Here is a 115,343-nt window from a genome sequence, read left to right as displayed (position 1 = left end):
TGCGCAGGAGCCCCGATCCGTTGCTCAGGCGCAGCGCCGACATCTTCCGCGCGGATTGGTCCGATACCGCCGGTCGCGATTGGTCTGCTCGGGCCCGCCGATCGTCCTTACGGTGAAACGCATGGAGTACAGAAACGTAAGCGGGCTCGACGTCAGCCAGCTGTGCCTGGGCACGATGATGTTCGGAACCAGAGTCGATGAGCGCACGTCGTTCGACATCCTCGACCGGTTCGTGGATGCCGGCGGGACTTTTCTCGACACGGCGAACTGCTACCAGTTCTGGGAGGGCGACGGGCAGGGGCACGAGAGCGAGGAACTGCTCGGCCGGTGGCTGCACAGCCGTGGCCTCGCCTCAGGTGCGGGAAGGGAGAAGGTCGTGGTCGCCACGAAGGTGGGCGCCCGGCCGATCACCGGGCCCGGTCGCGGCGACTTCCCGGAGAACCGCGAGGGGCTGTCCGCCGAGATCATCCGGGGTCAGATCGAGGTGAGCTTGCGCCGGCTCGGCCTGGATCACGTCGACCTGTACTACTCCCACCACGAGGACCGGTCCGTGCCGCTGGAGGAGACGGTCCGGGCATTCGGTGAGATCGTCCAAGCGGGCAAGGCGAAGGCGCTCGGAGTCAGCAACGAACCGGCGTGGCGGGTGGAGCGGGCACGCCAGATCGCCACCCACACAGGGCTTCCCTCCTACACCGTCGTCCAGCAGCGGCACACCTACCTGCAGCCGAAGCCGGGCTTCCACGACGAGTTCATGCCGGTGCTCGGCGAGGAACTTCTGGACTACGTGCGGTCCGAGCCCGACCTGACCCTGGTCGCGTACTCGCCGCTGCTGTCCGGTGCCTACAGCGGGCGATCCGACAAGCCGATACCGCCGCCGTACGCCCACCCGGCGAGTGCCGGTCGCCTTGCGGCACTGAAGGACGTCGCCACCGAACTCGGCGCCACGCCCAACCAGGTGGTGCTGGCCTGGATGCTCGCCAGTACGCCGTCGATCCTGCCGTTGTTCAGCGCGAGTTCGGTCACGCAGTTGGAGGAGTCCCTCGGTGCGCTGGAGTTGAAGCTGTCCGAGGAGCAACTGACCCGCCTCGACCAGAGCTGATCTGGCCGGTTCGCTCAGTCGCCGTCCCGGACGATCACCACTGGACAGTGCGCGTGCATGGCCACCCGCTGGCTGACAGATCCGAGCAGCGTCCCGGCGACACCGCCGTGGCCTCGGGATCCCACCACCACGAGGTCCGCGCCCCGGGAAGCGTCGATCAGCGCAGCCGCCGGGTGAGCCATCACGGCCCTGCGCTCGACGTCCACCTGACCTTCGGTGCCGAGATCGGCGACGGCGGAGTCGAGGATCGCCTGCGCCTCGGGCTCGAACTCCTCGTCGGCGTAGACGAAGAACGGCGGGGCCACCCGGGTCACCGGTTCCCACGCACAGATGACCTCCATGCGTGCGCCGTGTGCCTTGGCCTCGCGGGCCGCCCACTTCAATGCCAGCCGTGAGCAGTCCGAGCCGTCGAAGCCCACGACGATGCGCGAGCCGTCGGCACCGGATGGAGACGTCATGCCGGGCTTCTTCCCGCGTAGGTCGGACACCAATCCGGAGCGGCTACGCAGCCGACAACGCACCACCGAAACGTCCCGCCGAAACGACCACCTTTGCCCTCGTTCGCCCCGTTCCGTTGACATTCGGTCCGAGCCTGATCACGCTGTGTCGATCCGACGTGCTGCCGCGCGGACCCGATGACGGGGGCTGAATTCGAATGGGCGACCAGCGACGACACCTCACCGGACGACACTTCACCGGACCAGACCTCACCAGACGCGACCTGCTCCGATCGGCCGGAGGCGCAGCGCTCGCCGCCACCTCCCTGGTCGGCTGTGACCTGCTCAGCACCGATCCCTCCAACCAGCCCAAGAGCAAACCCGCCGGCGGCAAGGGCAAGGAAGCTCCCGGCCTTGCCGCACAGGTGAAGGCGGGCAAGCTGCCTGCTGTCAAGGACCGGTTGCCCGCACGTCCGCTGGTACTCAAACCGGCCCAGGAGGCGGGTTCGTACGGTGGCACGTGGAGGACGTTCATCCAGGGGATCGACGGTTCGTCGGTGTACGAGAACATCGGTTACGACCCGCTGGTGCGCTGGGCTCCCGACTTCTCCGGTGTGATCCCGAACATCGTGACGTGGAAGGTCGACGCGGACGGGAAGGAGTACGTCCTCCAGCTACGCAAGGGAATGCGGTGGTCCGACGGAGAACCCTTCACCGCCGACGACATCGCGTTCGCCTTCGAGGACGTGCTCGGCAACAAGGAGCTCTTCCCGGTCTTCCCCGAATGGCTGGCGCCCGGCGGGAAGCCCGCCCGCTTCACCAAGGTGGACGACGTCACCTGCAGGTTCTCCTTCGCCGAGCCGCACGCGTTCTTCCTCGAACGCCTGGCGAGCCCCGAGGGCAACATGCTCGCCGCCTCGCCCAAGCACTACCTGAAGCAGTTCCACAGGAAGTACAACCCGGACCTGATGAAACTCGTCAAGGACGCGAAGCTCACCGACTGGAACCAGCTGTACTTCGGCAAGGGAGGTGACGGCACGTCGGGCCTGGCGATCTGGCAGAACCCCGACCTGCCCGTCCTGCTGCCGTGGATGGTCGCGACCCCGTTGACGAAGGACCGGCTGGTCGCGAAGCGCAATCCGTACTACTGGAAGACCGACCCCGACGGCAGCCAGTTGCCCTACCTGGACGAGGTGGTCGTCGAGGTGGTCACCAGTCCGGAGACGGCGGTTCTCAAGGTGAGCAACGGGGAGTACACGCTTCCCTCGACCGACATCCTCACCCCGTCCAACAAGCCGGTCTTCGCGCGCAGCACCGACAAGGGCGACTTTCGGATGATCGACCAGATGACCTCCGACATCAACAACGGAGTGTTCTGTCTCAACCTCACGCACAAGAACCCCGCGATCCGAAAACTGTTCCAGGACAAGGACTTCCGGATCGGTCTGTCGTACGCGATCAACCGTGGCGAGCTGATCAAGGCCGTGCACCAGCGCCAGGGCATGCCCTACCAGTCCGCACCCCGGCCCGAGTCGGACTTCCACGACGAGAAGCTGGCGACGCAGTACACGAAGTACGACGTGGCGGAGGCGAACCGCCGCCTCGACCGTGCCGGGCTCACCCGGCGGGACAGCACCGGCTGGCGGCTGCGCCCGGACGGGCAGCGGGTCGCGTTCACCGTGGAGCTGCCGACCGGTTTCGACCCCACCTACCCGGCCACCGCCGAACTGGTCCAGAACTACTGGAAGGCGGTCGGCGTCCAGCTGCGGGTCCAGGCGCAGGGCGGCCCGCTGTTCTGGAAACGGCTCTTCGCCAACGAACACGACGCGGTCCTCTACAGCGCGGAGAACGGCCTGCGCGACGCGATCCTCGACCCGGGCTGGTTCTTCCCGATCGCCGGCCGCTGCTACTACGCCCGGCAGTGGGCGGACTGGTATGCGACCGGCGGGAAGAGTGGCGAGAAACCACCGGCCGCGCCGCTTCGCCAGATGGAGCTGTACGACACCATCAAGATCACCATGGACGAAGGGGAACGCCGTCGGCTCTTCGCCGAGATCCTGCGCATCTCCGCCGACGAGTTCTACACGATCGGCACGGTCCTGATCGCGGGCCGCTACTCGATCGTGCAGAACAAGGTCCGCAACGTCCCCGAGCCCATCCCTGAAGGCTCGTTGTATCCGGACCCGGCTCCGGTCGGCCCGGAGCAGTTCTACCTCCGTGCCTGAGGGCGCGACCCTCAGACTCGTCTCGTCGTACTGGTGGCCGGATCCGGTCACCGGCGATTCGGTGCGTGTGGTTCGAAGTGGTCTAGCATTCCAAACCAACATGAGCCAAAAGCGGCATGAGAGGTTTGGTGTGGCGATCCTCAGCAGCGTTCGGAAGGACAGCGCCGAGCCTCCGTCCATGCAGGTCTACCGAATGTTCGTCGGAGCCATCTCGGACGGGACGTTCAGGCCCGGCGCGCAGCTTCCGCCCGAACGCGAGCTCAGCTCCCAGGTCGGGGTCAGCCGCGCCACGCTGCGCGTCGCGTTGCGTGCCCTCCGCGACGACGGCGTACTCGAGCCGACCCAGGGCCGCGGGTGGCATGTCGTCACGCCGAGCGTCGTGGAGGAGGGGCACGAGCCGCCGCTGAGCTTCACCGAGATCGCGGCGCTGCGCGGCCTCACCGCCACGGCGGAGGTGCTGAACCAGTCGACCAGACCGGCCACGCTGGAGGAGGCCGAGGAACTCGGGATCGCACCCGGGTCGGAGGTTTTCAGCCTCGACCGGTTGCGCAAGCTCGACGACGTGCCGGTCGCGGTGGCAGGTGCCCTGCTGCCGGTCGCCCTGGTGCGCGAGGCGCTGGACGTCGACTATTCCACCCGGTCGCTGTACGCCACCCTGCGCGAACGCTGCGGGATCACACCCACCCGGTCGGAGTACATGCTGCAGGCGAGGGGCGCCGAGCCCGACGAGGCGGCGCAACTCGGGCTTGCCCCGGGCGAGGCGGTGCTCGTCGGCGCGTACACCTGCTTCGACGACAACGACCGCGCGTTCGAGGTCGGCCGGATCGTCTACCGGGGAGACCGATACCGCTTCCGCACCGTGCTCCGCGACGGTCGCCGGCCGCTCCCCGGCGCCTGAGCCGGCACCAGATCGTCAACCCCTGTTGAACCCTGTGGAAAGGAATCCCCACCTATGGCCCGCCGACCGTCGCCGCGTCCCACGTACGACAAGGCAACGCCGATCCGCCGCGCGGACGCGACCCTTCACCTGTGGGGTGACGAGGAGGCCGGGCTGGTCGAGGACCGGATCTACGTGTCGTCGGACTCCGTGCACCAACTCGAGCTCAGCCTGCCGCCCGGCGGGCGGTTCCAGCACTCCGACCAGAACCGCACGATCTTCGCTGCCGACGAGGTGTACCACGTACTGAAAGGCACCCTGGTGATCGCCAACCCGGGCACGGGAGAGGTCGAGGTCGCGCACGCCGGGGAGAGTGTCTTCTTCCGCCGCGACACCTGGCACCACGGCTACAACTACGACGCCACGTCGCGGCTCCGGGTCCTCGAACTGTTCGCGCCGCCGCCCGCGCAGGGCACGTCGTCCGGCTACGCGCGGACCAAGGAGAACCTCACCGAGTGGACCTACCACGACAACAGTGAGTTGACACAGTGGCCGATGAACGCGGAACAGCTGAAGAAGAGTCGCTCGTTCCGCGTCATTCGCGACGCCGATCTGCTGTGGCGGCTGGAGGATCCCAACGGTGAGTACCTCGTCGGCCTCCTCGTCAGCACCGAGCACCTGACCGTCGGGAAGGGTGTGCTCCTGCCGGGCCGCCGCAGTCCGGTCGAGCGGCACGACGGGGACGAGAGCGTGTACGTGCTCGAGGGCCGCCTCAACATCCTGCTGCCGGACGCGACGGAAGCTCCGATCTGGTTCGAGCTGGGCCCGGGCGACGGGTTCTACGTACCCCAGGGGACCGCACACCAGTACCACAACGTCTCGCAGGGGCAGGCGAAGTTCCTGTTCGCGACTGCGCCGTCCTACCTACCGGCGGGTGCTGCCGCCGAAGTCAACTGACCGTGGCGCCGCGGGCGAGGGCGTTTCTCCAAGCAGTAAGTACGAAACGAGAAGGAGGTGGCCGATGAGCCGCCCGGGCAATGTGGTCAACGTAGGATTCGTCGGTTGCGGCAGCGTGATGAACGGGCCGTACATGAGCCTGGCCCGTGAGCTGCGTGAGCGCGGCCGTATCCGCACGGTCGCCGCGTGCGACGTCGACCCGGAGAGGGCCCGGGCGACGGGCGAGCGGCACGACATCCCGTGGGTCACCACCGACCCGCGGGAGATCATCGACTCCCCGGACGTCGACGCCGTACTCATCCTCACCTCGATGCCCGAGCACGGTTCGCTTGCCCTGGCCGCGCTGGAGGCCGGCAAGCACGTCCTGGTCGAGAAGCCGATGGCGGTGACCCTCGACGAGGCGGCGAAGCTGGTGCAGGTGGCGAAGGAGAGTCCCGGCCATCTGGTCTGCGCGCCGGCGGTGATCCTGAGCCCCACGTACCAGGACATGTGGCGGCACATCGCTCGCGGCGACATCGGCCGGGTGCATCTCGCGCGGGCACGTTACGGATGGGCGGGTCCCTGGTGGGGGAAGTGGTTCTACCGTTCCGGCGGCGGACCGCTGTTCGACCTCGGCGTCTACAACGTCGCGTCCCTGACCGGATGGTTCGGACCGGTGCAGCGGGTGACCGCGATGGCCGGCACGGCGACGCCGGAGCGCGTGGTCGACGACGAACTCATCAAGGTCGAGGTCGAGGACAACTTCCAGATCCTGCTCGACTTCGGTGACGCGACGTTCGCCTCCATCACCACGGGGTTCTCGATGCAGGCCTACCGCGGGCCGGCGATCGAGGTCTACGGCAGCAAGGGAACCGTCCAGATGATGGGCGACGACTGGGCGCCCGCGGGATACGAGCTGTGGCAGAACGACGCGGGCGCGTGGAAGATCCACGGGGACCGCAATCCGCGGTGGCCCTGGACGGACGGCCTTCGGCACCTGATCGACTGCATCGACAACGACGTCGCACCGTTGATCACGCCTGAACACGCCTACCACTGCCTGGAGGTCATGATCAAAGCCATCGACGCCGGCCGGGACGGGCAGACGAGGACGGTCGAGAGCACCTTCACTCCACCGGCGTTCGATCTTGGGGACGACCGCCAGGACGCTCACCTGGTGCACGCACCGGAGCGTTAACCAGCTGGCTCGGTCACGGCGCGGTCTGGTGGGTTCACCCAGTTGGATCCGCCGGGCCGGTACTGCGAGTCGCACAGGGCCGTGTCTCCTGGTCGCCAGGTGCACAGGTAGACGAGGTTGCCGTCCGGGTCGGCCAGCACCCAGGCCGACGGCGCTGCCTCGCTGGTGACCAGCGTTCCGTCGGCGGCCAGGGCCGCGTCGATGCGCGGCTTCACCTGGCTGGGGTCGACCCACAGGTGGGGGTGCCAGACGCGCCGCGTGTCGGCGGTGCCGGCGGTGCCGGCGGTGCCGGCGGTGCCGGCGGCATCGGAGCGCTGGAACCAGACCATCGGCAGCGCTTGGCGCGTGTCGCCGACGTCGCCCCAGTTGTCGTCGCCGATCACGTGTTCGCCGCCCAGGATCGCGGCCCAGAACGGTGCGATCTTGTCGTACGCAGGGGTGTCGAGGCCGAGCTCGATCCGGGACACGGTGCCGCATTCGAGTTCGGCACCAGCCCCGGCGGCGATGTCGCGGACCCGGCGAGCCAGCGTCACGTCGCTTTCGGTCACTCCGCCGCCCTCGCGGCTGGTCAGCCGGACGTCGACCCGGTTCGGACGCAGGTCGAGCTCGGCGTGGTGGTTCAGCTCTTCGGCGGCCTGGCCGATCGCCTCGACGAGCCGAAGCCCGGCGGCGAAGTTCGCGGTGTGAATCCTGGTCTGCAGCCCGCCTTGGCCGTACGACAGAAGAAGGGCCCAGCCGTCGAGGTTGGCGGCCGCGATCTGCTGCCCTGTCAGCGCCTTCGTACTCATCTCTCCACTCTCCGGTCGTAGCGTCCAGACGGGCCTCGCCTGGATCTGGGGGAACTGTAGGAGACAGAAGTGGCCAGCTGAGTGGCCTATTTCCCTGCTACTTTGCGCTCATGCGCGCAGAGCGCCTCGTGGCCATCGCACTGCTTCTGCAGGCCCACGGACAGATGACCGTCTCGCAGTTGGCGCGGCGGCTCGAGGTGTCCGACCGTACGGTTCGGCGCGACCTCGACGCGCTGCTGCTGTCCGGGCTGCCGGTGTACTCCCAGCGCGGGCGAGGCGGCGGGTGGGCACTGGTCGACGGCCACGCGATCAACCTGTCCGCCCTGACGGCGGAGGAGGCGCAAGCCCTCTTTCTCGTGACCGGGCCGGAACTCCTGGCCGGCCTGGGCCTCGACGGCCTGACGTCGGCGCTGCGCAAGCTGCTCGCCGCGCTGCCGGCCACCACCCGGGAGCAGGCCGGCCTGACCCGGCGCGCCATCCACATCGATCCGACCCGGTGGGGTCAGCCGACCCTGCCGGCGCCTCCGGCCCTCGCTCCCCTTCGGGCCGCTGTGGTCGCCGGAGTCCAGGTGGATCTCACGTACGCCAATGCCGGAGAGGACGCCATCGCCCGGCGTGTCCATCCGTACGGCCTGGTGTCGAAGAGCGGCGTCTGGTATCTGGTGGCCGGCACCGACTCGGGCCTGCGGACATTCCGCGTCTCGCGAGTCGTCGATGCCGCGGTCACCACCGAAGCGGTCGAGCGTCCGGACGACTTCGACCTCGTACGGGCGTGGGAGGACGTCAACCGACGCCGCGGGCCGTGCTCGCGCGAGCGGGTCAAGGTCGAGTTCCAGGTCCGTCCGGACGTCGTTGCCGCGGTCAGCTCGACACTCCCCGAGCACTACCGTCTTCAACCGGTCGACGGCCCGTCCGGCCAGGTCCGGCGGTTCGTCGCCACCTTTCCCTCCGTCCACGAGGCCGCCTGCGAGCTGATCTACCTCGGCGAGGGTGTGCGGGTGCTCGAACCTCCCGCCGTCCGCGCCGAGATGGTCCGGATCGGGCACCGGCTGATCGCCGCGCACGCCCCTGACTGGCCACGAGCCAACTAATCGGCCGCAGTCGCCGGAGTGGCCATGGCCGTCAGGGCAACCAGGGCAGCGCCGACGAGGCCGGCTCGTGCGCCGAGCGCGGCGGTGACCAACGGCGGGGGGTTCGGGCGGCGCCCGGCGCGCGCGGTGTAGGTGTCGCGAGTTGTCGTACGCACGGGACTGTCGGCGCTGCCCAGCCCGCCGCCGAGGACGACCACGGGCGGATCGAGCAGGGCAACGACGTCGGCGAGAGCCACGCCCAGCGCGTCTCCGGCGGAGGTCAGGAGCAGTGTCGCGGACGGGTCTCCGGCCTCCGCTCTGGCGGCGAGGTCACGGGTCGGCACCTCGGTCCCGGTCAGCTCCGCGTGCCGGTGCTCGATGCCCCGCCCGGAGGCGAAGCTCTCCAGATTGCCGGTCCAGGTGGGGTCGACCCGCGCGGGCACGTCCCACTCGCCGAGGGCGATCGCCTCGCCACGTGCGCCTCGTACGACAGTGCCGTCGACGATCGCCGCCGCGGACAGCCCCGTCCCGAGGGCGACGTAGAAGAGCCCCGGGTGGCCCGTGCCCGCACCGTGCCGCCACTCCGCGATCGCACCGCAGCGCACGTCCGACTCGATCGCCACCGGTACTCCCGGGCAGATCGCGGCGAGTACGTCGGAGGGCTGCTCGGTCCAGGCCAGCACCTCCCGCGATGTCAACCGGCCCTTGTCATCCACGTACTCCGGGAATCCCGCGCCCACGCCTGCGATCCGCCAGCCCTGTTCGGCGGCGTGGGAGCGAAGGTCCGCGGCCAGCGCGGCGGTGGCGGCCAGCGCGGGATCGCCGCCCTGCGGTGACCGCGGCGTCGGCGTCTCGGCGTACCAGCGGACGTCCAAACGATCGTCGACCAGAGCGCCGGCGAGTTTGGTCCCGCCGACGTCGAGCGCGAGGGCGACGTCCAGTCCCGGTTTCACCCTGCTGTCTCCTGTCGAGTCGCCCGTTTCGCCAAGCGGCTCAGGGAGCCTACGCCTGCTCCGAGGCGTACCACTCGGGCCGCTGCCAGTAGTAGTCGTGCGGGGTCTCGACCGGGGTGGGTGCGACCTGGAAGCCCATGATGTACGCCCGGCGCGGGACGCCCGAACGGTTCGGCCCCGCGTAGTGCACCGTACGGCAGTGGTGGATCGTCACCCCGCCGGCCGGAAGTGGGCAGGCGACCGCGCGGCCGTCGGCCGCCTCGGCCTCGGCGGGCTCGAGTTCGAGCGCGTGCGCGTCGGGGTTGGCCAGCCGGTGTGGGCGTACGTCGAGAGCGTGGCTTCCGGGCACGAACTGCATGCAGCCCATCTCGACCGTGGTGTCCTGCAGCGGCATCCAGAAGCTGACCGCCTGGTGGTCGTAGCCGGGATGCCAGTACGCCTCGTCCTGGTGCCAGGGCGTCGGCGCGCCGTGACCGGCCGGCTTCATGATCGCGTGGTCGCCCGCCCGGGTCACGTCGGGACCGAGCAGCTGACCGGCGACGGCGAGCGCGTTCACCCGGGCCTGGGTGTCCAGCAGTTCAGGTGCGTAGGTCTCCGGGTTGAGGATCTGCGGAAGGGTCTCCCGGCCGTCCTCGTCTGGCGTGGCGAGTCCGAGGTGGTCGCCGGCGCGGAAGGTGTCGCCGGTGCTGGCGAACAGCCGGTCGTAGACCTCCCGCAGCAACGCCACCTCGTCGGGTGAGGTGAGTGCGGGCAGGGAGAGGAATCCGTCGCGGTGGAAGGCGGCGATCTGGTCCGCGTTCAGTGAGACGGTGGCTTCGGCGGTGGACAACGGATCCTCCCGGCAGTGTCAGGTGTGCGTTGACACTACGTCCGGGCCGTCGGGGAAGCTTGTCCGTGCGGAGCGCGTAGTTGACCGCAAGGCGCGTGCGTGGGCTCGCAGGACGCGTGGGCTGACGCCGAACTGTGTGCGGAAGGCGCGGGAGAAGTGCGCGAGGTCCGCGAAGCCGGTGTCCGCGGCGATCCGGCTGACGGGCAGGTCGCCGGTGACCAGCCGCTCCCGTGCACGGGTCAGCCGATAGCGGCGTACGTACGCCATCGGCGCGACGCCGAGCGTCTCCCGGAAGCAGCGTGCCAGGTGCTTCGGTGAGAGGTGAGCCGCCCGGGCGAGGTCGTCGAGTTCGAGACGCTCCCCGAAGTGCTGGGCGACGTGCGCGAGGACCGCGCGGACCTCGGGCCGCAACTCCACACCTGGGAGCGGCGCGGCATCGCCGGCTCTGTCCGGTAGGTCGGCCTGCGCGAGGTCGACGATCTCCGCCAGTGCGAGCTCGGCCAGTGCGGGTGCCCGGAACGCGCGGGACGTCCGGTCCGCCTGGGATGCCGCGACCGTCTCCGTGATCAGGTGACGCAGCCGGTCCGACGGGTGGGGGAGGACCAGCGGCAGCTTCAGCAACCCGAGCAGGTCGATCGCGTCGAACAGCATCACTCCACATCCGAAGCCCGCAAGCGAAAGCGGTCCGGCGCCGGCGTTCGCCGAGACCCGACGGGGGCCCGGACGCAGCACTGCGACCTGCCCTGCCTCGGCTACCACGTGCTGCTCACCCAGCGCGACCGAGCACGACCCATCGCGGATCAGCCACACCTCGCCGTACGGCTGCGCGTCGAGCTCCAGCCGCCAGCGCGGACCGGCGATCACGTCGTACGCCTCGTACAACCGGAACGCGGCATCCTCCCAGAGGCCCACCAAGTCGACGTGTGCCTGGTGCAGCCAGTCCTCCGCCGCGGGGGCCGCGCCGTTCGCCATGCATGGCAGCCTGCCATCCCACGTCGACACTCAGGACGGCGGTGGCTGGGTGCGGTTCAGGCCGAAGGTGTCCTCGCCACTGACCACCACGCAGGCGTGTCCGGGAAACAGCGGCGGAGCGTCCTGGTCGAGCAGGGCGACGAACGGCAGCGTGTACCGCGCCGACAGCCCCATCCGTCGCGTGTTCGAGGTGTTCCGGTGCGACTGGTGGAGCAGACGCTCGTTGAACAGGAAGAACTGCCCGGGTCGCAGCACCATGTCCACCGCCGCGGACTCGTCGACGTACGCCGGATCGGCCTCCTGCCCGAACGCCACACCGTCGCGCGCCGGCACGTGGGGGACGACCCGGCGATGGGAGCCGGGAATGATCCGTACGCAGGAGTTCTCCGTCGTCACCTCGTCGATCGCCATCCACATGGACAGGTTGAGCGGTGGCTCGAGCGGCCAGTAGTTCGCGTCTTGGTGCCAGGGAATCTCCTTGCCACCGGGGTCCTTGGTGAAGAAGTAGCTTGCCCAGACCACGAGATCGTTTCCGATCAGGGCGCGCAGCCGGCCGAGGATCTCCGGCCGGGTGACGAGGTCGTGGACCAGCCGGTGGTCGAGGTGCCGTGACTGCAACGGGTTCTTCGGGTTCCGACCGGGAGTGGGAATCACCTCGGTGTCGATCCGCTGCCGGATGGCGGCCATCTCCGCCGGCGGCATCGCGGTGAAGGGGCCGAGGTGCCCCCGCTCGTGGAAGTGGCGTACCTCGTCGCGGTCCAGGCTCGGGGCGGTCGCCGGAGTGGTCGCCGAGGTGGTCGCCGGGGTGTTCGCCGGGGTGGGCGGATGCGTCGTCATCGTCCGATGCTGACCGCCGGAACGCATGGACGGCGTCGCCACTGACCGGCACTGGCCATATGCACAAGGTGACCAACCTTTGCTGTGAAGGGCATGCTGGCACCGTGGACCGCCGTCGCTTCCTCCTCACCACCGGCGCCGGGACCCTGGCGCTCACGTCCCTGAGCGCGTGCGACCTGCTGTCCACCGATCCCACCAACGGCAACCGGAACTCCGGTCGCGACCGTGGAGCCTCCGGCGCAAAGGAAGCGCCCGGCCTGCAGAAGCTCGTCAAGGCCGGGAAGCTGCCGCGGTTGGCCGAACGGCTCCCGAAGTCGCCGCTCGTCGTGACTCCCGTGGAGCGGGTGGGCGCGTACGGCGGCGACCTCACCAGCGCGATCCTCGGCCCGGCCGAGGCCGTGCAGCTCTACCGGATCGTCGGGTACGAGTACCTCATGCGCTGGAGCCCGCAGTGGAAGTCCGTGCCGATCCCGAACATCGCCACGTCGGTGAAGGCCAGTCCGGACGCCCGGCAGTTCACCTTCGCGTTGCGCGAAGGGATGCGCTGGTCGAACGGGGACCCGTTCACCGCGCACGACATCGTCTTCGTCCAGAACGACGTCTTCAACAACTTGGAGCTGTATCCGGCGGGCCCGACGAACGCCGGCACCGCGCAGGCGCTGGACGACCACACGGTCCGGTTCACCTTCGACGAACCGAACGGGCTCTTCCTGCAGGAGCAGGCCTCCACGATGGGCCTGGACTATGTCACCAGGCCGTCGCGCTATCTCAAGCGGTTCCACGCGAAGTACAACCGGGACGTCGCGGCGGAGGCGAAGAAGGAGAAGTTCGCCGGCTGGACGGAGTACTTCTCCGCCAAGGCGGACCGCTGGGTCAACCCCGACCTGCCGACGGTGTTCCCGTGGCGGATCACCCAGGGAGTCGGTGAGGGGACGCGAGTCGTGCTGGAGCGGAATCCGTACTACTGGAAGGTGGATCCGGACGGCCGGCAGCTTCCCTACATCGACCGGGTGGTGTACTCGGTGGTCTCCGACCCGGAGGTCCTGCTGACGCACGTGCTGGCCGGGGACATCGACTTCCAGCTCCGCCCGACCAACACGCTGACGAACAAGCCGGTGCTGGCCCGCCGTCGCGAGCAGGGCCACTACCGCTTCAGCCGGGCGGTGCCGTCGAACATGAACACCATGGTGCTGTGCCTGAACCTCACCCACGGCGACCGGGTGCTGCGGGACGTCTTCCGGAACAGGGACTTCCGGATCGGGCTCTCGCTGGCGATCAACCGCAAGGAGATCATCGACACGGCGTACCAGAAGCAGGGCAAGCCCTACCAGGCCGCGCCGCGTCCGGAGTCGGAGTTCTACGACGAGAAGTTCGCCACGCAGTACACGGAGTACGACGTGGCCGGTGCGAACCAGCACCTGGACCGGGTGCTGCCTGACAAGGACGACAAGGGCTTCCGGCTGCGACCGGACGGCCGGCGGCTGGAGTTCACGGTGGAGTTCGCGAACGGCATCTGGCCGGAGTATCCCGCCGTTCTCGAACTCATCCGCACCTACGCCACCAAGGTGGGCGTCGACCTGACGATCAGGGGTGAGGACCGTGCGCTGTTCGACGTACGCACCGGTGAGGCGCAAAAGCACGACGCGGCGGTGTGGCAGGGCGCCGGTGGATGGAACGACATCTACCTCAACCCCTACTTCTACCTGCCGGCGAGCGCGGGTGCGACCTACTTCGGCCGCGCCTGGTGGGACTGGTATCTCAGCGGCGGCAAGAACGGCGAGGAGCCACCGGAGCCGACGAAGCGGCAACTGACGCTCTTCGACCAGCTGAAGGGCACCGCGGACCCCGGGAGAAGGACGTCCCTGATGAAGCAGATCCTCGCCATCGCCCGCGAGGAGTTCTACACCATCGGAATCAACCTCCAGCCGGAGGAGTACGCCACCGTCAACAACCGCTTGCGCAACGTCCCGGACACGATGCCGAACTCCTGGGTGTATCCGACCCCGGGCCCGACGAATCCCGAGCAGTACTTCATCAGCTGACTCCGCTGGGAGTGATCGAGCAATGCGCCACGAGGAAGTCGTCTCCGACGTCACGGTCGTGGGTGGTGGGCTCGCGGGTTGCTGTGCGGCGATAGCGGCCGCCCGGCAGGGTGCGAGGGTGGCGCTGATCCAGAACCGCCCGGTGCTGGGCGGGAACTCCTCCAGCGAAGTCCGGGTCTGGGTGTGTGGCGCCACCGCACACGGCACCCACCACCACGCCCGCGAGACCGGGATCATCGGCGAGCTGATGGTGGAGAACCAGTTCCGCAACCCCGACGGGAACCCCTACTACTGGGACCTCGTGGTGCTGGAGGCCGTGCGCGACGAGCCGAACATCAGCCTGTTCCTCAACACCGACGTGCGCACGGTGGAGGCCGACGGGCCCGAGCACGAGCGGATCATCCGGTCGGTGACCGGCTGGATGATGGGCTCCGAACGCGAGATCAGGTTCACCGGCCCGACGTTCCTCGACTGCAGTGGTGACGGCCTGGTGGGTTTCCTGGCCGGCGCCCGCTTCCGGACCGGCTGCGAGGCGCGCGGGGAGTACGGCGAGTCCTGGGCGCCGGAGCAGGCCGACGACACCACCCTCGGCAGCACCATCCTCTTCTACTCCAAGGACGCCGGGCATCCGGTGAAGTACGTCCCGCCGGCGTTCGCCCGTGACATCACCCGCACGTCCATCCCGGAACGCCGGATCATCCGCGAGGACCTGAACGGATGCGCGTACTGGTGGATCGAGTGGGGCGGCGAGCGGGACGTCGTCCACGACAACGAGGAGATCCGGGACGAGCTGCAGGCCGCGATCTACGGCATCTGGGACCACATCAAGAACTCCGGGCAGTTCGACGCCGACAACCTCACCCTGGAATGGATCGGCGCGGTGCCGGGCAAGCGGGAGTACCGCAGGTTCGTCGGTGACCACACGCTGACGCAAGCCGACGTGCTGGGACAGGAGTTCTTCCCCGACCGGATCGGCTTCGGCGGCTGGTCGATCGACCTGCACCCTCCCGGCGGGATGTACGCGACGGAGCGAGGGTCGCGGCACTGGCACCCGCACGGGAACTACCACATTCCGCTGCGCAGTCTCTACTCCGAGAACGTCACGAACCTGTGGATGGCCGGTCGCAACATCAGCTGCAGCCACGTGGCGTTCGGGAGCACCCGGGTGATGGCCACGTGCGCCGTGGTGGGGGAGGCGGCCGGGACCGGGGCGGCGCTGGCGACCCGCCGCGGGGTGACGCCGCGCGACCTCGCCACGAACGAGCTCGGCCTGGTCCATCAGGCGATGGTGCGCGCCGACGCCGCGCTGCTGGGCGTGGAGAACACCGACCCGAACGACCTGGCCCGCTCGGCGCGGGTCGACGCGTCGTCCACGCTCAGGCGGCTGGTGGTCGACACCTCCGTCGGCACCGTTCCGCTGGACTCCCATCTGGGCATGGTCGTTCCGGTCGATCCCACCCTCGGCTTCGTCGAGTTGCTGCTGGACGCCGAGGAGGACACCACTGTCAACGTGGAGTTGCACAGCACGGGTCAGCCGCAGAACTACGTTCCCCTTCATCTGGAGACGTCGGCCACCGCGCGGGTCGAGGCCGGCCAGAAGCGGTGGGTGCGGTTCGCGCTGGACTGGACGCCGGACCAGCCGCAGAACGCCTTCGTCGTCGTACGCGCGAACGACGCCGTGTCGGTCCACCACAGCGACAGTGCCGAGCCCGGCACGTTGTTCTTCCGGCACCGCACACCGCCGCCGGAGGAGAAGTACACCGAGCAGTGGCGGGAGTGGAAGCACATCCTGCACCGGCAGAGCCTGTGCCTGCGGCTGGGTTCGCCGACCGGTGCCTACGACGCCGGTCATGCGGTCGGCGGGTACGCGCGTCCCTACGGTGGCCCGCGGATGTGGGTGTCGGAGCGGATGGAGTGGGACGAGCGGCCGTGGCTCCGGCTTTCCTGGAACGAGGCCGTGACCTTCGGCGAGGTCGCGGTCATCTTCGACGACGAGGTGGAGGAGGATCTGATCAACCTGCACCACCACCGGACGCCGTTCGACGTCATGCCCGGCCTGGTCCGTGACTATCGCGTGCAGGCGATGGTCGCCGGGGAGTGGACCACGATCGTTTCGGTACGCGAGAACCGCCGCCGGCACCGCGTGCACCGGTTGGCCGAAGCCGTCACCACCCGTCGGCTTCGCGTCCTGGTCGAGGCCACCAACGGCGCGCCCCGAGCGCATGTGGTGGCACTCCGCGTCTACGCCGACCCGCGCTGACCGAACGATCGACCTTTCGGCTCCGGGTGCCGGCCGGGCCTACGGGGCCGCCCGGACCGCCGCGTCCGGGTCGTTAGGATCGGCGGGTGCCCAGAACCCAGCACCCTCGTTCCCGCACGGGCCTGGTGGGAGAAGTCGTGGTGTGGGCGGCCGTCCTGGCCGGCATTGTTGCCCGGGTCGACCTGTGGTGGCAGGGGCGCGCGTTCTGGCGCGACGAGCTGGCGCTGGTGCAGAGCCTGGACACCTACTCGCTCAGGAAGCTGCTGGGCCCGCTGTCGGACACCCAGTCGGCACCGCCGGCCTGGCTGCTGCTCGAACGCCTGGTCACGACCGCCTTCGGTACCGGTGAGCGCGCGTATCGGCTGATCCCGCTGCTGGCCGGCTGCGCGACGCTGGTCCTGGTCGCCCTGCTGGCAAGGAAGTTCGTCCGCCACACGTGGACCGCGGCGATCCCGGTGCTGGCGCTGGCAACGTTGCCACAGTTGGTCTTCTACTCAGCCCAGGCCAAGCAGTACACCACCGACATGCTGCTGGTCACCGGCCTGTTGCTGCTCGGGGTCGGGATGCTCCGCGGGGAACCGAGCCGGCGGCGCGAGGTCGCCTGGTACGCGCTGATCGCGATCGGTCCGTGGTTCTCCCACGGTTTCATGCTGGCGGCACCGCTGCTCGCGGCCTGGGTCGGGTTCGTTCAGTGGCGCGGGGGAGTGCGATCGCTCCTGGGACAACTGGCCCGGCTGGCGGTGCCCGGTGTTTCGTTGTTGCTGGCCGCCCTCTGGGCCCGCCATCTCACCTCGCTCGCGCCCGACTTCGCGTGGTACTGGAAGCCGTTCATGCGCGTCGGCGACCGCGGCCGTTTCCTGCACTGGAACCGCTTCCTGTGGGAGGACTTCGGCATCCGGGAGCTGGGCTTCGACCGGCCCTGGGCGCTGGTCCTGCTCGCCGTTCCGGTGCTGGGCCTGGCCGCCGCGTGCGCGCGGCGATGGTCACGGAGCACCGCGCCGTTGCTCGTACTCCCGTTGATCACCGCGTACGCCTTCGCGCTCGTCTCGATGTACCCGTTCGGGCGCCGCCTCGTGCTGTTCTGCGTACCCGGCGTGCTCGTCCTGGCCGGTATCGCCGTGGACGCCCTGGTCGACGGTGTGCGGCGACTCGCTCCTTCGTGGGCGGCACAGGTCGTGGGACTCGCCGTCGTCCTCGCCCTCGGGCTGGTCGCCTGGACGACGCCGGTGGGCCTGAACCAGGACCTCCGCTACCAGTACGGCGTGGACGACTACCGCGTGGCGTTGCGGTTCGTGAAGGCGCGGTGGAAGCCGGGGGACGTCCTCGTCGTCGGCAACGGCGACCGGGTGGCGTTCCGGGTCTACGGCCCCCGCCTCGGCCTGCCCGCCGACCGTGCGTACCGGGCCATGCGGCTCCTGGACGAGACCAAACGGGTCGGCTGCCCGCTGCCGACCGGGATCACCTCGGCCGGGCGCATCTGGCTGATGACCGGCGACCGGGTGTCGATCTACCCCAGGGACCGGAGCCGGTACACGGTGATCGTGCCGTTCCTCGACCGCTATCACCGGGTCTACTTCGCCGACAAGGGGCACGTGACGATCCAGGTCCTGATGCCCGGACCCGCCCGGGGGGTGGAGCCCGCGAAGGGCCGGTGCCTGGGGTTTGCTCCCGTCGGGCCTCCCGGGACCCCGGCTCGCCCGCCCGCGCTCCCGGTCGACTGACCGGACGTGACCCGACCTTCTACGTCAGACCAGCCGGCGAACGTACGGCACACGCAGCAGCAACCAGGCCGCCGCCGCGCACAGCAGAAGAACCACGACGACGCCTGCCGAGTGGTAGCCGATGCTCGACCACGGCGAGCTGAACCTCGGCTGGTATTCCCGGACGAACGCCACCGGGATCGGGTGGATGAGGTAGATCCCGAGCGTGAGGTCGGCCAGCCGCAGCCCGACGGGTCGCTTCTTCGGCTTCTCGGAGGCAGCGGTGGCAGCGCGGTCCCGCGTGGCGTCGACGGGTTCGCCGTCACCGAAGATCGCCCGCATGAGGAAGACCATCGCGATCGCCATGATCATGGGCCCGAGCAGCTGGTAGTGGTACAGCATCAGGCCGTACCGGTTGGCGAACGCCATGTACAGCACCCAGGTGCCGATGACGTTGGCCAGCAGCGTGACGGCGAACGTCACCCCCGCGATCCAGCCGACGCGCCGGCGGCTTGCCGGCATCGGCATCGTCAGCAGGACGTACCCCAGCAGGTAGTAACCGATCCAGGGCAGGAAGTAGCTGAACGCGTTCGGTTCCAGCGAGAGGCCGCTGAAAACCCTGTGCAGCTTGTCGAAGAGCGTCACGGCGATGATCAGCGCAGTGCCCGTGACGAGGTACCTGCGCGGTGCCGCGTCGACGAAGATCCGGAGAAACGGCGTGATCAGGTAGAGGCCGAAGATCACGAAGAGGAAGTACAGGTGGTAGTACGGCTGGCCGAGCAGCAGGAGCCTGGGGAAGTCGCTCCAGGCCAGATCCTGACCGGTCGTCCAGCGCCCGAACCAGATGTAGAAGGCCGACCAGGCGAGGAGTGGGATCGCGAGCCTGGACGCGCGCCGAGCATAGAAGTCCCGCAGCGACTGGTTGCGTCCTGCCTGGAGGAGTACGGCGCCCGACGCCATCACGAAGATCGGCACACTGAACCGGCTGGTGGCCGTGACGAGGTTGCCGAAGTGCCACTCGCGGTCGGAGACCTTCCCCCACTCCCATGCCAGGTGCGTGCAGACGTGGCAGGCGACGACCGCGATCGTGGCGACGACGCGGACCCACGACAGCCAGGGGACGTAACGGCGAGCAGGACGGTCGGAGGTCGCCGTCGACGCCGGTGCGGCCACGACTTCGGCCGGCGCTGCGGCAGCTGACGACATCGGGTGCCCCCTCGAGTGATGCGGTCGAGGCAGGACACTGCTCACTGCGTCGCCGGCTCGCGAACATATACCGCGAACCGGGGTGGACGCCAGCGTCGACGGCCGGAAAAGTCGCCGAAGGCTACCAACGGCGACTCGCCGGTGGCGACGAGTGCCGTCAGGACCAGTAGACGACGACCTTGTCGCCGATCCGGGCCTCGCCGAACAGCTGGGAGAGCGCGTTCCAGTTGCGGACGTTCACGCACCCGTGGGAGCAGCCGTTGTAGCCGCGGGCGGCGAAGTCGGAGGAGTAGTGCACCGCCTCGTCGCCGCTGAAGAACATCGCGAACGGCATGGCGCTGTCGTACCAGTTGGAGTAGCCGTGCCGCACCTTTGCCCGGATGTGGAACGTGCCCTCCCGGGTCGGTGACGACGGGCAGCCGAACCGTACGTCCATCGTCAACCGGACGTTGCCGTCGACGACCCAGCGCAGACTACGGGTGGACTTGTCGATGCAGACCGTCCGGCCGGTCGTACAGCGCGGGTCGAGGGGACCGGTGCGCGGCTTGGGCTTCGGCGGGTACAGCTCGTCGTGGGTCGGGGTCCGGCTGGTCTCGCGCAGGCTGCGCCAGGTGGCGCTGTCGACGTAGCCGAGCGGTTCGAGGCCGTGCTTGCCCTGGTAGCCGTAAACCGCTTTGCGGGTGGTGGTACCGAAGTAGCCGTCGATCCACTCGGTGGAGAGCCAGTCGAGTTGGTGCAGGCGGGCCTCGAGTTCGCGGACCTGGTCCGAGCGAGCGCCGACGCTCATCAGCGCCTTGGGCTTGGGCTTGGGTGTGGCAGTTGGCTTCGGGGAGGGCTTCGTCGTCGCGGTGGGCGTGGGGGTGGGCGTCGGTGTCGCCCTCGGTGTCCGGCTCGGGAGCGGCTTCGGACGGGGCGCGCGAGAGGTCGGGGTCGCCTTGACAGGCGGCTTCTCACCGGACGACGGCGTGGGGGTGTGACGCGCCGGATCGGCGGCCGGGTGGTGCGCCTGCGCCGACGTGTCCGTGGTGTCCGGCGCCCTGTGCGCGAACGGCGGGAGGCCGGCGCCGTACGCGACACCGCCGAGTACGGCGACCGCGAGAACGGCGGCGGCTGACACCGCTGCGAGACGACGATGGCGCATCGGACCCCCAGGGGTTCAGGCGACTGTGCTGTGCGGCCGGCTGTGCTGTGCGGCCGACTGTGCTGTACGGCGACACCATCCAAAGGATGTCGTGAAGATCAGGAAGGTTGCACCTCCGCGCCGCGAGGAGCGTCACGATCCGGTCACGCGGCGGTGAAGTTGGCCGGGAACGGACGCCGTTCGTCGTTCGCCTGAGCCGGCAATTCGGTTGACCGCACAGGTGGCCGCTTGCTGCACTGTGCGGCAGGACCACCCACCGGCTTCCCGGCTACCCGGCTGCCGACCACCGGTCGGCGCCCAAGGAGTGCGCCATGCGTGCGGCGTTCGTGTCACCTCAGGAGGCAACTGTCGCCTATCCGAAGGGCATGACGCGTGGCGCGGACGTTGAACCTTGGGATCGTGGCCCATGTCGATGCGGGTAAGACGAGTCTGACGGAGCGGCTGCTCCACCTGGCGGGGGTGATCGCGCAGGTGGGGAGTGTGGATGCGGGCAGCACGCAGACCGACACCTTGGAGTTGGAGCGGCGTCGTGGGATCACGATTCGGTCGGCGGTGGTGTCGTTCGTGCTGGACGGTGTCACGGTCAATCTGATCGACACTCCTGGGCACCCGGATTTCATAGCCGAGGTGGAGCGGGTGCTGGGGGTGCTGGACGGTGCGGTGCTGGTGGTGTCGGCGGTGGAGGGTGTGCAGGCGCAGACCCGGGTGCTGATGCGGACGCTACGGCGGCTGGGGATTCCCACGCTGGCGTTCGTGAACAAGCTGGACCGTCGTGGCGCCGACGCGGAGCGGGTGTTCGCCGAGATCGCGGAGAAGTTGACGCCCGCGGTGGTGGCGATGGGCCGGGCGTACGACGAGGGAACCCGACAGGCGGGCTTCGTGCCGTACGGACCGGATGACGAGCCGTTCGTGGCCGCGGCGGTGGAGGTGCTCGCGGACCGCGACGAGGAGTTCCTGGCCACCTACGTCGACGGTGGGCCCGAGGTGCTCACTGGCAGGCGTGCCCGTGCGGAGCTCGCCGCCGGGACCGCCCGCGCGGTGGTGCATCCGGTGTTCTACGGTTCGGCGATCACCGGTGCGGGGGTGGCGGACCTGGTGGCCGGGATCACCGGGTTGCTGCCCGCGAAGGAGGCCGAGACCCGTGGCCCGGTGTCGGGGACGGTGTTCAAGGTCGAGCGGGGGCCGGCGGGGGAGAAGGTCGCCTACCTGCGGATGTTCTCGGGGGAGTTGCGGGCGCGGGAGCGAGTGCGGTTCGCCCGCGGCGACAGCGAGGGTGAGGACCAGGGCGAGAAGGTGACCGCGCTGCGGGTGTTCGACCGGGGCGGGGTGGTGCAGTGCCCCGCGGTGGTGGGCGGGCAGATCGCCAAGGTGTGGGGGCTTTCCGACGTACGGATCGGCGACACGATCGGTGTTTCGGGAACGACCGGCGACCACCACTTCGCGCCGCCGACGTTGGAGACGGTGGTGGTGCCGGTCCGAGCCGGTGACAAGGGCCGGTTGCATGGCGCGTTGACGCAGTTGGCCGAGCAGGACCCGCTGATCAACCTGCGTCAGGACGACGTCGCCCAGGAGTTGTACGTCTCGTTGTACGGCGAGGTGCAGAAGGAGGTCATCGAGGCCACCCTCGCCCTGGAGTACGGCATCGACGTCACCTTCCGCGAAACCACCCCCATCTGCGTCGAGCGGGTGCTCGGCAGCGGCGCGTCGTACGACCTGATGGGCGGCCCGAACAATCCGTTCGCGGCGACGATCGGACTGCGGGTCGAACCCGCACAGGTGGACGCGGGGATCGACTTCCGGCTGGAGGTCGAACGCGGCTCCCTTCTGCCCACGCTGCTGAAGGCGATCGAGGAGACCGTTCCGCTCGCGTTGCGGCAGGGCCTGTACGGCTGGCAGGTGCCCGAGTGCAAGGTCACGTTGACACACTCCGGCTACTCCTCGGCCGGCAGCACCGCCGGCGACTTTCGCGGGCTGACGCCGCTGGTGGTGATGGACGCGCTCAAGCAGGCGAGAACGGTCGTGTGCGAACCGGTGCACAGGTTCCGGCTGGAGCTTCCGGCCGACACGCTGGGAGCGCTGCTGCCCGTGCTCTCCCGGCTGGGCGCTGTTCCGGAAGCACCGACTACAAGGGGAGCTGGCTGCGTACTGGAGGGAAGGATCCGAGCGGCCGCCGTGCACGACCTGCAGCAGCAGTTGCCGGGGCTGACCCGCGGCGAGGGCGTACTGGAGTTCGCGTTCGACAGCTACGAGCCCGTCAGGGGCGGCGCGGTCCCCGCCAGGCCGAGGACCGACCACAATCCCCTCGACCGCAAGGAGTACCTACTTCACGTCGTACGCCGGGCCTGACCCGGCACGGACCTCACTCCGCCGAGACTGCCGAGACCGCGACCGTCAGCCGGACGTGGCCGCCTCGGTCGGCGGGGAGGGTGACCGTCTCCGACTCCGCGTCGAAGGGCACCGGCGCGCCGTTGTCGACGACCGACGCGGCCACGATCCGAAGCCCGTCAGGGAGCCGTAGCCGGATCCGGGTGAGTGGCACGGCCGCCTTCTCCGGAAGGCGCACCTCGACGTCGACCCGGCCGTGTGCGACCCGCGAGTCGACGGTGACGTCGACCTTCCCCCACCGGGTGGGCACGCCGCGAGCCGAGATCCGGCCACCGTCGCGAAGCCAGTCGCGTGGGGTCGCCCGGCACAGCCACAGCACGTCCTCGAAGGGCTCCTCGAACGCCAGCATCCACCGCGTCAGCAACGGGACGACGAGCTGGGCGGGCACGGCGTACGGCGCGGCCGGCCGGTCCGGATGGACGCTCCTCGTCTCCGGCGCGGTCCACGATCCGCGCGTGTACTGGTGGGCCGACAGACTGTACAACGCCAGCAGGAACTCGCGGATCCGGTCGTGCTGCAGCAGGCCGTACGCGTGTCCGTAGCTGAGGAAGCCGGCCATTTCGCCGCCGTTGCCGCCGAGGTCGTCCCAGGAGTCGAACCCGTACGCCATCGGAACCCCGAGGCGGATGTCTCGGTGCGCCGCCCGGTAGCGAACGATCGTGTCCACGGCGTCCCCGTCGAGTACGCCGGAGTGCAGCAACTCCGAGTTGACACGGTAGGCGCGGAACTGCGGATCCACGTTGTCCCGTTGCACCGCGACGTGGAACGGCTCCTCGACGCCCGCGATGCTGGGAAGGCAGGGTGGTTGCACGTCGGTCAGCATCGACCGGTCGACGGCGGTACGAAGATCTGCCAGGAGCGCCGTCGACTCGTCCCGGAGCCGCTCGCCCCACGCCGTCAACCCGTCGTCGCGGTGGGTCTCGCCGAGCTCCTCCCACACGGCGCCGAGGTCGGCGAACCCGCGTACCGCCTCACTGCTGTTGGACAGGTAGGGCCGCACGTAACGGTCGGGGTCGGCCTCCAGACAGGAGTCCGCCTCGGACCAGCCCGCGATCAGGCCGTGCCCAGGATCGTTGTCCGGCAGGGATTTCGCGGTCGCGCGAAGACCGAGAAGCACCGTCGCGATGGCGTCGATACGCGGCCGGTGACGCCTCAGCAGGTCGTCATCCCGCGTGAGCCGGAAGTAGTGGGCGAGCACGGTCAGCATCCGGCCGTACTGGCCGGTGCCGGGGCCGCGGTAGACGATGGAGCCGTCGTCGCGGACGAAGTTGGTGAGGTAGTTGTCGACGTATCTGCGCGCGGCGTCGAACAGTCCCCAGTCCAGCATCGCGGTGACATCCACGTTGAACGTGTCCTGGAAGCCGTCGTGCTCGGCACCCCCGTAGGCCCGGTCCATCACGCCGTACTTCGGGAAGTCGCCGATCCGGGTGCTCATCGCCCGGGCGAGGGAGTGCCGCGCCTGGTCGGCCAGTCGCTGGTCAGGTACGTCGATGTCGGTGGCGTCCGCGAGCAGGTCCTCCCACCCCCGCACGGTGTCCAGCAGGTCGGCGAAGAAGTCGTCCGCGCGGTCGACGGTCGTACGAGGTGGGACCGGCGGGTAGGAGTCGACGTACTTCACCCACGCGAGCTCGCCGTTCTCGACCCTGGCGATGCGGTGCCACACCGGCTGGATGCGTTCGTTGCCGTTGTCGGTACGAAACGGAGCGAACATCACCAGCTCCGACCAGGTTCCCTCGCCTTCGGGGTAGACGAACCGGAGCACCGGAGGCCACCCGCCCACGAGCCCGTCCAGGACCTCGCCGCGCTCGCGGATCGCAGCGATCGCGGGGACGTAAACGGCCGGGTCGAAGTTCGCCGTACGTCCGCCGTAGGCGACGCCGATCTTGTCCCGGCACGAAGGAGTGGCGACGAACGTGTAGGTCGCCATGGCGGAGATGCTGGAGTTCGCGGGCTTGGCGATCGGCGGGAAGCACGCCGCGACGTCGGCGTACGAGGGGTCGCCGGGCTCGGCAAGAATCTCCTCGCCGAGCAGATCGGTGTCACTCGACAGGACTGTCCGGGCGTCGTGGCCGTGATAGAGGCTGCCGGCTTCGGCGAACGTGGGTTCCAGTGACTTGCCGAGGATGCGCGCGGTGCCGTCCTGACCGACCACGGCGATCGGTCCGGTCGTCGACGTGAAGTCCTCGAAGACCGCGACGTCACCGCCTCGGCGGCCATGAACCGTCGCCATCAGCACCCAGCCGTCCCGGGCCTCGCCCACGTGCAGCCGAGCTTCTGTGCCCTCCGCTACCGCGAGCGTGACGCTCTGCTCGCAAATTGTCACCAGGTGCGGGAGTGGACGGGGCGGCTCGTTCACTGCGGCTGTCACGGGGTGACTGTATTGCCGGCTTCCCGAGCGGACGCACCCGAGCCGGTTCTCTATGATGGTCAACTTCAGGGCGGCGTCGCGAGCCGGAATGCGTCCGGCCACCGATGAGTTGTGGACGGTACGCCGGTCTGAACGATCATGACGGCGACTACCGAGGCCCTCAGCCGGAATGCCGGCTGCGACACCGACAAGACCTACCCCGTGCGAGGATCCATGCCTGCCGATCGGCCCGAAGACGTCCGGACGGACCCCGCGGGCGTGCCGAGTCGTCGTACCCCCGCAGTGATCAGACTTCTGATGCTGGCGACCTTCGTGGTGATCCTCAACGAGACCATCATGCTGAACGCCATCCCGCGCCTGACGGCTGATCTGCACGTCACCGAGCAGGCAGCGCAGTGGGTTTCCACCGGGTTCATGCTGACCACCGCCGCCGTCATCCCGGTCACCGGCTGGTTCCTCCAGCGAGTGTCCACCCGCACCGCCTATGCCACGGCGATGGGCATCTTCCTCGCGGGTACGGCACTGTCGGCTGCCGCCCCGGTCTTCGAGGCGCTTCTGCTCGGCCGCGTCGTTCAGGCACTCGGCACAGCCGTGATGCTGCCGTTGCTGATGACCACCCTGATGTCCGTGGTGCCCGAGAGTGATCGGGGTCGGGTGATGGGCAACGTGACCCTGGCGATCTCGGTGGCTCCCGCGATGGGGCCGACGGTGTCCGGCTTCGTCCTGCAGCACGGATCGTGGCGGATGCTGTTCCTGCTGGTTCTGCCGATCGCGGGCGCGGTCACGTGGTTCGGGCTGCGTCGCCTCGAGAACGTCGGCGAGCCGCAGGACAGCACCATCGACTGGCCCAGTGTCGTCCTGGCCGCCGTCGGCTTCGGTGGACTGGTCTTCGGTCTCACCCAGTTCGCCGAGGGCGGAGCGGCCGAGTCGGCCGTCATCGTCGTCGGCGGCCTGGTGGCTGTCGGAGCGTTCGTGCTGCGCCAGCGCCGGCTCAAGCGCGCAGGCTCCACGCCGCTGATGGACCTGGGCACTCTGGGGCACTCGACCTATGCCAAGGGCGTGACCCTGATGTCGGCGGGGTTCGTGGCGATGATGGGCTCGATGATCCTGCTGCCCCTGTACCTGCAGAACATCCGCGACCTGAGCCCGCTGCAGACGGGCCTGCTGGTGATGCCCGGGGGTCTGGCCATGGGCGTGCTCGGCCCGACCGTCGGACGGGTTTTCGACCGGCGCGGTGGCCGGGTGCTGATCATCCCGGGCTCCGTCGGGATCGTGGCCTCGCTGGCCGGGTTCACCCAGGTGTCCATGACGATGCCGTACTGGCAGGTGCTCGGGCTCTACATGCTCCTGATGCTGTCGCTGGCCATGGTCTTCACCCCGGTCTTCACGCTCGCGCTCGGCGACCTGCCGCAGCACCTCTACTCCCACGGGAGTTCGATGCTGGGGACCCTGCAGCAGGTGGCCGCCGCGTTCGGCACCGCGCTGGCGGTGACCGTGATGACCCTCCGGGCGGACCAGCTGATGGGTTCCGGGACCCCCGCCGGCAGCGCGCACCTCGGCGGCATGCGACTCGCCTTCCTGGTCAGCGCGGTGCTCTCGATCATCGTGGTCGCGGTGGCCGTACGCATGCCGCAGCGAGCCGCTGACAGCCAGAACCCGACGCCGGACGACCCACAGCCGTGCCTGTCCGATGACGATCTGGACGAGCTCGAGCCCGTCCGCTGAACCCACGTCCCGGCAGAAGGAGGATCCGCCTCAGGTCGTACGCCGGTCCTGACCCAGGACGGGCTCACGAGCGGAAGTCGACGCCCAGGTGTCGCTGGAGGTGCGCGATCGTCGCGTCCTCGAGTTCCTCGGGCCAGGTGGCCCCGGTGCGGCCGGCCAGCGCCCTGCCACGCCGGATGAACTCCCGCGACAGCACCCGGATCGTGGCGGTGATGCCCTCCTCGGACACGTCCGCGGCTGGGATCGATTCCAGGAACGTGCGTTGCTCGGCGCTGAGGTAGGGGTTGAGCCTCTTGTTGCCGCCGCGCCGGCGAACTCCGCGTTCGGCGAGCATGACCTGGACCAGCCCGTCCCGGATCGCGTTGATACCGCTGTGGGCGACGGTGAGTTCGTTCCGACCGAACGTCACCACGAGGTTGCCGAGGAAGTACAGGCACAACGTGACCGCGGCGTCGGGGAAGAACGGCTCACCCGCGTGCGGTCTCGGCGCCGCCTGCTCGGCCGGAAGGAGGTCGCCGGTCGAGTCGTACAGGGGCAACCCGTCGTCCGTGAGCCGCGGGTCGGCCAGGCCGCACGGGTGCAGGATCAGGTCCAGATGCTGCCAGTCCTTTGTCAGGGCGTACCCGCCGATCAGGCCGGGCAGGCTGGTCGCGAGCACCAACGGACCGGCCATCGCTGCCGCCGTCTCCGGCCAGTTGTCCCGGAACCACTCGGCACTGTCGTCGCTGACCAGACAGTGCACGTCGACGTCGCTGTAGGCGTCGGCCTCCCCGGTCGCGAAACTGCCGGCGACCCAGGCGGCAAGGATCCGTTCGTCGCCGGCGGCAACGGCTTTCACACCTTCGATCAGCTTCCACTGCGGCTCGGTGCTCAGCTCCCGCAACACTTCACCCACCCTCGAAAGGCGCGAGCCTTGCCGTGCCCGCTGCCGTCGGACGTGCCGGTGATCCAGGATAGGCGCGGCTTTGAGCAGGGCCATGCCGAGATACGCCGGATTGAGGCGGAAAGGCGGGTGGTCGCCGGGTGAGAGTCTGGACGGAGGGGGTGGTTTCGATGCCGAAGTTTCTCGTGCAGGCGAGCTACACGGCCAAGGGGTCCGAGGGTCTGGTCAAAGACGGCGGAACCGGGCGGCGGGACGCGGTCGAGCAGGTGACCCGGTCGCTGGGCGGAAAGGTCGAGTCGACGTACTTCGCGTTCGGCGACGTCGATCTCTACAGCATCCTCGACTTCCCGGACAACGTCTCGATGGCGGCGGTGGCCCTTGCGGTCAAGGCGAGTGGGGCGATCCAGACGAAGGCGACGGTGCTGCTGACACCGGAGGAGATCGACGCCGCGGCCAAGAAGTCGGTGGAGTTCCGCCCGCCCGGCACCTGACGTAGGCGTGACGTCAAGAGCGGCTTGACGTCGGCGACCAAACGATCCTGGCTCCGGTCACTCCTCGGCGGAGGCGACCAGGGTGGCGGGGAGGCTTGCTCGGCGAAGCGACTCGGCGACGAACCCGCCGGCCCTGAGTTCCTCGACCAGTTCGCGCAGGAACCGAACGGTCTCCGGAGCCCGGTCCCTGGTCGTCCCCACCGCCTGCCGGATCTGCATGAAGCGTTCGTCGATCAGCCGGAACTCCGGGTGCGCGGCGACGTACTCCGTCATCGGCTGGCGGATGCCCGCTCCGGCGTCCAGAGCCTGGTCGCGGAAGACCTCGACTCCCTCCTCGCCGCGTACGACCTCCGCGTGCCGGAGGGTGCGGGAAAGGTAGAGATCGTAGGCGGAGCCGCGCTTCACCCCGATCCGCACGCCCGGCCGGTCGACGTCCGCGACGGTTGACAGTGGTGAGTCCTGGGGTACGACCAGCACGCCCTCGATCACGACGTACGGTCCGGTGAACGAGACCTCCGCTTCCCGTGCGGGCTCGATGGCCAGGAAGCAGAGGTCGGCCTCACCCGTCGCCATCGCCTCGAACGACTTACGCGCCGCGTCGAAGCAGAGCAGGCGTACCGGCAGGCCCAGGCGAGCCGCGACCTCGCGCGCGATGTCGACCGTGACGCCACTGGGGTTCGTGGGCGTTCCCTGGGCGAGTACGGGGTTGCCGAGGTTGATCGACGCCCGCAGGACGCCCGTCGGGGCGAGGTCCTCGGCGATCGCAGCAGTGCCGGCCGTCATGTGGGGGAGCGTACCGAACGGTGCTCGGTGGTCATGGTCGACGTCGTGTGGTTCAACGGCCGCGTCCGGCTTCTGAAGCGTCGCTGTCGGGCCATGACCACGTGACGGTGAAGAAGGTGCCGATGGAGCTGCTGGACGAGATCGCCGTACGCTGAGGAAGGCTTGTTGACCCGCGATCATCTGTCAACTGCAGGCGCAGAACTCCTGTGTACGTTGAGGAATCCCGCTCTGTGGGCAACCTGGGCTTGTCGGTGGTGGCCGGTACGATTCGATCATGTCTTCGAGTGAGTGGGGTGCCTGGACCGGTGGTGATGCCGCCGGCCGGATCCTGGCTGCGCTCGATCGGGTCGACGCTCCGCTGGACGAGGCGTGGGTGGCGCCGAAGGGTGGCCTGAAGCCGGAGGACATGGGGGCGGTGATCGCTGCGGCGCGGGCGAAGAAGGCCCGGCTGGAGGCGCTGGAGCTGGACCTGGTGGCTCTGGCGGAGGCCTGTGACATCGGCAGGCTGACCGGCTCCCCCAACGCCACCGTCTACCTGCGCACGGCGCAGCGGCTGGGCCAGCGGGAGGCGTCCGCAGTCGTCGGGCTGGCCCGCGCCCTGGGCAAGGTGGCGCGGCTGACCCTGGAGGCGATGGCCGCCGGGGCGGTGTCGGCGATGCAGGCGAAAGTGATCGCCGAAGCACTGAAGAAACTCCCCGAATACGTGGGGGCGGACGAGCGGCACTGGGCGGAGGAGTTCCTGATCGAGAAGGCCGGCTTCGCCAACCCCGACGAACTCCGTGGAATGGGCGAGTCGCTGCTGGAACGCATCGCGCCCGAAGAGGCCGAACGGCTGGAGGGTGAAGAACTGGCGAAGAAGGACCGCAAGGCCGAACAGAAACGGTCCCTGCGGTACCTGCCCAACGGCATCCCCCAGTCGGAGACGGTGCGGATCACTTTGCCGTCGTGGGAGATGGAACTGTTCCGCAAGATCATCGAACCGTTGGCCGAGCCGAAGAAGGGCGCAGAGCCGGACCGGCGGCCGATCGAACAGCGGCGAGGGGACGCGTTCGCCGAAGCCCTCGGCCTGCTCGCCGCCGCCACCACCGCACCCGTACGCGGCGGCCGACCACCCCAGGTCGCGGTCACCATCCCGATGGACGTCCTCCTGACCGGCACCGGTGCCGGGACGATCGACGACACCGCCACCCCCGTACCCCCCCGGCCCTGCACCTGCCCCTGCACCGACCCCAAGTACGGCACCAGCAAGGACACAGGCAACGCCAAGAACGCGAAGAACGCGGCCAAGGACCCCGACCAGGCCGGCGAACCGACGACAGAGGAGGCCAGAGGTCAGGACGAAGGCCAGGAATCCCAGCCAGGCAAGCAGAAACGGCCACCACCCGGCACCGGATCACCCGCCGACGGGATACCCCCACCGCGAGAACCGGTCCAACCCCCACAACCGAACACCGACCCCGGAACCGAGGAGGATGACGCCGAACTCCAGCGTGCGGTGGGGCTGAAGGACGCCATCGACCCGCACGACGGGTGCCCCAGGTGTGGAGGTGGCGGGTCGGCCCGTTACCTCGGCGCCGACGGCAAACCCATCTCGGCGGCGACGGTGCGCCGGTTGGCGTGCGAGGCCGACCTCATCCCGGTCGTCCTCGCAGGCGACGGGCAGGTGCTCGACCTCGGCCGCTCCGACCGGTTCTTCAGGGAACACCAGCGACGAGCACTCGCGATCCGCGACGGCAGCCACTGCCACTTCCCCGGCTGCAACATCCCCGAACCACGCTGCATCACCCACCACATGACCGCCTGGGACCACGGCGGCCCCACCGACCTGAACAACGGTGTGCTGTTGTGCCGCTTCCACCACGTCACCGTCCACCACAAAGGCTGGCTGGTGCGGATGGGCAGCCACGGCCACCCCGAGTACGTACCCCCGGAGTGGGTGGACCCGCAGCAGCGCATCCTCCGCCCCTGAGACGAGACGGTTCGCTGCCACGGCGACCGGGTGGCGAAAATTCTTTGGGTCCGGCGACGGATTTTCCGGTGGTCACCGGTCTTGATGGGGGAACGCACACCACTACCGCGGGAGGCTCCGATGTCCGAGACCACCTTCGAGACCGCCGTCGTCACCGGTGCGAGCCGTGGCTTCGGGCGGGCCATTGCCGCCGCTCTCGTCGCCCTGGGGACCCGCGTCGTCGGCGTCGCGCGCGATGAGAGGGACCTGAGTGCCGTACGTGAGGTGCTTGGTGAAGGTTTCACCGCCTTCGTCGGCGATGCGACCGACGAAGCTCTGGCCCGAGACGTGATCAGCGAGTACCAGCCCGGTCTGCTCGTGCTCAACGCCGGGGCCACCCCACACATGGCTCCCCTGCAGGAGCAGACCTGGGAGACGTTCAGCCGGAACTGGCACATCGACACCCGTCAGATGTTCGTCTGGACGCGGGCGGCGTTGTTGGCGCCGCTGGTGCCGGGGAGCGTTGTCGTCGCCATGTCGAGTGGCGCCGCTCTGGCCGGCTCTCCGCTGAGTGGCGGGTACGCCAGTGCCAAGCAGGCTATCCGGTACATGCGGGGGTATGCCGCGGAGGAGTCGGAGAGGAGCGGGCTCGGTATTCGGTTCGTCGCGTTGCTTCCGCAACTGACGCCGACGACCGGCCTCGGCTCCGTCGGGGTCGCGGGGTACGCCGCGCGGCAGGGCATCACCCCGGACGCCTTTGCTGAAGGGCTCGAGTCGATTCTCGGTCCGGAGCAGGTTGCCAAAGCCGTACTCGATGTCGCAGGGGACTCCGATGGTGCTTCGGAGTACGTTGTCAGCGGTGCCGAGTTGCGCCCGCTCAGCTGAATCGTCCGACAATGGAATCCGCACCACGGGGAGTGGCCGCGATGCCGTCCCACGCCGACTTCGCCACTGTGGCCGAACCCTACCGGCCCGAGCTACTCGCGCACTGCTACCGGATTCTCGGGTCCATCCACGACGCCGAGGACCTGGTGCAGGAGACCTATCTGCGTGCCTGGCGAGGGTACGGGCGGTTCGAGGGGCGATCCTCGGTGCGGCGGTGGTTGTACAAGATCGCGACCACGACCTGCCTCACGGCCCTGGAAACGCGCTCCCGGCGGCCGCTTCCGTCAGGGCTGGGCGCGCCCTCGGACGATCCGCGGGTGGCCGTGGCCGACCGAGATCCGTCGGTGCCGTGGCTCGAGCCGGCACCGGACTCACTGTTCGGCACCGGAGATCCGGCTGCCGTCGTGTCCGGGCGGAGCGGAGTGCGGCTGGCATTCATCGCCGCGCTCCAGCTGCTTAGTGCACGGCAGCGGGCCGTGCTGACTTTGCGTGACGTGCTCGCCTTCCGGACGGTCGAGGTCGCCGAGATTCTCGACACGACCACCGCGGCTGTCGACAGTGCGCTGCGTCGGGCACGGGCCCGCCTGGCCGAGGCCGGGCCGGTCGAGGACGAGTTGGCCGAGCCTGACGAGAAGGCCATCCGGGAGCTGCTCGACCGTTATGTCGACGCGTTCACCCGGGCCGACGCCGCCGCGCTGGTGGGGCTGGTGAGGGCCGATGTGGAGATGGAGATGCCGCCGATCCCGACCTGGTTCACCGGGCGGGCGGCCGTCATCGGGTTTCTGAGCAGTCGGGTCCTGGGCGGCGGCCAGTGGCGGATGGTGCCCACCCGGGCCAACGGGCAGCCCGCCCTTGTGGTCCACAAGCAGGTGGGCGGCGATGTGTACGCGGCTTATGGTGTGCAGGTTCTGACGTTGATCGATGCTCGGATCGCCCGGATCACGGCCTTCAACGAGCCACGTCTCGTGCCTGTGTTCGGTATCGAGGCCACGCTCACCGTCTGAGTGACGCGGCCACAGTGGGGCCCGTTCGTGCCGGTCCAGCTCGTACAGGCGCTGGAGATTCAGCCCGCGTGTGAGCAGGTCGGACAGTCGCAGTCGGCACAGGCGCAGTTGGCGCAGCTCTCACCGCCGCAGTTCCGGCACGAGCAGGTGCCGTGGTTGCAGCTTGGGCAGGTGCAGTCCGCACAGCGGCAACGGGCGCACACATCCTGACAGTTGCCGCACTGGCAGGTCGTGCACTCGTCGTAGTGTCCGGCATGTTCGCGATGCGCGTGGTCGCCGTGGAAATAGTCGACGTGGTCGTTGTGCACCACGGACTCGTGTCCGCAGCCGGGCCCGTGGGTGTGGTGCTCGTGCTCCTCGGCCCGGGCGTGAGCAGTGGCGGTCATCGCTTCCTCCTCGGCCGCCCTCGCGGGCATGCGCTTCGTACGGGCAAAGGCGAGCAGGTGACAAGGCACGCTTGCGGTGGTGCAGAAGGTGCCCCCACCGGAGTCCGGTTCCCCCTCCATCTTTCCAGTCCACCACGACCGCCAACCGCAGGTTGACGGCACGACACAACTCCCGAGCTCTCAACGTCGTCGCGCGACCACCCGGCTGAAACCCAGCAGCCGCCCGGCGTCGGCACGAAGCATCTCCGCCTCATCCCGGGGCTCGCCGAAGTCGCGGTCGCACACGTCGTTCCAGCGCAGCCAGTCCGCCCAGCCGCCGGGAATCCGGTCGGCCAGGTCGACGGTGACCTGGCCGGTCTTCTCCCAGTGGGAGCGCCACCAGTCCGGGCTGTGGAAGGAACAGAAGTCCCACTTCCAGTAGGGCGCCAGATGTGCCGGCGGATACGACGGTGGTTCCTCCGCGAGACCGGGGACCACCATGCCGATCGGGCCGCCAAGCTTGACGAATCGCGCGTAGTAGCCGAGATACAGGTCGTCGGTACCGAAGTAGTGGTAGGAGTCGACGCTGACCAGGGCGTCGAAGAAGCCCTCCTCGAACGGAAGCGCACGTGCCTCGGCGTGCACCGGATGCACCCGGCCACGTAGGTCGGCCTCCTCGATGCGGGACCAGTTCTGCGCGGCATCGATCCACAGGTCGGTGGCCCACACCCGTACGCCGAACTCCCGGGCAAGGAAGATCGAGGTGAGCGCCTTGCCGCAGCCCATGTCCAGGACCCGCATGCCGGGTTCGAGCGGCATGACCTCCGTCAAGGCTTCAGCCAGCCATACGGGGTTCGGGCCCATGGCGTTGTCCACCATCCAGCGGGCGGAGTATCGCCCCGACCGGGGGTAGCGCTCGTTCGTCAGCAACCGGGTCAGCTCGTCGTCCTCCACGCCGCGGAGTCTGTCGAGGCCGCACGCGGGAGGCAACCGGATTAAGGTGCCGGGCGAGGTCGGCGCCGTAGTACGTTCGGGCGATGCGTTCGGGACGGCCGGCAGGGGCTACGTCGACTCCGCCGTCAACGACGTCGACTCCGCCGTCAACGACGTGGGCGGCATCAGCCACCTCACCGTTGGCCGCGTCGGCCTCGACGTTCGTCGGGCGCGCTGCCGAGGTCGAGGCGATCGTCGGCGCCCTGCACGGACAGGCGGCGATGGTGCTGGTCGGGGGCGAGGCCGGCGTCGGCAAGTCCCGCCTGGTCCGCGAATGCCTTGCGTCCCCGGCGTTGGGCGGCCGAGTCGTACTGGCCGCTGCCTGCCCGCCGCTGCCGGAGCCGTTCCCGCTGGGGCCGGTGCTGGACGGCGTACGCCGGCTGGTGCCCCCTGACGGCGCGCTGGCGTTGAGCCCGCTGGGCGGCGCGCTGCGTCCGGTCTTCCCCGAGCTCGCGGACCGGCTGCCACCCGCGGTGGACGTACTCACCGACCCGATCGCCACCAGGCACCGGCTCTTCCGCGCGTTCGCCGAACTCCTGGAGTGCCTACGGGTGGACGTGCTGGTGGTGGAGGACGTCCACTGGGCCGACACGGCGACGTGGGAGTGGCTGCTGACGACGTACGCCACCGGCCACACCCGCGTGCCCGTGCTGCTCACCTACCGGCCCGCGGACGTGCCGGCCGGGTCACTGCTGCGCCGGCTGGTCACCAGGCGACCGGCGGGGATGGCGCAGCTACGGATCGACCTGCAGCCCCTCGACGTCGGCGGAACCCGCGACCTGGTGTCGGCGATGTTCGCCACCGAACAGGTGTCGGAGCAGTTCGCGGCGTTCCTGCACGCGCGTACGGACGGGCTGCCGCTCGCCCTGGAGGAATGCCTGCACCTGCTGCGCGACCGCCGCGACATCGTGGAGCGGGGCGGGCAGTGGACGCGCCGGGTGCTCGACCAGCTTCAGGTGCCGCCGACGGTGCGCGACTCCGTACTCGAACGCGTCGAGCGTCAGGCCCCGGAGACCCGCGCGGTGCTCGAGGCGGCCGCGGTCCTGGCCGCCCCTGCCGACGAGCCGACGCTCACCGACGTACCAGGGCTGGACGCCGAGGCCGGCCGGCGTGGTGTCGCCGCCGCGCTGACCTCGGGTCTGCTCCGCGAGGCGGGGCCGGGACGGTTCGTCTTCCGGCACGTGCTCGCCTCGCAGGCCGTGGACGAGGCGATTCCCGTCTCTCGCCGCCGCCACCTGCACCGGCGGGCGGCCGAGCGGCTCCGGCGTCTCGACCCGCCGCCGGTGGCGCGGCTGGCCCGGCACTTCCGGGAGGCCGCGGACCGCGAGGCCTGGACGGAGTACGCGGAGGCGAGCGCCGACCTCGCGCTGAGGTCCGGTGACGACCGGTTCGCCGTCACCGCGCTGCTGGAACTGCTGGCGGCCGGCGACCACCCGGTCGACCGGCGAACCCGGCTGGCCCGCAAACTCGGTGAGGCGGCGCACCTCGGCACCGCCGCGCTCGGCGACCTCGCGGCGCAGGTCGCCGACGCGCTGCGGAACGCGCTCGCAGCGGGCGTCGCGACACCCGCCGCACGTGGCGAGCTTCGGCTGCTGCTCGGCCGGATGCTCCGCGAGATCAGCGAGGAACCCGAGGCGTACGCCGCGATCGAGGCGGCCGTCGACGACCTCGGGCACCGCCCCGACCTCGCGATGCGCGCGATGCTCAACCTGGCCATGCCGCTGGTCCCGGACTGGCCGGCCGCCCGCCACCTGGAATGGCTGGAGCGTGGCACCAAAGCTCTGCCCGCGTCGACCTCCGAAGTCGACCGGCTGTCGTTCGCGGTCAACCGCGCGAGCTGCCTGCTGCTGCTGGGCGAGGAGGCGGGCTGGCAGGCGGCGGCGGAGCTTCCGCGGGAGGCGGCCGACCCGGACAGTCCGTCCGAACGGCTGGTCGTCGCGCGAGGTCTGCTGAACGCCGCCCAGCTCGCGGTGGTGTGGGGACGCTACGACGAGGTACGCCCGCGGCTGGCGTCGGCGCTGGAACACCTGCAGGCCGCGGACTACCAGCGGCTGCGGGCGACCGTCCGCGTCACCGAAGCCTTCCTCGACTGGCACACCGGCGACTGGGGCGACCTCGAAACCACGGCGAACGAGCTGCTCACCTCGGAGACGTCGGTGACGCTGGACCAGCTGCAGGCACGGCAGCTCCTCGGCCTGGTGGCCCTCGCCCGCGGCGAACGCGACACCGCGCGGCGGCACCTCACCGAGGTCACCGAGGAGTACGCCCGGCTCGGGGTGGTCGACCCGTTGGCCATGCCGGCCGCGGCGGCGCTGGCCCGGCTGCACCTGGCCGACGGCGCGGCGGACGACGCGCTGACGGTGCTCGCGCGCGACGTCACGACGATCGAACGCAAGGGCGTGTGGTGGTGGGCGACGGACATCGCACCGGTCGCGGTGGCCGCACTGGTCGCGTCCGGTCAGGTCGACACGGCCGCGGACATGGCCGGCCGGCTCGCCGCCGGTCTGGGTGGCCGAGGAGGACCGGCGCCCGCGGCCGCGCTGACGGTGTGCCGGGCGGTCGTCGCCGAGGCGCGGGGCCGGTTGGGCGAGGCGGCCGCGCTGTTCGCCGACGCGGCCGCGGGATGGCATGCCCTGCCTCGTCCGTACGACGAACTCCTCGCCAGCGAAGGGGAGGGCCGGTGCCTGGTCGCCGCGGGCGAGGAACGCCGGGGTCTCGCGCGGCTGTCGGACGCCGAGCGGGAGCTGCGGTCCCTGGGTGCTCGATGGGACGCCGACCGGGTGGCGCGGCTGCTACGCCACCACGGAGTCGAGGTGGCCCGGACCTGGCGGCGGGGCCCGCGCGGCTACGGTGACCGGCTCTCGCCGCGGGAGCTTGAGGTGGTCGGCCTGGTCGCCCGGGGGCTGACGAACCGGCAGATCGGCGAGACGCTGTTCCTCTCGCCGCGTACGGTCGGCCATCATCTGCGCGCCGCGATGCGCAAGCTGGGCGTGTCCACGCGTACGGCGGCGGCGATCGCCGCGACCGAGGCCGGCCTGCTCGCGGTGGACCGACCGTCCGGGCGGGCGCCGGAACCGGACAACCAATAGGTCATCTGCCCGGTCGCTGAAACTTCAGCCAGACCCGATCGTGTTCGGGTGGGCGGTGACCAGGGTGACGACCAGTACGAGCAGCAGCACGACGACCAGCAGCACGGCGACCTCGACGCGCAGCGCTCGGGCGACCCGGTGAGGCCGGAACAGCCGACGCGGATCGGGCGGCGCGTCACGCCGGGTTCGGATCCGTCCGAGCCCGACGCTCCTTCACCTCCCGCCGATTCACCTCCCGCCGACGAGCGCTTCGAACCCCTGTGACCTCAGCAGACGCGTGACATCACGGCAGACCTGTGAGGTCGCAGGAGACGAGTGACTTCGCACGAAGTCGCTACCCCCCAGGCAGTTGTGCCAACGCAGGAAAGAGGTCATGCCATGGCCGGTCGGGATCTCGACCGTCAGGGTGTTTCCCGCCCCTCCCGAATCCCCCTCCCAGTGTTCTTCGCCGCGCTCTTCCCCGGGCGTTGGCGGCGACAGCGGTTGTCGCGCTCGCGGTGGCCGGATCTCCCGGGCACTCCGGGCCGGTGGCCGCAGCGGCGGCCTCGGCGAACTCCGTACCCACGAAGAACGTACCCACGAAGACCGTCGCCGCGACCAGCGCGAGCGCACCGGTCAAGGCGGCCTCCGGCCCCGCGGCGATCACCCTGATCACCGGCGACCGCGTCCAACTTCGCTCGCTCGGCGGCGGGAAGACCACCGCGGCGGTGGATCCCGCGCGCCGGCCCAACGGTGTCGTGCCGCAGTTCGAGGTCAGCACCCGGGACGGCCGGACGTACGTCGTGCCCTCCGACGTCGGCTCGTTGCTGCAGGCGGACGTCCTCGATCCGGCACTGTTCGACGTGACCGCGCTGGCGAAGCAGGGGTACGACGACGCGGCCAGCCCGTCCCTCCCGCTGATCGTCACGTATCCGAAGAAGACGGCGAAGACCCTGCGTACGAAGGCGATTCCCGGTGAGCGCGACCGTCGCGTGCTCGACAGCGTGGACGGCGTGGCCACGAAGGTCGCCAAGGACGAGGTGACCAAGCTCGGGAACGCGGTGTTCGAGCTGGCCGAGGCCGCACAGAAGTCCGGCCGGCGTACGACCTCGCTGACCGCCGCGCAGGCCGGGCCACTCGCCGGCGTCCGGAAGATCTGGCTGGACGCCCGGGTCCGGGTGGCGCTGGACCAGAGCACCAGGCAGATCCACGCCCCGGCCGCCTGGGACGCCGGCTACACCGGGAAGGGCGTCAAGGTCGCCGTACTCGACACCGGCATCGACACCACCCACCCCGATCTCGCCGGACGCGTCAGTGCCGCGCACAACTTCACCGACGACCCGGACACCAACGACGGGTTCGGGCACGGTACGCACGTCGCGTCGATCGTCGGCGGGTCCGGTGCGGCCTCCGACGGTGCTCGCAAGGGCGTCGCGTACGGCGCGGACCTGCTCAACGGCAAGGTGCTGAACTCCGAAGGCAACGGCGCCCTCTCCTGGGTGATCGCCGGGATGGAGTGGGCCGCAGGTGACGAGCACGCGGACATTGTGAACATGAGCCTGGGTTCGGACCCGACGGAGTTCGGCAGCAGCCTGGTGACGGCGGCGGTGGACCGGCTCAGTAACGAGGACGGGACGCTGTTTGTGGTCGCGGCAGGCAACCGCGGGTGCGACGGCTGCGTGCTCTCACCCGGCGACGCGCCGAGCGCCCTGACGGTGGGCGCGGTGGACCGCCAGGACCGGCTCGCCGACTTCTCCAGCCGTGGTCCCGGACCGGTCAACCTGGCGCTCAAGCCCGACATCACCGCACCCGGCGTGGGGATCTGGGCCGCACGGGCCAAGGACGGCAAGCTCGGCGGGTCCGGCCCGTACCTCCAGCTGTCCGGCACCTCCATGGCCTCCCCGCATGTGGCGGGTGCCGCGGCCCTGCTGTCCCAGGCCCGCCCCGACATGACCTGGCAGGAACTCAAGGCAGCACTGATGTCCACCGCGGTGCCCACTCCGGGGCTGCGGGAGTACGAACAGGGGGCGGGCCGGGTCGACGTCGGACGTGTGCTGAAGAGCCCGGTGCTCGCCGAGCAGGGTTCGCTGGACTTCGGAATCATCACCCTGAAGGCGGCCGGTGGAACCGAGCCCGTCGCGCGGAAGCTGGCCTACCGCAACGTCTCCGAACAGCCGGTGACGCTGGACCTGCACTCCCAGCTTCGTGACCAGGATGGGGCCGAGGTCGACTACGCGTCTGTGGAACCGTCCCAGCTGACCGTCGCACCCGGCACGGTCGGCACGGCCACGGTCACCCTCGACCCGGGGACCGCCAAGGTCGGCAAGTACACAGGAACGGTGGTCGCGGACTCACCGCAGGTGCCGTCCCTGCACACCCCGATCGGGTTCGTGGGCAAGCCGCAACTGTTCGACCTCCGGCTGCGGGGCATCGCGCGCGACGGCCGTCCCTCGAGGCCGGGGATCGGTGGCGCGGTGGCGGACGGGTCGCTCGGCTCACCGGTCGTCGACGTCCAGACCGGCGCGTCGAGGTGGGACTACTGCGCGAGTCAGGATCCGAAGCAGGAGCTGTGCCTTCGGGTACACGTCGGCACCTACTCGGTGCTGGCCTACATCGACACCCGCCCGGCCGGCGAACCGGCCGACGCGAGCTTCCCGATCGCACCCGTGAGCACTGCCCTGGTGGGCGACCCGGAGCTTCGGATCTCCGGCAACACCACGTTGACACTCGACGCCCGGAAGGCGGTCGAGGTGAAGGTCAGCACTCCGGCCAACCCGGAGGCCAGGGCGAATCCCGGAGGCGCCGTCGAACTCAAGTGGAGCCGTGTCGCCGCTGACGGCACGGTGGTCAGTGACGCTGTCGTGAACAATCCCGGAGCCCAGGCCGAGGAGCGGTTCTTCGTTCAGCCCATGGACGGGGTATCGGCCGGTTCGTTCGAGGCGACCTCGCGGATGCGACTGGAGGCGCCGAACGTCACGATGTCCGTTCCGGGTGCCAAGGACGTGAAGCTGGATCCGCAGTACTACCGGATGGACTGGTTCAGCAACCACAGTTGGGAGTTCCCGGTCCTGAAGGGCGCCGCCACCATACCGGTCGTCGACGCGGGGGAGGGGCGTCCGGCGGACCTCGCCGGCCTTGACCTGAAGGGTGCCGTCGCGCTCGTCCGCCGTACCGACGACGTGCCGGTGGCAGTTCAGTCGAACGCGGCAGCAGACGCGGGAGCACGCCTGGTCGCGATCTACAACGACGACCCGGGATCGAACTCCAACCCCGGCGGGAGTGCGGACCTTCAGCTCAAGGTGCCGACCGTTCACCTGACCGGTACCGAGGGCGGCACCTTGCTCGCTCTGCTCGGCAAGGGCAGGTTGACAGTGCGGGCCGGTGGAAACATGGCCAGTCCGTACGTCTACGACCTGGTATTCGCCGAAGGAAACCGCGTCCCCGGCAAGCTCGACTATCGGGTGGCTCCGAAGGACCTGGTCCGTGTCGACGAGAACCTGCACAGTCTGGCGACCGAGAACATCAGCTACAGCGAGGGCTCGTTCGCATTTGGGCCGACGGACACGTCGTCGTTGACCTTCATGCGCCCGGTCTTCGGCGCACCGCGCTCGCGGGTCGTCTACCACGTGTCGGACCCGCAGACGACGTGGGCCTACACCATGGCGACCCCGGAGCGGCCGTACCAACGAGGAGAAACAGATCCCCCGGCGCGACTGGAGCTGGATACGCCGCTGACGAAGTACGCGCGAGGTGAACACGTCACCCAGTCGTGGCTCGGCGCGCCCGTCGTTCCCGGCCTGAACGGCAGGTTCCCGGTCCGGCGAGACCAGGACCGGCTGATACTCGGGGCGCCGTTCCCGAACGTCTTCCAGGGTGTCGGGTTGGTGGACGCAGACCAGCACTTCTCCGTGGCGTACACCGTCCCGGGTCAGGACGGGATCGACACGAGGGTCCGGCTGTCGCAGGGCGACCAGGTGCTGTGGGAGACGGCGTACGCGCCTGGCGGACTGTTCGGCTACGTGGACCTGCCCACCGGATCGGCGGACACCTACCGGATGTCGTTCGAGGTGGCCAACCGGGCGCCGTGGGCGCAGTTGTCCACTCGTAGCCGCTCGGAGTGGACGTTCCGTTCGGGTCGTACGGACTCCGCGCAGCCGGTGCCGCTGCTGACGCTCGGGTACGACGTCGGGGTCGACCTGCGCAACGAACTGAGGGCGCCGGTGCGCGGTGCGCACGAGGTGGAGGTGACCGTCGGACACCAGGCGGGAGTGGACATTCCCGTGAACAGGTTGACGTTCGAGGCCTCCTACGACGACGGCGGCCGGTGGCGGCACCTGCGCACCGTCCGCCACGGCGACGGCCGCTACACGGCGGACCTGCCGGCGAGCGCCCCGGCGAAGGCCCGGTTCGTGTCGTTCCGGGTGCACGCGCAGGACGCGAACGGCAACCAGCTCACCCAGGAGATCACCCGTGCGGTAGCGCTCCCACACGGCAGGTGAGATCGATCCCAGTCAGGTCGGAGGCGTGCCAGGCCACAGCCAGTGGTCGGGGCGCGCCTTCGCGAAGTGTGCCCGTGACGGCTGCTGATCACATACGCTCCCCGTGGGAAGGGTGGGTCGCCACCCGAGGAACCGGGGGGTTCGAGTGGTCGGTGAGGCGCAGCCGCGCGTGTTCGTCTTCCTTCAGCACGGGCTGTCGATTCCGTCATGGCGTCGTTCGAAGGACGACGCGCAGCTGAACAGCCCGACGCCCTACGGCTATGGCGCAGCCGGCGCGGTCGTCGACCTGACCTGGTCGGAGGACGCCGACGAAGGGCGCGTCTCCCGTTTCGTCCGCCTCGGTTCCCGGCGCGTCCTGGGGTTCGATTTCGTGCACGCCTGGCGCAACCGCCGTGGACTCTCGCGCGCCGAGGTCGTGTGGACGCACACGGAGCGGGAGTCGCTCGCGGCGCTGATGCTGCTGCGCCTGCTGCGCAATCGATCCACGCGGGTCATCGCGCAGACGGTCTGGCTCTGGGACAACTGGCAGACCATCCGAGGCTTCCGCCGTCGCCTCTACCTCAGTCTGTTGCGGGATGCCGCGGTGGAGGTGACGCTCAGTACGCTCAACCGTGACGCGGCGCGGGCGGCCAGGGGAACCGACGAGGTGCTCTGTCTGCCGTTCGGAGCCGCCGTCAACGAGTCCACGCTGGAAAGGGCCCTTCGGACGGTCGCGCCCGGTGCCGGTGGCGGGGTTCTCGCGATGGGAAGGGATCGGCACCGGGACTGGTCCACCCTCCATGCGGCGGCACGGTTGCTGCCTGACATCGACTTCTGGGTGGCGACAGTGGATGCGGCGTACCCGACCCACGACGCGCCCCCGAACGTTCGCATCGAGCCGATCGGGTCCCTCGATGAGGTGTACCGTGCCTACGCCGAGGCGGCCGTCGTCGTGATCCCCCTCGTGCCCAATCTGCACGCGTCGGGGTGCACGGTGGCGCTGGAGACTCAGCATGTCGGCTCCTCGTTGGTCACGACCGATGTCGGCGGCCTGGGGCTCTACCTCGTCGGAAGCCGGGTGGCGCAGTACGAGACGGGAAACGCGGCCGCGCTCGCCGACGCGATCCTCGCGGAGTACGACCGCGCCGCGGACGGCCCCGATCCGGACGGGCTGAAGCAGATACGCGCTCAGGGCCTCACGTCCGACGACTACGTCGCCCGCTACGTGATCCTCACCCGAGCGCTCCTCGCCGGCGCACCGCTCCCGTATGAGGTCGAGGCGACCGTGTCCGTCCGCGACATCCTCACACCTTGAGACGCGAGCGCCGGACGTTCGGCCCGCGGGGTCATTCCGGCGCGAGCCCTACCCGTCGCTAAGTCTGCTTGTGCAACAGCCCGGTGATGCCGGCAAGCAGCACGGCGGTGAACATCCAGGCGGCCAGTCGCAGGAAGAAGAACAGCAGCGGCATCCAGCCGTTGTCGGGCGGGTCCCACGAAGGGTCCTCCGCGACGCCGGGAAATGTCGAGCTCAGCGCGAAGGCCAGGGGGTCCAGGCAGGCGACCTTCCATGCAGGTGTGCACTGGGCGTTCGTCACGTGGCCGGTCGTCGAGGTCTCATGGTGACCTGCGGGATCAGTCGGGATCGCTACCGCGGTGGGTTGCGTGGTGAACGTGTCTCTCCAGAAGTAGGCCATCGTGAACGACAGGCAGAAGATGACCGCCAGCCAGGCAAGGGCCACGCCCGGGTAGTAGCCGTGGCCGGTCGTCAACCGGTAGGCCTGGCGAGAGAGCTTCGCCGACAACCTGGCGTTCCGGGTCGAGTTCACCGCGGACCTGTAACGCATCCAGCGCGCGTCGGTCGGTTGGCCGTTCCGCGCGTAGACGTCCGCGAGTTCCTGCCACGGTTGGGCCGCGGACTGCTGGCTCAGCCAGGCGGCCGCCGCACTTCGGTCGTCCCGGATCACGCCGTGGACGTCGCCCAGTCGCCACCCGGTGATGTCGCCGAGCTTCGGAAGGGAATCCCGGCTCGCGCCCACGACGAGACTGGTGATCCTCGCCGCCGCGAAGTTGACTCGGCCGGCCGCGGTGAACCGGCCGGTGAGCAGTACGGTGTTGTTCGCCTGAAGTCCCTCGCCGACCAGGCTGTCGCCGTTCCGGTCGGCGCCCTTCAGTGACGCGTCGCTGAAGTCGAGATACCCACCGATGCGAGCCCTTGGGAGCCGGATGACTCCCGTCGCTGAGAAGCCGTCCCCCAGCGCAAGGGTGTTGTCCGCCAGTAACCCGTCGGCAGCGAGGCTGTTTCCTCGAATGTCGCAGCCATCCAGAGTCGTCCCACTGAAGTCGAGCTTGCCACCGACATGCGCACCGGCGATCATGATTCCGCCGACGGAAGTCAGCGCATTGCGCACGAGGACGTTGTTCTTCGCCTGCAGCCCGTTGGCCCGCAGGCTGTGGCCCTCGGAATCTGCTCCCCTCAGGGCGGCGTCGTCGAGGTTTATCTGGCCGCCGACGTATGCCCCTCGCAGTCGGATCGCGCCTGCCGCGGTGAATCCCTTGTCAAGGTGAAGATCATGGCTCACATCCAGTCCGTCACCAGCCAGGCATCTTCCTTCTCGGTCGATACCTTGCAGGTGCGTTCCGCTCAGGATGAGTTCGCGGAGTTTGCCGTAGCTGAGCTTGAGTGATCCGGTGACTCGGCAACAGAGCAGTCGTAGCGGGAAGGTGACCGTGGCGAAGTCCAGATCGAGTTCGCCGACGATGATCGCACCGCGGACCGTGAGCCCGCGTGGATCCGCTCGTGAACCGAGCTCGGGGTCGAGGAGGACCTGCCGAAGTTGAGAGGAGGAAACGGTGAGCTCCGGCGGAGGCGGTCCTCCGTCGAACGGATTCCATGCGGGCAGGTGCTCGCCGAGGGCGAGGGGAGCGCCGCTCCTGATGCACGCCTGCAGCCGGTCGATCGAAACCCCGCTGGGGCTCTCACCCGAAACCTCCGGCGACGAGCCCTCCAGGTTGTCCGCCCTCATGACGTCGGTCTCCGCGTCGTTGGGCTGATCCTTCGAGGAGGTGTGCACCTCGGGAGCCAGCCCAGTCCTGCTGTGCCTGGGCCGCAGAGGCGTCGATGGCGCTGCAAACCTGCAGTCAGCGTGAGCGGGCGAGTGCACCCTGTCAACCGCACCGACGACGGTCGGACCGACAGCTCAGAGGCGGTGCCGGACCCAGACGTTCGGTTCGACGTAGACGGCGTAGTCGGTCCGGACGTACGGCGATCTCCAGCGCACTCACGGTGTCGGGCTTCGTGCCGTCACGGTGATCGCGGAAGGCCCAGGTCAGCACGCGGTCCCAGCCGCCGGCCGGCAGCGTGCCGCGGCGGTCGGTGTGGAGGGCGAACGGCGCCGCGAACGCCCGCGCCACCATCTCGTCGCCCTCGGTGGCGACGAGGCACAGGTGCGGGAACGTGGACGGTACGTGGTGGAACAGGGCGGCGGCGATCTCGTCGTGCCCCATGAACTCCGGCCAGCTGCCGACGCCGGTTGGAAGGCTGCCTGGCCCGTGGGCTCACGGACCAGGCAGCCGGCAGGTCAGGCCGGGACCGCTGCGGCGACCGGGGTGCACATGCGACGCATCCACCGGTGCGTGTGCGGCGTGGCCAGGCTGGGGGAGTGCGCGTCCGCCTCCGCCGTCCTCGGTGTCGCCGAGACGGACGTGATCCGAGCGGACTGGGGACGTGCGGCCGACCGGGGCCGGGTCGACGCGCCGTGCACCGCCGTGGTGCGTGCCGACGTCGTGCGTGCCGACACCGCGGGGATCTGCGCGGGTGCCATCCGGCAGTTCTGCCGCAGGTGCACGGGTACGTCGTGCGTGCGGGGCCTGGGGATGTTGCGGCGTACGGCCGTGGAGCCGACGGGACGTGTGGTCTCGCGCTCCGGGCGCGATCCGCGAGCGTGCACGTCGGCCTGGGCGACGGCCGGCCGGCGACGGCGCAGCCGCAGCGCGGTGGTGAGCGTGGCGGTCCCGCCGAGCAGCCCCGCACTGTTGACGGCGAGCAGCGCGGCGTCCACCTGGAACGCGCCGTACGCGAACCAGACCACGTTCCCGATCAGCGAGGCGGTGAGGAAGGCGACGGAAACCTCGTCCGCGCTGCCGGCTCGGCGCAGCTTGCGGGTCTGGTCGAACAGGGCACATGCCTGTGCCAGGCCGATCGAGGTGGCCACGGCGCTCAGGATGGTAACGATCATCGGCATTGCTTTCTCGTCGTCGGGCGGCGGCCTGCGTGGGGCGATGTGTCCGATGCGCGCGGTTCTGCGCGGCTGTTACTCGGATCGTCCCGGGCCACCGGCTGGCGATGGACTACGTACTGGGGTCGAAAGTCCCTGGTGCGGTGGGGCTCTCTTCGTGCACAACCTCAGGAAAGCGCGCGGCGGTGCTCGGGTGAATCACGAGTTCGCGCCAAATGAGTGAGGGCGGAACGGCCGGGAGGGCGGCCAGGTGTGCATCCGCCTCACGTGTTCGGGTGAGGCGAAGCCGTTCGGGGCCGACGCAAGGTCCGCGTCGTACGTCTATGTCAAGACGAGGTTGCGGAGGTGTAACCGCGCGGACCACCCGCGTTCGTACGGGAATGTCCGGATCGGCGCCGCATCCCCAACGGCCGACGTCACCGCCGGCTCAGAACCTCCCGGGTCAGCTGCACCCGCGAGTTGACGCCGAGCTTGCCGAAGATCGACCGCAGGTGCGTGCCGATGGTGTTCGGTGACAGACACAGGGTCTGCGCGACGTCACGGTTCGTACGGCCTTCCGCCACCAGGGAAGCCACCCGGCGCTCGGTGTCGGTGAGCGCGTCCCACCCGGTGCTGGGCCGGCGCGTCGTCGCCATCCAGCGGCGCCGCCGCGCACCGGTCGACTGCAGGCGGCGCTGGACCCGGCGCGCCTCGCCGGTCGCGCCGAGGGCGACGTAGGCGTCCCATGCCCGATCGAGTTCCGCCACCCCAGGATCGCGGCGGCCGTGCGCGACGAGCGCCCGGCCGTGATCCTCAGCGGCCGAGGCGCGGCTGAGGAGCCGCGGGCTGTCCCGCAGGACGGCGACGGCCTCACCGAGCAGGTCCACGTCGTCGTCGAGCAGCGCCCGGGCGTGCAGGGCGCCCCCGGCGGCGGTGGCGACGCCGGGGTTGCGGTCGGCGTACTGCTGGGCGAGCAGGGTTGCCCGGCGGGCGAGTGCGGTGTCCTTGCCGCGTAGTGCCACCCGGACGACGGTCGGAAGATCGGCGTAGCCCGCGCCGGTGTGCCGGGCCAGCGCGGCCGGTGAGTCCGCCGCGCCGCCGAGGAGCCGGGCCGCGCCCTCCGCGTCCCCGCCGGCGTCCAGCCACAACGCGTGCGCCAGCGTCGCCTGGGCCGAGGCGAGCCGGACCTCCGACCTCGTCCACCGGGTGGCCTGGGTCATGTGCTCCCCGGCCTGCCGCAGATCGCCACGCAGCAAGGCGATCCGGGCCAGCAGGGCGTACGCCTGGACGCGGTAGCCGTACTCCTGCAGATCCTCTGCCAGCCGTACGATCGTGCGCGCGCCGGCCTCCGCCTCCTCCAGCCGGCCGGCGGCCAGGTCGATCGCCGCCTCCCACCAGCCGAACGCGGGTACCTCCCACGTCCCGCCGTGTTCCTCGGCCTCCTGGCGGGACCGGGTGAGACCGTCCCGCGCCTCGTCGTACCGGTCGAGCAGGGCCAGCGCCTGCAGCTCGGCGGCCTGAGCCGGCCCGCCGTGAACCGCGCGTACCTGCTGGAAGAAGTCCAGCGCGTCGGCGTACCGGCCGTCGGTGGCGGCGGCGTGCCCCAGCGCGCGGAGGGCGGTCGTACGCGCGTCGGTGTCGCCCACCTCGTCGGCGTCGGCGAGCGCCGCGTGGCCCGCGTTCACGGCCGCGTCGGGGTCGTCGGACCGGGCCAGCGCCAGCGCGCGCTGCGCGAGCAGCAGAGCACGTACCTGAGGGGAGATCCCGTCCAGCTCCAGCGCCTGGCTGACCCGGGCGAGCAGCCGCTCGTCCAGGCCGAGATCCCACAGCGGGCGGGCGAGCCGGGAATGGATGCGGGCGGCGGTCTCGGGGTCCGGGGACGAGCGCAGTAGTTCGTCCGCGGTGAAGATGGCGTCCTGCACCCTGCGCGCTCGGACGAAGATGTCAACCACCTCTTGCCCCACGTCGAGCCGGAGCGGGTCGCGGCGCGGCAACAGGTTGTACGCATGGGTGATCAGGCTCACCGCCGTGTGCGGCGACTGCGGCGCGATCTCGGCGGCCGCGCTGCGCAGGATGTCCGACGCGTCCCGGTCGCCGGCAGGTGCGCCCGCCATCAGGTGGTGCGCGGCGTCCACGGCGGTCCGGCCGGTGGCGAGCAGGTGCTCGGCCGCGGCACGATGCAGCACCCGCCGGGCGGTCGGCGTCAGATCCTCGTAGGCCGCTTCCCGGATCAAGTCGTGCCGGAAGGCCACGTGCAGCCCGGTGTCGACCAGCATGCCCTCGGCAAGGGCACCGTGAAGGCTGGGCAGAAGATCGGAGACGGGTACGCGCCGCAGTGCGGCCGCGTCGTCGATGGAGAACGTGCCACCCAGAACCGAGCCGGCCTGGAGCAGGCTCCACACGTCCTTGTCGGGTCCGGAAAGTCGCCTGCGCAGGGCGGTGCGAAGTTTGGTGGGTACGCCGGGACCGGACGCCGTGACGTCACCACCCTCGACCATCTCCTCGCTGAGCACACCGTCGAGCAACTCCGTTACCAGGAACGGGTTTCCGGCCGTACCTTCCAGCAGCCGGGTCAACCGCGGGCCTGGCTCGGTGCCCAGCCGGTCGGTCGCCAGTTCCCTCATCGCGGCCGAGCTCAACGGCTGCAGGGTGATCTGGTGGACGGGCATGTCGCGCGGTATCACCTGGGAGAGCTCGGTGCTGGTCGCCGGCGTGTCCCGGGCGGTGAGCAGCCACACGATCGGCGAGGCGGCCAGCCGGGGAGGAAGCAACCGCAGTGCGAACAACGTCAGCGGATCCGCCCACTGCGCGTCGTCCAGCGCGATGAGGATCGGGGTGCGCTGGGAGCGTTCCTCCAGCGGCGCGGCGATCCGGTCCACCAACCACAGCCGCTGGTCCAGCAGCGGGCCCACCGCGGCGAGGTCGCCCTCGGACAGCAGTGGCGGACGGCCGCCCCGCAGCGCGAGCAGCAGCGGGGCCATCGGCGAGATCCGGTCGAGTTCCTCGGCCTTGCCCACGCAGGCGGTGAAGCCGTCGCGTTCGGCCTGGGCGCGCACGCTCTCCAGCAGGGCGGTCTTCCCGAGCCCCGCCTCACCGCTGACGACCAGCACCGTGGATCGGCCCGTCGTCGCCGTCTCCTCGAGCACCCGCAGCGTCGTCTCCACCTCGGCCGATCGTCCCCGAAGGAGCGTCTGCGTCACGGTCGGCTCCTTCGACTGATCTCGTGCTCGCGGGTGCTGTGACCCTCAGCGTCGCACGCTTCCCGGCGCCCCGCGATCCGCCCGGCCGCACCCGAGGGTCGTTCGCACTGCTACGGCCACCTCAGCGTGGCCGACACCCCCGTCTCCGCGTACGTCTTCTTCTCGTTTGCACCGGTTCGTCTGGACCCGCTCACACCTCGGCTGTGGTGGCCGATTCGAACGGGTTGTTGCGTACGGCCTCGTCGGCGAAGTGACACGCGACCCGGTGGCCTGGGGCAACCTGCTCCAGCGGAGGCTCCTCCGTACGGCAGCGCTCCCGGGCCAGCGGGCACCGGGTGTGGAAGCGGCACCCGGACGGAGGGTCCAGCGAGCTCGGGACCTCACCACCCACCACGGCGTCGCCGTGCTTGCGGCTGAGCGCCGGGTCGGGGACGGGGACGGCGGAGAAGAGGCCCTGCGTGTAGGGGTGGTGCGGTCGCGCGTAGAGCGAGTCGCGCTCGGCGATCTCCACGATCTTTCCGAGATACATCACCGCCACCCGGTCGCTCATCTGCCCGACGACGGCGAGGTCGTGCGCGATGAACAGGTAGGACAGGCCCAGCCGGTCCTGCAGATCGGTGAGCAGCTGGAGGATCTGTGCCTGGATCGACACGTCGAGGGCGGACACCGGCTCGTCCAGGACGAGGAAGGACGGCTCGGCCGCGAGCGCCCGGGCGATCCCGATCCGCTGACACTGCCCACCACTGAACTCGTGCGGGAAGCGCGAGACGGCGTCCGTGGGAAGGCCCACCAGGTCGAGCAGCTCCTCCACCCGTTCACGTTGGCGTTGTTTCGGCACCAGGTGGTGCACGAGCAGGGGTTCACGAAGCAGTTGGCCCACCGTGTGCCTGGGGTTGAGGGAGCCGACGGGATCCTGGAAGACGATCTGCATCCGCCGGCGGAGTCCGCTCAGCTCCCGGCGGCTGAGAGCTGTCAGCTCCCGTCCTTCGAACCGGACCGAACCCTCGGTCGGACGTTCGAGGAGCAGCACCGAACGGCCGGTGGTGCTCTTGCCACAACCACTCTCGCCGACCAGGCCGAGCGTCTGGTGCGTGCCGAGGGAGAGGTCGACTCCGTCGACCGCATGGACGGTTTCCCGCCGTCGGATCACCGTGCCCGCGCCGCGGACCTGGTAGTGGACCACCAGGCCCTCCACTTCCAGCAGCGGATCCTGCGCGGTGTGCACCGGCGGCGCTGCTGTCGATGGTGTCGTGGGTGTCGTGGGTGTCGGCGTCATCACGCGACCTCCGTTGCGTCGGTGACCGGGTGCCAGCACGCGATCGAGTGACCCGGCCGGAGGTCGTCCAGGGGAGGAGTCTGCGTACGACAGGTATCGGTGGCCCGCTCACAACGCGGGGCGAACGGGCACGCGTCGACGCGCTCGGTCACGCGGGGAGGCAGGCCGGGAATGGCGTGGAACTTCCGGGTCCTGGTCGCCGTCAGCCTCGGCACGCATCGCAGCAGCCCCAGCGTGTAGGGGTGAGCGGGGTGGGCGAACAGGTCGGTGACGGTGGCCGTCTCCATGACCCTGCCCGCATACATCACGACCACCCGGTCGCAGTGCCCGGCGACGATGCCGAGGTTGTGCGTGATGAGGATCGCGCCGACGTTCGACTCCGCGACCAGATCGTCGAACAGCTTGAGGATCTGCGCCTGGATGGTGACATCCAGCGCGGTGGTCGGCTCGTCCGCGATGAGCAAGCGTGGCTTGCATGCCATCGCCAGCGCGATCATCACCCGTTGCAGTTGGCCTCCACTCAGGCGATGAGGGTACTCCCGCATGCGGGTCGCGGGATCGGGAATCCCCACCGACCGAAGGAGCTCCACCGTTCGGTCGCGTCGTTCGGCTCCGGCCAGGCCGAGATGCAGTGACAGCACCTCGTCGAAGTGGTCCTCCACGGTGAGTACGGGATTGAGGGACGTCATCGGGTTCTGCGGGATCATGCCGATCTGCCGGCCGCGGATGTGCCGCATCCGGTGCTCGGGCTGGGCCAGCAGACTCTCGCCCTCGAACACGATGTCGCCTCCGGTGATCCGGCCGGGCGAGGGCACCATCCGCAGGACGGACTGCGCGGTGACGCTCTTGCCGGAGCCGCTCTCACCCACGACGCCGAGCCGCTCGCCGGCGCCCACCCGTAGGTCCAGTCCCTGCACGGCGTAGATGGTGCTGCGTTCCAGCTGGAAGGAGACCTGGAGGTCCCTGACCTCCAGCAGTGGCCGGCCGTCGAGGTGCTGTGGTTGCTGGTCGTCGCTCATGTCCACCTACCGCGAGGTCGGGTCGAGGGCGTCGCGCAGACCGTCCCCGGCGAAGCTGAACGTCAGGGTCGCGAGCGCGATGCAGACGATGGGCAGCAGGGCGACGGTGAGGCTGATGGTGAGGTACTGCTGGCCGTCGTTGATCATCTTTCCCCAGTCCGCGGTCGGGTCCTGCACCCCGAGTCCGAGGAAGCTGAACCCGGCAGCGGCGAAGATGGTGGCCGGAATCTGCTGGACGAAGAAGACGATCAGGGGCCCGACCGCGCTCGGCAGCACGTGCACGGTGATGATCCGCCACGTCGGCACACCCATGGCCCGGGCGGCGACCACGAAGTCACGATCTCGCAGTGCGATGTACTGCGCGCGGGCGAGCCGGGCGAACCCGACCCACGCCGTCACCCCGAGAAAGAGCAGCAGCTTCAGCACGCCGGATCCGAACAGCGCGATCAGCAACAGGGCCAGCAGAATCTGCGGCACCATCGTGAAGATCTCGAAGGCCCGCAGGGTGATGGCGTCGACGAGGCCGCCGAACCACCCGCTCGCGATCCCGATCGGGATGCCGATCAGCGCACCGACGAGCGGCGCGCCGACGGCGATGGTCATCGAGGTCTGCGCGCCGTAGATCGCCCGGCTCAGCAGATCCCTGCCCAACTCGTCGGTGCCCAGCAGGTGGTGCAGGCTCGGGCCGACCAGGGACTGGCTGAGGTCCTGGGCCGCATAGCCGTACGGAGCGATGAGTGGCGCCAGCGCGGCGACCAGCACGATGATCACGGCGATGACCCCGCTGACGAGCGCGAGCCGGTTGCGCCGGTAGCGGTACCACGCCGCGTGCCAGAATCCGGACTTCGAGCCCCGTGCGGGCGAACGTTCCGCTGCCATGGTCATCGGGACAGTCCCTCCAGTCGCACCCGGGGATCGACGAGTGTGTAGGCGACGTCGCTCAGGATGTAGCAGGTCCCCCACAGGACCGCGACGATGAGGACGAGAGCGAGGATCAGCGGGTAGTCACGATGCAGGCTGGCGGTGGTGAAGTAGCTCCCGAGCCCGGGAAGGGCGAAGGTCGCCTCGATGAAGATCGACCCGGTGAGGATGTTCGGGATGTTCGGGCCCATGATCGTGATCAGCGGAATGAGCGCGGTACGCAGGATGTAGCGCACCGTGAGCCGCCGTTCGGACAGGCCGCGTGCCCTTCCCATGCGTACGTAGTCGGCGTAGGTCACCTCGAGGGTGCTGGCCCTGGTGTATCTGGCCATCAGCGCCATCGGATACAGCGAGAAGGCGACGACGGGCAGGATGAGGTCCTGCGGCTGGCCCCACCCGCCGACGGGCAACCACCCGAGCTTGACCGAGAACAGCGAGATGAGCAGGAATCCCACGACGTAGTTGGGCAATGCCACGCCGACGGTCGACACCGCGGAGGTGAGCAGCCAGTCCAGCCAGGTGTTGTGCCGCAGCGCCGCGGCACAACCCATCACCAGTCCGCCTACGTAGGACACGAGAATCGTGAGACCGCCGATGGCGAGCGTGATCGGCCACGCCCTGGCGATCAGGCCGGTCACCGTCATCGTCGGTTGCTCGAACGGGATGCCCAGGTCGCCGTGCAGCAGGGCCCACAGCCAGTTGAGGTACTGCCGCCAGATCGGCTGGTCCAGTCCGTACTTGCGCATGACGTTCGCCATCGCGGGGCCCGGCAGGGGCTGCTGGGTCTGGTCGAACGGTCCGCCGGGTACGGCGTGCATGAGTCCGAAGATGAGCATGGTCATGACGAACATGACCAGTAGCAGGGTCAGGAACCTTCGGGCGAGATAGGCAACCAAGGCCGCACCACCTTCCGCGGTTGATGCGACGGGTCAGGAGATGCCGTTCGGCTTGGGGCGGGGCCACTTCTGCTTGTTCTGTGCGACGTAGAGCCCCTGGAGGGAGTCGCTGGTCGCGCCGAACCCGGGCCACTGGATGCCGTCGTAGCCGTTCTTGTTCTTCGACAGAGCCTTGCCCTGCATGTAAGGGGCGTAGTAGTAGCCGTAGAGGAGGTGGAAGACGAAGACGCCCGGCGCCTCCCTGGTCAGCTGTACCTGCGCCTCGGTGTAGATCTCCTGGCGTGCCTGCGGCTTGCTCTCGGCCGCGCCCTTCGCCAGGAGCTTGTCGTACTGCGCGTTGTTCCAGTTGTGCCGGCCGTCGCTCTTGTAGACGCTGAGCATGTTCGACGCGTCGAAGTAGTCCATGCCGTAGGAGACGAAGCCCATCTGGATCTCGGTCGGCTTCTTGTTCATCCGCGCGTAGAAGGTCGTCTTGTCCAGTTGCTGGAGCTGGATGTTGATGCCGAGCACGGAGTTCCACGTGTGGGTCAGCGCCTGCACGACCGCCTCGGTGTTGGAGACCGCGTTCGCCCACCAGTAGAACTTCACCGGGGGGAAGCCCTTGCCGTTGGGGTACCCCGCCTGTGCAAGCAGGGACTTCGCCTTCGCGGGGTCGTAGTTGGTGTAGGGCTTCAGCGGATCCTCGACGGCGAACGGGTAGCCCGGTGTGAGGTAGCCGTACGCCGGAGTGGCGAGTGGCGCGAGCAGGCTCTTGATCAGGGACTCCCGGTCGACGCTGTGTGCCAGCGCCTGGCGCACCTTCACGTTGTCGAACGGCGCCTTCTTCGTGTCGAAGAAGGTGTACCAGATCTCGAAGTCGTTCGGGTTCTTGTAGAGGTGGAGAGCCTTCGTCTTCGGGTTCTTGGCCGCGATCTTCAGGTCCAGCGGAGTCACGCTCAGCTGGTCCACCTGCCCGGTCTGGAAGCGCGGGAGCATGTCACCGCCGGCGTAGATCTTCCCCACCAGGGTGTCGATCGGCGGTTTGAACGGGCCGGTGTACTTCTTGTTCGGTCCGAGGACGACCTGGGCTGTCGGGTCGAACTTCGTGAGGGTGTACGGACCACAGGTGACGCAGGTCGCCGGGTTGATGTTGTAGCTGCCCGAACCGTACTTGTGCAGTGCCGCGGCCGACAGTGGCGTGGTGTAGAGGCAGGCGGACGGGATGTAGGCGACGGGTCCTTCGGTCTCGATGACGAGGGTGTACTTGTCCTTGCCCTGCTTCACACCGATCGAGCTGGTCGGGACCTTGCCCGCGACCGCGTCGGTGTAGTTCTTGATAACGCCGGACCAGAACCAGCTGAAGTCCCAGGCGTGCTTGGGATCGGCGGAGTATCGCAGCGTCTCGACGTAGTCCGCGGCGGTGAGCTCCTTGCCGTCGGACCACATGATCCCCTTGCGGAGATGGAACGTCCAGCTGTTCTTGTCGGCGGACTGTTCCCAGCCGCCGGCCGCGCCAGGCACGATCTGGTAGTTCTGGTTCAGCCGTACGAGGGGGATGTTGAACTGGTCGGCCAGCGGGGCGCGGGAGTAGACGTTCTCGTAGAAGTCGAGGGCCTTGTAGCTGGCGCCGGTGGAGTCGAACGGCAGCACGTAGTACTGGTCGCCGGCCGACGCGGCGCCGGCGGGCAGCTTGAGGCCGAGCGCGTTCTTGGTGCCGGCGCCGCTGCTGGTGTCCTGGGACTTGCCGCAGGCCGCGAGGCTCAGGGCCGATGCCCCGACCAGGAAACCTCTGCGGGTCAGGTGTGGAAGGCGGGCGGGCTGGCCGCTCGAAAGATCGCTCATTGCCGGGTACCTCCATCGTTTCTGTGGACTCGATGCCACCGGTTGCCGGCGTCAGGTCCGCGAGCAGTCACCTCTACCCCCGATTCACCACCCGGCTGGTGCCGGAGGTGGATGAGCACCCCGTGTTGCTCCGTTGCTAGGTGGGGCCCTCCTCCCCATCCGCGCCTTTGTCGCCGCTGTGGTGTGGCAACAGATGCAGGTCGATCATCTGCTGGATATTGCCTGGGTCACGTGTTCGTAACAGGCGCACTATTGAGCGATGACCGTCCAGGAGTCGTTCTGCTGGTGGTTTCCGGACGAGCGCCCGCCGGTAACCGAACTCCCAGAAGAAGTTGTGGAGGATGGTCCCCATCGTGACCAGGAACTGGTTTCCGGTGGCGCGGAGCAGAACGTCGTGGAACTCCTCGTGGAACGCGGCGGCTTTGCCGGAGTCCTCTGCGTGCACCATCGCCTGACTGATCTCGTCGAGACGGTCCAGATCGGACGCGGATGCCCGGCCGATGACCAACTCGTAAATTCCGCGCTCCCAGATCGCTCTGACCTCGAGGTAGTCCTGCTCGGTCAGGTCGTCCGAGCCCATCCAGGCGGCGATCTGTGCGAACACTTCCGTGTCGGCGACGTCGGCGACATAGGTGCCGCTGCCCTGCGTCACGCGCAGCATTCCCAATGCCTCCAGCGATGCGACCGCCTGCCTCAGCACGTTGCGACTGACGCCGAGCGACTGGGCGAGGCTGGGCTCTGCTGGAAGGCGGGTGCCGACCGCAAGTCGGTTGGTCAGGATGTAGTCGCGAAGGGCTGCTGCGGTCTGGTCGGTGAGGCGCTTGCGAGAGACGACGTTCAGACCGCTGCTTCGGAATGGGTCAATCATTCTCTGTCTGCCTCATTCTCTGGGTGCGAGAAAGATACGGCTGAGCGATATGGGTGTCAACGGCTTCTTGGCGGTGAACGCCATGGAACGTGCGCGCCGGTCAACCGATGAAAATGTCGCGCGTCCCCAACTGGCCAAAGTTTTGTTGGTCCATGGTTGCCGCGTTACTTACTCGAGAAAAAAGGCGCGGGGCATGGCCATGGGAGCGTCCTCCGTGCGCGAGCATGAACCGGTGACCGCCGGTCAGAGTCTCGGTGGCAACCGCTTGACGTACCTGCGACTGGGACGGGGATGGGGCCGTCGTCTCCGGCTGCGGCATAGTCGAAGGCGCCGGCGTCGCGCCAGCCGTGGCGTTCGTAGAAGCGGCGTGCCCAGGCAGCGCTTGACGCAGGAGAAACCTCTGGTTGACAGTCACGATGCCGTTGCCTTCGTCAGTCGGCCCGGTGTAGTCGTCGCTGTACTCCGGATCCGGCACGCAGCCAGTCTGCTGGCGAATCCCGTCCGGCGTCGCCTGGGATTTCAGCGGTCCGGGGTCAGGATGCTCGCGAAGTGATCGTTGGTGTCCTGGTCGGACTGCGGAGTGTGCCACTCGAAATGCTGTTGGGCTCTGACGACGGCACGAACCTGGGCCCAACGGCGTACGTGCTCGCGGTCGAGTTCGGCCGCTTCGGCGAAGAGTGCCAGCCAGCGGAGCACGGCGGGTTCGAACTCCTCGGGGCTGATCAGGCCGAAGGCGCGACCCCCGACCGCGGTGGTGCGGAGCAGGGTCGAGCAGTCGAACGCCGGGTCACCGACCCAACCGCGCGGGTCGATCACCTGCCAGGGCTCTCGTACGCCGCGCAGCACGTTGTTGAGGTGCAGGTCTCCGTGCACCATCGTGTCCGGCTGGCGACGGCAGAGGTCCCGCACCGTGTCGCGGGCGGCGTCCACGACCCGGGCGTGGAGCCGGCCGGTCGCCCGGTCGACGATGTCGGCCCACTCGGCCGCCCAGTCGGACACGCGCGGCAGACGCGGGGGAGCGGGGACGGCGAGTCGGCGCACCAGCACCCCTGCGAGCCGGATTGCTTCGTCGACCGGTAGCACCTCGTACGGCCGTTCGGGGCCCACCCGCTCCAGCAACATCGCGAGGCACTCGTCGTCGCGTTCCCACAACAGCACGGCTCCGTGCCCGGCCCACGTCCGGTACGCGTCCGGCTCGTGCGCGTTTGCCGGATGCGGGTGGGACACCTTGAGAACGACGTCGCCATAGGCACTGGACTTCGCAGGCTGCACGATCCCGACCTTGCCGCCGGCCGCCGGGCCGTCGGGCACGCAGTTCCAGCGCTGCAGGAGTTCGTCCAGCAGGGTTGGTAACGATGCCAGCCACGCGGCGCCACCCTCGCGTTGCACAGTCGCCTGCCGTAGCTCTTCCGGGATCTCCACCACCACGAGTGCCGCGACCTCCCCGAGTGCGCCGTTCGTCTCCGGGCCGACCCTACTGAAGAGGGAGAGCTCGTCGCACTCGCCGAGCCGCATCGCCTAGCATCGGCGACCATGCCCACCGCGCATCTGATCCACGGCTACCTCGGAGCAGGCAAGACCACGTTGGCGAAACGGTTGGAACGCGACGCCGGCGCGGTTCGGTTCACCGTTGACGAGTGGCTCACCACCCTGTACGGCGACGACGAGGCCGGCATCGAACCGGACGTGGGCACGCTCAGCGCCAGGCTCATGACCGCGATGGAACCGGTCTGGGCTCGCTGCCTGACGGTCGGCGTCGACGTCGTTCTGGACCTGGGCTTCTGGAGCCGCGAGCTCCGTGACCTCACCCGTCAGCGGGTCGAGGCGTGCGGCGCGACCGCCAAGCTGTACGACGTCAGATGCGCCGACGACGTGGCGTGGCAACGGGTGGAGGCGCGGAACTCCGACCCGGCCGGAAGTCTGCGCATGGTGCGCAACACCTTCGAAGTCCTGAAGGCGAAGGTCGACCCGCTCGGTCCCGACGAACCACACGTCGTGGTGGACACCACCAACGCCTGACCCCGATGCTCAGCCGGCCGCCACCGGACTGATCCTTGCCGCGAACGGATCGGCACTGCGGCTGAGACGTCGACCACCGTCGACCGTGAGTATGACTCCGGTGACGAAGGACGCGTCCTCCGAGGCGAGAAACGCCACCGCGGCGGCAACTTCGGAGGGTCTGCCGGCCCGGCCGACCAGGGTGGGTGGACGCTCGATCTCCGCGCCGCCGTCCCCCAGACTCTCCCGGGCCGACGCGGTGTCGATGACACCTGGTGCCACCGCGTTGACCCGAACGCCGCCGGGGGACATCTCGACGGCGACCGCCCGGGTCAGTGCGGAGATGCCGCCCTTGCTGGCGCCGTACGCGGTGTAGGTGGCAAGGGGAAGGTGCTCCTGGATGGCGGTGACGTTCACGATCGCACCGCTGCCCCGTGGGAGCATGTGCCGGCCGGCGGCACGGCACAGCATCGCCGTGGTCGTCAGGTTGGTGGTCAGGACCCGCGTCCACTCGTCCTCGTCCAGGTCGACCAGCCGGACGCGCGGCCCGTGGTAGACCGCGTTGTTGACGAGTACGTCCACCCGACCGAAACGTTCGAGCACCGCCGGGATGACAGCTTCTCGCTGCGACGGGTCGGTGAGATCGGCCACGTGGAGCCGCGCCGTGCCGGCACAGCACCCAGAGTCCTCGATCCGCTCGACCGTGTTCGCGCCGCCTTCGCGGTCGACGTCCACCACGACGACGAGCCTCCCGTCGTGGGCGAGCCGACGGGCGATCGCACTGCCGATCCCCGATCCGGCACCGGTGACCACCGCAACCTGTCCTTGCAGAGTTCCCATGTCCCCGTTGCTCCCTTCGGTCACTGCTTCACCGCACCGGCGATCCCCTCGACGAAGTAGCGCTGAAGCAGGAGGAACACCACGACCACCGGAAGCAGGCTGATCGTGCTGGCCGCGTTCATCTGTGCGTAGCTGGTGTAGTTCTCGCCCTGGAACGAGTAAACCGCGACCGCGAGCGTGCGCAGGTCGGGCTGGCTGAGGGTCAGCACCAGCGGGAGCAGGAAGTCGTTCCAGCTGGCGATGAACTGCAGGATGACGACGGTGGCCGTCACCGGCTTCGCCAGCGGGAGAAAGACCCGCACGAAGATGGTGAAGAAGCCGGCGCCGTCCATCGTCGCCGACTCCTCGAGTTCCTTCGGGAGCTGCCGGAAGTACCCCGCGTAGAGAAGGAGCTGGATGATGTGCGCCTGGCCGCTCTCGGCGATGATGATCCCGAACAACGTGCCGTCAAGGTGGAGTTTCCCGATCAGGTCGAAGATCGGGATGATCGTGTAGCCCTGCGGAAGGAAGACGAGGGCGCCGAGTACAGCGACCAGGATTCGCCGTCCGGGAAAGGCGTACCGGCCGAGGACGTACCCCATGGTGGCGGTCGTGAAGACGACGATCGCTACGCCGCCGAAGGTCACGACGACCGTGTTGAGGAAGTAGCGCCCCATCTCGGCATCGACCCACGCGTCGGTGTAGTTGCTGAAGAACCACTTCGTCGGGAAGAGCCCGAGACCGGCAAAAACCTTGCCGTTCGGGCGCACCGACGCCGACATCATCCACAGGAACGGATAGATCCAGGCCAGGGCGATCGGCGTGAGGATCGCATAGGTCACCATCCGCCTGACCCGCCCCCGCGGGCGCGGCCGACTCACACCGGCGCTGGGGACGCCCATCTTCGCCCGGGAGCCCCGCGCGGTCAGCTCGGGGGTGGTCATCGAGATTCCGCCGGGGTTCCGGGCCCGCGGCGCAGCCTGCGGACTGCGGTGATCTGGGCGACGGCGAGCACGATGAGCAACAGGCCGAACAGCACGCCCGCGGCGGAGGCGTACCCGAGCCGCTGCGCCGAGACCTGGCCCTGGGCACCGAAGGCCGTTCGGTAGATGTACAGCTCCATCACCTCGGTGGAGAAGTACGGGCCGCCGTGGGTCAGCGCCTGCATGAAGGCGAACACCTGCATGTTTCCGACCAGCACGATGAGCGTGATGATCACCGCGAACGGCGTCAGCAGCGGCGCCGTGATGGAGACGGAGCGCCGCCACCAGCCGGCTCCGTCGACCTGGGCTGCTTCGTACAGCTCCGACGGAATGGTCTGCAGGCCGGCGAGCCAGTAGATCATCGGCTGGCCGAACCACTTCCAGACGAAGATGCCGATCGCGGTCCACATCACCAGGTGCGGGTCGGTGAGGAAGCCCACCGGGCGCTCGGTGAGGTGGAATGCGCGCAGCACCTCGTTGGCAGGGCCGTTGAAGGCCGAGAAGACCATGCTCATGACGATGCTGACGATGGCTGTGGTGGTGACGACAGGAACGAAGAACAGCGTCCGGAACAGCGGAGCGAGTCGTAGCGACCGGTCGTTGAGGACGATCGCGACGACCAGTGACAGCAGGAGTTCGACGGGTGTCGCAACCCCCGCGAACCACGCCGACCGCCCGAACGCCTTCCAGAAGTACTCGTCGCCCATGAGCTCGCGGAAGTTCTGCCAACCGACGAAGTGCTTCGCCTGCTCGAAGCCACTCCAGTCGAAGAACGCGTAGTACCACGACATGACGAGCGGGTAGAACGAGAACATCACGATCAGCACGAGCCCGGGAAGCATCAGCAGGTAGCAGGGTCGGGCCGCCCAGATGCGCCGGCGCAGCGAGCCGTGGGGCTCTTGCCCTGTCGGCTCTCGACGTACGGCGGAAATCGACGCCATCGTGCTCAGTCCTGGTAGAGCTTGGTGTAGGGAGCGCGCGGGTTCCAGTCCTTGAAGACCCAGTCGTCGCGGGAGACCTTGGCGCCGCGTGAAGCCGCTTTCTTGATGGCGTCCTCCAGCGACTTCTCCAGGCGATCCTCCATCTGCTTCATCGCCTGCGCGACGCTGCCGCCGATCCGTCCGGTGTAGAGGCCGACGAGGGTGTCGCTGAACGTCGGCTGTGCCGGAACCTGCACCTCGTAGACCTTGCTGACGTCGGGGTTGCGTACGGCGGGTTCGGGCCGGATGACGGTGTGCTTCGCGCCGAGGTCCATGGCCTTCTGCTGCAGCTCGTCCAGCCTGGCCTTCTTGATCGCTTCCGGGAACGACGGCGGATCGGCCGCGCCGTCGTAGTCGGCCCACCGCACCTGGCCGGTGGCGCTGGAAAGGTAGGTCATGATGTCGCCGATGACCGGTCCCAGTTTGGTCTTGCTGGAGTACACCCATGCGTTGGATCCGCCGGGCCCGAACGTGAGTGGCCAGATGTTGTCGGGGTTCTGCTGTGGCGGAATGTTCAGACCGAGGTGGAAGTCCGGGTTGTCCTCCCGCCAGGGAAGGATGTTCCACGGCCCCTGGAACATGATTCCGGCCTGACCCAACGGCATTCGTGACCGTGCACCAGGCGCGTCGAGGTTGACGGAGTCCGGGTGGGCGCTGCCGTCCTTCCTGATCGCCAGCATGAGTTCGATGGCCTCGACGACGGTGGGGTGGGAGACGTTGTACCTGCCCGTTCGCCAGTCGATGCCGTCGGCGCCACCGTGCACTCCGGCCATCTCGCACAGAGTGCTGACCGGCCCGGACAGCCCGCCCGGCTGGGCGAGTCCGAAGATGATCCCGTAGTACTTTCCGTTGCCCTGCTTGGCGACCGTCCTACACACCTCGCGCAGCTTCGACCAGGAGATCACCTCCGTGTCGAGGTCTGCCCCGACGTCCTTCACCAGGTCGCGGTTGAACAGCAGGAGGTTGTTGATCCGGCCGTTGCCGGTGAGTGGCAGTCCGTACGTCTTGCCGTCGAAGTCGGTCACGCCGGGAGCGAAGGAGTAGCTGGGGTAACGCGCCTTCACCTTGTCGAAGTCGGGGATGATGTCGTCGTACGCGCCGATCCAGTGGTTCGAGACGGCCATCCCCATGGTGATCTGGCCCGGCAGCTGGAACACGTCGGGCACGGTCCCGTTCCGCACGCCCAACGTCACCACCTGGGTGATCTGGTTCCAGTTCGTGCCGTCGTACTTCACCGAGATGTTCGGATGCTTCTTCTGGTACGCGGGGAAGAACTTCTCGAAGAAGCGCGCCTTCATGTCTCCGGAGTCCATCCAGCGCAACCGGACGTTGCCGCTCGGCAGCTTGGTTGCCGCGTCCGGGATGTTGAACGCCGACGAGGACTTCCGGCGGGCGGGCTGTCCCGCACCGTCCCTGGTGGGTTCGGAGGTGTCGACGCAGGACGCGGTGACCAGGCCCACGCCTCCGGCGCCGACGAGGTGCAACATTCTTCGCCGGGAGATGGGTCGATCACGCATGTCACAACCTCCTGTGGGGCTTCACAGCGGCATGATGGTGGCGTCGTCGGGTGGGTTCGTCATGAAGTCCCGCAGGTCCACCATCTGTTTGGTGACTGCCGAGTAGTTGGCGGCCAGCGAGACGCCGATGCTCTGGGCCGACTCGCGGGCGGTCGCCCGCACCGCGGCCGGATCGTTGCGCCGAACGATCGTCATGAACTCCTGGTCGATGTTCCAGCCGACTCGGGCCGCGGTCTCCTCAGGCGGAACTCCGCGACGGAACACCGTCGCCTTCGCGAGGTTGACCCGGACCAGAACCTCCCGGGCGGCGACGTCCACACCGTTCGATCCCGGAATCCCCGGGAACAACGCGTAGGTGGAATGGACGCTTCCGGCGGCGCCGTTGGCGAACCCCAGCGTGACAGCGCTGGCGTCCCAGTTCGGCAACTCCTCCTCGGGAATCGCGTTGTCCGCGTACGCCGCGAAGACGGTGTCGACGTCACCGGCCAGGAAGCGCATGAGATCGATGAGATGCGTCGCCTGCTCGAAGATCTGGCCACCGCCGGTTCGCCGGTCCCGGATCCAGGGGAGAGGCGGGATCGTCCAGTACCACCATCCGGCCAGCATGGTCGGCGGGAGTCCGCCCAGTGCGTCCCGTGCCACGTCGGTCAGCGGACTGTAGCGCCACTGATAGCCCACCGTGCAGAGGACGCCGTGCCGCTCGATGACCTCCACGGCCGCGGTGGCCGCGGTCACCGACGGGGCCAACGGCTTCTCCACGAACACGTTGATGTCTCGCTCGGCGGCGAACGTGAGCTGGTCGAGGTGCTCGCCGGCGGGCGTACAGAAGTACGCCACGTCCGGCCTGGTCCGGTCGAGCAGTTCTCGGTAGTCGACCGATCCGGTTCCCCCGAACTCCGCGGTGAAGTCCTCGACCGTTTCCGCGCGCACGTCGGCTGCACCCACGATGCGCACGTCCGGGATCTCTGTCAGCTGCTTCGCGTGCAGGCGACCCATGCGGCCGGCTCCCACGACTGCGACCGTGATGGTCATGGTCGGGCTCCCTCACGCAGGTGCCGAACGCTCCGGCGGAGGTCTTCCACGTCGTCGACCGGTCGGCACTCCAGGCCCAGCCAGCCCGTGTAGCCGCAGTCGTCCAGAGTGGCCAGGACGGCGCCGAAGTCGATGTCACCGCCCCCGGGTAGGCGTCGTTCGGTGTCGGAAAGATGTACCAGGGCGAGTTGCTCACCGGCGGCCTTGATCATCTCCGGGATGTCCTGGCCTTCGCGCTCGCAGTGGTAGGTGTCGACCATCGTGGCGATGCGAGGTGACCCGATCGCGTCACAGATGCCAGCACCCACACCGGGATCGGTGAGGAAGTGGGTCTCACCGTGGTTCAGCGGTTCGATCGTGACCCGCACGCTGAGGTCGGCGATCCGTTCCGCGATCTCGGCGAGACTCACCATGAGCACGGCGGTCTCCACATAGTGCAAGGGGAGCACCGGTTCGAAACCACGGAGTCTCGCCGCACCGAAGACCGGCACCACGATCAGGTTGGACGCGCCAACGGCATCCGCGGTCTCGGCGTACTCGACCACCCTGCCGACCGCGCCGGCACGGTCTTCGGCAGCGGCGGACAGCAGGCCCGGCTCGCGGAGCTGGGAATAGATCGCGCCCACCGGAACGCCACTGTCGGCGAGTCTGTCACGCGCCGACGCCTCGCTGACGGTGGCCATTCGCAGGTCGATGCCGTCGAGTCCGGCTTCCCGGACGAAGTCGAGCTTGTCCTCGATCGGACGCTGGCCCAGCATCTGTTCCGCACAGGAAAGTCGCACGGCCAGGCACCCCCTTGTAGGTAAGTGGGGCTGGGGAATTGCGGACTGAACCTACGGAGCTGCAGAACTGCAAACGCTTGAGGTCGATCGATCGATCGGGATTGATTGAGTGATTGTTGCAACCAACTCTGGTCGGTTAACGTATTGATCACTTTCGACCCTGTCAAGGGTGGTGGACGCAGGAGGTCGAAGAAGATGCGGCTCGCCAACGAGTACTCCGGCGCCAACCACCGCAGCGTGAAGCAGAGCAACCGGGCGGCGGTCTTCCGTGCGATCCACCGGATGGGACCGATCGCACGTGTCGACCTCGCTCGGGCGACAGGACTCAACCCGGCAACGGTTTCCCACATCGTCGAGGAGCTCATCGCCTCCGGGCTCGCGAGCGAGACCGGTGTCCGTTCCCCGCAACGCGCCGGTCGGCGGCCGATCACCCTGGAGATCAACCCGACGGCCCGGTTCGCCGTCGGGCTCGATCTGGCCAGGAACACGATCACCGGTGCGCTGGTCGACCTGTCCGGCGTGGTACATGCCCGGATCGAGCAGGAGGCCGACAGTCCGTGGCGGGAGGAGACGGCAGTGCCGATCGGCAGCCGGGTCGTCGAACGTCTGCTCCGGCCCCTGACGTCCCGGCAGCGCGACGGGGTGGTGGGCATCGGAATGGGTATCCCCGGACCGGTGAGCATCCGCACGGGCAGGTACCTCGCGCCTCGTTCGTTCGACTCGTGGCGGGCCGTCGCGCTGGCCGCCGAGCTCGAGCGCCGGTGGCACCTGCCGACCTGCGTCGACAACAACGCCAACACGAGTGCGCTCGCCGCGTTGTGGTTCGGCGCGGGACAGGGAACGCAGAACTTCGTCCTGCTCAATCTCGGCGTCGGCGTGGGAACCGGCCTGGTCCTTGACGGTGACCTCTACCGCGGCAACCACGACCTCGCGGGGGAGGCCGGCCACCTGAGCGTCGACCTCGACGGTCCACGGTGCGCGTGCGGCAACAACGGCTGCCTGGAGACGTACGTCTCTGTCCCCCGGGTGCTGGAGGCCGTACGATCGCGTTCACGGCCAGGGCGAAGGGGGCGCGCCACGGACCTGACGCTGCCCGAGGCTGTGACCGCACTGCACGCCGGCAACCCGCACGTCGTCGACGTCTTCGCGGATGTGGCCAGGCACCTGGCCGCGGGCATCGTGACGATCATCTACACCCTCGACCCCGAACTGATCCTGCTCGGCAGGGAACTCTCCGCTGCCGGTGACGCACTGGTCGTCCCGGTTCGCGAGGAGGTCCGCAGACGGATCTTCCCGGCAATGCGGGACGCCGTTCGGATCGAGGTGTCGAACCTGGTCGACGCGCCCACGATCGGAGCCGCGACCCTGGCGTTGCGGGAGATCTTCCACGCGCCGCTCGGCGGCCGCGCCTGAGCGGGTTCTCGCCGTCCCGGCAGGAACCGATGCAACGCGGATAATTGCGAGTTGCAATAATCGCGCAGTGCATGAATCAGGCGAGGACCCCGAAGGTGTGGTCGACGCGTTGATCACGGCCAGCCGTGCGCTGGTCGCGGTGGCTGCCCGTTCGGTGGCCGATCTCGGTGACGTGACCCTTCCGCAGTACCGCGCGCTGGTCGTTCTGGCCGGCCGAGGGCCTCAGCGTGGGGTCGATCTCGCGGCAGAGCTGGGCGTCACACCCTCGACCGCGACCCGGCTGATCGACCGCCTGGTGAAGGCGGACCTGGTGGACCGGCAGCCCCTTTCCGGCGACCGCCGTGCGGTGGAGGTGACGCTGAAGCCGGCCGGCAAGAGATACGTCGCCAAGGTGACACGTCGTCGCCGAGAAGAGATTCGCCGCATCGTCGCGCGGATGTCGCCGCAGGAGCAGGCGGGCGCCGTGGCCGGGCTCCGTGCGCTGGCGAACGCCGCCGGCGAGGTGCCCGAGCAGCAGTGGTGGCTGGGATTCGAACAGCTCGAACGGTACGAACAAGACGAGGAAGTGGAGGGCGAGCACCGCTCGTGAGTGTGGAACCGATCTCACCTGTCGTGGTCCGGCGTCCGTCCAGCCGGTTGAGCCGTGCCTTCGACTGGCTGCGGGGCACCCCTGCCGGGCTGGTGCCGCTGGCACTGGTCGTCGGTCTCGGTGCCGGGCTGGGCGCCGTCGCCTTTCGCTACCTGATCCTGTGGTTCACCGAGTTCTTCAGCGGCCACGCCGACTACTCCGGCGCCGGCCATGCCGTGAACCATCTCGTACCACGCCTCGGCATGTTCTTCGTCGTCCTTGCACCGGTCGTCGGCGGCCTGATCTACGGGCCGATCGTGTATCGCTTCGCCCGCGAGGCGCGCGGCCACGGAGTGCCCGAGGTGATGCTCGCGGTGGCCGAACGCGGTGGCCGGATCGCCCCACAGGTCGCGGTGGTGAAGGCGCTGGCATCGGCACTGTGCATCGGGTCCGGTGGCTCGGTCGGCCGGGAGGGCCCGATCGTGCAGATCGGTTCGGCACTCGGGTCGAGCCTCGGCCAGCTCGTACGACTGCCGGAGAAACGCCTGCGCCTGTTGGTGGCCTGTGGCGCCGCCGGCGGGATCTCGGCAACGTTCAATGCCCCGATCGCCGGCGTCTTCTTCGCGATGGAACTCATCCTGAACGACTTCGGCGCGGAGTCGTTCGGCGCGGTCGTCCTCACCTCGGTGACGGCGGCGGTGATCGGCCGCGCGGTGTTCGGCGACGCACCGTTCCTGCACCTGCCGGCGTTCCACCTCACCTCGCCGGCGGAGTTCGTGACGTACGTCCTGCTGGGTGTGCTCGCGGCGGTCGTCGGACTGGGTTTCGTCAAGATTCTCTACGGTTTCGAGGACCTCGCCGACCGGATCTGGCGCGGACCCGAGTGGCTCCGCCCGGCGGTCGGTGGCCTGTTGCTGGGCGGGGTGCTGCTGGTGCTCCCGCAGATGTACGGCGTCGGCTACCCCGTCCTGGCCGGGGCAGTCGAAGGCCACTACGTGGTGTGGTTCCTGCTCGTACTGCTGGTGGGCAAGGTGATCGCCACCAGTCTCACCATCTCGATAGGTGGCTCCGGCGGAGTCTTCGCGCCGTCGCTGTTCCTCGGCGCGATGGCGGGCAGTGCGTTCGGCCTGGCCGCGCACGCCGCGCTGCCGGGGCTGGTCGGATCTGCCGGGGCGTACGGACTGGTCGGCATGGGTGCGGTCTTCGCCGCCACCTCGCAGGCGCCCATCACCGCGGTGATCATCATCTTCGAGCTCACCGGCGACTACTCGATCATTCTTCCGCTGATGGCCGCGGTCGCGGTGGCGACCGCCCTGTCCAAGCGGCTGTCCCGGGACACCATCTACACGCTCAAGCTCCGCCGCCGTGGCATCGACATCCTGCGGGGCCGTTCGGCCAGCCTGCTGGAGACGCTCACCGTCGCCGAGGCGATGCAGCCGGTCCCGGCGCCGCTCGCCCACGACGCGCCGCTGGACGACGTACTGTCCCGGCTGGCCGAGGGCGGTGACCCGGCGGTACCGGTGGTCGACGCGCAGGGCGCCTACCGCGGAACGATTTCCGTACGCCAGGCGGAGGCCGCGGCCCGGGACAACGAGCTCGACGCCACCGCCGCCGACCTGGCCACCGCCGTGCCCGCCCTGTCCGGTGCGCAGACCCTGGCCAGCGCGCTGAGCCTCCTCGACAACGCGGAGGACGACGGGCTGCCGGTACTCGCCGACGACGGCAGCGAACTCGTCGGCTGGCTCAATCACCGGCAGGTGCTGACGCGGTATCGCCGCCAGCTCGCCGACGTGGCCGAGGACGCGCGCTCCGAGCCGCGCAAGCTCGGCGGGTTCCGGGTCGTCGGGCTCACCCTGGACGGCAACGCGGGCGCTGACGCCGACCTCGCCGGGCGCCGGATCAGCGAGGTGAACTGGCCGCCCACCACCCGGGTGATGGCGATCCGCCGGGACGACGCGACCGTGCCGGTCACCGGTGACACGGTGCTGGAAAACGGTGACCGGCTGAGCGTGCTGGTGCCTGCCGAGCACGCCGACGACCTGGGCGACCTCGCCCCGCGGCCGGTCGTGAACGTCTGATCGGCAGGTGTGCGTGGTGGGCATGGGCGGAATGAACGGTGGAATCAGCGGCGGCATGAGCGGGCCGATGTGGATGCCCATGCTCGCACCCACGCTGTCCCGGCTGCTCGCCTGGCATCCGCAACCGGTGCCGGTGTTCCCGGCCGGCTGCGCGATCGCCCTGCTGGCGTACACGTTCGGCATGGTCGTGGTGTGGCGCCGAGGCGTCCGCTGGCCCGTCGGCCGGTGGATCGTCTTCGCCGCGGGCCTGCTCACCGTGGTCGCCGTCACCGGAACCGGTGTCGGCGGGTACGGCATGGAGTTGTTCAGCGTGCACATGGTTCAGCACATGGTGCTGAGCATGCTGTCACCGGTCCTCCTGCTCCTGGGGGCACCGGTGACGCTCGCCCTGCGTGCGCTGAGGCCCGCGCCGCGTGGGCGCCGCGGGCCACGCGAGGTGCTGCTTGCCGTACTGCACAGCAGGGTCGCCCGGGTGCTCGCGTCGCCGTTCTTCAACCTGCCGTTGTTCCTCGTCAGCCTGTACGGGTTGTACTTCACGCCCGTCTTCGACGCGGCGATGTCGAACTGGGCTGGTCACAACCTCATGCTGGTTCACTTTCTTGCCGTCGGGCTGCTGTTCTTCTGGCCGATCCTCGGTGTCGATCCCGGACCGCATCGGGTGAGTCACCCCGTCCGGCTGGCCGAGTTGTTCGTGGGCGTTCCGTTCCACGCGGTCTTCGGTATCGCGGTGATGATGTCCTCGGGCCTGATCGCCGGCTTCTTCGCGCATCCGCCGGCTGCGTGGGGAGTCTCGCCGCTGCAGGACCAGTCCACCGGCGGCGGCATCGCGTGGGCGTTCACCGAGGTGCCCACCGCACTCGTCCTGGTGGTGGTGTTCCTCGACTGGTGGCGCAGCGACCAGCGCCTTGCCCGGCGCACCGACCGGGCCGCGGACCGGGACGACGACGCCGAGCTGACGGCGTACAACGCGCGCCTGCACGGCCTCGCCCAGCGCTCACCGCACGACCGTTGACCCTCAGCGGATGAGCTCGTCGGCGACCCATTGGGCGACGCCGGTGGGGTAGGGCGCCGAGAGGCTGAGGATGACGTGCCCGAAGCCGGCGCCGACCGCCTCGCCGATCGCGTCACGGGTGGTGCCCGGGTCGTCGTAGGAGACCGGCAGGTGGATCGAGCGGACGATCGAGGCGGGGTCGCGGCCGATCTCCCCGCAGTACTTGTCCAGCAGGGCGCTTCGCTGCAGGAGGTCGTCGACGGGACCGCCGCCGGGGATGTTCCACAGGTCGGCGTGTTCGGCGGCCACCCGCAGCGTCGCCGACGAACGGCCACCGATCATGATCGGCGGATGGGGACGCTGGACCGGCTTGGGGTTTCCGTACGCACCGGTGAGCTGGACGTACGTACCGTCGAAGTCGAACGGCTCGCCGGACGTCCACAACCGGCGGATCACCGTGCACGCCTCGGCGAGACTCCCCACGGCGTGTTCGGCGTCGTGGAAGGGCAGCCCGTGTGCGTCGTACTCGCGGCGCGCCAGCGGATGACTGGGACGTGACCCCGCCCCGATGCCGAAGTCGAGCCGCCCGCCCGACACGACATCGACGGTCGCGGCGATCTTGGCCAGTATCGCCGGCGGCCGGAAGCGGTTGCTGGTCACGAGTACGCCGAGCCGCAGCCGCTGGGTGTGTGCGGCAAGGGCCGAGAGCAGCGTCCAGCCCTCGAAGGTGGGCCCGTTCGGGTCGCCGAAGATCGGCATCAGATGGTCGAACAACCAGGCGTGCTCGATCCGCGGGATCGCGTCGGCCTCGCGCCAGACCCGCAGGATGTCGTCATAGTCGACCTGCGAAGGCGCGGTCATGATCCCGAAGCTGGGTTGGGATGTGTGGTGCGTGGGCACGTGTCGTCGGTCCTTTCAGCGGCGGCGCAGCGACGGGTCGAGGAGCGCGGGCGGTGTGTCGTGCTTCTCCTGCGGTGCCAGGTCCACGCCGGGTGCGACGATCTCGTCGATCGCGTCGAGGACGTCGGCGGAGAGCACGGTGTCGGCCGCGGCGAGCTGTGAGTGCAGGTGGTCCAGGGTTCGTGGGCCGACGAGCGCGCTGGTCACCGCGGGGTGCGCGGTGACGAATCCGAGCGCGAGCTGGATCATCGTCAAGCTGGCCTTGTCGGCGACCACGGCAAGCTGCTCGACCGCGTCCATCCTGGCCTGGTTGGCGGGGATGGTGGTGTCGAAGCGCTCCGGTAGCAGTTTCGAACGGTTGGTGGTGACCTCGCGGCCGGCGCGGACGGCACCCGACAGCCAGCCCGAGGCCAGCGGACTCCACGCCAGTACGCCGAGGCCGTACTGCTCGGTCACCGGCAGCACGTGCGTCTCGATCCCTCGTTGCAGGATCGAGTAGCTCGGCTGCTCGGTGACGTACCGGCTCAGGTGGTGTTCGCGGGCCGCCCACTGTGCCTGCACGATGCGATAGGCGGGGAACGTCGACGAGCCGAAGTAGCGGATCTTCCCCGCACGCTGCAGATCCGTCAACGTGGACAGGGTTTCCTCGTCGCTGGTGGCCGGGTCCCATCGGTGGATCTGGTAGAGATCCACGTGGTCGACGCCGAGGCGGCGCAGGCTGTTGTCGAGTTCGGTGACCAGCCAGCGGCGCGAACTCCCACGGTGGTTGCGTTCCTCACCGATCGGCAGGCCGGCCTTGGTGGCCAGCACGATGTCGTCGCGGCGGCCGGCGACGGCCTTGCCGACCAGATCCTCCGACTCGCCGTCGCCGTACTTGTCGGCGGTGTCGATCAGGTTGATGCCGCCCTCGAGGGCGGCATCAACGAGGGCGGTGGCCTCGTCCTGGGTCGTACGTCCGGCTCTGCCGAAGTTCATCGCGCCGAGCGCGAGGGTGCTGACCTGGACGCCGGTGCGGCCGAGGGTGCGGTAGTGCATGGGGGTTCCTCCACTGCGAGCGAGGGTGGCATCATGGGCGCAAGCGGAACGCCGCTCCGGTAACGATACGGAACGACGTTCCGGTTTACAAGGTCGGCCGACGAGAAGGGGACGGTTCGGTGAGCGAGGGCGGGCAGGGCCCGGAGAAGGACGCCGGGCAAACCCGGTCCAAGCGGGCGGACGCCCGGCGTAACGAGAAGGCCCTGCTGGACGCGGCCGCCGCGGTGTTCGTGGCGGCAGGTGTGGAGGCACCGGTCCGCGAGATCGCCGCCCGGGCGGGCGTCGGGGTGGGCACGATCTACCGCCACTTCCCGACCCGGGCCGACCTGATCATCGCCGTCTTCCGCCACCAGGTCGAGGCGTGCGCCGAGGCGGGCCCGAAACTGCTGAAGACCAGCAGGACCCCCTACGCCGCCCTGGTGAAGTGGATCGACCTCTTCGTCGACTTCGTGGTGACCAAGCACGGGCTCGCCGCCGTGATGCGGTCCGACAGTGCCGGCATGGAGACCCTGGGCACGTACTTCCTCGACCGCCTTCTGCCCGTCGGCGCAGAACTGCTCGACGCGGCCGTCGCCTCCGGTGAGATCCGGGGAGGCGTGCAGGCGTACGAACTCATGCGCGGCGTCGGAAACCTCTGCATCGGCGCCGACAACGATCCCCGCTACGACGCACGCAGGTTGGTCGGGCTGCTCGTCTCCGGCCTACGCAGACCGGAGTGACGGATCAGCCTCCAGACTGGGTCAGCCGTCGACCGAGGTCTGTGACGGCGCGCTGGAGTTCGGGTGAGGCGAGGACGCGAAAGGGCGCCGGGATGGCGGCGAGCTGGCGGGCGTACCACTCGGGCTCGTCCGTCGTTGCCCGGAGATGTGTTCGGCCCTCGGCGTCGGCCTCGATGCGGCCGAGGCTTCGCCGTACCCACCGCGACGTCTCCTCGACACTCGCGTCGACCACGACGTCGACCTCGTACGTCCATCCCTGGGAGAGGTGTTCTTCCAACGTACGCAGGGCATCCAGGTCCGCCGGGGGCGTGAACGACTCGGCCAGCGACTCCACCGACACGACCCGGTCCACGCGCAGCACCCGCCGCGCCTGCCGGGTGTGGGACCAGGCCAGGAGGTACCACCGGCTGTGCCGGAGTACGACCGCCCAGGGGTCGACGTCCATCGTCCGGTCCCTGTCGCGGCCCAGCCGGTAGGTCAGCCGGAGCCGGCGCCCGGCCGCGCAGGCCTCGACCAGCCGGGTGGTCAGCTCGGGACTGGCCGACGGCTCGTCGGGGCTGCGGGGAGCGGGCGCGTCGCGCAGGCCACGGACCGGCTCGGCCACCCGTTCCGGCAGCGCCCGCACGATCTTGGCCAGCGCGCTGCCCACCAGGTCCGCCGGATCGGCAGCCCCTCGATGCCCCTCAAGAACCGCCATCACCAGCCCGACCGCCTCGGCGGCGCTGAACATCAACGGTGCAAGGCGAAGACCGCGCCCCACCCGGTAGCCGCCGTAGGGGCCGCTGACCGACTCGATCGGCAGGTCGGCCTCCCGCAGGATCGCGACGTAGCGGCGGGCGGCGCGCTCGGTGACCCCCAGCCGCTCGCCCAGCCGCTGGGCGGTGATGCCCGGGCTGTTCTGGATGAGCTCCAGGGCCAGCAGGGCCCGGGAGGTGGGGCTCAGGTCGTCGGTCATCGCTCGTTCCGGTTCCAGCGGTCGAGGCGTTCCGGCAGCGAAACGTCCGGGACCCACGCTAGCGTCCGTGCCCGTGAGCAACGACAGCGGCGCGATCCTGCGCGAACCTCCCGTGGCCGGCACCGAACTCGACACCCTTCTCGGCACGCTCGAGCGACTTCGTGGGTACGTGGCTTGGAAGTGTGGCGGCCTCGATCAGGCCGGGCTGCGGGCAACCCTCGGGCCGTCCACGGTGACCCTGGGTGGCCTGCTGAAACATCTTGCGGCCGTCGAGGACGACATGTTCTCGGTCAAGCTGCACGGCCGGGCTCCGCAGCCGCCGTGGGACACCGTCGACTGGGACGCGGATCCCGACTGGGAGTGGCGTACGGCTGCCGACGACAGCCCCGAGCAGCTGATGAGGTTGTGGCAGGACTCGGTGGACCGGTCCCGCGTCCTGGTGGCGGAGGCGGTGGCCGACGGAGGCCTGGCCCGGCCGGCCTCCTTCACCTGGCCGGACGGCCGAACCCCCAACCTGCGAAGGCTTCTCGCGGACATGATCGAGGAGTACGCCCGGCACGTCGGTCACGCGGACCTGATCCGGGAGTCGGTGGACGGGCTGGTCGGCGAGGATCCCCGCTGAGGTTCGCGGCTGCTACCGTGTGGCCGTGCCGAAATCAGACACGTCGCGCCGTCGTTAGCGGCGGCGCAGCACCCCAGATGACGTCGCCGCTCCTGAGCACTGGCCGGGAGCGCCGTTGTCGCGCTCCGACGTCTTGTCCTGATGGAGCGCACGCGTGTTCGTTCTTCCTACCCTTCGGCGCCGGCAGATCCTGGTCGCGGACCTCGTCTCCACCGCCGTCTTCCCACTCGCGATCACCGGTTCGACAGGTGCCATCCCCGCGGTGGCCGCGGCACTTCGCGGGCCCGGCTCACTCGCACCCTGGATCGTCACCGGTTACAACGGAGCCTTCGCCGCGACCCTGCTGCTCGCGGGCGCCTTTGCCGATCGCTCCAGCCGTTCGAGATTCTTCGCGGCGGGAAACCTTCTCGTAGCCGTCACCGGGCTGCTCTCGGCTCTCGCCCCGAACCTGGCTGTGCTGGTCGGCCTGCGCACGCTGGCCGGAGTGGGCGCCGCCATGTGTGCGGCGGGTGGCTCCTCGCTGGTGCTCTCCGTCTACCGCGGCGAGGAGCGCACCCGCGTCTACGGTCTCGTCGGGACCGTCCTCGGCTGTGCCACGGCTGCCGGTCCGGTCGCCACCCAGGCGCTGCTGGCCGTCGTCGGTTGGCAGGCGGTCTTCGTCGGGCCGGCGATCGTCGCGGCCGTCGCCGCAGCCTTCACTGTGGGGCTTCCTTCCCTTCGTACGAACGAATCCGACGGGTCGTTCGACCTGGCGGGCGCTCTCCTCTTCGGTGCGGCGATCGCGACCCTGGTGACCGGCCTCGGCCTCGGTCCCCGTCCGTTCGGGCTCTGGTGGCCGCCCCTGGCGTTCGGGGCGGTCGCGGTCGTGACCGTGGCGGCGCTGACGGTGGTGGAGCGGCGCGCGGCCCGTCCCGTCATCCCGTTCGACGTCCTGCGGGTGCCCGCCTTCCGTGCCTACGCGTACGCGACCGGCGCGCTGATGGGAGTCTTCGTGGTGTCTCTCACCGTGCTGCCCCAGATCGCCGTCGCGGGACGGATGTCGCGCTGGGGACAGACGACGATGTTGGTGCTCCTCACCGCTCCTTCGGTCGCGCTGCCGGTGCTCGGCGCCCGGATCGCTCGCCGGTGGGCCAGGGCGCTGGTGATGGCAGCACTTGCTCTGTGCGGCCTGACGGGGATCCTGCTGGTGCCGGCCCACTCCCAGCGAAGCCTCCTCGCGGGTGCCCTGGTGTTCGGGCTCTGTGTGGGGATCACCGAGGGTGTGCCCGACGGCCAGGCGCTGAGGGACGTCCGTCACCAGTCCGGTGGCGCGGCCGCGGCCATGTTCAGCACGGCGCGGATGACCCTCGAAACCCTCGTGCTCGCGGCCGCCACGGGCATCATGACGGCGTACGGACCCCGGTGGAGCCTGGTCGTGCCGGCGCTGGTCTGCGTCGGCGGAGCCGTCCTGCTGGCACGCACACCGATCAGGAGGTGAGGCAGGGATGGCCGGCGGCGACCGGGAAGCATGGTTGACGCGGCACTCGCTCGCGGATTAGCGTGCCGGTACGCGCGAGGGGCGCGACCGGTCCGCGGAAAGGGCAGTGCCCACCCACCCAGCGCATCGAAGGTGACGAACCTTCTTTCAGCCTGACCCGGGCGGACCCCAGGCGACCTACGAAAGAGGTTCGTATGGACGTCATCCATGCCCGGTCGCTCCCGCCCCGTCCCAGCCTGGAGCAGTACCGCAAGCAGGCCAAGGAGTTGCTGAAGGCCTGCCGGGCAGGCGATCCGGCCGCGATCGAACGTGTCAACCGCGAGTTGCCCACGGCGGGTGCAACGGGTCGTACGCGGGACAGGTCCGGTCCAGCGCTCACCGACGCGCAGTTCGTGATCGCCCGGGAGCACGGCTTCGCCAGCTGGCCGAGGTTCGCCGCCCACCTGCAAGGGCTGGTCGACGGTGCCGTCGGCCGGTACGAAGCCGCCGTGGACGCGATCATCGTCGGTGACCTCGACGCGCTGACGGAGTTGGTGGATCGCGAACCCGGCCTCGTCCGGGTGCGGTCGACCCGTACGCACCGCGCCACGTTGCTGCACTACGTCGCCGCCAACGGCGTGGAGACGTACCGGCAGAAGACCCCGGCCAACGCTGTCGAGATCGCCAACCTGTTGTTGACGCGAGGGGCCGCAGCTGACGCGGGCGCCTCGATGTACGGGGCGGAGGATGCGACCACGATGGAGCTGCTCGTCTCGAGTCTGCATCCGGCCGAAGCCGGGGTGCAGCCCGCGCTGGTGGACACGCTGGTCGACTTCGGTGCGGCGGTGAACGGACCGGGCGAGGACAACCGGCCGTTGCTGACCGCACTGGCGCACCAGTACCCACCCGCCGCCGAGGCGCTGGTCCGACGAGGTGCACGGATCGACGACATCGTCTCGGCAGCCGGCCTCGGCCGGGAGGATCTCGTTCGCGACTGTCTGGACGACGAGGGGCGGCTACGCCCGCACGTTCGGATCGTCGGGATCCGGCCGAACCTGCCGCGACGTCCGGAGGCCAACCTGGCCTGGGCGTTCGTCGTGGCTGCGTCGCTGGGACACGGGCGGGTCGTCGACCTCCTGGCCCGGCGAGGTGCCGACCTGGGCGCGAGGGCGATGGCCGGGCTCACCGCACTGCACTGGGCGGTGGTCAACGGCCACCTGGAGGTGGTGGATCTGTTGCTCGCCCGCAAGGCTCCGCTGGAGGACGCCGAGAACTACCACCACTCGACCGTCCTGGGGGTCGCGGTGTGGGCGGTCGACAACGCCACACATCCCCACCGGTGGGAGATTCTCGAGCGGGTGCTGGCCGCGGGTGCACGAACAGACTCTGTCGTTCTCCCCACGGGCAACGACTCGGTCGACGAACTCCTACGCGCTGCGCGAAGGGAGCGATCGCCCGGTCGTGCGGACCTCAGACGCAGGTGAGCGTCTTCGTGGCACCGTTGCCCAGTAGGCACGCCGGGCCCAGCTTGGAGCCGGTGGTGTCGTGGAAGGTCAGCTGCCACTGACCCGCGATGTCACGCAGCAGCAGGTATCCGTGCACGTCCTGCGAGATCGACTGGGTGACAGGCTGGTTGTCGACGACCTTGCCGACCACCTTGCTGTCGTCGGGTGCGGTGTTGAGCTCCGAGCCCGACGAGCCCACCGTCAACTGCGGCGGACGTGTGCTGTTGAAGCCCAGCATCTGGTAGAGGTGCTCGTGTCCGGACAGGACGAGCCGGATGTTGGGCGCCAGCACGCCGAGCGTGGTCTGTGAGATCGACTTCGCCAGCGTGGGATTCGTCCAGGTGACCGCGGTCGAGGAGGCGGCCTGCACCATCCACAGCGGCTTGTGCGTTATCAGGAAGTAGTCCTGTGACGGATTGTTGGCGGCCAAGGCGTTCACCTGGGTGAACGCTCGCCTCCACAGCGGAACCTCCGACGGGACGAGGGTGAAGTCGTCGCCCGGTGTGGCGGAGGACGTGTCCATCAGGATGAAGTGCAATGTGCCCGCGTTGATCTGGACCGGTTGGGTGGGTGTGTCGGGGTAGGTGAAGCACTGGTTGTTGGAGAAGAGCACCGTGTGGAGATAGCGGAACCACTCCGCACCCCGCCCGGTTCCCGGCGTACACACCTCGTGGTTTCCACGGGCGAAGATGAACGGCGCCTGCCCGAGCAGTGCCTCGGCCGGGTGGAAGAAGTCCTTGACCAGACAGCCCCAGTCCGCCGCCTGCCCCTGCATGTCGCATCCGAGCGTGGCGTCGTTGGCGGCCTGCGGCTGTTCGCGATACACGTAGTCGCCCGCCTCGACGACGAGTTCGGGACGGGACATCGCGGCAGCGTTGATGGAGAGCGGCTGGAACGGCCAGTTCTGCGCGCAGTTCTGGTCCAGCGCCGGATTCGTGGACCTGACCTCGCAACCGGCGTCGCCGATCGTCACGATGCTGTTGGGCCGAGGCCTGCCCGCGGCCTCCCACCGCGGCAACGGCAGCTGGAGATTCGTCGGATGGACGGTCCTGGCGTTCGTCGTGGTGAGCTGTATGACCGCATTGGTGGCGCCGGTGGGGACGGGCAACCGGCAGACGGTCGTGGGGAACTGCGTTCCGAACGGGCCACTGACGAAGACCATCGGGTGGCCGGTTCTGGTGCCCTGGTAGGTGTAGTTGATGGTCGGGCAGTTGCCGGCGGGCTGTTCGGTCGAGGCCCAGCGGATCACCGTGCCGCGTGGAGTGAGTTGTGTCCATCCCCATGCCTCGCCGACCTTGCCACCGCTGGGCCGGGTCGGCGACGGGGTCGGGTGCGGCCACATCGCCGGACGGGCGTCTGCCGCCTTCGACATCGACGGTGTGTCCCTGGCCTGGTCCAGCAGCACCGGCACCGTGAGAGCGCCTGCCAGGAGGCCGATGACAACCAGAACCAGCGCGAATCTGCGTGACATCGTGTGCCGTCCCCGAAAGCAGCCGATGGGTCGACGATGAGGCCGTCGTCCGTCAAGCGCGCATGTGCCCCTCGCGCCGGTCGACAAACCGAGGTGGGTGATTGCGCCGGCGGCGCACGCCTACGGCCGCACACAACGGCCGGATGTTCCGACTACGGTGCTCTCGCTACTGTCGTGCGCTCCGCGGCGTGCCGAGTGCGTCGACCGCGACGTATCGGACCTGGAGTGTGCCGCCGGACGTGGTCTGCGGGGTCGGCGTACTGCATCCACACACGCCGTCGGGGAAGCCGCCGCCAATCGCCAGGTCGAGGATGATGGCGAAGCCGTGGTCCACCGCGGACCGCCAGGTCTCGGCCGGCACCTGGGACTGGTCGATCGCGAAGGTCTGGACGCCATCGAGGTACCAGCGGATCCTTTCGCGGTGCGGGTTCTTCCGGTCGACGACCACGGAGTAGGTGTGGAAGCTGGTCTGGCAGCCCGGGCAGGGTTGCAGGCCACTTCCGATGCCGATGGGCTCCTGGCACGGGCCGTCGGGGTAGACGCCACAGTGGAAGGTGGACGCGACCTGGCTGCGGGCGTTGACGTCCTCGAGAATGTCGATCTCGCCGGCTCCGGGCCAGTCGCCCGGTCCGAGCATCCAGAACGCCGGCCAATAGCCGAGGCCGTAGGACGGGTTGGGTTGCCGGATGGATGCGCTGACTCGCATGGCGCCACCGGCCGGGGCCCCGAAGAGCCGTGGCGTACGGATCCGGCCGGACGTCCACGTGCGGTCCGAACCCAGTGCCCTGATGACGAGGTTGCCTCGGCCGTCCTGGAAGACGTTGTCGGTCGAGTCGGTGGCGGTCTCGATCTCGCCCGTACCGAAGTTCGATCCCGGCCCGACGTCGTACGTCCACCGGTCCGCGTCGACCCGGCTGCCTGCCGCGCCGTCGAACGAGTCCGCCCACACCCGCCGCCAGCCAGGTTGTGACGATGGCGTACGCGTGTCCGTCGCGACGGCCCTGGACACGGCCCCGGACGTGGCCGACGTCGTGACCGGCGCGGACGCCGACGCGGAAGGAGGTGCGGCGGCCGAGAACGCCGCCGCGAGCGCGGCGGCCGCGACCGGCAGGAGGACGCGTCGAAGGACGGATCGTGGAGCACGTGAACGGGACATGGTGGCCTCCCTGGTCGCGGTGCACGACGATGACGCAGCCTGCACCCGGTCCGCGGGGATGGCAAGCAGGACAGCGCGAATCCGGCTGGAACGGCCGCTCTCGGACACCCGCTCCGGAGGCAGGCAGGTCGCGGCTGCTCCGTCCCGGGTCAGCAGGCGCCGACAAGGATCAGCCGAGCAACGCCATGAGGCGGTCGGCCTGGTGTTCCACTGTGCCCGGCGGGTTCCGGCGGTTGTCGACGTCGAACGTCAGGAAGTACAGCCAGACGAGGGCGAGGAGCCGGCGGCATTCACGCAGGCGTACGGACTCGACGGGTGTCAACTCGAAGTTGCCGAGAAACGCCGTGACGTCCAGGGGGTGCTCCACCCAGCTGCCGACGTGCTCGGTGATCTCCGCGAGTTCGAACGTCCGGTCGCTGCGGCCGGAGTCCTCGAAGTCGACGATCCGGACCTGGTAACCGTCCCACAGATAGTTGGCGAGGTTGCCGTCTCCTGGCCCGAACACCGGCGGAACGTCTGCGGCGCCTCCTGCCTCGAGACCCGAACGTTCCAACCACGCCGGCCCGGCAGCCATTGCACGTCGCACCTGGTCGTCGACCTGGACCGGCTTCTCGGTGGCCCACCGGTGAATGTGGGTGACGAGTCCGGCCTGCTGGTTGGGCCGGATCGGCACGTGCCGGAGCACGTCGGTAGGTACCGCCGTATGGACCTTCCGCATGGCTGCCGCCAGTGCCGCGAGTTGCTCGCCGGTCAGCAGGAGACCGCGCAACGGAGTGCCGGGAAGCCGGGACATCACCACCGTCGACCCGTGCACGTCGAGCTGAGCTTTCAGTGGTTGGGGAACGAGACCGAGGGCGTGTTCGTGCAGGATCGTGAGCGCCCGCCATTCACGTTCCGCACGCCCGCCGTCGGCCTCGGGGAATCGTTTGGTCACCTGGTCGTCGCCGAGTTCGACCGCATGCGTACCCCACGCTGTCCGGCTCATGCCGGACGATCCTGCCAGGCCGGAGCGGGGCGGGGTCAGCTGTGGGGGTGCTGCTCGGCCTCGTCCGAGCGGGTCTGGCGGGGTACGGCCGGCCGGGACGGGGTCGACTCGACCTCGGCCGGCCCGCTGTCGGGCGTGCGTTCCCCTTTGGCAGTGGACAGTTGCTGGACCAGTCCGCCGGCAGCGGTGTCGAGGAACCGCAGCAACTCCACCGGGAAGGGGAGGACGACGGTGGAGTTCTTCTCCGCGGCCACCTCGACGATGGTCTGGAGCAGGCGCAGCTGCAGGGCCGCCGGCGTGTCCGCCATCTCCGTTGCTGCCGAGGCGAGTTTCTTCGACGCCTGGAACTCTCCGTCGGCGGTGATGATCCGGGAACGGCGTTCGCGCTCGGCCTCGGCCTGCCGCGACATGGACCGTTTCATCGTCTCGGGCAGGGCGACGTCCTTGATCTCCACCCGGTCGATGGTGATTCCCCACCCGACGGAAGGGCTGTCGATCATCAGCGCGAGCCCTTCGTTCAGGCGTTCGCGGTTGCAGAGCAGGTCGTCGAGCTCACTCTTGCCGATGATCGAACGCAGGGACGTCTGCGCCACCTGCGACACGGCGAAGTCGTAGTCCTGGACGTTGACGATCGCGCGGATCGGGTCCTCGACGTTGAAGTAGACAACGGCGTCCACGCGTACGGTCACGTTGTCACGGGTGATCCCCTCCTGCGCGGGCACCGGCATCGTCGCCACCTGGGTGTTGACCTTACGCATCCGGTCGACGAACGGGATGATCATCGTGAAGCCGGGTTGCCGTGCGGGGGAGAGCACCTGGCCGAGCCGGAACACCACGCCACGCTCGATCTGGCGTACGACCCGGGCGCTCGCGAAGAACGCGATCAGGACAAACGCGAGCACAAGAACAATCGCGACAACCATGGTGACCTCCCGACGTCGGCAACCTGGTCACCCGTACCGATCGTATGCCGGATCCGCAGGATCAGCCGGTGGGCAGGTGGACGAGGAAGATGGCGCCCTTCCCGACCGGCACGTTCCCGACATCGCCGCCCACGGATCGCGCGAGCCGCCGTGCGAGGGGGAGGCCGAGCCCGGCGCCGTCGTGCAGGTCGGCCGGGTCGCCGCGCCAGCCGGCCGTGAACGCGCGTTCGGCGTCGTCGCGGGCCAGTCCCGGTCCGTCGTCACGGACCCGGATCTCGACGAGGTTCTCCGTTCGCCGCGCGGTGAGCCGCACCTGTCCGGACGCGTACCGCACCGCGTTGTCGAGGACCGGGCTGACGATCCGTTCCAGGATGTCTGTGCTGATGCCGCAGTAGAGGGGGGACGGTTCGACGGACAACGACAGCGACACCGCACACTCCGCACGTCGCCGGGCCACGATGGAGGCCAGCACCTCGTCCACCGCACACCGTCCGGGGGTCTCCACGATGTCGGCACGGGCGGCAAGGAGGAGCGTCTCGATGATCCGGCCCATGCGATCCGCGCTGTCCCGGATGGCGCCGTGGGCGCGGGCGGCTTCCTCCGCCGAGCGCTCCCTGCCGATCAGGAGTTCGGTCTCGGCGACGATGTGCGCAAGTGGCGTGCGGAGTTCGTGGGAGAGTTCCGCCGAAAGCTGTCGTTCGTGCCGGAGTACGGCGGACAGCCGGTCGAGCAGGCCGTCCAGGCTGAGGGCGAGGGCAGCCAGTTCGTCAGGCCTGGAGGCGGTTCCGAACCGTTGCGTGGCGTCGTGGGCACTCCACTCGGCTGCCTGCGCGGCCATCCGGTCGACCGGCGCGAGTGACCTGGTGACTGTCAACCGCGCCATGACATAGACGCCGGCGAGCAGCAGCGCGGCGAGGACGATCGAACCCACCTGCGCCAGTCGCGCGGTGCGTTGGTACGGATCGAGGGACGTCGCCGCGACGATGGTGCCGACCTGGTGATGGCCCAGACTCAGCGGTAGCGCGTACAAGCGGGTCGGCGTGGTGGAGCGAGCATCGCGGAACCGTTCGCCCTGCCCGGCGAGGGCGGCGGTGTCGTCACGCAGGACTACCGGGCTGTTGTCGCCCTCGACGAGCCGGTGGCCTTCGTAGATCCAGATCCCGGTGTCCAGCGCCGTGTCGTTGGGAACTTCCCGTACGTCGATCCGGCCACCGGGACCGACGTCGACCGTGGCCGCCGTCGCCTCGGCCCGGGCCCGGAGCAGGTCGTCGGCCTGGCTGTGCAGCCGATGGGTGAGGCCGACGTTGAACCCCACCGTCAGAACGGCCACCCACGCGGCGACGGTGAGCACTCCGACGAGCGCGAGGCGTCCGCGCAGCGTGGCCGGGCGGATCACCTGAGCCGGTATCCGAGTCCGCGGGCCGTCTCCAGCTCCAGGGTCGACCCGACGTCCCTCAACTTGCGGCGTACCCGGGCGGCGTACTGGTCGAGGGTGTTGTCCGCGACCATCGCGCCGTCCGGCCAGCCGGTGGCCAGCAACTGGTGTCGGCGCACCACCGATCCGCGGGCCGAGACGAGCCGGGCGAGGATCCGGAACTCGGTGGGCGTCAGCGACACCACCACCCCCCGCACGCTCATCTCGTGGTTCACCGGATCGAGCGCGAGGTCGTCCACCACCGGTCCGGCATCACGGCCGGATCGGTGCAGTGCTGCTCGCAGCCGGGCGACGAGCTCGGCGAAGTGGAACGGCTTGCCGAGGTAGTCGTCGCCCCCGGCGGAGAATCCGGAGAGCCGGTCGGTGAGACCATCCCGGGCGGTGAGGAACACCACCGGCGCGGTCACTCCGCGTGCGCGAAGGGCCTGGCAGACGTCCCGGCCGTCGGAGTCGGGCAGGCCGATGTCGATCACCGCGGCGTCCAGCGTCTCGGTCGGAGTCCGGAGTGCGGCCGCGCCGTCCACGGCCGCCGTCACCGTGAAGCCGGCCTCCCGTAGACCACGCACCAGCACGTCCCTGAGCTCGTGGTCGTCCTCGACGACAAGTACCCGGGGCTTGCTCACGGGCGCCATTATCAGCATCGTCACCCTCCGCGACGGGGGGTGGGAGACCGGGCCGGGAAACCAACCCGCCCACCAGGAGGCTCAGACGGCCACGGAGTCGCGTTCGTCCAACTCGTCGGGATCCCCGGCCTGGGCCTCGGTGCGGTCCACCCTGGTCACGGACAAGAAGACGACGAGCGCGAGGATGACGGCGAGGAAGATGAAGCTGGTGCCGGTGGTACCCAGACCGAAGCCACCGTTCTTGGCCGGCTGGGACATGCCGTCACCGATCGAGGCGCCGAGCGGGCGGGTGAGGATGTACGCGGCCCAGAACGCGAGGACGGCGTTCAGCCGCAGCCCGAGGTGCGCCACCGCGATCAGGGCGATCAGTGCGGCGACGATGCCCACCGTCGGCCAGTACCCCACGCCCAGCTTCTCGTCGAACAGGTCACCCGCGGAAGTCCCCAGGGCGAAGGTGAACAGGATCGCCAGCCAGTAGAAGGTCTCCCGCCGACGGGTCACGATCGAGTGGATCGAGAGGGTGCGCTCGCTGGCGTACCAGACGGCGAACGTGATCGCGAGCAGCACCGCGAAGAGGACCGTCGTGACCACGAGGGGCACGCCCAGGTCGTCGGCCAGCTTGTCGCTGATCAGGGTGCCGACGACGCTGATCAGGACCACCGAGAGCCAGTAGATCCCCGGGACGTACCGGCGGGCGCGGAACTGGAAGACCAGGGCGATGACCAGGGCCGCGCTCATCACATAGGAGGTCCTGTCCAGGCCGAAGCCCAGCGTGTCGTTCATGTAGTCCGCGGCTGTCTCACCGACCGTCGTACACAGAATCTTGATGATCCAGAAGTACAGCGTCACCTCGGGGACCTTGTTCAGCATGGTCCGCAGTGGGGTTTCGGTTGGTTTCAGTCGTGTCTCACTCGTCATGGCACACAGGCTCCGGGTGCGGTCCTGACAACAGCCTGAAAGCGTGCCGAATCCGGCAGAACGTTCGGAAGTACGTATGGGCAAACCTTTACCCGGCACTTCACCGAACGAATTCAACGGTGGTTAGGATCTCCGCGTACTGCGTGATGCTGCCGTCCTGCCGGGAGATGGATGTGACGAGTGGGGCGCTCTTCCTCGCGGTCTTCCTTGCCTGCGCGGTCGAGGCCGTCGAGGCCCTGACGATCGTGCTGGCTGCGGGGACGGCGAGGGAGTGGAGATCGGCCGGCTTCGGCGTCGGCGCCGCGCTGGTCGTGCTCGCGGCCGTGGTCGCGGTGCTCGGGCCGGCGTTGTCCGTGATCCCCCTGACCGGGCTGAGACTTTTCGTCGGCGGACTGCTGTTGGTGTTCGGCCTGCAGTGGCTGCGCAAGGCGGTCCTGCGCGCCAGCGGACACAAGGCGCTGCACGACGAGGCCGCCATCTTCCAGACCGAACTCGCCGCGGCCCGGTCGGCCGGCGCACGCCGGCGCGGCCTGGTCGGCGACTGGTACGCGTTCACCCTTGCGTTCAAGGGTGTCCTGCTCGAAGGGCTCGAGGTCGCGTTCATCGCGGTCACGTTCGGCACCAACCAGCACGATGTTCCGTTGGCTGCCCTCGCGGCCCTGCTGGCGATCGTGCTGGTCGCCGGGGCGGGTTTCGCCGTCCATGCCCCGCTGGCGCGGGTCCCGGAGAACACCCTGAAGTTCGTCGTCGGCGTGATGCTGACCTCGTTCGGAATCTTCTGGGGCAGTGAGGGAGCCGGCGCGCACTGGCCCGGCGCCGACGCGGCTCTGCTGGTCGTCGTGCCGGCGGTAGCGGTGTTCGCGATCGGCCTGGTGTTCGTGATGCGTGGTGTGCGCGGACCGGTCACGGCGCCGGCCACCGTGCAGGCGGAGGTGGGTGAGTCGTGATCGGTCGGCTGCGTACGTTCGGCGCGTTCTGGTACGACTTCGTGGTCGGCGACGACTGGCGGGTCGCGGTGGCTGTCGTCGTCGCACTGGCGGTGACCGCCGTGGTCGCGCGTACCGACTCGCCGGCCTGGTGGGTGATGCCGGTCGCGGTCGCGGTGGTGCTGCCGTGGAGCCTGTGGCGCGCGCGTCGTCGGTGAGGTGCTCGCCCCGGACGCGGGTCGGCTGTTGCAGAGGGACACCCGCGCTGTTCTGCCTGCGGCAGAAAAGCGGCCGGACCGGGCTTGAGCCTCACTACAGTCCGGTCTCATGACGACGATTACGACGCGTACGGTCGAGTACCCGGCCGACGGTTTGACGATGGTCGGGCACCTCGCGCTCCCGGCCGGTGTCGACCGCCGGCCCGCGGTGCTGCTCGGACCGGAGGGCACGGGGCTCAGCGACGTCGAGCGCCGCCGGGCCGATGCTCTCGCCGAGCTGGGATATGTAGCGCTGGCCTTCGACCTTCACGGCGGGCGCTATCTGGGTGACCCCGAGGAGATGCTGGCCCGTTGCATGCCACTGCTCGCCGATCCCGACCGGATGCGGGGCATCGGCCATGCGGCGCTCGAGGTGTTGCGCTCCGAACCGCGGACCGACCCCGACCGGATCGCCGCCGTCGGTTACGGCACCGGGGGCGCCATCGGGCTGGAACTCGGGCGTGCCGGCGTCAGCCTGCTCGCGATCGGGACAGTCAACGCAGTGACCACGGGCCGACCGGGTGAGGCGGCGCGCATCCGCTGCCCGGTGTGGGCCGGGGTCGGGTCGGAAGACCCGATCATGCCGCCCGCGCAACGGGACGCGTTCGCCGCTGAGATGCAGGCCGCGGGCGTCGACTGGCGCCTCGCGGTCTACGGCGGCGCCTTGCACGCCTTCCACCACCCGCCGGTCGACCACCCCACAGTCCCCGGCGTCGGCTACCACCCACGGCACGCGCAGCGCGCCTGGCGCGACGTCGTCGACCTGCTCGCTGAGTGCCTGCCCGTCACGGAGGACCCGGGGGCGTGACCGAGGTGAGCATGCTGGCGCCGGGTCACCCACGTCCGTCGAGCTCGACCTGGAAGTGCACCCCGGTCAGTCCGATTTCGGCCGGGTAGGCAGACCCTTGGCGACGAGGAAGCCGCCCACCACCCCGAGCAGGCTCGGCACCACCGCCAGCGTTGCTGCCGCGTCCATCCCGAATCCGGGAATCGTCATGCAGATCATGACGCTGAGCAGGTAGACCACGAGCGCCGTCCCTCCCATCAGCAACAGTGACCACGCCAGCGGCTCCGGTGAGGGAGCCGGCTCCACCGACGTCGACGTCGGAAGCGGGCGGTCGGGAGCGCTGGTCGGGAGGTCGGCGAGCACTCGTCCCAGCTCGCGCGCCGTCGGAGCGGTCAGCGCCACGCCGAGCCGCTCCTCGAACTCCTCCTGGGTCAGCCGGCCGTGGGCGTGATGGTCGGCCAGCAGGTCGGCGCAGATGTGCCTTTCCTCGTCGCCGATCCGGCGCGAGCCGATGCTTCGGGCATTGTCGACGCTCACGGGGTGCCTCCAGGAGACGAACGGGGTCTGCCGGTCACCATACGGCTTTCGGCGCCCCGCTCGGTGCGTCCGCGCGGGTGCGGCACGACTTCGGTGAAACTGCCCCCGATCCACCGATGAGTTCAGGATGGGTGCCCGGTCTGATGGGCAACTGAAGAGCAACCGACTCGACGAAAGCGTGAGGAGCACACCTGTGAGCATGGAGTGGAACTCCAAGTCCAGTGGCACCGGTGAGTACGCCGAGGTCAACGGCCTCAACCTCTACTACGAGACGCACGGGACCGGTCGCCCGATGGTCCTGCTGCACGGCGGTCTCGGGTCCGGCGAGATGTTCGGGCCGGAGGTCCTTCCGGCGCTCGCCGAACACCACCAGGTCATCCTCCCCGATCTGCAGGGTCACGGGCGCACGGCCGACATCGACCGCCCGCTGGAGATCCCGCTGATGGCCGACGACATCGCGGCCCTGATCGACCACCTCGGGCTGGACCGCCCGGACGTCGTGGGCTTCTCCGTCGGCGGCGGGGTGGCCCTGCACACTGCCGCGAAGTACCCCGAGAAGGTCGGCCGCGCGGTCGTCACCTCGGCGCACGTCCGCCGGAACGCCGTCCCGGCGGAGATGCTCGCCCAGCAGGGCCAGGTCAACGCGGCGGCGGCGGAGTTCATGAAGGACACCCCGATGTACGAGCTCTACCAGCGGGTGGCGCCGCGCCCGGAGGACTTCGGCCGGCTGCTGGACAAGATCGGCGTGGCGATGGCGCAGGACTTCGACTACTCCGAAGAGGTGCGCGGCCTGCAGGTGCCGACGATGATCGTCGCCGGCGACGCGGACATGGCGCCGCCGAGTCACTACGTCGAGGTGTTCAAGCTCCTCGACGGCGGGCTGCGCGACGGCGGCTGGATGGGGGAGGGGCGGCCGAAGGGCGGGCACGCGCTGGCGATCCTGCCCGGGCTCACCCACTACAACATCGTCGACTCGCCGCTGTGGGCCACCACCGTCCTCGCCTTCCTGGACGCGCAGCAGGCCTGACCGGTGGCGAGACCGCTGGAACTGCCGAGGCTGGGCAGGCCCGCAGGGGAGGCCTGCCCACGCGGGCGCGGCGCCTCAGGAGGGGTGCTCGGCGGCAAGGAACTCGAGGACGGCGCGGGCGTTGGCGAGGTAGCCGACCCGGTCGACCTCCGCCGCGGACAGCCACCTCCGCCCGGTGCGGGACTCGTACATCACGGCCGCGACGCGATCGACGGTGCCGGGGTGCCGCAGCCATCTCGTCGTACGAGCACTGTCACCGGCAAGGCGAGCGGCGTTGCCGGGAACCGGAGCGCCATTGCCGGCAGACCGATCGGTCTGGCCGGCAGTCCGATCGGCGTGGTCGGCGGAGCGATCGGCGTTGCCGGAAGAACCGCGCGGCCCCTCGGGTCGGGCCGCGTGTCGACCCCCGGTGGGGCGCCACCGCTCTGCCTGCACGCGGGGACGCTAACGCGGCCGGATGAACGGCACGCAACGAGACGGTGTCCAGCGCGCACGCACGTGCGCAAGTCCACCTTGCGCGGGCCGGGCGCAAGGCGGACTTGCGTCGAGGTGCAAGTCCACCTTGCGCGGCAAGCCCGCCTCAGTTGTTGCCGAGGAAGATCGGGTTGGTCATCGCCACCATCGCGTTCGGCACTGTGGTGTTGACACCCCCGGAGGCGCGGCGTACTTCGACCCGAACCCATTGGCTGTAACGGGAGTACGTCGTCCAGGCGAGGGTCGCGGTGCCGGAGTCCGGCACGGTCAGGTTCCGCTTGGGGCCGTTCTGGTCGTGCAGGGTGAGCGTCGTTCCCGGAGCTCCGGACACGGTGGCCTCGACCGCCACCGGCGTACCGGTGTCGACGGGCAGCCGGCCACCGATGTTCGCCGTACGCCCACCTGCCTTGGCGGTGAACGTCACCTCGACGTCCTTGGACTCCACCAGGTACGACCGGCCGGCCTTCAGCCCGGCGAGCAGGTCGCGGGAGCGCAGGCTGTCGGCGAGTACGACGGTGTGCGGAAGGCCGACGATGTTGGCCGGGCTGTGCGCGTCGGAGTCGCCGATGGCCGGGATCCACCGCCCGGTACGCAGCAGGCCGTCCCAGGTGGTGACGGACCGGTCGTCCTCCAGATCCCACGGGCCGTTCCACACCTCGGCCAGGTCGGCGAGTTCGTAGCTGAACTCGAAGCTGCACGCGAAACAGCTCGCGAACGGATGCGCCGCGGTCACCAGGCCGCCGTTGGCGTGCACCTCGTCCACGAACGTGCGGAAGTCCTGCGGGTCGTTCGCGCGGTAGCGCCAGTCGATCCACTTACCGACCGGCAGCCCGATCGCCGCCCAGTGGCCGGACCGGGTGGTGATCTCCTCGCCGTTGACGATCAGCAGGTCGTCGGTGGCGTGCTCGCCCCACATGTAATGGGCGCTGGTCGTGTTGTGCTCGGTGGACACGATGAAGTCCAGCCCGGCGGCGCGGGCGTCGGCGACCAGCTCGTCAGGCGTACGCCGGCCGTCGGAGTAGACCGTGTGCAGGTGGGAGTCGCCGCGGTACCACGCCCGGCCGCGCTCCTTGGCTGGTGCCGACGCCGGAGCGGGGTTCGGCCGGAACGGCGCGTCCGCGCGGCCGAAGGTCAGCGTGATGTCGACGCGGTAGTTCAGCCCCTGCGGGGCGACGGTGTAGGGCCCGAGGATCACGTGCCAGGTGCCGGTCCTGATGGGGCCGGGCAGGTAGCCCGGCGTGGCCGCCGAGGCACTGATCGAGAACCGGTCCCGGAAGCCACCGGACCAGCCACGGAACCCGCGGGCGTTGCCGAGCTCGAAGCCCTCCGGACCGAACATGCCGATGTCGAGCGCGTTGCTCCGGTAGCCGTCGGGCACGGACGGCTTGTCGTAGGAGTAGACGACGTCGATCTGCTTCACCCCGCGCGGCACCTCGACCGGAAGGTAGTACCAGTCGGGGATGCTCGGGGTGAACGTGCCGGTGACGGTCCGGGTCGTCTGCGTCTCACCCTGCGCCGGGGCGGCGAACGCGACCCCGGGCAGCATCTGGGTGGTCGCGCCGGCGGCGGCCAGCAGACCACCCGCGCGCAGCAGACTCCGTCGGTTCAGGTTCTCGGGCACGGTCGGACCACCCCTCCAGGCTGTTGATCAACAAGAGCCGATGGTAAGTCCGTACGGACCGCCGTGGGGCGACGTCGGCGTGAACGCTCACCGGCGGCCGGGTGGCGAGGCCGGTCCCGGTCAGCCGGTCTCGGTCAGCCGGACACGGCTCCCGGAAGGGTCCCGACGTAGGCGGCGAAGCGGTCGAGGCTGGTCAGGAAGCCGTCCCTGGCTTCGGGCCGGCTGAACATCGGCGGGACGTTGGTCTGGTGGGTGACGACCTCGGTCCGCTCGTCGTCGAGTTCGACGAAGGTGATCGTGGTCGTCATGCCGCCTTCGACGTCGGGCTCGGTCCACACCAGCTTCTCCGGCCGCCGCACCTCGACGTAGACGGCGCGCATCGTGTAGCGGCTGCCGTCGCTGTCGTTGACCATCACCGTCTCGAACGCGCCACCCGGCCGAAGGTCGATGGTGATGCCGTCGACGGGTGTGGAGGTGCCGGCCGGTCCCCAGAACCGGGCCAGGTGCTCGGGTTTCGTCATGCAGTCGAAGAGCAGCTCGCGGCCGGCTCGATGGACGCGCCGGTAGGTGAACTCGCCGGGTTGGGTCATGTGCCGGACTCCTGGTCGTCGTCCCGTAGGTCGGTGAGGTGCTCGTCGAGCCTGTCGTAGCGGTCCTGCCACACCTGGCGGTGACGGTCGATCCAGTCGGCCGCGGCGTCGAACCGGTCGCGTTCGAGCCGGCACGGCCGGGACTGGCCGGTCCGCGTACGTGACACGAGGCCGGCCTGCTCCAGCACCTTCAGGTGCTTGGACACCGCCTGCTGGGTCAGGGCGAAGGGTTCGGCCAGCTGGTTGACCGTGGCCTCTCCGTCGACGAGCCGGCTCAGGATGGCCCGCCTGGTCGGGTCCGCCAGCGCGGCGAAGGTGACCGTGAGGTCGTCGGTGGCCGTCACGGCAGTCGCCGACCGGCCGCCAGGAGCACCAGGTCCCTGGCCGGCGCGGCCACCAGCTCACCGGACCCTGCGGACCCTGCGGACCCTGCGGACCAGTCCAGGTCGGTGGCCGACAGGCGGCGGCCGTCCAGCCGGAAGCCGAACGGATTGGTGCCGTCGGTGTTGGCGTGCTCGGGGCCGGTGATGAGGTCGAGCACCGTCGTGAGCGCGTCGTCCGGAATGGGGTACTCGATGCCGAGCGGCCGGGCGATGTCGAGGCCATGGATGACGTCGTGGCTGAGCGCTCCGGCCAGCCCGCCGCCCGGTGGGCTCCACGGGGTGTGCACGTTGTCGCCCAACGCGGCGGCCAGCTGCTCCGGCGGAAGCCGGCTGTCCCGTTCGGCGATCTCGTCCGACATCACCGTGAACCGGCCACCGGCCCGTCGCATCGCGTCCATGAACTCCTGCTCGGAGATCCGGAACGGCATCGTCAGATGGGCCACCACGTGGCTCACCGTCCATCCGGCGCACAGGGTGGGTGCACGCCACTGGCCGGCATCGAGACCGGCCAGGACCTCGGTCAGCGCTGCGCGCTCCGCGGCGATCAGATCCATCAGCATGGATGCCCCCTGGGCAGTAAACAACTCACTGGTTGTACAACTAGGGAGTTGTATACGCCTCAGGGGTCCGGGCTGTCAAGACGGGCGGGCGTGCCGTCGATCCTCGCGCGGGGTTCGACCTCAGGAATGCGGCAACTGCCGGACGAAATTGGCTGGGATGCACCGAGTCCCCGTACTTCGGTAAAAGCGTGGCGCGGCTTCCGCCCCGGTGTCACGATGCCAGCAAGATGAACACTGGAGTTGACATGACACGGTGGGGAATCTACTGGATCGCGACTCTCGCCTTTGCGCTGTGGGCATTCCAGGCGCACCACCGCACCCTCATGACCGTGGCGCTCGTCTTCGCCGCGCTGGTGATGGTGGTGGGGACGAAGGACACCAAGGACAGGCTGTGACGCGTCCCTGAACGTGACGTGTCACCTGTCAACGGCGCTTTGACGAGGCGTCGTCAAGCACGGCTTGCTCGTCGGCCATCGTCGCGGTCCGGAACCGATCGGGACGACGGCCGGAACCTCCCTGGCCACGTGGTGGCGGACGAGGGGTCACTGGCGTGATCCTGGACTCCATGTCGAACAGCGTGGAGCAACCAGAACGTCAGCGAACTGGCCAGAGCACGGTGGTGGTGGTCGACTACGACCTCAGGGTCGTGAGCCCGGCGGACGACAGTGGAATCTCGCTGGTGTCGACGGTGCTGACCGAGCAGTTCACCGGGTCCCTCGCCGGGACCGGGGTCGCCGACCACGTCCGGGTGGTACGCGCGGACGGCACCGACACCTTCACCGGCGTCGAGCGGTTCGACGGCACGCTCGACGGCCGGCCGGGGTCGTTCGTACTCACCGCGCAGGGATACACCACGGGAGCCGGATTCGTGCACGGGCACTGGGAGGTCGTGCCCGGGTCGGCCACCCGGGAGCTGACCGGGCTGCGAGGTCATGGCGTGTTCACCTTCGTCCCCGAGCACGGTGAGGCGGCGGACGCTGCGACGACAGACGGCCCCGGACGTGGCGCGGCGGCGGATACCTTCACCTACTGGTACGAGAAGTGACCTGCCGCCTCTTTCGGCTCACCGCATCATCTCCGGCGAGGCCTGAAGCTCGGCGAACAGCCGAAGTCTGGCGTTCACGGCGGGGATCGCGTCGTCGCGCAGATCCTCGACGATGCTCAGGACGTGGTCGATCTGCCAGCCCAGGCGCAGGACGTTCGACGTCGTCGTCGCCCGGCGCACGACGGCCGGGTCACCGGTCCAACCTGCCTCCGTGAGGGCGTCGCAGTACGCCGACAGCAGCACCTCCCACACCTTGTCCGGCGGCAGTTCGCGGCCGGCGACGTCCGCCGCCAGGTGGCCGGTGTCGTGCCCGATCGGGCCCCAGCCGACGTACGCCCAGTCGATGATCGCGACCTTGTCCGCGACCAGGCCGAGGTTGGCGTTGTGGAAGTCGTAGTGGGTGAGGACCCGCGGAAACCCCTTGAGAAGTTGGCGAATCCTCGCCGGGTCGGTGATCCTGTCCGCGACCACGTCGCGGAGGGCCGGGTCGAGACCGCGTTCGATCGCCGACGGCCAGGCCGGGTGCGCCAGCGTACGCGCGTTGTCCAGATCGCGACGGCGGACGTGAGTGGGGATCCAGTCCTCGGACAGCCAGGAGTGCCGGGCGCTCGCCGTGGCGACCTGCCACCGGGCCAGGCCCGCGACCGCGCGTTCGCAGACGTCCAGGGTCGCCGGGACGTTCACCGTCTCCAGCCACACGTCGCGACAGCCGTCGTGGTCGTCGACCGCATAGCAGTGGGCGGCGCGCACGCCGGGAGCCCATCCGGAGGTGGCGAGGTCGGACTCGTAGAACGCGGCCTCCCGCCCCCACCACTGCGGATCCGCCGGATCGGGCCGGCCACGCCACACCGGGTCGGTGCCGAGGTGGTTGACTCCGGTGCGTTTCACCATCGTGCTGAACGACGCGTCGGCGGCCGGTTCGGAAGTCGGTTCGGAGGCCGGTGGGCGCGCCGTGAACTGCCAGATGCCGCCGTTCGGATAGTGGTCCTCGTCGCCGCCGAACCGGTCCGTCCGCCATCGGGTCCCGGAGGAGGCCCCGGGCATCGCCCGCAGTACGCCGTCCGGCGGGACCTGTCGGATCGGACCGAACCTCGGCAGCTGCGGTGGTTCGTCCGGCGGGCGCCCCTCGCCGCGGTGGTTCATGGTCCTCCCGCCTGGATCGTCATCGGCTTCGGCTGCCCACCGCACCCGACGGAACCCCTCGACGTCAAGGTGATGTTGACCACCGGCCACGGGAGGTTCAGAACGGTGGCAGGTCATCCTCGGCCCTCCTCGCACCGGCGGTGGCGGCTTCTGGCTCGGCCGGCACCACCGGGTCGGTGAGGGAGGGCGCTCCGCTGTGGTACTGGCGGCCGAACGGGTCGGTGAGGCTGTGTTCGCCGGGTCCGGTCTGCTTCAGTTTCCAGTCCCGTTCGGTCTTGGCCTTGTGGTGGCGTGGGCACAACGGCGCGATGTTGTCGACGGAGGTTTCTCCGCCGTCGGCGTACTCGGTGTTGTGGTCGAGGTGGCAGGTGGCGGCTGGTCTTCGGCAGGTGGTCCATACGCAGCGCTGGTCGCGGGCATGGACGAGCTCGGCTTGCAGTCCGCGCAGGAACCTCGCCGGGATCGGGTGCAGGTGCAGTAACCGTCCGGTGACCGGGTGGGTGACCCCGACACTGAATCTGGCTTCGGGGTTGTCGAGGTGGTTCGCCACGATCCGGCGAGCCACCTCGGTGATGATGGGCCCGAACCCGCCGAGTTCGCCGGGCTGGGTGGACAGCCCCATCAGGGTGGTCAGCGGCATGTTCAGCTGCACCTTGGCGCGCGTCTTGATCGGACCCCAGCTCGGCTGCGAAGAGGTCCACGGCGGTGGCGGCGGTGTGGACTCGTCTGTCGGTGGATCAGGCCGACCCAGCGGATCCGGCGGATCAGGCCGACCCAGCGGATCCGGCGGATCAGGCCGACCCGGCGGATCAGGTGGATCCGGCGGATCCGGCGGCTCGGCGTTGCGGGCTGCGGCCTCGTGGGCGGCGGTGTCGTGGACTCGGACCCCGTTCATCGCGGCCGTACCACACACGCTGCAGCTGGCCACCGGTGCCGGAGCACAGTTCCCGCACTCACACCAGCTGTCGTGCAGGTCGTGGTCGGGGAACCGGTGCACGGCACAGCGCCCCTCCCCACCCTGCCCGGTCTCGTCCTGCGCCCGCTCGTTCTCGCTCGCGGGCCGCATGTCCTCTTGGGCCTGCGGCTCGTCTTCGACCTGCTCGCCGCCGACCTGCTCGCCGCCGGCCCGCTCCTGCGGAGTGTCACCGTCCGCGGGCTGCTGCCCGGAGTCGTCCTGCCCGGAGTCGTCCTGCGCCTCGTCTTGCGCGGCCTGGCTCTGCGCGGCATGGTCCTGCGCGGCGTGGTCCTGCGCGGCGTGGTCCTGCGCGGCGTGGTCCTGCGTGCTCTGGCCCTGGTCGGCGTGGTTGTCCTTGCTCACCGGAGCCGAGCAGTCGATGAGGTCGGCGGAACCACTGAGCAGGGAGTAGGCGACGTCGGCGCGTAGTTGGCTCAGCTTGCGCGGGTCACCGGCGGACTTGACGGCACGGGCAATCGCGTCGATGTACCCGTACGCCTCCGCGGCCTGATCAGCGGACAGGCCGCGGATCGCGAGGTCGGCGACACCGTCCACGGCGGGCCAGATCGCGACGTTCCGCCCCGTCCGCGCGGCGCGGTGGCGTTTACCGGCAGCCTCGGGGTCGGCTTTGACGACCTCGGCTTCGACCTTGGCCCGCAACAGCCCGCCCCGCAGTTCCAGCACCTTCGGGAAGATCGCGTCCTCGATCGCATCCCACAGGTCGGGTTTCGCGTCGGTGATCCGGTCCACGATCGCCCGCACGTCGGGGAGCTCCAACTGCCCGGACGCCAGCGCTGCTCGTGTCCGGGGCAGGCGGGGCAGGGTGAGGGCCAGCGCCAGATACCAGCTGGCGTGGTAGCCCGACCACCGCAGCAAAGGTTCCAGCACGGCCTGGGTCATCGGGTCCATCTCGGGACTGCGCTGCGCCGGCTCGTCGGGCATACCGGGTTCGGCGTAGGCCAGCTCGTTCACCTCGGCCAGACACTCGGCCTCCGCCCAGCCGATCAGCCGCCGCCACGCCCTGGCCCGCTCCTCCACCTCGAACCCGTTACACACCCCGCGATCCACCGAGGCGAGCAGCACCGCAAGCCGCGGCCCACCCGGCACATCAGCGAACCCGCCCGGCAGCACCCGGCGACGACCCGGACCATCGCCCAGGTCACCGCCGAAGTATCCACCGCCGTCGCTCATGCGTTCGATTCTACCGCACAAGACCGACTCTCGCTCGCGGGAAACCCTTGTCCACAAGGAAATTCCTGGTACCCCTCAACCCGTAGAACCATGGTCGTTTCTTGTGGCACGGTCGAACTGTCCAAGCTCAACTACCACTGAACCGACGGGTCGGCTGAGAGTACGAAACAAGCGCGGGCCGGCGCCGGGACGGCGTACGGACGGAAAACGGATCGTTCGGATGCCCGGGAAGTGGATACGGTCCTCGCCATGCGTGGTCACCCGGTGCCGATCCTGTTCATCTCCGGTCCACCCGGCGTCGGCAAGACAACGGTGGCGTGGGAGATCTTCGGGCAGCTCGTCGACGCCGGCGACGCACCAGCGCTCGTGGACCTGGACCTTCTCGGCGCCTGCCGGCCCGTTCCCGGCGACGACCCGTACAACGAGCGGATGAAGGCCCGCAACCTCGGCGCGATGTGGCGGAACTACCGAGCCGCGGGGGCGCGATGTGTGCTGGCCGCCGGGGTGGTCGAGTCGCGGGACGGCCTCGCGATGTACGCGGACGCGGTTCCGAACGCCGCTGCGGTCCTGTGCAGGTTGCACACGGGCCAGGAGGAACTGGCGGCTCGCATCGTCGGCCGCGGCCGCGAGCGCGGAGCCGACCTCGACAAGCTGACGCGACGGGCCGCGGAGTTGTCGGCGCAGTTCGAACGCGACGACGTCGCCGACTTCCGCGTCGACACCGACGGGCGCGACGTCGCCGAGGTCGCGCGCGCGGTGCTGGCCGCCGCGGACTGGCTCCGGACAACCGGCGTATCCGCGAGATCCTAGTCTCACAAGGCGTTTCACGAGGCGATACGGCACAGATCGTCGGAGTAGGTCAGCAAGTTCCGATCTTGTGCCGATTCCGGCTCCATTGATCGAATTCTCGCCTATGCTCGCCTCAGCGATCTGGGGGGAGCGCTGTGACCTCACTTCGAAAGTTCCGCCGGGTGAAGCGCCCGGCACCTGCGGTTGCCGGTGAATCGTCTCGCCGCCCGGCGGCGCGCAGGCACACGTTGACAAGGCGTCGTGCCGTCCGTCGTGTCGCCCGTGAAGCTGAACAACAGCCTCGAACGCCCGGCGGTAGACGATCTTTCGTCGTTCCCACCACGGACTGGGAACGTTCCCATTACGTTGGTGCGCGAGCCCTTCGGGCCACTCTTACCGACAAGGTGACGGGACGAGCTCCCCGGCCATCCGCGTTGGTACCAAGCAGTTCGCAACTCCTCACCCCGGTGTGTCCGCTCGTCTGACGACGGACCGCTGACCGGGTACTCGGGCGACGGTGCCACCGCACCGAACCCGCCGACCTGACCACTCCCTGCGGTATCCCGCGTCCTTGGCCGGCCGGTCTCTTCGAAGCAGACAGAGCAGAGCAGGAGTAACCAACCCATGACCCACGACACGGTCCTGACCAGCCGCGGAGAGTCCAGCGGCGCTGCTTCCTCACCGAAGACCTGGACACACCGACCCGACCACCTGCACGCGCTTCGCAGACGGTTCGTGGACGCCCCCGACTCCATGGGTCAGCGTTTCCGCGCACGCCGCTGGCAGTGGCTGCTGGAAACGTTCCCACAGTTGCCGGAGATGTCCGTCGTCGACTTGGGGGGAACGGCGGACTCCTGGCTCCGTGCACCGGTACGACCGGCCGCCGTTCACGTCGTCAACCTGGAGGAACCGCCGGCGGACCTGCCGCCCTGGCTGCGCGCGGACCTGGCCGACGCCTGTGACCTGCCCGGGAGAATCGCCGCCACACAGTACGACCTCGTCGTGTCGAACTCGGTGATCGAGCACGTCGGAGGACATCACCGCCGCCGGCGGTTCGCGGAGACGGTGAGCGGTCTCGCCGACCGCTACTGGGTGCAGACGCCCTACCGATACTTTCCGGTCGAGCCGCACTGGCTCTGCCCCGGCGTGCAGTTCCTGCCCGTCGCCGCGCGGGCCCGCCTGGTGCGGCACTGGCCACTCGTGCATACCCCGCTGGACAGCGACGAGCAGGCGCTGGGCGCAGTACTCGGCGTCGAGTTGCTCAGTCGCACCGAGATGCGTACCTATTTCCCCGACGCGGAGCTGCGCAGCGAGAAGGTCGCCGGCCTCGCGAAGTCCCTGGTGGCGGTGAGGCAGTCATGAAGGCAGCGGTTTCGCGGGTGGACGTGCTCACCGGCCCGGCGAGCACGCCCGACGACGTGGCGGCCCTGGTCGACCGCCTGATCGGTGTCGCACTTCGCGGCCTGCCCGCGATGCGGGTCGGGGACGGGTTCGTCTTCACCATGCGTGGTGTGTACGACGCCGCCGGTCGGCCGCGGGTGCTGCCGGAGGGCAGCAGCCTGCGCTACACGGCGATCACCGCGCTGGGCGCTCGCCTCCTCCCCGAGGACCGCCAGCGCGCGGTGCTCGGCGGGGTCAGCGTCGACGATCTGGTGGCCGGCCTGGTCTCCCGCGTACTCGACACCGGAACCGGTGCGGTGACCTCCCTCGGCGACGTGGCGTTGGTGTGCTGGGCGGCGGCCGCCTGTGAGCACGAGGACCTGCCCAGGGTGCTCGCCCGGCTGGCCGCCATGGACGCCGGAGGTGCGGTGTTCACCGTGGACGCGGCCTGGGTGCTGTCGGCGCTGGCGGCCGCCCGGGAGGTCGTCGGCGTACCGGACCTGCGGTCGCACTACGAGTGGGCCCGCCGCCGGTTGCTGCTCGGTGTCCGCGAGGGCGGGCTGTTCGCCCACGAGGTGAACGGCCGCGGCCTGGTGCCGTCCTACCGCGCGCACGTCGGCTGCTTCGCCGACCAGGTGTACCCGATCCAGGCGCTGGCCCGGGCCGGCGACGAGGAGGCCGTACGCGTCGCGGACCGTGCGGCAGAAAGAATCTGTACCGCGCAGGGCGACGCGGGCCAGTGGTGGTGGCACTACGACGCGCGCACCGGGGGAGTCGTCGAGGGATACCCGGTCTACAGCGTCCACCAGCACGCGATGGCGCCGATGGCACTGCTCGACCTCGCCGAGGCGGGCGGGACCGACCACGCCGAGGCGATCCGGCGGGGCCTGCGCTGGATGGCCGACGCGCCGGAGACCGACCGTCCGCTGATCCTGGACGACCTCGGCGTCACCTGGCGCAAGGTGGCCAGACGCGATCCGCGCAAGGCGGTCCGGGGCACCCGGGCGATGACCACCCGGGTACGCCCCGGCTGGCGGGTCGACGCGCTGGACCGCGTCGTACCGCCGAACGCCGTCGACACCGAATGCAGGCCGTACGAGTTCGGCTGGCTGCTGTTCACCTGGCTGAACGCGTCGCAGGGGGGAACGCGATGACCGGGGGAACAGAGGTGGCCGGGCGAACGACGGGCAGAGGGGACACCGGCCGCCGGTGGCTGCTCGGGGTCGGTCTCGACCCGTTGACGATGGACGAGTCGGTGGCCGAGTGCGTCAAGGCCGTCGAGGAACACCGCACCGTGCGGATCGGCATGCTGAACGCGGCGAAGATCGTCCGGATGCGCGAGGACGTCCGGCTGCGGCGCGCGGTGATGAGCTGCGAGCTCGTGCTGGCCGACGGCCAGGCGGTGGTGTGGGCGGCGCGGTTGCTGCGCGAGCCCGTCCAGGAACGCGTCGCCGGCATCGACCTGATGATGCGGCTGCTGCCCGAGGCCGAGCGGCGCGGGCACCGGGTGTACTTCCTCGGCGCCACCGAGGAGGTCCTCGCACGGATGATGGCGGAGGTGCGGCGCCGGCACCCGGACCTTGCGATCGCGGGCTGTCGCAACGGCTACTTCGACGCGGGCGACGAGGCGGACGTGGTGGCCGGGATCCGCGAGTCCGGCGCGGACCTCCTGCTGGTCGGGGTGTCCTCACCGAAGAAGGAGTACTTCGTCGAGAAGTGGGGCGCCGCGACCGGCGCGTCGGTGGTGCACGGTGTCGGCGGGTCGTTCGACGTACTCGCCGGGCACATCCAGCGCGCACCGCAGTGGTGGCAGCGCAACGGCATGGAGTGGCTCTTCCGAGCGCTGCAGGAACCCCGCCGCCTCGGCCCGCGTTACCTCGCGACGAACACCGCGTTTCTCCGCATGGTGACGAGCGAGCTTCGGCACCGCCCACCCTCGGCGCCGCTCGGTGCCGACATCACCTCCGCCCACGAAGCGACCTGAGGAGCGCGGGCCATGAGCACCAACGAGAACGAGACACATGAGTACGAGGGGCCGGTGGCCGGCGCCAGGGTCGTCGTGGTCGGGCTCGGCTACGTCGGGCTGCCGCTGGCCGTCCGCGCGGCACAGGTGGGGCACCGGGTGATCGGGTTCGACCTGGACGAGAACCGCGTCAAGTCGTTGTGCGCGGGGCGTTCCTACATCGAGGACGTCCCGACCGATCTGGTGGAACGCCTGGTCGACTCGGGGGAGCTGATGCCCACCGTGCATCCGCGCGACCTCGCCGGCTTCGACGTGGCGCTGATCGCGGTGCCGACCCCTTTGCAGGAAGGGCTTCCCGACCTCGGCTACGTCGAGTCCGCGGCCCGTACCCTGGCGCGCTACCTGCGCCCGGGCGCCACCGTCGTGGTGGAGTCGACGACGTATCCCGGCACCACCGCCGACCTGGTGGCGCCGCTGCTGGAGGAGGGATCCGGCCTGGTGCCGGGGGAGGACTTCTTCCTCGGCTACAGTCCCGAACGCATCGACCCGGGCAACCCGACCTGGACGCTGCTGAACACCCCGAAGATCGTCGCCGGGGTGAACGAGCAGTCCCAGAAGGCGGTCCAGGCGTTCTACGACACCGTGGTGGAGACCACGATCCCGGTCTCCAGCACGCAGTCGGCCGAGCTGGCCAAGCTGCTGGAGAACACCTTCCGGCACGTCAACATCGCGCTGGTGAACGAGATCGCGATGTTCGCCGACGGGCTGGGCATCGACGTGTGGGAGGCGATCGAGGCAGCCTCGACCAAGCCGTACGGCTTCATGCGGTTCACGCCGGGGCCGGGCGTGGGAGGGCACTGCCTGCCGATCGACCCGTCGTACCTGTCCTGGCACGTCGAACGCAAACTGGGCCAGAGCTTCCGGTTCGTCGAGCTCGCCAACGACATCAACGAGCACATGCCGGACTACGTCGTACGGCGGGTGGGTCAGGCGCTCAACCGCAGGCGGCGTTCGATCAACGGGTCGCGGATCCTGTTGCTCGGCCTGTCGTACAAGAAGAACACCGGCGACGCCCGGGAGTCTCCCGCCGTCCGGGTGGTCACCCTGCTGTCCAGCCTGGGTGCCGAGGTGCGCGGCGCCGACCCGTTCGTGCTCGAGCCCACGCCGGTGGACGATCTGGTGGAGCGGGTGGAGGCGACCGCCGAGGAGGTGGCGGCCGCCACCGCGGTGGTGCTGCTGACCGACCACGACGGGTTCGACTACGACCTGATCGCCCGGCACGCGTCACTGGTCATCGACTGCCGGCACCGGATGGCCGGTCCGCTGGTCGAGTACCTGTGACGCTACCCGGCCTGCCGCTTCGGGAGCCGGGACGAGGGGGAGAGCCGGAACGACCGGGGGAGCCATCGGCTCCTCCGGTCGGCCAGCACCACGGCGTAGGCGGTGACCAGGACGCTGATCAGGCCCAGCCCGGCCAGCTGCCGGATCCGGCTGCCGTGCAACGCCACCGGGCCTCCGCTGCCACCGGTCACCCGCCAGGTGACCAGGGAGGCGGTGGAGGCCCCGGCCGCTTCCTGGCGTTGCCGAAGCTGCGTACGCAGCACCCCCATCGTGGCGGCCAGGGTGCGCTGGGCCTCGCCGGCGTCGGTGGACCTGGCGGACACCCAGAGGTACGGCTGGTCGTGGATCGGAAGCTCCTCGCTGCCCCGGTTGTCCAGCACCACGGCGTACTCGCCGGTGCCACCCGCCCGGCGGATGAGCTCACGGGTCGCCGGGTTGGCAGCCGACTGCGCCGAAGCCTCCGCGAGCATCACGAGTCCCTGCGAGAAGCTGGCGTAGGCGTTGCGCGGGAACTTCGTCTTCGGGCTGAGCATCGTGACCACCGCCCGCGTCTCGTAGACGGTCGGCGCCGCGACCTGGTGGAAGCTCCACAGTCCGCACAACGCCGCCACGGCAAGTGCCAGCCAGGGCCGGCGCAACGCGGCCGTCCAGATGTCCCGCAAGGTCATGGTCCCCCCAAGGCCGTTGCCGCGCCCGTACCTGCCGTTCGCACGTACGCGATCCGCAACCTTTATTGGCTTTTCACCCGGTTGCGAACCGCGCTCTTCGTATCATCGGTGATGGCCCGCGATCTTGTCGGTGGATCGACAAGACGGGTCCAAGCTAGGGGGGCCTGGTGGACCTGCTCGACTCGGTGAACATCCTGCTACGGCGATGGATGCTGACCGTCCCGCTTCTGGTGCTGACGATCGCCGGGGTCGTGGCCGGATACTTCGTGCTCCCGTGGAGCTACCAGGCCCAGTCCACGGTGGTGCTGCTGGCCTCTCCCTACCAGTCCAAGCAGGCGGGCGGAAACCCGTACCTGCTGTTCGACGGCTCGCTGACGGTCACCGCCGAGGTCGTGGGGCGTGAGGTGATGGGCAACGACATCGCCGAGCAGCTGAAGGCGCGCAAGCTCACCTCGGAGTACGAGGTGAAGGTGCCGCCCGACACCGCCGGACCGGTGCTGTCGGTCGAGGTGACCGGATCCGACCGCGAGAACGTCCGCGCCACCCAGTCCGCCGTCACCGAGCTGGTGACCCAGCGGCTGGCCGGGATCCAGTCCGAGGCCGGGGTGGACAGCCAGGCCCGGATCCGGATCACCGACGTGTCCACCACGCCGCCCACCCGACAGGCCAAAGGCAAGCTTCGTACGCTCGCGATGGCGTTGTTCGCGGGGCTGGTCACCACGATCGTGGTGCCCCTGTCCGCGGAGGCGATGGCGGCCAGGCGGCGGCGTACGCCCCGGACCTCGACCGGAACGCGACAGGTGAACGGCCGGTCTCCGGTGCGGCCGCCCGTGGAGACCGCGCACCCGGCCAACGGGTGGAGCGCCCCGCCGCGGGCCACCCGGCCGACCCGTGCCGACCATCTCGTACGGTCCGGCCGCGCGCCGGTCGTCACTCCCCGAAGCGCGTCCCCGGAGCAGGACCTTTGAGCCGGGTGGTGACCAGCCTGCTGTTCGCTCCACTGGCCGGTCACCGGCCGGGCGCCGGCGGGGGGAGCGCCGACCGCGCCGGGCGGGCCGGTCAGGTCGGCCGCGCCGTCGCCAGCCGGATCGATCCGACCACGGTGCTGAGCGTCTTCGTCGCGATCCTCATGCTGCTGCCCAGCCGGTACGTCCTCGGCCCACTCGGTGCGGCCGGCACCCCGGCCGGTCTGATGGCGGTCGCCTGCACCCTGTGGTACCTCAGCGCGCTGATCACCCCGGACACGACGCCGGTACGCGGACGTCAGCCGCTGCGTGCCGTCGTGGTGTTCTTCGTGGTGTCGGCGCTCGCCAGCTACGCGGTCATGCAGGCCGAACCCAGGCCGGCACTGGAGATCAACGGCGCCGACCGCGGGCTGATCCTCGTCGCCGGCTGGGCCGGAGTCGCGTTGCTGGCCGCCGACGGCATCTCCGGGCTGGAACGCCTGGAGGTGCTGCGCCGGCGGCTGGTGACGGGCGGGTCGATCGTGGCCGCCCTGGGACTCGTGCAGTTCTTCAGCGGGATCGACATCGCGGGTTACCTCGCGGTGCCCGGGCTGACGGCGAACTCCGACTTCTCCACCGTGCTTCGGCGGGACGAGTTCAACCGGCCGATGGCGACCGCGACCCACCCGATCGAGCTCGGCGTGGTGCTCACGATGGTGCTGCCGCTGGCGGTGCACGGACTGCTGCACGCCAGGCCGGGCACGGTGTGGCGGCACCGGATCCAGGTGTTCCTGCTGCTGGCGACGATCCCGATGACGGTCTCCCGTTCGGCGATCCTCGGGATGGCGGTGGCCGCCGTGGTGATGGTGCCGGTGTGGTCGGGCAAGGTCCGGGTGGTCTCGCTGATGGTGCTGGGCTGCGGGACCATCGCCATGCAGGCGGTCGTTCCCGGCCTGATGGGCACGATCCGCAACCTGGTCACCTCGATCGGGAACGACTCGAGTACGAACGCCCGCACCGACGACTACAGTGCCGTGCTGACCGCGTTCGCCCACCGGCCGTGGTTCGGCCAGGGCCTCGGCACCTACCTGCCCGGGACCTACCGCATCCTCGACAACCAGTACCTCGGCTCCGTGGTCGAGACCGGGCTGGTCGGCCTGGTGGCACTGCTGGCGTTGCTCGCGGCCGGCTGGCTGCTCGCCCGGGGCGCGCGCCGGGCCAGCACCAACCCCGAGGTCCGCCACCTCGCGCAGTGTTTCGCCGCGAGCGTGGCGGTGGCGGCGTTCTCCTTCGGGACGTTCGACGCGCTGGGCTTCCCGATGGTGACCAACCTGACGTTCCTGGTGGTCGGCTGCTGCGCGGCGATGTGGCGGCTGGCCCGTGAGGATCCCGCGGGCGGGTTGGTGCCGGACAGCCCGGACAGCCCGGACAGCTCCGCTTCGCCGGCCGAGCCGTGGGCCGAGCCGGCAACCGAGCCGCGGGTGACACTGCCACCCGGTCGGCATCGCAGGGCCTGACCTCTCAGGGCTGGACCGGCCTCCCGTCGGGCCAGGTGTTGTTCTGCCACACGTTGCCCTGGCCGCGGGGGTCGTACGCGGTGACCGGGCCCCAGTAGCCGCCCTTGGGAAAGATCGTGCGGCTGAACACGTTGCCGACGATCCGGATGTCGGTCGGCCGGCCGTACCTCCCGGCACCGCCGTACACCGAGTAGCCGCCACCGGCGAGCAGGTTGCGCTCCACCGTCACGTGGTACTGCCGGCCGAAGTCCTGGAACAACGCGACCGCGGAGGTCTGGCCGAGCGGGTTGGCGATGACGTTGCGCCGGATCACCAGCGACCTCCCGCTCGCCGGCCCGCTCGGTGAGGCTATGCCGTCGTTGTGGTCGCCGGGGAAGTACTTCAGCCCGCTGATGATGTTGTGGTCGATCAGGCCGTGCGGGGTGTCGATGCCGTCGGTGGTGGTGTGCAGGTAGCTGTCGCGGACGGTCAGCGCGCCACCGTAGTTGAGGATCGCGACCTGCATCTTGTGCCGGCCGTCGCCGCGCACTTCGCTGCGTTCGACCCGCAGGCCGGAGAAGCCTTCACGCTGGATGATTCCCCACTCGCCGGCCCCGATGAGCCGGGTGCGGCGGACGGTGACGTTGTCGGCCTCGACGCTGATCTCCTGCCGGACCAGGTGCCCGTCGACGACGGTGTTGTCCCGGGTGATCCGCAACGGACCGGTCGGGGTCAGCCGGGTGCCCTTGGGTACGCCGACCTCCGCCCTTGTAGGCCAGGGATTCACACCCGGCCGCGCCACCGGAGGTGTCGCCACCGGAGGTGTGGAGTGCGCGGGGGGAGAGGCGGGCAGCCGTACGCGGGGACGCTCGGCCGCGTCGGCGGTGCATCCGGCCAGGGCCGCGACCGCGGCGAGGGTCACCACGGTCGCGGCCCGAACGCGCAGGCGTCTCATCGCGGGGCTCAGCCCAGCGCCTTGCGGACGGCCTGAGCAACCTGTTCCTGTTGGGACACGGTGATCTGCGGGAACATCGGCAACGACAGGATCTGCCCGGCTGCCTCCTCGGTGACGGGGAAGTCGCCTGCCCCGTAGCCGAGCGACCGGAACGCCGGGGTCAGGTGGACCGGGACCGGATAGTGGATGCCGTACGCCACGTCCAGCTCGCCGAGCACCGCGGTGACGCTTTCCCGGTCGGGCACCCGTACGACGTACAGGTGCCAGACGTGCTCGCCGTCGGCACCCGCCTCCGGGAGCACCAGTCCCGGCAGCCCGGCCAGCAGCTCGCCGTAGCGCGCCGCGGCCTCCGCACGCAGCCGGTTCCAGCGTTCCAGCCGGCGCAGCTTGGCCCGCAGCACCACGGCCTGCAGGGTGTCCATCCGGGAGTTGAACCCGAGCGTCTCGTGCACGTACTTGCGTTCGCTGCCGTGGTCGGCGAGCAGTCGCACGGCGCGGGCGAGGTCGGCGGAGTCGGTCACCACGGCACCGGCGTCACCGTAGGCGCCGAGGTTCTTGCCCGGGTAGAAGCTGGTGGCCGCGAGCGTGCCGGCCGTCCGGCGACCGTCGCGTACCGCGCCCTGGGACTGGGCCGCGTCCTCGACCACCGTGGGGCCGAGGTCGAGCAGTTCGGCGACCGGCGCCAGCCGCCCGTACAGGTGCACCGGCACGATCGCGCGCGTCCTCCGGCCGATCGCGGCCGCCGCGTACCCGGGATCCATCAGCAGGGTGTCCTTGTCGACGTCGACCAGGACGGGCCGGGCGCCGGCGCGCACGACCGCCTCGACGGTGGCCACGAAGGTGTTCGCGGGTACGACGACCTCGGTGCCCGGGCCCACCCCGGCGGCTCGTAGCGCGAGCTCGATCGCGTCGGTGCCGTTGCCGAGCCCGACGCAGTGCGCGACTCCGCTGAACGCGGCGTACTCCTCCTCGAACGCCGCGACGTCCGGTCCCTTCACGAACGCCGTGGCCGCCAGCACCCGGTCGAAGCCGGCGCGCACCTCGGTGTCGATCTCGGTGTGCGCCGCCCGCAGGTCGACGAACGGAACAGTGGTCATGTCATCCCCCCAGAGATGGTGTGTGCGTGCTGCGTTGGTGACGTGGTGGTACGCAGGAAGCGTGCGGGCGAGCCCACCCAGACCTGCCCGGCCGGAACGTCGTCGAGGACCACAGAGCCCATGCCCACAAGGGATCCGGGCCCGATCTCGAGCCTCTCCCGCACCATCGCACCGGCACCGAGGTAGGCCCCGGCGCCCACCCGGACGCCCCCTCCGAGGCGTACGCCGGACGCGATGGTCACGTGGTCGCCCACCACGTCGTCGTGGGTGAGGGTGACGTGCGGCATCACCGCGACGTGTGCACCCAGCCGTACGGACGCGGTGAGCACGGTCTGGGCCAGCAGCACGCAGCCGGGCCCGAGCGTGCACGACGGCGCGACCGAGGCCGCCGGGTGGACGAGGGTGGCGTACCGGTCGGCCCGGACTCCCAGCCGGTCCAGCCGGGCGACGATCCGGGCACGGCTGCCGTAGTCGCGCGGGTTGCCGGCGCACACCACGAGCTGTGCGTCCGTACGCCGGACCGTCCTCTCGACGGTCTCGTCGACCGGGCCGAGCACCCGGACGCCGTCCACGACGGTGCCGTGCGTCGCCGGCGCGTCGTCACAGAAACCGACGAGACGCCAACCGGGGTGGACGGCCGCGAGCTGGGCGGTCTCGCGGGCGAAGCCGCCGCTGCCCACGATCACCAGGTCACGGGGTGCCGGCATCGGGTTGCTCCATCCCTTTGAGATCGGTGAGCACGCCACGCATGCGATACAGCAGGGCCGCCACCGCGACCGCCGCGACCACTCCGGCCAACGTCAGCGCGAGCAGGTCGAACGGGATAATCCGGTGGGCGAGGGCGGCGGCCCCGCCCACCCCGGCGGACACCAGCACCGGCAGGCCGAGCCCTCTGGTGACGGCGGCGAGGCGGATGCCGTGGCGGTGCAGTTCCCACAGGTAGAGGGGGAGTACGAGCACCGCCGCGACCAGGACGTGTGCGGCGCCCACCCCCGCGATGCCACCGAGCCGGGCACCGACCACCAGGGCGGGCACCAGCGCGGCCAGCCAGAGCAGCTGGATGGTGAACACGGCCCGGCTGCGGGCGAGCACGACGAAGTAGTCGTACATCAGCTCGAACAGGATCCTGAACGCGCCGAACAGCGCGAGCCACACCAGCCCGTGCGCGGCGGTGGACCAGAAATCGCCGTACACGAAGCGGATCAGCGGCTCTGCGGACCCGCTCAGCAGCAGACAGACCGGAAGAGTGAGGCCGGCGAGCAGCCCGGCCGTGGACAGGAACGTACGCCGCATCGCCGGCAGGTCGCCCTGCAGCCGGGCGAACGCGGCCGGGGCGACGCCGCGTACCGGCTGGGAGAACATCTGCACCGGCCAGCTGGACAGGTTGAACGCGAGGACGTAGAAACCGAGTGCTGTCGCGCCCAGCACCTTGCCGACGACGAACTGGTCGATGCTTCCCACGGCGAACAGCACCAGGCTCGAACCCGCCAGCGGCAGGCCGAACCGCAGCAGCCTGCGGGCCACCCCGGCGTCGAACCCGAGCCGCAGCGGCAGCGGCGAGAAGCGCACGTACAGCACACCGGAGGTCAGCGCGCCGGCGAGCCGGCCGACCGCCAGGCTCATCGCTCCCATTCCGAGCAGTGCCAGCCCGATCGACACCGCTGCGCCGGCCCAGTTGTTCACCTGGTCGGCGATCATCTTGCGGTCCTGGCGGAAGGCACGTTGCACACCGGCGACCGGCGCCGCCACCAGCCCGTTGATCACCACGTTGAAGGTCAGCACGCGGACCACGCCGGCGGCGTCGGGCGCACCCATCGCGGCCGTGAACGCGGGCGCCCCGAGGAAGCAGCCGACGTACACGAGCACGCTGGCGACCACCGATATCGTCGCGACGGTCGGCGCGATCTCCCTCGGGTCACCCGGCCAGCGCACGATCGCGAGGGAGACGCCGAGCTCGTTGAAGCTGACGACGGCCAGCAACGCGACCATCGCCACCGCGAACGCGCCGAACTCGTGCGGCCCGAGGATGCGGGCCAGCGCGATCCCGATCACGAGGGTGCCCAGCCGGGACACGGCGGTGCTGGCGAAGCTCCAGCCGACCGCCCGGAACGCGCGGGCGAACAACGGGTCGTCCTCGCGGATCGCGAACCTCACCGCCGGCTCCCCCGATCCCTCAGCTGGTTGAAGTCGTCGGCGGCCGCGGTCCCGCGGCGCCGATCCCGCCGCCGGCGGACCTTGTGTGTGACGACGCCGCCGATCGTGCGTGCCGCCTCCCGCGCGGCCCTCGGCCGCCCGGTGGCCGCGCGCTCCAGCGCGTCCAGGTAGATGGCCTCCTGGAGCAGCGCGGCGCCCTCGAGGCTGAAGCGTTCGGTGACCAGGTGCAGGCCGAAGTCGGCCAGGTCCTTTCGCCGCGCCTCGTCGGTGGCGAGCTCGCGCAGGATCCGCGCCAGGGTGGCGGCGCCGTCCCCGCCCAGCCCGTACCACCCCTGGCGCAGGAACCTCCTGCTCGACTCCCGGGTCAGCAGCTCGAAGAACCCGTCCTCGCCCTGCACGATCAGCGGCTGCCCGAACGCCAGCGCACGCAGGGCGGAGCCGCCCATGCCGAGCGTGATCGACGCCGCCGCGTAGGCGGGCCGCGGGTCGTCCAGGGCGCCGGTGAGTACGACGGCGCGCCGGCCGGCCCGCTTGTTGGCGGCGGCCGCCCGGGCCTCCACCTGCTCGCGTGCGGGCCCGTCGCCGACGACCACCAGCCGCAGCGGCAGCTCGCGGGCCAGCTCACCGATCACGTGGACCGCGGTCAGAACGCCTTCCAGCTTCAGCTCCGGGACCAGCCGGCAGACCACCACCACGTCCAGCAGACCGGTGTCGGCGGGGTCGTCAAGCCCGTGTTGCGCACGGAACCCGTCAGCCGGATGGCCGGGCCGGTTGGCGGCCAGGTCCACGGGTGGTTCGAGCAGGTTCACCAGGGCGGGGTCGAAGCCGCGACCGGAGTGCCGGCCTCCGCCACGCCGCTGGAAGCGCTGCTCCAGCACGGACAGCCGGATCTGCGCCGTACCCACCGCGAGCGACAGGTCCGCCGGCAGGAACGGCGCGACCGACATCGACATGACCGTGCAGGTGGCGGCGACGTCGCGGCACCGGCCCGCGGCGAAGTACGCCTCCACCCCGGGCGGCCACTCGTACCCGTGCACGACGTCGAACCCGCGTTCGGTGATCAGGGAACGCAACAGGCGCACGGTGGTGGGGGAGGGCCGCCGGCGTTCGGCGGGCAGCTCGAGGTGCTCCAGGCCGATGTCAACCACGCGTTGCACCAGCGGACCGGGCTCGCTGATCACCGTCACCTGGTGGCCGAGCTCACGGACCGCCCCGGCGAGTTCGACGGCATTGAGCTGACTGCCGCCGAGCTCCATCGCGTGCGGGTAGACGAGGACCTTCATCGCGTGGCCGCGGTGGCGATCACGTGCACCACGCGGTCCTGTTCTTCCTCGGTCAGCTCGTGGAAGAGGGGCAGGATCAGCGACCGGGAGGTGAGCCGGTCGGTCACCGGCAGGTCGGCGTTGCGGCCCGAGGCCGAGGTGGCGTACGCGGGTTCGCGGTGCGCGGCCATGATCCCGCGCCGGCCGGAGATGCCGGCCGCCAGCAGGCGTTCCAGCAACGCGTCCCGGCCGACCGGGAAGTCCTCCGGCAGCTCGATCCAGAACGACTGGTAGTTGGTCCGCCCGTACAGCGGGTCGCGCACGGTGAGAACACCCGGCACGTCGGCGAGCAGACGCTGGTAGCGGGCGGCCAGGTCCCGGCGGCGTTCGACCACCTCGGTCAGCCGGGTCAGCTGGACCAGGCCCAGTGCGGCCTGCAGGTCGGTCATCCGGAAGTTGAAGCCGGTCTCGAGGTACTCCTCGATGACGACCGTGCCGCTGGCGTGCCGGTCGGCGGCGCTGACACTCATCCCGTGCTCGCGCAGCCGCCGCGCCCGCCGGGCGACGTCCTCCGACGCCAGCGTGAGCATCCCGCCCTCGCCGGTGGTCAGCAGCTTGCGGGGGTGGAACGACCACGCGGTGAGCTCGGCACCGGCCCCCACCGGGCGGCCGCGGTAGACCGAGCCGGCCGCGCACGCGGCGTCCTCGACCATCGGAATGCCCCGCGGGTCGCACACCGCTCGCAGCTCGTCCAGGTCCACCGGAACCCCGGCCTGGTCCACCGCGATCACCGCGCGGGTCCGTTCGGTGAGCACCGCCTCGACGGTCTTGCCGGTGACGTTGCCGGTGGTCGCGTCGACATCGGCGAACACCGGCTGCGCGCCGACGTAGCGCGCGGCGTTGGCGGTGGCGATGAACGAGAACGACGGCACCACCACGTCGTCGCCGGGCCCCACCCCGGCCAGCAGCAGCGCAAGGTGCAGTGCGGTCGTGCAGGACGAGGTGGCCACGCCGTGCGCGGCGCCCATCCGGTCCGCGAACGCCTCCTCGAACGCGGCCACCCGCGGGCCCTGCGCCACCCATCCGGAGCGCACCACCTCAGCGACCGCCGCCGCCTCCTCATCGCCCAGAACGGGCCTGATCACCGGAATCACGTGGTCCCCCCACTTGGTCCAGTAGGCCCGCGATCTCGCGGGCCCGATGCTTCCAGTCGTGCCGCGCGGCGTACGCGCGACGACGACCGGCCATGCTGTGTTCGCCCTTGTTCTGTTCAGGTTTGCCTGGTTCGGTGTTGCCTGACTCGGCGGCCGCGGCCAGCTCGTCGCCGACCGCCTTGACGAACGCCTCCCGTGAGGACTCCACCCTGATCAGGGCGGCGCCCTCGGCGTCCTCGCGCAGCCAGTCCGTCGCCGGCAGCGCGGTCGAGACCACCGCGCGCCCGGCGGCGAGGTACTCCAGCGTCTTCAGCGGGAAGCTCGCCCGGTTGAAGTCGTTCAGGACGTACGGCGTCAACCCCACCGTGATCGCCCGCAGGTAACGCGGCAGCTCGGTGTGCGGCCGCATCCCCGTCCACACCACGTTCGGGCGCGCGGTCAGCGCGGCGAACCGTTCCGCCGGGCAGGACGGCTGCCGCGGGCCGACCAGCAGGAGGGGATGCCCGGCGTCGGCGACCCCTTCCAGCAGGTCGAGGTCGAGCCGGCCGTTGAGGTTGCCGACGAACCCCGCGGCCGGTCGGTCGAAGCGTGGTACGTCGTCCGGCCAGGGCGCCTCGTCCACTCCTTCGTAGGCATCGGGCGAGCAGCCGTTCGGCACCACCGCCGCGTCCAGTCCCATCGCGGCGAAGCGTTCCCTCAGCACCGGCGACACCACGGCGAGCACGTCGGCTGCCTCCGCCTGGCGCCGCTCGGCCGCGAGCAGCCGCCGGCGCGGCAGTCCCAGCAGTTCCGCACCGGCGGCACCGTCGTCGGTGACGAAGTACATCGTGGGCACGCCCGCGACCGCATCCAGCAGGTCTTCGGAGACGGTGGCGATCGCCGCCGTCACCGGCTGACCGATCCGGGCCGCCGCGCGCCGCACCTTGGCACGGGTCCACCGGGTGGTGACGTGGTGCATGCCGGGACGCTGCGCACCTGGCAGCACCCGTGGTACCAGCCGCCACAGCCCAGGTCTTTCCTCCCGCAGCGCCGGACTGCGCATCGAGCTCGCGCGGATCGCTGCCACCGGGCGCGCACGCAGCAGCGGGGTGAGCACCGAACACGGCGGTTCGACGTACAGCACCGGCCGCTGCCGGCTGAGCTCGTCGGCGAGGTGCCGGTCGGTGCCGGCCACCCCGTCGTACGCGGAGCCGGCGAAGAAGACGATCACGCAGGGACCCGCCGCTCGGCCCGCCACCAGGCCACCAGCCGGCGAAGGCCTTCCTCGAGGTCGACCTCGGGCTTCCAGCCCAGCGCCTGGTGGGTACGGGAGATGTCGGCCAGCCGCCGCGTCACGCCGTTCACCGCGCGCGCCGGGCCGAACTCCAAGCCGAGGTCCTCCGCGTCCATCACCCGCATCAGGGCCTCGGCCAGCTCCCGCAGGCTGGTCTCGGCGCCGAACCCGATGTTGAACACCTGGTCGGTCACGTCCGCCCGCGCCGCCAGCAGGTTGGCCCGGGCGATGTCGTCGGTGTAGACGAAGTCCATCGTCTGCAGGCCGTCGCCGAGGATCAGCGGCGCCCTGCCGTACTCGATGCGCTCCATCCAGCGGATGAGCACCTCGGTGTAGAGGCCGTGGATGTCCATCCGCGGGCCGTAGACGTTGAAGTAGCGCAGGGCCACGTAGTCGAGTCCGCGCATCGCGTGGAAGCTGCGCAACATGCCCTCGTTGAACGCCTTCGCCGCGCCGTAGAACGTGTCGTTGTCGTACGGGTGCTGGGTTTCCGGTGTCGGGAACTGTTCGGCCAGCCCGTATACCGACGCCGACGACGCGGCCACCAGCTTGCGTACGCCGAGATCGGCGGCCGCCTCGATCACCTCGAACGTGCCGTCGACCAGCACCTGCAGCGCGAGCCGGGGCTCCTCCGCGCACTGGGTGATCCGGATCGCCGCCTGGTGGAACACCAGGTCGGTGCCGGCCATCGACGAGCGCAGCAGCGCGCGGTCGCGGATGTCGCCCTCGACGAGGTGCACCCGGCCGGACTCCAGCGCGGCGGTCAGGTTGTCCCGCCGCCCGCGCACCAGGTTGTCCAGCACCACGACCTCGGCGGCCCCCGCCGCCACCAGTTGGTCCACGATCGTCGATCCGATCGTGCCCGCGCCCCCCGTGACCAGGCAGCGGCTTCCCTCGATCATCAGTCGTCCCCCTCGACGAGTTCCTTCGATCCACCGGCCGCGATGCTGCGCGACGCGGCCTCCAGCAACCGGACGACCCGCAGGCCGGCTCGCCCGTCCGTCAACGCGGGCCTGCCCTCGCCGATCGCCGCGGCGAACTCCTCCATCACCGACCGCAGTGCCTCCCGTTCCGGCAGCGCCGGAACCTGGATGTCGCCGACGCGGTAGGAGATCAGCGCGGCCCGGCGTTCCTCCGGCCCCAGGTGGCTCGCCGGGGTGAGGTCGACGCCGCGGTCGTGCACCGTCACCCGCTGCTGCGGGTTCAGGTCGTCCCACACGATGGTGCGCCGCGATCCGCCGATCACCGTCGTACGGATCTTCGTCGGGCTGAGCCAGTTGACGTGCACGTGCGCCAACGTCTGGTCGCCGAACCACACCGTGAGGTAGGCGACGCAGGCACGTCCGGCGACGATCGGGTCGGCGGCCTGTGCGGCCACCGCGACCGGGCGCATCGCCGGCGGAAGTACGAAGTCCAGGATGGACAGGTCGTGCGGGGCGAGGTCCCACAGCACGTCGACGTCGGGTTGCACCAGGCCCAGGTTGATGCGTACCGAGTCGACGAACTGCACCTCGCCGATCTCACCGCCGTGCACCAGTTCGCGGATCTTGCGTACCGCCGGCGTGTAGCAGTAGGTGTGGTCGCACATCAGCGTCAGCCCGGCCTGCTCGGCGAGGTCGACCAGTTTCGCCGCGTCCGCGGACGACGGGGTGAGCGGCTTCTCCACCAGGACGTGCTTTCCGGCCTCCAGAGCGGCCCGCACCAGGTCGAAGTGGGTGGCCGCCGGGGTGGCGATGGCGACCGCCGCGACGTTCGGGTCGGTGAGCACCTGCTCGTAGGAGTCGGTCGTACCGACCGTGGTGTAGGGGCCGAGTACGGACCGGGCGCGGTCGGTGTCCAGGTCGCACAGCCACTCCAGCCGAAGGGCAGGAGTGGCCTGTGCGTTGCGCACCAGGTTGGGTCCCCAGTAACCGGCGCCGATCACAGCCAGGCCGATGGGATTCATCGGAGTCCCTTCTTTTGCTGCGTTCTCAGGTGTGCCGAGTCGTCGTTCGGGCACGCCGCGGCGACGCTCGGAGGTGCATCGGTGGTTGCCGGGTCAGGATCGACTGCCGCGGGCAGGAACCCACGAGTCCGGCGCGGTGAGCTCGGCCCCGTGGTCACTGCGACGATCTTCGGACACCGTTCGCCCCGTTGGAGGCGTTTTCGTGGAATCGGATCGAATCGTCACGTACAGCAGTGACATCGCGATGTCGTGAGCCAGCGCGGTGGTGGCCGACCCAGGCCACCTTTCCGCGTTCGGTGTCACGCCTCGTCGTACGTCAGGTAGCCGTCGCGCTCCAGGTAACGCTCGCCCGTGCGCGGGCAGCTCCAGTGGCGTACGCCGTCTCCGGAATCGTCAACCGGGGTGAGTGGTTCGCCCGCACGTCCCACCCAGCCGATCCGCCGGGCGGGCACGCCGGCCACCAGCGCGAAGTCCGGCACGTCCCTGGTCACCACGGCGCCGGCGGCCACCAGGGCCCAGCGGCCGATGGTGTGACCGGCGACCACGACGGCGCGCGCACCGATGGACGCGCCCTGTCGCACCGTGACTCCCAGCGCGTCCCAGTCGTCGGGCCGTTTGAGCTTGCCGTCCACGTCGGCCGACCGCGGATAGAGGTCGTTGGTCAGCACCACGGCCGGGCCGACGAACACCTCGTCCTCCAGGACGGCGGGTTCGTACACCAGCGCGTGGTTCTGCAGCTTGACGCGGTCACCGATGCGCACGCCCGGCCCGACGTAGGCGCCCCGGCCGACGATGCAGTCGCTGCCGAGGACGGCGTGTTCGCGTACCTGCGCCAGGTGCCAGATGGTGGTGTCCGCGCCGAGCGTGGCCCGCTCGTCGACGTCCGCGCCGGGATGCACGCGTGCCTCACCCACGATGTCCTCCACCCACGATTCCCCCCAGAGCTCCCACAGTTCCTGTGGAACAAGTGATTCGGCGGCGCACCATCTGCGCGTCGCCCATACTGCGAACGTGATCAGTATTGTGATCCCCGCGCACAACGAGGCGCAGGTGATTGGCCGTTTGCTGGCGGGTCTGCTGCGCGACGTGCCATCGGGTGAGTTCGACGTGGTCGTGGTTCCCAACGGCTGTTCGGACGACACCGCGCGGATCGCCGCCTCCTTTCCCGTCCGCGTGATCGACACCGACCGCGCGTCCAAGGCCGAGGCGTTGCGGATCGGCGACCAGGCCGCGCGCGGTTTTCCCCGCATCTACGTGGATGCCGACGTCGAGCTCGGCCCGGACGACATTCGTGCTCTGGCAAGGGTTCTGACGTCCTCCGACGTGCTCGCGGCCGGCCCCGTGCGGGAGCTGCGAACGTCCGGACGGCCGTGGGCGGTGCGCTGGTACTACCGCGTGTGG

General features: G+C 69.7%; 100 protein-coding genes (1 of these 100 only partly in view). 43 read left to right on the top strand and 57 right to left on the bottom strand.

What is annotated here, in order from left to right:
- Window positions 1-121 precede the first annotated feature (121 nt).
- A complete protein-coding gene (locus FHR37_RS19790) occupies window positions 122-1,099 on the top strand; it encodes an aldo/keto reductase (RefSeq protein ID WP_092885304.1) in 978 nt (325 codons plus the stop codon).
- A 14-nt stretch (window positions 1,100-1,113) separates the two neighbouring features.
- Here the strand turns inward: FHR37_RS19790 and FHR37_RS19785 are convergent, their stop codons facing one another.
- Entirely contained in the window at window positions 1,114-1,557 is a 444-nt protein-coding gene (locus FHR37_RS19785; RefSeq protein ID WP_092885302.1) for a universal stress protein, read from the bottom strand.
- Between the two features lie 197 nt (window positions 1,558-1,754).
- On the opposite strand from FHR37_RS19785, the gene FHR37_RS19780 reads away from it, so the two are divergent.
- The 4 genes from FHR37_RS19780 to FHR37_RS19765 all read left to right on the top strand — a co-directional run bounded on the left by FHR37_RS19780 (window position 1,755) and on the right by FHR37_RS19765 (window position 6,772).
- Window positions 1,755-3,761: an ABC transporter substrate-binding protein gene (locus tag FHR37_RS19780; RefSeq protein WP_092885300.1), complete on the top strand. Its 2,007-nt coding sequence runs from the start codon at window positions 1,755-1,757 to the stop codon at window positions 3,759-3,761.
- A gap of 178 nt (window positions 3,762-3,939) precedes the next feature.
- Window positions 3,940-4,659: a GntR family transcriptional regulator gene (locus tag FHR37_RS19775; protein ID WP_175542624.1), complete on the top strand. Its 720-nt coding sequence runs from the start codon at window positions 3,940-3,942 to the stop codon at window positions 4,657-4,659.
- Window positions 4,660-4,713: 54 nt separating this feature from the next.
- The gene (locus FHR37_RS19770; RefSeq protein WP_092885296.1) at window positions 4,714-5,595 is read left to right on the top strand and encodes a cupin domain-containing protein; all 882 of its coding nucleotides are present in this window, start codon (window positions 4,714-4,716) and stop codon (window positions 5,593-5,595) included.
- Window positions 5,596-5,659: 64 nt separating this feature from the next.
- Window positions 5,660-6,772, top strand: a complete 1,113-nt coding sequence (locus FHR37_RS19765) for a Gfo/Idh/MocA family protein (RefSeq protein WP_092885294.1) — start codon at window positions 5,660-5,662, stop codon at window positions 6,770-6,772.
- Here FHR37_RS19765 and FHR37_RS19760 read toward each other — a convergent pair.
- Window positions 6,769-7,560: a 4a-hydroxytetrahydrobiopterin dehydratase gene (locus tag FHR37_RS19760; RefSeq protein ID WP_092885292.1), complete on the bottom strand. Its 792-nt coding sequence runs from the start codon at window positions 7,558-7,560 to the stop codon at window positions 6,769-6,771. The genes FHR37_RS19765 and FHR37_RS19760 overlap by 4 nt on opposite strands.
- 110 nt (window positions 7,561-7,670) lie before the next feature.
- Here FHR37_RS19760 and FHR37_RS19755 point away from each other — a divergent pair, with 110 nt between their 5' ends.
- On the top strand, window positions 7,671-8,651 hold the full coding sequence (locus FHR37_RS19755; RefSeq protein ID WP_092885290.1) for a helix-turn-helix transcriptional regulator: 981 nt from the start codon (window positions 7,671-7,673) through the stop codon (window positions 8,649-8,651).
- Here FHR37_RS19755 and FHR37_RS19750 read toward each other — a convergent pair.
- The 4 genes from FHR37_RS19750 to FHR37_RS19735 are packed head-to-tail and all read right to left on the bottom strand — an operon-like array spanning window position 8,648 to window position 12,221.
- A complete protein-coding gene (locus FHR37_RS19750) occupies window positions 8,648-9,583 on the bottom strand; it encodes an ROK family protein (RefSeq protein WP_092885288.1) in 936 nt (311 codons plus the stop codon). The genes FHR37_RS19755 and FHR37_RS19750 overlap by 4 nt on opposite strands.
- Before the next feature lie 49 nt (window positions 9,584-9,632).
- A complete protein-coding gene (locus FHR37_RS19745) occupies window positions 9,633-10,412 on the bottom strand; it encodes a phytanoyl-CoA dioxygenase family protein (protein WP_092885286.1) in 780 nt (259 codons plus the stop codon).
- Between the two features lie 18 nt (window positions 10,413-10,430).
- A complete protein-coding gene (locus FHR37_RS19740; RefSeq protein ID WP_092885284.1) occupies window positions 10,431-11,384 on the bottom strand; it encodes a helix-turn-helix domain-containing protein in 954 nt (317 codons plus the stop codon).
- 30 nt (window positions 11,385-11,414) lie between these two features.
- A complete protein-coding gene (locus FHR37_RS19735; protein WP_175542623.1) occupies window positions 11,415-12,221 on the bottom strand; it encodes a phytanoyl-CoA dioxygenase family protein in 807 nt (268 codons plus the stop codon).
- Window positions 12,222-12,325: 104 nt separating this feature from the next.
- On the opposite strand from FHR37_RS19735, the gene FHR37_RS19730 reads away from it, so the two are divergent.
- The 3 genes from FHR37_RS19730 to FHR37_RS19720 all read left to right on the top strand — a co-directional run bounded on the left by FHR37_RS19730 (window position 12,326) and on the right by FHR37_RS19720 (window position 18,244).
- Window positions 12,326-14,263 (top strand): ABC transporter substrate-binding protein, encoded by a 1,938-nt coding sequence (locus tag FHR37_RS19730; RefSeq protein ID WP_175542622.1) that lies wholly within the window; start codon window positions 12,326-12,328, stop codon window positions 14,261-14,263.
- Window positions 14,264-14,285: 22 nt separating this feature from the next.
- Entirely contained in the window at window positions 14,286-16,523 is a 2,238-nt protein-coding gene (locus FHR37_RS19725; protein WP_092885278.1) for an FAD-dependent oxidoreductase, read from the top strand.
- A gap of 86 nt (window positions 16,524-16,609) precedes the next feature.
- Complete coding sequence (locus FHR37_RS19720) at window positions 16,610-18,244, top strand: glycosyltransferase family 39 protein (protein WP_092885276.1); 1,635 nt, start codon at window positions 16,610-16,612, stop codon at window positions 18,242-18,244.
- Window positions 18,245-18,268: 24 nt separating this feature from the next.
- Here FHR37_RS19720 and FHR37_RS19715 read toward each other — a convergent pair whose 3' ends face one another.
- A complete protein-coding gene (locus tag FHR37_RS19715) occupies window positions 18,269-19,429 on the bottom strand; it encodes an acyltransferase (protein WP_092885274.1) in 1,161 nt (386 codons plus the stop codon).
- 157 nt (window positions 19,430-19,586) lie between these two features.
- Window positions 19,587-20,546, bottom strand: coding sequence for a L,D-transpeptidase family protein (locus tag FHR37_RS19710; protein WP_237768929.1), 960 nt, complete (start codon window positions 20,544-20,546; stop codon window positions 19,587-19,589).
- A 396-nt stretch (window positions 20,547-20,942) separates the two neighbouring features.
- Here FHR37_RS19710 and FHR37_RS19705 point away from each other — a divergent pair, with 396 nt between their 5' ends.
- On the top strand, window positions 20,943-22,916 hold the full coding sequence (locus FHR37_RS19705) for an elongation factor G (RefSeq protein ID WP_092885270.1): 1,974 nt from the start codon (window positions 20,943-20,945) through the stop codon (window positions 22,914-22,916).
- 13 nt (window positions 22,917-22,929) lie between these two features.
- On the opposite strand, the gene FHR37_RS19700 is transcribed toward FHR37_RS19705, so the two are convergent.
- Window positions 22,930-25,323, bottom strand: a complete 2,394-nt coding sequence (locus tag FHR37_RS19700; protein ID WP_139239055.1) for a hypothetical protein — start codon at window positions 25,321-25,323, stop codon at window positions 22,930-22,932.
- A gap of 297 nt (window positions 25,324-25,620) precedes the next feature.
- Between FHR37_RS19700 and FHR37_RS19695 the strand changes: the two genes are divergently transcribed.
- Window positions 25,621-27,048 carry an MDR family MFS transporter gene (locus FHR37_RS19695; protein WP_237768927.1) on the top strand — a complete coding sequence of 476 codons (1,428 nt, stop codon included), beginning with the start codon at window positions 25,621-25,623 and terminating at the stop codon, window positions 27,046-27,048.
- A gap of 64 nt (window positions 27,049-27,112) precedes the next feature.
- Here the strand turns inward: FHR37_RS19695 and FHR37_RS19690 are convergent, their stop codons facing one another.
- Entirely contained in the window at window positions 27,113-27,934 is an 822-nt protein-coding gene (locus FHR37_RS19690; protein ID WP_092885264.1) for a nucleotidyltransferase domain-containing protein, read from the bottom strand.
- 167 nt (window positions 27,935-28,101) lie between these two features.
- Here FHR37_RS19690 and FHR37_RS19685 point away from each other — a divergent pair, with 167 nt between their 5' ends.
- Complete coding sequence (locus tag FHR37_RS19685) at window positions 28,102-28,422, top strand: GYD domain-containing protein (RefSeq protein WP_092885262.1); 321 nt, start codon at window positions 28,102-28,104, stop codon at window positions 28,420-28,422.
- A 57-nt stretch (window positions 28,423-28,479) separates the two neighbouring features.
- On the opposite strand, the gene FHR37_RS19680 is transcribed toward FHR37_RS19685, so the two are convergent.
- Window positions 28,480-29,205 (bottom strand): transporter substrate-binding domain-containing protein, encoded by a 726-nt coding sequence (locus FHR37_RS19680; RefSeq protein WP_092885260.1) that lies wholly within the window; start codon window positions 29,203-29,205, stop codon window positions 28,480-28,482.
- A gap of 274 nt (window positions 29,206-29,479) precedes the next feature.
- Between FHR37_RS19680 and FHR37_RS32615 the strand changes: the two genes are divergently transcribed.
- The 4 genes from FHR37_RS32615 (at window position 29,480) to FHR37_RS19660 (ending at window position 33,252) form a co-directional block, all read left to right on the top strand.
- Window positions 29,480-31,174, top strand: a complete 1,695-nt coding sequence (locus FHR37_RS32615) for an HNH endonuclease signature motif containing protein (protein WP_092885258.1) — start codon at window positions 29,480-29,482, stop codon at window positions 31,172-31,174.
- A 120-nt stretch (window positions 31,175-31,294) separates the two neighbouring features.
- Window positions 31,295-32,038 (top strand): SDR family oxidoreductase, encoded by a 744-nt coding sequence (locus tag FHR37_RS19670; RefSeq protein WP_092885256.1) that lies wholly within the window; start codon window positions 31,295-31,297, stop codon window positions 32,036-32,038.
- 11 nt (window positions 32,039-32,049) lie between these two features.
- Complete coding sequence (locus tag FHR37_RS19665) at window positions 32,050-33,042, top strand: sigma-70 family RNA polymerase sigma factor (RefSeq protein ID WP_092885254.1); 993 nt, start codon at window positions 32,050-32,052, stop codon at window positions 33,040-33,042.
- Window positions 33,043-33,252 (top strand): hypothetical protein, encoded by a 210-nt coding sequence (locus FHR37_RS19660; RefSeq protein WP_175542621.1) that lies wholly within the window; start codon window positions 33,043-33,045, stop codon window positions 33,250-33,252.
- A 356-nt stretch (window positions 33,253-33,608) separates the two neighbouring features.
- Here the strand turns inward: FHR37_RS19660 and FHR37_RS19655 are convergent, their stop codons facing one another.
- On the bottom strand, window positions 33,609-34,361 hold the full coding sequence (locus tag FHR37_RS19655; RefSeq protein WP_202818201.1) for an SAM-dependent methyltransferase: 753 nt from the start codon (window positions 34,359-34,361) through the stop codon (window positions 33,609-33,611).
- 179 nt (window positions 34,362-34,540) lie between these two features.
- On the opposite strand from FHR37_RS19655, the gene FHR37_RS19650 reads away from it, so the two are divergent.
- From FHR37_RS19650 to FHR37_RS19635, 4 genes are all read left to right on the top strand, one after another.
- Entirely contained in the window at window positions 34,541-37,489 is a 2,949-nt protein-coding gene (locus FHR37_RS19650) for a helix-turn-helix transcriptional regulator (RefSeq protein ID WP_175542620.1), read from the top strand.
- A gap of 48 nt (window positions 37,490-37,537) precedes the next feature.
- Window positions 37,538-37,753, top strand: a complete 216-nt coding sequence (locus FHR37_RS19645) for a hypothetical protein (RefSeq protein WP_092885250.1) — start codon at window positions 37,538-37,540, stop codon at window positions 37,751-37,753.
- 263 nt (window positions 37,754-38,016) lie between these two features.
- Window positions 38,017-41,967 (top strand): S8 family peptidase, encoded by a 3,951-nt coding sequence (locus FHR37_RS19640; RefSeq protein ID WP_175542619.1) that lies wholly within the window; start codon window positions 38,017-38,019, stop codon window positions 41,965-41,967.
- 169 nt (window positions 41,968-42,136) lie between these two features.
- Window positions 42,137-43,261, top strand: a complete 1,125-nt coding sequence (locus FHR37_RS19635; protein ID WP_139239054.1) for a glycosyltransferase family protein — start codon at window positions 42,137-42,139, stop codon at window positions 43,259-43,261.
- A gap of 58 nt (window positions 43,262-43,319) precedes the next feature.
- On the opposite strand, the gene FHR37_RS19630 is transcribed toward FHR37_RS19635, so the two are convergent.
- The 11 genes from FHR37_RS19630 to FHR37_RS19580 form a co-directional block, all read right to left on the bottom strand.
- Window positions 43,320-44,969: a hypothetical protein gene (locus tag FHR37_RS19630; protein WP_139239053.1), complete on the bottom strand. Its 1,650-nt coding sequence runs from the start codon at window positions 44,967-44,969 to the stop codon at window positions 43,320-43,322.
- Window positions 44,970-45,111: 142 nt separating this feature from the next.
- Window positions 45,112-45,450: a hypothetical protein gene (locus tag FHR37_RS19625; RefSeq protein WP_092885242.1), complete on the bottom strand. Its 339-nt coding sequence runs from the start codon at window positions 45,448-45,450 to the stop codon at window positions 45,112-45,114.
- 74 nt (window positions 45,451-45,524) lie between these two features.
- The gene (locus FHR37_RS19620) at window positions 45,525-46,181 is read right to left on the bottom strand and encodes a hypothetical protein (RefSeq protein WP_175542618.1); all 657 of its coding nucleotides are present in this window, start codon (window positions 46,179-46,181) and stop codon (window positions 45,525-45,527) included.
- Window positions 46,182-46,597: 416 nt separating this feature from the next.
- Entirely contained in the window at window positions 46,598-49,360 is a 2,763-nt protein-coding gene (locus FHR37_RS33220) for a helix-turn-helix transcriptional regulator (protein ID WP_092885238.1), read from the bottom strand.
- A 190-nt stretch (window positions 49,361-49,550) separates the two neighbouring features.
- The gene (locus FHR37_RS19610; protein WP_092885236.1) at window positions 49,551-50,636 is read right to left on the bottom strand and encodes an ABC transporter ATP-binding protein; all 1,086 of its coding nucleotides are present in this window, start codon (window positions 50,634-50,636) and stop codon (window positions 49,551-49,553) included.
- Window positions 50,636-51,655, bottom strand: a complete 1,020-nt coding sequence (locus FHR37_RS19605) for an ABC transporter ATP-binding protein (protein ID WP_092885490.1) — start codon at window positions 51,653-51,655, stop codon at window positions 50,636-50,638. The genes FHR37_RS19610 and FHR37_RS19605 overlap by 1 nt, the downstream gene beginning before the upstream one ends.
- Before the next feature lie 6 nt (window positions 51,656-51,661).
- A complete protein-coding gene (locus tag FHR37_RS19600) occupies window positions 51,662-52,540 on the bottom strand; it encodes an ABC transporter permease (protein WP_092885233.1) in 879 nt (292 codons plus the stop codon).
- On the bottom strand, window positions 52,537-53,472 hold the full coding sequence (locus tag FHR37_RS19595) for an ABC transporter permease (protein WP_092885231.1): 936 nt from the start codon (window positions 53,470-53,472) through the stop codon (window positions 52,537-52,539). The genes FHR37_RS19600 and FHR37_RS19595 overlap by 4 nt, the downstream gene beginning before the upstream one ends.
- Window positions 53,473-53,505: 33 nt before the next feature.
- Entirely contained in the window at window positions 53,506-55,293 is a 1,788-nt protein-coding gene (locus FHR37_RS19590; protein ID WP_092885229.1) for a peptide ABC transporter substrate-binding protein, read from the bottom strand.
- Window positions 55,294-55,429: 136 nt separating this feature from the next.
- Entirely contained in the window at window positions 55,430-56,161 is a 732-nt protein-coding gene (locus FHR37_RS19585) for a FadR/GntR family transcriptional regulator (RefSeq protein WP_092885227.1), read from the bottom strand.
- 519 nt (window positions 56,162-56,680) lie between these two features.
- Window positions 56,681-57,676: an aminoglycoside phosphotransferase family protein gene (locus tag FHR37_RS19580; protein WP_092885225.1), complete on the bottom strand. Its 996-nt coding sequence runs from the start codon at window positions 57,674-57,676 to the stop codon at window positions 56,681-56,683.
- 18 nt (window positions 57,677-57,694) lie between these two features.
- Between FHR37_RS19580 and FHR37_RS19575 the strand changes: the two genes are divergently transcribed.
- The gene (locus tag FHR37_RS19575; protein WP_092885223.1) at window positions 57,695-58,180 is read left to right on the top strand and encodes an AAA family ATPase; all 486 of its coding nucleotides are present in this window, start codon (window positions 57,695-57,697) and stop codon (window positions 58,178-58,180) included.
- 9 nt (window positions 58,181-58,189) lie between these two features.
- Here the strand turns inward: FHR37_RS19575 and FHR37_RS19570 are convergent, their stop codons facing one another.
- The 6 genes from FHR37_RS19570 to FHR37_RS19545 are packed head-to-tail and all read right to left on the bottom strand — an operon-like array spanning window position 58,190 to window position 64,248.
- Complete coding sequence (locus FHR37_RS19570) at window positions 58,190-58,999, bottom strand: SDR family NAD(P)-dependent oxidoreductase (RefSeq protein WP_092885221.1); 810 nt, start codon at window positions 58,997-58,999, stop codon at window positions 58,190-58,192.
- 20 nt (window positions 59,000-59,019) lie between these two features.
- On the bottom strand, window positions 59,020-59,922 hold the full coding sequence (locus tag FHR37_RS19565) for a carbohydrate ABC transporter permease (protein WP_237768926.1): 903 nt from the start codon (window positions 59,920-59,922) through the stop codon (window positions 59,020-59,022).
- Complete coding sequence (locus tag FHR37_RS19560; protein WP_092885219.1) at window positions 59,919-60,902, bottom strand: carbohydrate ABC transporter permease; 984 nt, start codon at window positions 60,900-60,902, stop codon at window positions 59,919-59,921. Before FHR37_RS19560 ends, FHR37_RS19565 begins: the two co-directional genes overlap by 4 nt.
- Before the next feature lie 5 nt (window positions 60,903-60,907).
- Complete coding sequence (locus FHR37_RS19555) at window positions 60,908-62,458, bottom strand: ABC transporter substrate-binding protein (protein ID WP_092885217.1); 1,551 nt, start codon at window positions 62,456-62,458, stop codon at window positions 60,908-60,910.
- Between the two features lie 21 nt (window positions 62,459-62,479).
- Window positions 62,480-63,490 (bottom strand): Gfo/Idh/MocA family protein, encoded by a 1,011-nt coding sequence (locus FHR37_RS19550; protein WP_092885215.1) that lies wholly within the window; start codon window positions 63,488-63,490, stop codon window positions 62,480-62,482.
- The gene (locus FHR37_RS19545; protein ID WP_092885213.1) at window positions 63,487-64,248 is read right to left on the bottom strand and encodes a sugar phosphate isomerase/epimerase family protein; all 762 of its coding nucleotides are present in this window, start codon (window positions 64,246-64,248) and stop codon (window positions 63,487-63,489) included. The genes FHR37_RS19550 and FHR37_RS19545 overlap by 4 nt, the downstream gene beginning before the upstream one ends.
- 219 nt (window positions 64,249-64,467) lie before the next feature.
- On the opposite strand from FHR37_RS19545, the gene FHR37_RS19540 reads away from it, so the two are divergent.
- The 4 genes from FHR37_RS19540 (at window position 64,468) to FHR37_RS19525 (ending at window position 69,343) form a co-directional block, all read left to right on the top strand.
- Complete coding sequence (locus FHR37_RS19540) at window positions 64,468-65,685, top strand: ROK family transcriptional regulator (protein WP_092885211.1); 1,218 nt, start codon at window positions 64,468-64,470, stop codon at window positions 65,683-65,685.
- A 67-nt stretch (window positions 65,686-65,752) separates the two neighbouring features.
- Window positions 65,753-66,274 carry a MarR family winged helix-turn-helix transcriptional regulator gene (locus tag FHR37_RS19535; protein ID WP_092885209.1) on the top strand — a complete coding sequence of 174 codons (522 nt, stop codon included), beginning with the start codon at window positions 65,753-65,755 and terminating at the stop codon, window positions 66,272-66,274.
- The gene (locus FHR37_RS19530; RefSeq protein ID WP_092885207.1) at window positions 66,271-68,331 is read left to right on the top strand and encodes a chloride channel protein; all 2,061 of its coding nucleotides are present in this window, start codon (window positions 66,271-66,273) and stop codon (window positions 68,329-68,331) included. The genes FHR37_RS19535 and FHR37_RS19530 overlap by 4 nt, the downstream gene beginning before the upstream one ends.
- 22 nt (window positions 68,332-68,353) lie before the next feature.
- On the top strand, window positions 68,354-69,343 hold the full coding sequence (locus FHR37_RS19525) for a cytochrome c oxidase assembly protein (RefSeq protein ID WP_237768938.1): 990 nt from the start codon (window positions 68,354-68,356) through the stop codon (window positions 69,341-69,343).
- 3 nt (window positions 69,344-69,346) lie between these two features.
- Here FHR37_RS19525 and FHR37_RS19520 read toward each other — a convergent pair whose 3' ends face one another.
- Both FHR37_RS19520 and FHR37_RS19515 read right to left on the bottom strand, forming a co-directional pair.
- Window positions 69,347-70,183 (bottom strand): LLM class flavin-dependent oxidoreductase, encoded by an 837-nt coding sequence (locus FHR37_RS19520; protein ID WP_092885484.1) that lies wholly within the window; start codon window positions 70,181-70,183, stop codon window positions 69,347-69,349.
- Between the two features lie 54 nt (window positions 70,184-70,237).
- Entirely contained in the window at window positions 70,238-71,257 is a 1,020-nt protein-coding gene (locus FHR37_RS19515) for an aldo/keto reductase (RefSeq protein ID WP_092885205.1), read from the bottom strand.
- A gap of 119 nt (window positions 71,258-71,376) precedes the next feature.
- Between FHR37_RS19515 and FHR37_RS19510 the strand changes: the two genes are divergently transcribed.
- Window positions 71,377-71,976 (top strand): TetR/AcrR family transcriptional regulator, encoded by a 600-nt coding sequence (locus FHR37_RS19510; RefSeq protein WP_092885203.1) that lies wholly within the window; start codon window positions 71,377-71,379, stop codon window positions 71,974-71,976.
- 4 nt (window positions 71,977-71,980) lie between these two features.
- Here the strand turns inward: FHR37_RS19510 and FHR37_RS19505 are convergent, their stop codons facing one another.
- The gene (locus FHR37_RS19505) at window positions 71,981-72,931 is read right to left on the bottom strand and encodes a helix-turn-helix transcriptional regulator (RefSeq protein WP_092885201.1); all 951 of its coding nucleotides are present in this window, start codon (window positions 72,929-72,931) and stop codon (window positions 71,981-71,983) included.
- Window positions 72,932-73,004: 73 nt separating this feature from the next.
- Here FHR37_RS19505 and FHR37_RS19500 point away from each other — a divergent pair, with 73 nt between their 5' ends.
- From FHR37_RS19500 to FHR37_RS19490, 3 genes are all read left to right on the top strand, one after another.
- Window positions 73,005-73,553 carry a mycothiol transferase gene (locus FHR37_RS19500; RefSeq protein ID WP_237768925.1) on the top strand — a complete coding sequence of 183 codons (549 nt, stop codon included), beginning with the start codon at window positions 73,005-73,007 and terminating at the stop codon, window positions 73,551-73,553.
- Between the two features lie 154 nt (window positions 73,554-73,707).
- Window positions 73,708-75,030 carry an MFS transporter gene (locus tag FHR37_RS19495; protein ID WP_092885197.1) on the top strand — a complete coding sequence of 441 codons (1,323 nt, stop codon included), beginning with the start codon at window positions 73,708-73,710 and terminating at the stop codon, window positions 75,028-75,030.
- A 194-nt stretch (window positions 75,031-75,224) separates the two neighbouring features.
- A complete protein-coding gene (locus tag FHR37_RS19490) occupies window positions 75,225-76,493 on the top strand; it encodes an ankyrin repeat domain-containing protein (RefSeq protein ID WP_092885195.1) in 1,269 nt (422 codons plus the stop codon).
- Here FHR37_RS19490 and FHR37_RS19485 read toward each other — a convergent pair.
- The 7 genes from FHR37_RS19485 to FHR37_RS19455 all read right to left on the bottom strand — a co-directional run bounded on the left by FHR37_RS19485 (window position 76,480) and on the right by FHR37_RS19455 (window position 84,025).
- Window positions 76,480-77,985, bottom strand: a complete 1,506-nt coding sequence (locus tag FHR37_RS19485; protein ID WP_092885193.1) for a metallophosphoesterase family protein — start codon at window positions 77,983-77,985, stop codon at window positions 76,480-76,482. The genes FHR37_RS19490 and FHR37_RS19485 overlap by 14 nt on opposite strands.
- 166 nt (window positions 77,986-78,151) lie before the next feature.
- The gene (locus FHR37_RS19480) at window positions 78,152-79,141 is read right to left on the bottom strand and encodes a glycoside hydrolase family 16 protein (protein WP_092885483.1); all 990 of its coding nucleotides are present in this window, start codon (window positions 79,139-79,141) and stop codon (window positions 78,152-78,154) included.
- A gap of 169 nt (window positions 79,142-79,310) precedes the next feature.
- The gene (locus tag FHR37_RS30990) at window positions 79,311-80,126 is read right to left on the bottom strand and encodes a phosphotransferase family protein (protein ID WP_092885191.1); all 816 of its coding nucleotides are present in this window, start codon (window positions 80,124-80,126) and stop codon (window positions 79,311-79,313) included.
- 35 nt (window positions 80,127-80,161) lie between these two features.
- Window positions 80,162-81,049 (bottom strand): slipin family protein, encoded by an 888-nt coding sequence (locus tag FHR37_RS19470; RefSeq protein ID WP_092885189.1) that lies wholly within the window; start codon window positions 81,047-81,049, stop codon window positions 80,162-80,164.
- A gap of 61 nt (window positions 81,050-81,110) precedes the next feature.
- On the bottom strand, window positions 81,111-82,445 hold the full coding sequence (locus FHR37_RS33215) for a sensor histidine kinase (RefSeq protein WP_202818199.1): 1,335 nt from the start codon (window positions 82,443-82,445) through the stop codon (window positions 81,111-81,113).
- Window positions 82,442-83,107: a response regulator transcription factor gene (locus FHR37_RS19460; RefSeq protein WP_237768924.1), complete on the bottom strand. Its 666-nt coding sequence runs from the start codon at window positions 83,105-83,107 to the stop codon at window positions 82,442-82,444. Before FHR37_RS19460 ends, FHR37_RS33215 begins: the two co-directional genes overlap by 4 nt.
- An 81-nt stretch (window positions 83,108-83,188) precedes the next feature.
- Complete coding sequence (locus FHR37_RS19455; RefSeq protein ID WP_237768923.1) at window positions 83,189-84,025, bottom strand: COG4705 family protein; 837 nt, start codon at window positions 84,023-84,025, stop codon at window positions 83,189-83,191.
- Window positions 84,026-84,144: 119 nt separating this feature from the next.
- Here FHR37_RS19455 and FHR37_RS19450 point away from each other — a divergent pair, with 119 nt between their 5' ends.
- From FHR37_RS19450 to FHR37_RS19440, 3 genes are all read left to right on the top strand, one after another.
- Window positions 84,145-84,972, top strand: coding sequence for a COG4280 domain-containing protein (locus FHR37_RS19450; RefSeq protein ID WP_202818198.1), 828 nt, complete (start codon window positions 84,145-84,147; stop codon window positions 84,970-84,972).
- Window positions 84,969-85,169: a hypothetical protein gene (locus tag FHR37_RS19445; protein WP_092885182.1), complete on the top strand. Its 201-nt coding sequence runs from the start codon at window positions 84,969-84,971 to the stop codon at window positions 85,167-85,169. The genes FHR37_RS19450 and FHR37_RS19445 overlap by 4 nt, the downstream gene beginning before the upstream one ends.
- 109 nt (window positions 85,170-85,278) lie before the next feature.
- Window positions 85,279-86,016 (top strand): dienelactone hydrolase family protein, encoded by a 738-nt coding sequence (locus FHR37_RS19440; RefSeq protein ID WP_092885180.1) that lies wholly within the window; start codon window positions 85,279-85,281, stop codon window positions 86,014-86,016.
- A gap of 66 nt (window positions 86,017-86,082) precedes the next feature.
- On the opposite strand, the gene FHR37_RS19435 is transcribed toward FHR37_RS19440, so the two are convergent.
- Complete coding sequence (locus FHR37_RS19435) at window positions 86,083-86,532, bottom strand: DUF1707 SHOCT-like domain-containing protein (RefSeq protein WP_175542617.1); 450 nt, start codon at window positions 86,530-86,532, stop codon at window positions 86,083-86,085.
- 199 nt (window positions 86,533-86,731) lie between these two features.
- On the opposite strand from FHR37_RS19435, the gene FHR37_RS19430 reads away from it, so the two are divergent.
- The gene (locus FHR37_RS19430; protein ID WP_092885176.1) at window positions 86,732-87,559 is read left to right on the top strand and encodes an alpha/beta fold hydrolase; all 828 of its coding nucleotides are present in this window, start codon (window positions 86,732-86,734) and stop codon (window positions 87,557-87,559) included.
- 580 nt (window positions 87,560-88,139) lie between these two features.
- Here the strand turns inward: FHR37_RS19430 and FHR37_RS19425 are convergent.
- The 4 genes from FHR37_RS19425 to FHR37_RS19410 all read right to left on the bottom strand — a co-directional run bounded on the left by FHR37_RS19425 (window position 88,140) and on the right by FHR37_RS19410 (window position 91,187).
- Window positions 88,140-89,654, bottom strand: a complete 1,515-nt coding sequence (locus FHR37_RS19425) for a CehA/McbA family metallohydrolase (protein WP_237768922.1) — start codon at window positions 89,652-89,654, stop codon at window positions 88,140-88,142.
- 134 nt (window positions 89,655-89,788) lie between these two features.
- Window positions 89,789-90,244, bottom strand: coding sequence for an SRPBCC family protein (locus FHR37_RS19420; protein WP_092885175.1), 456 nt, complete (start codon window positions 90,242-90,244; stop codon window positions 89,789-89,791).
- Entirely contained in the window at window positions 90,241-90,588 is a 348-nt protein-coding gene (locus tag FHR37_RS19415) for an ArsR/SmtB family transcription factor (RefSeq protein WP_092885174.1), read from the bottom strand. Before FHR37_RS19415 ends, FHR37_RS19420 begins: the two co-directional genes overlap by 4 nt.
- The gene (locus FHR37_RS19410; protein ID WP_202818197.1) at window positions 90,585-91,187 is read right to left on the bottom strand and encodes a maleylpyruvate isomerase family mycothiol-dependent enzyme; all 603 of its coding nucleotides are present in this window, start codon (window positions 91,185-91,187) and stop codon (window positions 90,585-90,587) included. Before FHR37_RS19410 ends, FHR37_RS19415 begins: the two co-directional genes overlap by 4 nt.
- Window positions 91,188-91,432: 245 nt before the next feature.
- Here FHR37_RS19410 and FHR37_RS19405 point away from each other — a divergent pair, with 245 nt between their 5' ends.
- Window positions 91,433-91,582, top strand: coding sequence for a hypothetical protein (locus FHR37_RS19405; RefSeq protein WP_175542616.1), 150 nt, complete (start codon window positions 91,433-91,435; stop codon window positions 91,580-91,582).
- Between the two features lie 170 nt (window positions 91,583-91,752).
- Complete coding sequence (locus tag FHR37_RS19400; protein ID WP_139239051.1) at window positions 91,753-92,232, top strand: DUF3224 domain-containing protein; 480 nt, start codon at window positions 91,753-91,755, stop codon at window positions 92,230-92,232.
- 18 nt (window positions 92,233-92,250) lie between these two features.
- On the opposite strand, the gene FHR37_RS19395 is transcribed toward FHR37_RS19400, so the two are convergent.
- Together FHR37_RS19395 and FHR37_RS31845 are read right to left on the bottom strand one after the other, a co-directional pair.
- Window positions 92,251-93,375, bottom strand: a complete 1,125-nt coding sequence (locus FHR37_RS19395) for a phosphotransferase (protein WP_175542615.1) — start codon at window positions 93,373-93,375, stop codon at window positions 92,251-92,253.
- A gap of 97 nt (window positions 93,376-93,472) precedes the next feature.
- The gene (locus FHR37_RS31845; protein WP_238344801.1) at window positions 93,473-95,521 is read right to left on the bottom strand and encodes an HNH endonuclease signature motif containing protein; all 2,049 of its coding nucleotides are present in this window, start codon (window positions 95,519-95,521) and stop codon (window positions 93,473-93,475) included.
- 249 nt (window positions 95,522-95,770) lie between these two features.
- Here FHR37_RS31845 and FHR37_RS19385 point away from each other — a divergent pair, with 249 nt between their 5' ends.
- The 5 genes from FHR37_RS19385 (at window position 95,771) to FHR37_RS19365 (ending at window position 100,994) form a co-directional block, all read left to right on the top strand.
- Window positions 95,771-96,331, top strand: a complete 561-nt coding sequence (locus FHR37_RS19385; protein ID WP_092885166.1) for an AAA family ATPase — start codon at window positions 95,771-95,773, stop codon at window positions 96,329-96,331.
- A 603-nt stretch (window positions 96,332-96,934) separates the two neighbouring features.
- The gene (locus tag FHR37_RS19380) at window positions 96,935-97,672 is read left to right on the top strand and encodes a hypothetical protein (protein WP_202818196.1); all 738 of its coding nucleotides are present in this window, start codon (window positions 96,935-96,937) and stop codon (window positions 97,670-97,672) included.
- The gene (locus FHR37_RS19375) at window positions 97,669-98,844 is read left to right on the top strand and encodes a hypothetical protein (RefSeq protein WP_092885164.1); all 1,176 of its coding nucleotides are present in this window, start codon (window positions 97,669-97,671) and stop codon (window positions 98,842-98,844) included. Before FHR37_RS19380 ends, FHR37_RS19375 begins: the two co-directional genes overlap by 4 nt.
- The gene (locus tag FHR37_RS19370; RefSeq protein WP_092885162.1) at window positions 98,841-99,674 is read left to right on the top strand and encodes a WecB/TagA/CpsF family glycosyltransferase; all 834 of its coding nucleotides are present in this window, start codon (window positions 98,841-98,843) and stop codon (window positions 99,672-99,674) included. Before FHR37_RS19375 ends, FHR37_RS19370 begins: the two co-directional genes overlap by 4 nt.
- 12 nt (window positions 99,675-99,686) lie before the next feature.
- Window positions 99,687-100,994, top strand: coding sequence for a nucleotide sugar dehydrogenase (locus FHR37_RS19365; protein WP_092885160.1), 1,308 nt, complete (start codon window positions 99,687-99,689; stop codon window positions 100,992-100,994).
- 2 nt (window positions 100,995-100,996) lie between these two features.
- Here FHR37_RS19365 and FHR37_RS19360 read toward each other — a convergent pair whose 3' ends face one another.
- A complete protein-coding gene (locus FHR37_RS19360) occupies window positions 100,997-101,662 on the bottom strand; it encodes a hypothetical protein (RefSeq protein ID WP_092885158.1) in 666 nt (221 codons plus the stop codon).
- A 167-nt stretch (window positions 101,663-101,829) separates the two neighbouring features.
- Between FHR37_RS19360 and FHR37_RS19355 the strand changes: the two genes are divergently transcribed.
- Window positions 101,830-102,630 carry a YveK family protein gene (locus FHR37_RS19355; protein ID WP_092885156.1) on the top strand — a complete coding sequence of 267 codons (801 nt, stop codon included), beginning with the start codon at window positions 101,830-101,832 and terminating at the stop codon, window positions 102,628-102,630.
- A 5-nt stretch (window positions 102,631-102,635) separates the two neighbouring features.
- Complete coding sequence (locus FHR37_RS19350) at window positions 102,636-104,123, top strand: O-antigen ligase family protein (protein ID WP_092885154.1); 1,488 nt, start codon at window positions 102,636-102,638, stop codon at window positions 104,121-104,123.
- A gap of 4 nt (window positions 104,124-104,127) precedes the next feature.
- Here the strand turns inward: FHR37_RS19350 and FHR37_RS19345 are convergent, their stop codons facing one another.
- The 10 genes from FHR37_RS19345 to FHR37_RS19300 all read right to left on the bottom strand — a co-directional run bounded on the left by FHR37_RS19345 (window position 104,128) and on the right by FHR37_RS19300 (window position 114,856).
- On the bottom strand, window positions 104,128-105,057 hold the full coding sequence (locus tag FHR37_RS19345; RefSeq protein ID WP_092885152.1) for a right-handed parallel beta-helix repeat-containing protein: 930 nt from the start codon (window positions 105,055-105,057) through the stop codon (window positions 104,128-104,130).
- An 8-nt stretch (window positions 105,058-105,065) separates the two neighbouring features.
- On the bottom strand, window positions 105,066-106,154 hold the full coding sequence (locus FHR37_RS19340; protein WP_092885150.1) for a DegT/DnrJ/EryC1/StrS family aminotransferase: 1,089 nt from the start codon (window positions 106,152-106,154) through the stop codon (window positions 105,066-105,068).
- The gene (locus FHR37_RS19335) at window positions 106,151-106,861 is read right to left on the bottom strand and encodes a NeuD/PglB/VioB family sugar acetyltransferase (RefSeq protein ID WP_092885148.1); all 711 of its coding nucleotides are present in this window, start codon (window positions 106,859-106,861) and stop codon (window positions 106,151-106,153) included. The genes FHR37_RS19340 and FHR37_RS19335 overlap by 4 nt, the downstream gene beginning before the upstream one ends.
- Window positions 106,845-108,308, bottom strand: coding sequence for a lipopolysaccharide biosynthesis protein (locus FHR37_RS19330; protein WP_092885146.1), 1,464 nt, complete (start codon window positions 108,306-108,308; stop codon window positions 106,845-106,847). Before FHR37_RS19330 ends, FHR37_RS19335 begins: the two co-directional genes overlap by 17 nt.
- Window positions 108,305-109,591, bottom strand: a complete 1,287-nt coding sequence (locus FHR37_RS19325; protein ID WP_092885144.1) for a glycosyltransferase — start codon at window positions 109,589-109,591, stop codon at window positions 108,305-108,307. The genes FHR37_RS19330 and FHR37_RS19325 overlap by 4 nt, the downstream gene beginning before the upstream one ends.
- A complete protein-coding gene (locus FHR37_RS19320) occupies window positions 109,588-110,715 on the bottom strand; it encodes a DegT/DnrJ/EryC1/StrS family aminotransferase (protein ID WP_269086093.1) in 1,128 nt (375 codons plus the stop codon). Before FHR37_RS19320 ends, FHR37_RS19325 begins: the two co-directional genes overlap by 4 nt.
- The gene (locus FHR37_RS33210) at window positions 110,690-111,961 is read right to left on the bottom strand and encodes a glycosyltransferase (protein ID WP_092885140.1); all 1,272 of its coding nucleotides are present in this window, start codon (window positions 111,959-111,961) and stop codon (window positions 110,690-110,692) included. The genes FHR37_RS19320 and FHR37_RS33210 overlap by 26 nt, the downstream gene beginning before the upstream one ends.
- Complete coding sequence (locus FHR37_RS19310) at window positions 111,931-112,899, bottom strand: NAD-dependent epimerase/dehydratase family protein (protein WP_092885138.1); 969 nt, start codon at window positions 112,897-112,899, stop codon at window positions 111,931-111,933. Before FHR37_RS19310 ends, FHR37_RS33210 begins: the two co-directional genes overlap by 31 nt.
- The gene (locus FHR37_RS19305) at window positions 112,899-113,942 is read right to left on the bottom strand and encodes a Gfo/Idh/MocA family protein (protein ID WP_092885136.1); all 1,044 of its coding nucleotides are present in this window, start codon (window positions 113,940-113,942) and stop codon (window positions 112,899-112,901) included. The genes FHR37_RS19310 and FHR37_RS19305 overlap by 1 nt, the downstream gene beginning before the upstream one ends.
- 299 nt (window positions 113,943-114,241) lie before the next feature.
- On the bottom strand, window positions 114,242-114,856 hold the full coding sequence (locus FHR37_RS19300) for an acyltransferase (RefSeq protein WP_092885473.1): 615 nt from the start codon (window positions 114,854-114,856) through the stop codon (window positions 114,242-114,244).
- A gap of 97 nt (window positions 114,857-114,953) precedes the next feature.
- On the opposite strand from FHR37_RS19300, the gene FHR37_RS19295 reads away from it, so the two are divergent.
- Window positions 114,954-115,343, top strand: the start of a protein-coding gene (locus tag FHR37_RS19295; protein ID WP_092885134.1) for a glycosyltransferase. It continues 435 nt past the right edge of the window; 390 of the gene's 825 nt are visible here — the first part of the coding sequence; it begins with the start codon at window positions 114,954-114,956; its stop codon lies off the right edge, out of view.

It is taken from the genome of Actinopolymorpha cephalotaxi, assembly GCF_013408535.1.
Taxonomy (GTDB): domain Bacteria; phylum Actinomycetota; class Actinomycetes; order Propionibacteriales; family Actinopolymorphaceae; genus Actinopolymorpha; species Actinopolymorpha cephalotaxi.
This window is presented reverse-complemented; position numbering and strand designations above follow the sequence as displayed.

Excerpts from the sequence above, each read along its gene's own strand:
- FHR37_RS19790 (WP_092885304.1), top strand. The coding sequence starts at position 122 with ATGGAGTACAGAAACGTAAGCGGGCTCGACGTCAGCCAGCTGTGCCTG.
- FHR37_RS19785 (WP_092885302.1), bottom strand. The coding sequence starts at position 1,557 with ATGACGTCTCCATCCGGTGCCGACGGCTCGCGCATCGTCGTGGGCTTC.
- FHR37_RS19780 (WP_092885300.1), top strand. The coding sequence starts at position 1,755 with ATGGGCGACCAGCGACGACACCTCACCGGACGACACTTCACCGGACCA.
- FHR37_RS19775 (WP_175542624.1), top strand. The coding sequence starts at position 3,940 with ATGCAGGTCTACCGAATGTTCGTCGGAGCCATCTCGGACGGGACGTTC.
- FHR37_RS19770 (WP_092885296.1), top strand. The coding sequence starts at position 4,714 with ATGGCCCGCCGACCGTCGCCGCGTCCCACGTACGACAAGGCAACGCCG.
- FHR37_RS19765 (WP_092885294.1), top strand. The coding sequence starts at position 5,660 with ATGAGCCGCCCGGGCAATGTGGTCAACGTAGGATTCGTCGGTTGCGGC.
- FHR37_RS19760 (WP_092885292.1), bottom strand. The coding sequence starts at position 7,560 with ATGAGTACGAAGGCGCTGACAGGGCAGCAGATCGCGGCCGCCAACCTC.
- FHR37_RS19755 (WP_092885290.1), top strand. The coding sequence starts at position 7,671 with ATGCGCGCAGAGCGCCTCGTGGCCATCGCACTGCTTCTGCAGGCCCAC.
- FHR37_RS19740 (WP_092885284.1), bottom strand. The coding sequence starts at position 11,384 with ATGGCGAACGGCGCGGCCCCCGCGGCGGAGGACTGGCTGCACCAGGCA.
- FHR37_RS19735 (WP_175542623.1), bottom strand. The coding sequence starts at position 12,221 with ATGACGACGCATCCGCCCACCCCGGCGAACACCCCGGCGACCACCTCG.
- FHR37_RS19725 (WP_092885278.1), top strand. The coding sequence starts at position 14,286 with ATGCGCCACGAGGAAGTCGTCTCCGACGTCACGGTCGTGGGTGGTGGG.
- FHR37_RS19715 (WP_092885274.1), bottom strand. The coding sequence starts at position 19,429 with ATGTCGTCAGCTGCCGCAGCGCCGGCCGAAGTCGTGGCCGCACCGGCG.
- FHR37_RS19695 (WP_237768927.1), top strand. The coding sequence starts at position 25,621 with ATGCTGGCGACCTTCGTGGTGATCCTCAACGAGACCATCATGCTGAAC.
- FHR37_RS19685 (WP_092885262.1), top strand. The coding sequence starts at position 28,102 with ATGCCGAAGTTTCTCGTGCAGGCGAGCTACACGGCCAAGGGGTCCGAG.
- FHR37_RS19680 (WP_092885260.1), bottom strand. The coding sequence starts at position 29,205 with ATGACGGCCGGCACTGCTGCGATCGCCGAGGACCTCGCCCCGACGGGC.
- FHR37_RS32615 (WP_092885258.1), top strand. The coding sequence starts at position 29,480 with ATGTCTTCGAGTGAGTGGGGTGCCTGGACCGGTGGTGATGCCGCCGGC.
- FHR37_RS19670 (WP_092885256.1), top strand. The coding sequence starts at position 31,295 with ATGTCCGAGACCACCTTCGAGACCGCCGTCGTCACCGGTGCGAGCCGT.
- FHR37_RS19665 (WP_092885254.1), top strand. The coding sequence starts at position 32,050 with ATGGAATCCGCACCACGGGGAGTGGCCGCGATGCCGTCCCACGCCGAC.
- FHR37_RS19630 (WP_139239053.1), bottom strand. The coding sequence starts at position 44,969 with ATGAGGGCGGACAACCTGGAGGGCTCGTCGCCGGAGGTTTCGGGTGAG.
- FHR37_RS19625 (WP_092885242.1), bottom strand. The coding sequence starts at position 45,450 with ATGGGGCACGACGAGATCGCCGCCGCCCTGTTCCACCACGTACCGTCC.
- FHR37_RS19620 (WP_175542618.1), bottom strand. The coding sequence starts at position 46,181 with ATGATCGTTACCATCCTGAGCGCCGTGGCCACCTCGATCGGCCTGGCA.
- FHR37_RS19610 (WP_092885236.1), bottom strand. The coding sequence starts at position 50,636 with ATGACGCCGACACCCACGACACCCACGACACCATCGACAGCAGCGCCG.
- FHR37_RS19605 (WP_092885490.1), bottom strand. The coding sequence starts at position 51,655 with ATGAGCGACGACCAGCAACCACAGCACCTCGACGGCCGGCCACTGCTG.
- FHR37_RS19600 (WP_092885233.1), bottom strand. The coding sequence starts at position 52,540 with ATGACCATGGCAGCGGAACGTTCGCCCGCACGGGGCTCGAAGTCCGGA.
- FHR37_RS19590 (WP_092885229.1), bottom strand. The coding sequence starts at position 55,293 with ATGAGCGATCTTTCGAGCGGCCAGCCCGCCCGCCTTCCACACCTGACC.
- FHR37_RS19585 (WP_092885227.1), bottom strand. The coding sequence starts at position 56,161 with ATGATTGACCCATTCCGAAGCAGCGGTCTGAACGTCGTCTCTCGCAAG.
- FHR37_RS19580 (WP_092885225.1), bottom strand. The coding sequence starts at position 57,676 with ATGCGGCTCGGCGAGTGCGACGAGCTCTCCCTCTTCAGTAGGGTCGGC.
- FHR37_RS19575 (WP_092885223.1), top strand. The coding sequence starts at position 57,695 with ATGCCCACCGCGCATCTGATCCACGGCTACCTCGGAGCAGGCAAGACC.
- FHR37_RS19570 (WP_092885221.1), bottom strand. The coding sequence starts at position 58,999 with ATGGGAACTCTGCAAGGACAGGTTGCGGTGGTCACCGGTGCCGGATCG.
- FHR37_RS19565 (WP_237768926.1), bottom strand. The coding sequence starts at position 59,922 with ATGACCACCCCCGAGCTGACCGCGCGGGGCTCCCGGGCGAAGATGGGC.
- FHR37_RS19560 (WP_092885219.1), bottom strand. The coding sequence starts at position 60,902 with ATGGCGTCGATTTCCGCCGTACGTCGAGAGCCGACAGGGCAAGAGCCC.
- FHR37_RS19555 (WP_092885217.1), bottom strand. The coding sequence starts at position 62,458 with ATGCGTGATCGACCCATCTCCCGGCGAAGAATGTTGCACCTCGTCGGC.
- FHR37_RS19550 (WP_092885215.1), bottom strand. The coding sequence starts at position 63,490 with ATGACCATCACGGTCGCAGTCGTGGGAGCCGGCCGCATGGGTCGCCTG.
- FHR37_RS19545 (WP_092885213.1), bottom strand. The coding sequence starts at position 64,248 with ATGCTGGGCCAGCGTCCGATCGAGGACAAGCTCGACTTCGTCCGGGAA.
- FHR37_RS19540 (WP_092885211.1), top strand. The coding sequence starts at position 64,468 with ATGCGGCTCGCCAACGAGTACTCCGGCGCCAACCACCGCAGCGTGAAG.
- FHR37_RS19525 (WP_237768938.1), top strand. The coding sequence starts at position 68,354 with ATGGGCGGAATGAACGGTGGAATCAGCGGCGGCATGAGCGGGCCGATG.
- FHR37_RS19520 (WP_092885484.1), bottom strand. The coding sequence starts at position 70,183 with ATGACCGCGCCTTCGCAGGTCGACTATGACGACATCCTGCGGGTCTGG.
- FHR37_RS19515 (WP_092885205.1), bottom strand. The coding sequence starts at position 71,257 with ATGCACTACCGCACCCTCGGCCGCACCGGCGTCCAGGTCAGCACCCTC.
- FHR37_RS19505 (WP_092885201.1), bottom strand. The coding sequence starts at position 72,931 with ATGACCGACGACCTGAGCCCCACCTCCCGGGCCCTGCTGGCCCTGGAG.
- FHR37_RS19490 (WP_092885195.1), top strand. The coding sequence starts at position 75,225 with ATGGACGTCATCCATGCCCGGTCGCTCCCGCCCCGTCCCAGCCTGGAG.
- FHR37_RS19485 (WP_092885193.1), bottom strand. The coding sequence starts at position 77,985 with ATGTCACGCAGATTCGCGCTGGTTCTGGTTGTCATCGGCCTCCTGGCA.
- FHR37_RS19480 (WP_092885483.1), bottom strand. The coding sequence starts at position 79,141 with ATGTCCCGTTCACGTGCTCCACGATCCGTCCTTCGACGCGTCCTCCTG.
- FHR37_RS30990 (WP_092885191.1), bottom strand. The coding sequence starts at position 80,126 with ATGAGCCGGACAGCGTGGGGTACGCATGCGGTCGAACTCGGCGACGAC.
- FHR37_RS19470 (WP_092885189.1), bottom strand. The coding sequence starts at position 81,049 with ATGGTTGTCGCGATTGTTCTTGTGCTCGCGTTTGTCCTGATCGCGTTC.
- FHR37_RS19455 (WP_237768923.1), bottom strand. The coding sequence starts at position 84,025 with ATGACGAGTGAGACACGACTGAAACCAACCGAAACCCCACTGCGGACC.
- FHR37_RS19440 (WP_092885180.1), top strand. The coding sequence starts at position 85,279 with ATGACGACGATTACGACGCGTACGGTCGAGTACCCGGCCGACGGTTTG.
- FHR37_RS19430 (WP_092885176.1), top strand. The coding sequence starts at position 86,732 with ATGGAGTGGAACTCCAAGTCCAGTGGCACCGGTGAGTACGCCGAGGTC.
- FHR37_RS19420 (WP_092885175.1), bottom strand. The coding sequence starts at position 90,244 with ATGACCCAACCCGGCGAGTTCACCTACCGGCGCGTCCATCGAGCCGGC.
- FHR37_RS19410 (WP_202818197.1), bottom strand. The coding sequence starts at position 91,187 with ATGCTGATGGATCTGATCGCCGCGGAGCGCGCAGCGCTGACCGAGGTC.
- FHR37_RS19405 (WP_175542616.1), top strand. The coding sequence starts at position 91,433 with ATGACACGGTGGGGAATCTACTGGATCGCGACTCTCGCCTTTGCGCTG.
- FHR37_RS19400 (WP_139239051.1), top strand. The coding sequence starts at position 91,753 with ATGTCGAACAGCGTGGAGCAACCAGAACGTCAGCGAACTGGCCAGAGC.
- FHR37_RS19395 (WP_175542615.1), bottom strand. The coding sequence starts at position 93,375 with ATGAACCACCGCGGCGAGGGGCGCCCGCCGGACGAACCACCGCAGCTG.
- FHR37_RS31845 (WP_238344801.1), bottom strand. The coding sequence starts at position 95,521 with ATGAGCGACGGCGGTGGATACTTCGGCGGTGACCTGGGCGATGGTCCG.
- FHR37_RS19385 (WP_092885166.1), top strand. The coding sequence starts at position 95,771 with ATGCGTGGTCACCCGGTGCCGATCCTGTTCATCTCCGGTCCACCCGGC.
- FHR37_RS19380 (WP_202818196.1), top strand. The coding sequence starts at position 96,935 with ATGACCCACGACACGGTCCTGACCAGCCGCGGAGAGTCCAGCGGCGCT.
- FHR37_RS19375 (WP_092885164.1), top strand. The coding sequence starts at position 97,669 with ATGAAGGCAGCGGTTTCGCGGGTGGACGTGCTCACCGGCCCGGCGAGC.
- FHR37_RS19370 (WP_092885162.1), top strand. The coding sequence starts at position 98,841 with ATGACCGGGGGAACAGAGGTGGCCGGGCGAACGACGGGCAGAGGGGAC.
- FHR37_RS19365 (WP_092885160.1), top strand. The coding sequence starts at position 99,687 with ATGAGCACCAACGAGAACGAGACACATGAGTACGAGGGGCCGGTGGCC.
- FHR37_RS19360 (WP_092885158.1), bottom strand. The coding sequence starts at position 101,662 with ATGACCTTGCGGGACATCTGGACGGCCGCGTTGCGCCGGCCCTGGCTG.
- FHR37_RS19345 (WP_092885152.1), bottom strand. The coding sequence starts at position 105,057 with ATGAGACGCCTGCGCGTTCGGGCCGCGACCGTGGTGACCCTCGCCGCG.
- FHR37_RS19340 (WP_092885150.1), bottom strand. The coding sequence starts at position 106,154 with ATGACCACTGTTCCGTTCGTCGACCTGCGGGCGGCGCACACCGAGATC.
- FHR37_RS19335 (WP_092885148.1), bottom strand. The coding sequence starts at position 106,861 with ATGCCGGCACCCCGTGACCTGGTGATCGTGGGCAGCGGCGGCTTCGCC.
- FHR37_RS19325 (WP_092885144.1), bottom strand. The coding sequence starts at position 109,591 with ATGAAGGTCCTCGTCTACCCGCACGCGATGGAGCTCGGCGGCAGTCAG.
- FHR37_RS19310 (WP_092885138.1), bottom strand. The coding sequence starts at position 112,899 with ATGATCGAGGGAAGCCGCTGCCTGGTCACGGGGGGCGCGGGCACGATC.
- FHR37_RS19305 (WP_092885136.1), bottom strand. The coding sequence starts at position 113,942 with ATGAATCCCATCGGCCTGGCTGTGATCGGCGCCGGTTACTGGGGACCC.